This is a genomic window from Evansella sp. AB-P1 (genome assembly GCF_029688925.1).
In the GTDB taxonomy this organism is placed as follows: Bacteria; Bacillota; Bacilli; order Bacillales; family Salisediminibacteriaceae; genus Evansella.
This window is the reverse complement of record NZ_JARUKY010000007.1, coordinates 1-115,343: the sequence shown is the minus strand read 5'-3', so window position 1 is coordinate 115,343 and position 115,343 is coordinate 1. Positions and strand designations below refer to the sequence as shown.

At 34.4% G+C, this 115,343-nt stretch carries 115 protein-coding genes and 1 pseudogene (1 of these 116 running past the window's edge); 95 read left to right on the top strand and 21 right to left on the bottom strand.

The features are described from left to right. The 33 genes from QA612_RS08870 to QA612_RS08710 form a co-directional block, all read left to right on the top strand. A protein-coding gene (locus tag QA612_RS08870; RefSeq protein WP_278283436.1) for an HU family DNA-binding protein crosses the window boundary here: on the top strand, nt 1-31 show its 3' end. Its footprint begins 242 nt before the window's first position; 31 of the gene's 273 nt are visible here — the last part of the coding sequence; its start codon lies off the left edge, out of view; it ends in the stop codon at nt 29-31. 400 nt (nt 32-431) lie between these two features. Beyond that, nucleotides 432-998 (top strand): GTP cyclohydrolase I FolE, encoded by a 567-nt coding sequence (gene folE, locus QA612_RS08865; protein WP_278283435.1) that lies wholly within the window; start codon nt 432-434, stop codon nt 996-998. Between the two features lie 61 nt (nt 999-1,059). Next, nucleotides 1,060-1,278, top strand: a complete 219-nt coding sequence (gene mtrB / locus QA612_RS08860) for a trp RNA-binding attenuation protein MtrB (RefSeq protein ID WP_278283434.1) — start codon at nt 1,060-1,062, stop codon at nt 1,276-1,278. Between the two features lie 372 nt (nt 1,279-1,650). Further along, the gene (locus tag QA612_RS08855; protein WP_278283433.1) at nt 1,651-2,469 is read left to right on the top strand and encodes a heptaprenyl diphosphate synthase component 1; all 819 of its coding nucleotides are present in this window, start codon (nt 1,651-1,653) and stop codon (nt 2,467-2,469) included. Between the two features lie 4 nt (nt 2,470-2,473). Further along, on the top strand, nt 2,474-3,184 hold the full coding sequence (locus QA612_RS08850) for a demethylmenaquinone methyltransferase (RefSeq protein ID WP_278283432.1): 711 nt from the start codon (nt 2,474-2,476) through the stop codon (nt 3,182-3,184). 213 nt (nt 3,185-3,397) lie between these two features. Beyond that, nucleotides 3,398-4,264 carry a UbiA-like polyprenyltransferase gene (locus tag QA612_RS08845; protein ID WP_278283431.1) on the top strand — a complete coding sequence of 289 codons (867 nt, stop codon included), beginning with the start codon at nt 3,398-3,400 and terminating at the stop codon, nt 4,262-4,264. Further along, nucleotides 4,255-4,875: a UbiX family flavin prenyltransferase gene (locus tag QA612_RS08840; RefSeq protein ID WP_278283430.1), complete on the top strand. Its 621-nt coding sequence runs from the start codon at nt 4,255-4,257 to the stop codon at nt 4,873-4,875. Before QA612_RS08845 ends, QA612_RS08840 begins: the two co-directional genes overlap by 10 nt. Then, nucleotides 4,856-5,713 (top strand): menaquinone biosynthesis protein, encoded by an 858-nt coding sequence (locus QA612_RS08835; RefSeq protein WP_278283429.1) that lies wholly within the window; start codon nt 4,856-4,858, stop codon nt 5,711-5,713. The genes QA612_RS08840 and QA612_RS08835 overlap by 20 nt, the downstream gene beginning before the upstream one ends. A 14-nt stretch (nt 5,714-5,727) precedes the next feature. Continuing rightward, a complete protein-coding gene (hepT, locus tag QA612_RS08830; protein WP_278283428.1) occupies nt 5,728-6,699 on the top strand; it encodes a heptaprenyl diphosphate synthase component II in 972 nt (323 codons plus the stop codon). 267 nt (nt 6,700-6,966) lie between these two features. Continuing rightward, a complete protein-coding gene (gene ndk / locus QA612_RS08825) occupies nt 6,967-7,410 on the top strand; it encodes a nucleoside-diphosphate kinase (RefSeq protein ID WP_278283427.1) in 444 nt (147 codons plus the stop codon). Nucleotides 7,411-7,572: 162 nt separating this feature from the next. Beyond that, nucleotides 7,573-8,343 (top strand): CheR family methyltransferase, encoded by a 771-nt coding sequence (locus QA612_RS08820; protein WP_278283426.1) that lies wholly within the window; start codon nt 7,573-7,575, stop codon nt 8,341-8,343. Nucleotides 8,344-8,619: 276 nt separating this feature from the next. Then, nucleotides 8,620-9,792: a chorismate synthase gene (gene aroC, locus QA612_RS08815; protein WP_278283425.1), complete on the top strand. Its 1,173-nt coding sequence runs from the start codon at nt 8,620-8,622 to the stop codon at nt 9,790-9,792. After that, nucleotides 9,792-10,880: a 3-dehydroquinate synthase gene (gene aroB, locus QA612_RS08810; protein ID WP_278283424.1), complete on the top strand. Its 1,089-nt coding sequence runs from the start codon at nt 9,792-9,794 to the stop codon at nt 10,878-10,880. The genes aroC and aroB overlap by 1 nt, the downstream gene beginning before the upstream one ends. A 3-nt stretch (nt 10,881-10,883) precedes the next feature. Beyond that, nucleotides 10,884-11,267, top strand: a complete 384-nt coding sequence (aroH, locus tag QA612_RS08805) for a chorismate mutase (RefSeq protein WP_278283423.1) — start codon at nt 10,884-10,886, stop codon at nt 11,265-11,267. Between the two features lie 320 nt (nt 11,268-11,587). Next, nucleotides 11,588-13,096, top strand: a complete 1,509-nt coding sequence (trpE, locus tag QA612_RS08800) for an anthranilate synthase component I (protein WP_278283422.1) — start codon at nt 11,588-11,590, stop codon at nt 13,094-13,096. Then, nucleotides 13,093-14,109, top strand: coding sequence for an anthranilate phosphoribosyltransferase (gene trpD, locus QA612_RS08795; RefSeq protein ID WP_278283421.1), 1,017 nt, complete (start codon nt 13,093-13,095; stop codon nt 14,107-14,109). The genes trpE and trpD overlap by 4 nt, the downstream gene beginning before the upstream one ends. Further along, entirely contained in the window at nt 14,106-14,891 is a 786-nt protein-coding gene (trpC, locus tag QA612_RS08790; protein ID WP_481804429.1) for an indole-3-glycerol phosphate synthase TrpC, read from the top strand. Before trpD ends, trpC begins: the two co-directional genes overlap by 4 nt. After that, nucleotides 14,881-16,704, top strand: coding sequence for a tryptophan synthase subunit beta (gene trpB, locus QA612_RS08785; RefSeq protein ID WP_278283420.1), 1,824 nt, complete (start codon nt 14,881-14,883; stop codon nt 16,702-16,704). Before trpC ends, trpB begins: the two co-directional genes overlap by 11 nt. 3 nt (nt 16,705-16,707) lie before the next feature. Beyond that, nucleotides 16,708-17,505: a tryptophan synthase subunit alpha gene (trpA, locus tag QA612_RS08780; protein WP_278283419.1), complete on the top strand. Its 798-nt coding sequence runs from the start codon at nt 16,708-16,710 to the stop codon at nt 17,503-17,505. A 78-nt stretch (nt 17,506-17,583) separates the two neighbouring features. Next, nucleotides 17,584-18,660, top strand: coding sequence for a histidinol-phosphate transaminase (gene hisC, locus QA612_RS08775; RefSeq protein WP_278283418.1), 1,077 nt, complete (start codon nt 17,584-17,586; stop codon nt 18,658-18,660). A 17-nt stretch (nt 18,661-18,677) separates the two neighbouring features. Then, nucleotides 18,678-19,781, top strand: a complete 1,104-nt coding sequence (locus QA612_RS08770; RefSeq protein ID WP_278283417.1) for a prephenate dehydrogenase — start codon at nt 18,678-18,680, stop codon at nt 19,779-19,781. An 11-nt stretch (nt 19,782-19,792) separates the two neighbouring features. Then, complete coding sequence (aroA, locus tag QA612_RS08765; protein WP_278283416.1) at nt 19,793-21,085, top strand: 3-phosphoshikimate 1-carboxyvinyltransferase; 1,293 nt, start codon at nt 19,793-19,795, stop codon at nt 21,083-21,085. A 52-nt stretch (nt 21,086-21,137) separates the two neighbouring features. Continuing rightward, complete coding sequence (locus tag QA612_RS08760; protein ID WP_278283415.1) at nt 21,138-22,043, top strand: hypothetical protein; 906 nt, start codon at nt 21,138-21,140, stop codon at nt 22,041-22,043. A 950-nt stretch (nt 22,044-22,993) separates the two neighbouring features. Beyond that, nucleotides 22,994-24,271: a tetratricopeptide repeat protein gene (locus tag QA612_RS08755; RefSeq protein WP_278283414.1), complete on the top strand. Its 1,278-nt coding sequence runs from the start codon at nt 22,994-22,996 to the stop codon at nt 24,269-24,271. A gap of 68 nt (nt 24,272-24,339) precedes the next feature. Beyond that, a complete protein-coding gene (locus QA612_RS08750) occupies nt 24,340-25,368 on the top strand; it encodes a hypothetical protein (RefSeq protein ID WP_278283413.1) in 1,029 nt (342 codons plus the stop codon). Nucleotides 25,369-25,792: 424 nt separating this feature from the next. After that, nucleotides 25,793-26,338 (top strand): ReoY family proteolytic degradation factor, encoded by a 546-nt coding sequence (locus QA612_RS08745; RefSeq protein WP_278283412.1) that lies wholly within the window; start codon nt 25,793-25,795, stop codon nt 26,336-26,338. Between the two features lie 134 nt (nt 26,339-26,472). Beyond that, nucleotides 26,473-26,946 (top strand): YpiF family protein, encoded by a 474-nt coding sequence (locus QA612_RS08740; RefSeq protein WP_278283411.1) that lies wholly within the window; start codon nt 26,473-26,475, stop codon nt 26,944-26,946. Between the two features lie 187 nt (nt 26,947-27,133). Further along, nucleotides 27,134-27,577, top strand: coding sequence for a QcrA and Rieske domain-containing protein (locus QA612_RS08735; RefSeq protein WP_278283553.1), 444 nt, complete (start codon nt 27,134-27,136; stop codon nt 27,575-27,577). Between the two features lie 32 nt (nt 27,578-27,609). After that, nucleotides 27,610-28,281, top strand: a complete 672-nt coding sequence (qcrB, locus tag QA612_RS08730) for a menaquinol-cytochrome c reductase cytochrome b subunit (RefSeq protein ID WP_278283410.1) — start codon at nt 27,610-27,612, stop codon at nt 28,279-28,281. A gap of 28 nt (nt 28,282-28,309) precedes the next feature. Beyond that, nucleotides 28,310-29,098, top strand: a complete 789-nt coding sequence (locus tag QA612_RS08725; protein WP_278283409.1) for a menaquinol-cytochrome c reductase cytochrome b/c subunit — start codon at nt 28,310-28,312, stop codon at nt 29,096-29,098. A 105-nt stretch (nt 29,099-29,203) separates the two neighbouring features. Continuing rightward, nucleotides 29,204-29,794: a lipoprotein heptaprenylglyceryl N-acetyltransferase LhaT gene (gene lhaT, locus QA612_RS08720; protein ID WP_278283408.1), complete on the top strand. Its 591-nt coding sequence runs from the start codon at nt 29,204-29,206 to the stop codon at nt 29,792-29,794. A gap of 68 nt (nt 29,795-29,862) precedes the next feature. After that, on the top strand, nt 29,863-30,684 hold the full coding sequence (locus QA612_RS08715) for a sporulation protein YpjB (protein WP_278283407.1): 822 nt from the start codon (nt 29,863-29,865) through the stop codon (nt 30,682-30,684). Nucleotides 30,685-30,786: 102 nt separating this feature from the next. Further along, on the top strand, nt 30,787-31,476 hold the full coding sequence (locus tag QA612_RS08710) for a zinc metallopeptidase (protein ID WP_278283406.1): 690 nt from the start codon (nt 30,787-30,789) through the stop codon (nt 31,474-31,476). Between the two features lie 95 nt (nt 31,477-31,571). Here QA612_RS08710 and QA612_RS08705 read toward each other — a convergent pair whose 3' ends face one another. Beyond that, nucleotides 31,572-32,444, bottom strand: coding sequence for a YitT family protein (locus QA612_RS08705; protein ID WP_278283405.1), 873 nt, complete (start codon nt 32,442-32,444; stop codon nt 31,572-31,574). Nucleotides 32,445-32,585: 141 nt separating this feature from the next. Between QA612_RS08705 and QA612_RS08700 the strand changes: the two genes are divergently transcribed. The 14 genes from QA612_RS08700 to QA612_RS08635 all read left to right on the top strand — a co-directional run bounded on the left by QA612_RS08700 (nt 32,586) and on the right by QA612_RS08635 (nt 46,839). Then, on the top strand, nt 32,586-32,936 hold the full coding sequence (locus QA612_RS08700; protein ID WP_278283404.1) for a nucleotide pyrophosphohydrolase: 351 nt from the start codon (nt 32,586-32,588) through the stop codon (nt 32,934-32,936). After that, nucleotides 32,923-33,723, top strand: coding sequence for a 4-hydroxy-tetrahydrodipicolinate reductase (gene dapB, locus QA612_RS08695; RefSeq protein ID WP_278283403.1), 801 nt, complete (start codon nt 32,923-32,925; stop codon nt 33,721-33,723). Before QA612_RS08700 ends, dapB begins: the two co-directional genes overlap by 14 nt. A 23-nt stretch (nt 33,724-33,746) precedes the next feature. Beyond that, on the top strand, nt 33,747-34,163 hold the full coding sequence (gene mgsA, locus QA612_RS08690) for a methylglyoxal synthase (protein WP_278283402.1): 417 nt from the start codon (nt 33,747-33,749) through the stop codon (nt 34,161-34,163). A gap of 1 nt (nt 34,164) precedes the next feature. After that, on the top strand, nt 34,165-34,866 hold the full coding sequence (gene bshB1 / locus QA612_RS08685) for a bacillithiol biosynthesis deacetylase BshB1 (RefSeq protein WP_278283401.1): 702 nt from the start codon (nt 34,165-34,167) through the stop codon (nt 34,864-34,866). 10 nt (nt 34,867-34,876) lie between these two features. Beyond that, a complete protein-coding gene (gene bshA, locus QA612_RS08680) occupies nt 34,877-36,016 on the top strand; it encodes an N-acetyl-alpha-D-glucosaminyl L-malate synthase BshA (protein WP_278283400.1) in 1,140 nt (379 codons plus the stop codon). Next, nucleotides 36,016-37,182: a CCA tRNA nucleotidyltransferase gene (locus QA612_RS08675; RefSeq protein WP_278283399.1), complete on the top strand. Its 1,167-nt coding sequence runs from the start codon at nt 36,016-36,018 to the stop codon at nt 37,180-37,182. Before bshA ends, QA612_RS08675 begins: the two co-directional genes overlap by 1 nt. Further along, complete coding sequence (locus QA612_RS08670) at nt 37,155-38,153, top strand: biotin--[acetyl-CoA-carboxylase] ligase (RefSeq protein WP_481804428.1); 999 nt, start codon at nt 37,155-37,157, stop codon at nt 38,151-38,153. The genes QA612_RS08675 and QA612_RS08670 overlap by 28 nt, the downstream gene beginning before the upstream one ends. A gap of 257 nt (nt 38,154-38,410) precedes the next feature. Further along, nucleotides 38,411-39,244: a 3-methyl-2-oxobutanoate hydroxymethyltransferase gene (gene panB, locus QA612_RS08665; protein WP_278283397.1), complete on the top strand. Its 834-nt coding sequence runs from the start codon at nt 38,411-38,413 to the stop codon at nt 39,242-39,244. Nucleotides 39,245-39,249: 5 nt separating this feature from the next. Then, complete coding sequence (gene panC / locus QA612_RS08660) at nt 39,250-40,110, top strand: pantoate--beta-alanine ligase (protein WP_278283396.1); 861 nt, start codon at nt 39,250-39,252, stop codon at nt 40,108-40,110. A 3-nt stretch (nt 40,111-40,113) separates the two neighbouring features. Then, entirely contained in the window at nt 40,114-40,497 is a 384-nt protein-coding gene (panD, locus tag QA612_RS08655) for an aspartate 1-decarboxylase (protein ID WP_278283395.1), read from the top strand. Between the two features lie 97 nt (nt 40,498-40,594). Beyond that, a complete protein-coding gene (locus QA612_RS08650) occupies nt 40,595-41,662 on the top strand; it encodes a tetratricopeptide repeat protein (protein WP_278283394.1) in 1,068 nt (355 codons plus the stop codon). A 54-nt stretch (nt 41,663-41,716) separates the two neighbouring features. Next, entirely contained in the window at nt 41,717-44,521 is a 2,805-nt protein-coding gene (gene dinG, locus QA612_RS08645) for an ATP-dependent DNA helicase DinG (protein ID WP_278283393.1), read from the top strand. Nucleotides 44,522-44,605: 84 nt separating this feature from the next. Beyond that, nucleotides 44,606-45,487 (top strand): ComEC/Rec2 family competence protein, encoded by an 882-nt coding sequence (locus QA612_RS08640; protein WP_278283392.1) that lies wholly within the window; start codon nt 44,606-44,608, stop codon nt 45,485-45,487. Between the two features lie 35 nt (nt 45,488-45,522). Next, nucleotides 45,523-46,839, top strand: coding sequence for an amidohydrolase (locus tag QA612_RS08635; RefSeq protein WP_278283391.1), 1,317 nt, complete (start codon nt 45,523-45,525; stop codon nt 46,837-46,839). A 240-nt stretch (nt 46,840-47,079) separates the two neighbouring features. Here QA612_RS08635 and QA612_RS08630 read toward each other — a convergent pair whose 3' ends face one another. After that, nucleotides 47,080-47,244 (bottom strand): hypothetical protein, encoded by a 165-nt coding sequence (locus QA612_RS08630; RefSeq protein WP_278283390.1) that lies wholly within the window; start codon nt 47,242-47,244, stop codon nt 47,080-47,082. Between the two features lie 124 nt (nt 47,245-47,368). Between QA612_RS08630 and QA612_RS08625 the strand changes: the two genes are divergently transcribed. The 6 genes from QA612_RS08625 to QA612_RS08600 all read left to right on the top strand — a co-directional run bounded on the left by QA612_RS08625 (nt 47,369) and on the right by QA612_RS08600 (nt 52,121). Then, on the top strand, nt 47,369-47,542 hold the full coding sequence (locus QA612_RS08625; protein ID WP_278283389.1) for a YpmA family protein: 174 nt from the start codon (nt 47,369-47,371) through the stop codon (nt 47,540-47,542). Between the two features lie 16 nt (nt 47,543-47,558). Continuing rightward, complete coding sequence (locus QA612_RS08620) at nt 47,559-48,101, top strand: cell wall elongation regulator TseB-like domain-containing protein (protein WP_278283388.1); 543 nt, start codon at nt 47,559-47,561, stop codon at nt 48,099-48,101. 138 nt (nt 48,102-48,239) lie between these two features. Continuing rightward, nucleotides 48,240-49,529 (top strand): asparagine--tRNA ligase, encoded by a 1,290-nt coding sequence (asnS, locus tag QA612_RS08615; RefSeq protein ID WP_278283387.1) that lies wholly within the window; start codon nt 48,240-48,242, stop codon nt 49,527-49,529. 663 nt (nt 49,530-50,192) lie between these two features. Beyond that, on the top strand, nt 50,193-50,915 hold the full coding sequence (locus tag QA612_RS08610; RefSeq protein ID WP_278283386.1) for a DnaD domain-containing protein: 723 nt from the start codon (nt 50,193-50,195) through the stop codon (nt 50,913-50,915). Nucleotides 50,916-50,928: 13 nt separating this feature from the next. Next, nucleotides 50,929-51,591, top strand: coding sequence for an endonuclease III (gene nth / locus QA612_RS08605; RefSeq protein WP_278283385.1), 663 nt, complete (start codon nt 50,929-50,931; stop codon nt 51,589-51,591). Next, on the top strand, nt 51,591-52,121 hold the full coding sequence (locus QA612_RS08600; protein WP_278283384.1) for a YpoC family protein: 531 nt from the start codon (nt 51,591-51,593) through the stop codon (nt 52,119-52,121). Before nth ends, QA612_RS08600 begins: the two co-directional genes overlap by 1 nt. 73 nt (nt 52,122-52,194) lie before the next feature. Here QA612_RS08600 and QA612_RS08595 read toward each other — a convergent pair whose 3' ends face one another. Together QA612_RS08595 and recU are read right to left on the bottom strand one after the other, a co-directional pair. Then, nucleotides 52,195-54,774, bottom strand: coding sequence for a transglycosylase domain-containing protein (locus QA612_RS08595; protein ID WP_278283383.1), 2,580 nt, complete (start codon nt 54,772-54,774; stop codon nt 52,195-52,197). Between the two features lie 48 nt (nt 54,775-54,822). Beyond that, entirely contained in the window at nt 54,823-55,422 is a 600-nt protein-coding gene (recU, locus tag QA612_RS08590; protein ID WP_278283381.1) for a Holliday junction resolvase RecU, read from the bottom strand. A gap of 192 nt (nt 55,423-55,614) precedes the next feature. Here recU and QA612_RS08585 point away from each other — a divergent pair, with 192 nt between their 5' ends. The 4 genes from QA612_RS08585 to QA612_RS08570 all read left to right on the top strand — a co-directional run bounded on the left by QA612_RS08585 (nt 55,615) and on the right by QA612_RS08570 (nt 58,360). Next, on the top strand, nt 55,615-56,577 hold the full coding sequence (locus tag QA612_RS08585) for a DUF2515 family protein (RefSeq protein WP_278283380.1): 963 nt from the start codon (nt 55,615-55,617) through the stop codon (nt 56,575-56,577). A 260-nt stretch (nt 56,578-56,837) separates the two neighbouring features. Continuing rightward, a complete protein-coding gene (locus QA612_RS08580; RefSeq protein WP_278283379.1) occupies nt 56,838-57,365 on the top strand; it encodes a MerR family transcriptional regulator in 528 nt (175 codons plus the stop codon). Nucleotides 57,366-57,449: 84 nt separating this feature from the next. After that, complete coding sequence (locus tag QA612_RS08575; RefSeq protein ID WP_278283378.1) at nt 57,450-57,815, top strand: YppE family protein; 366 nt, start codon at nt 57,450-57,452, stop codon at nt 57,813-57,815. A gap of 95 nt (nt 57,816-57,910) precedes the next feature. Continuing rightward, nucleotides 57,911-58,360, top strand: a complete 450-nt coding sequence (locus tag QA612_RS08570) for a hypothetical protein (RefSeq protein WP_278283377.1) — start codon at nt 57,911-57,913, stop codon at nt 58,358-58,360. A 218-nt stretch (nt 58,361-58,578) separates the two neighbouring features. Here the strand turns inward: QA612_RS08570 and cbpA are convergent, their stop codons facing one another. Beyond that, the gene (cbpA, locus tag QA612_RS08565; protein WP_278283376.1) at nt 58,579-59,208 is read right to left on the bottom strand and encodes a cyclic di-AMP binding protein CbpA; all 630 of its coding nucleotides are present in this window, start codon (nt 59,206-59,208) and stop codon (nt 58,579-58,581) included. A 337-nt stretch (nt 59,209-59,545) separates the two neighbouring features. Here cbpA and QA612_RS08560 point away from each other — a divergent pair, with 337 nt between their 5' ends. The 8 genes from QA612_RS08560 to QA612_RS08525 all read left to right on the top strand — a co-directional run bounded on the left by QA612_RS08560 (nt 59,546) and on the right by QA612_RS08525 (nt 65,525). Further along, nucleotides 59,546-59,806, top strand: a complete 261-nt coding sequence (locus QA612_RS08560) for a DUF2524 family protein (RefSeq protein ID WP_278283375.1) — start codon at nt 59,546-59,548, stop codon at nt 59,804-59,806. Nucleotides 59,807-59,907: 101 nt separating this feature from the next. Beyond that, nucleotides 59,908-60,480 carry a cysteine hydrolase family protein gene (locus QA612_RS08555; protein WP_278283374.1) on the top strand — a complete coding sequence of 191 codons (573 nt, stop codon included), beginning with the start codon at nt 59,908-59,910 and terminating at the stop codon, nt 60,478-60,480. A gap of 114 nt (nt 60,481-60,594) precedes the next feature. Next, entirely contained in the window at nt 60,595-61,488 is an 894-nt protein-coding gene (locus QA612_RS08550; protein WP_278283373.1) for an AEC family transporter, read from the top strand. A gap of 37 nt (nt 61,489-61,525) precedes the next feature. Next, nucleotides 61,526-61,837, top strand: coding sequence for a thioredoxin family protein (locus QA612_RS08545; RefSeq protein WP_278283372.1), 312 nt, complete (start codon nt 61,526-61,528; stop codon nt 61,835-61,837). Between the two features lie 117 nt (nt 61,838-61,954). Then, nucleotides 61,955-63,091, top strand: a complete 1,137-nt coding sequence (locus QA612_RS08540; RefSeq protein ID WP_278283371.1) for a conserved virulence factor C family protein — start codon at nt 61,955-61,957, stop codon at nt 63,089-63,091. A gap of 268 nt (nt 63,092-63,359) precedes the next feature. Continuing rightward, a complete protein-coding gene (locus QA612_RS08535; protein WP_278283370.1) occupies nt 63,360-63,569 on the top strand; it encodes a hypothetical protein in 210 nt (69 codons plus the stop codon). 11 nt (nt 63,570-63,580) lie between these two features. Next, on the top strand, nt 63,581-64,060 hold the full coding sequence (locus QA612_RS08530) for a PH domain-containing protein (RefSeq protein WP_278283369.1): 480 nt from the start codon (nt 63,581-63,583) through the stop codon (nt 64,058-64,060). Then, nucleotides 64,053-65,525, top strand: coding sequence for a PH domain-containing protein (locus QA612_RS08525; RefSeq protein ID WP_278283368.1), 1,473 nt, complete (start codon nt 64,053-64,055; stop codon nt 65,523-65,525). Before QA612_RS08530 ends, QA612_RS08525 begins: the two co-directional genes overlap by 8 nt. A gap of 27 nt (nt 65,526-65,552) precedes the next feature. Here the strand turns inward: QA612_RS08525 and QA612_RS08520 are convergent, their stop codons facing one another. From QA612_RS08520 to QA612_RS08505, 4 genes are all read right to left on the bottom strand, one after another. Further along, nucleotides 65,553-66,518 (bottom strand): DUF2777 family protein, encoded by a 966-nt coding sequence (locus QA612_RS08520; RefSeq protein WP_278283367.1) that lies wholly within the window; start codon nt 66,516-66,518, stop codon nt 65,553-65,555. 399 nt (nt 66,519-66,917) lie between these two features. Next, nucleotides 66,918-67,856, bottom strand: a complete 939-nt coding sequence (locus tag QA612_RS08515; protein ID WP_278283366.1) for a hypothetical protein — start codon at nt 67,854-67,856, stop codon at nt 66,918-66,920. Between the two features lie 45 nt (nt 67,857-67,901). Beyond that, complete coding sequence (locus tag QA612_RS08510) at nt 67,902-68,951, bottom strand: toxic anion resistance protein (RefSeq protein ID WP_278283365.1); 1,050 nt, start codon at nt 68,949-68,951, stop codon at nt 67,902-67,904. 146 nt (nt 68,952-69,097) lie between these two features. After that, entirely contained in the window at nt 69,098-69,991 is an 894-nt protein-coding gene (locus tag QA612_RS08505) for a diacylglycerol/lipid kinase family protein (protein WP_278283364.1), read from the bottom strand. 92 nt (nt 69,992-70,083) lie between these two features. On the opposite strand from QA612_RS08505, the gene QA612_RS08500 reads away from it, so the two are divergent. The 4 genes from QA612_RS08500 (at nt 70,084) to QA612_RS08485 (ending at nt 72,784) form a co-directional block, all read left to right on the top strand. Then, the gene (locus QA612_RS08500; RefSeq protein WP_278283363.1) at nt 70,084-70,419 is read left to right on the top strand and encodes a hypothetical protein; all 336 of its coding nucleotides are present in this window, start codon (nt 70,084-70,086) and stop codon (nt 70,417-70,419) included. Between the two features lie 211 nt (nt 70,420-70,630). After that, nucleotides 70,631-70,810: a twin-arginine translocase TatA/TatE family subunit gene (gene tatA / locus QA612_RS08495; protein WP_278283362.1), complete on the top strand. Its 180-nt coding sequence runs from the start codon at nt 70,631-70,633 to the stop codon at nt 70,808-70,810. Between the two features lie 82 nt (nt 70,811-70,892). Continuing rightward, nucleotides 70,893-71,618 carry a twin-arginine translocase subunit TatC gene (gene tatC, locus QA612_RS08490; RefSeq protein ID WP_278283361.1) on the top strand — a complete coding sequence of 242 codons (726 nt, stop codon included), beginning with the start codon at nt 70,893-70,895 and terminating at the stop codon, nt 71,616-71,618. Between the two features lie 290 nt (nt 71,619-71,908). Next, complete coding sequence (locus QA612_RS08485; RefSeq protein WP_278283360.1) at nt 71,909-72,784, top strand: hypothetical protein; 876 nt, start codon at nt 71,909-71,911, stop codon at nt 72,782-72,784. A 96-nt stretch (nt 72,785-72,880) separates the two neighbouring features. On the opposite strand, the gene QA612_RS08480 is transcribed toward QA612_RS08485, so the two are convergent. Together QA612_RS08480 and QA612_RS08475 are read right to left on the bottom strand one after the other, a co-directional pair. Next, the gene (locus QA612_RS08480; RefSeq protein ID WP_347568865.1) at nt 72,881-73,546 is read right to left on the bottom strand and encodes a deoxynucleoside kinase; all 666 of its coding nucleotides are present in this window, start codon (nt 73,544-73,546) and stop codon (nt 72,881-72,883) included. 30 nt (nt 73,547-73,576) lie between these two features. Next, entirely contained in the window at nt 73,577-74,230 is a 654-nt protein-coding gene (locus QA612_RS08475; protein ID WP_278283359.1) for a deoxynucleoside kinase, read from the bottom strand. A gap of 227 nt (nt 74,231-74,457) precedes the next feature. On the opposite strand from QA612_RS08475, the gene QA612_RS08470 reads away from it, so the two are divergent. Then, entirely contained in the window at nt 74,458-75,309 is an 852-nt protein-coding gene (locus QA612_RS08470; protein WP_278283358.1) for a DegV family protein, read from the top strand. Between the two features lie 85 nt (nt 75,310-75,394). Here the strand turns inward: QA612_RS08470 and fdhF are convergent, their stop codons facing one another. Beyond that, nucleotides 75,395-77,308, bottom strand: a complete 1,914-nt coding sequence (gene fdhF, locus QA612_RS22495) for a formate dehydrogenase subunit alpha (RefSeq protein WP_347568867.1) — start codon at nt 77,306-77,308, stop codon at nt 75,395-75,397. After that, nucleotides 77,285-77,446: pseudogene (locus QA612_RS22490) on the bottom strand (hypothetical protein); the annotation flags it as partial. The gene fdhF and the pseudogene QA612_RS22490, both read right to left, overlap by 24 nt. 161 nt (nt 77,447-77,607) lie before the next feature. On the opposite strand from QA612_RS22490, the gene QA612_RS08455 reads away from it, so the two are divergent. From QA612_RS08455 to QA612_RS08435, 5 genes are all read left to right on the top strand, one after another. After that, nucleotides 77,608-78,489 (top strand): patatin-like phospholipase family protein, encoded by an 882-nt coding sequence (locus QA612_RS08455; protein ID WP_278283357.1) that lies wholly within the window; start codon nt 77,608-77,610, stop codon nt 78,487-78,489. Nucleotides 78,490-78,808: 319 nt separating this feature from the next. Beyond that, a complete protein-coding gene (locus tag QA612_RS08450; protein ID WP_278283550.1) occupies nt 78,809-80,005 on the top strand; it encodes an MFS transporter in 1,197 nt (398 codons plus the stop codon). A gap of 42 nt (nt 80,006-80,047) precedes the next feature. Then, nucleotides 80,048-80,218: a hypothetical protein gene (locus QA612_RS08445; protein ID WP_278283356.1), complete on the top strand. Its 171-nt coding sequence runs from the start codon at nt 80,048-80,050 to the stop codon at nt 80,216-80,218. 114 nt (nt 80,219-80,332) lie between these two features. Then, complete coding sequence (locus QA612_RS08440; protein ID WP_278283355.1) at nt 80,333-80,875, top strand: DUF420 domain-containing protein; 543 nt, start codon at nt 80,333-80,335, stop codon at nt 80,873-80,875. Nucleotides 80,876-81,023: 148 nt separating this feature from the next. Next, nucleotides 81,024-82,835: a S8 family peptidase gene (locus QA612_RS08435; RefSeq protein ID WP_278283354.1), complete on the top strand. Its 1,812-nt coding sequence runs from the start codon at nt 81,024-81,026 to the stop codon at nt 82,833-82,835. 164 nt (nt 82,836-82,999) lie between these two features. Here the strand turns inward: QA612_RS08435 and QA612_RS08430 are convergent, their stop codons facing one another. Together QA612_RS08430 and QA612_RS08425 are read right to left on the bottom strand one after the other, a co-directional pair. Continuing rightward, nucleotides 83,000-83,170: an aspartyl-phosphate phosphatase Spo0E family protein gene (locus tag QA612_RS08430; RefSeq protein ID WP_278283353.1), complete on the bottom strand. Its 171-nt coding sequence runs from the start codon at nt 83,168-83,170 to the stop codon at nt 83,000-83,002. Between the two features lie 117 nt (nt 83,171-83,287). Then, the gene (locus tag QA612_RS08425) at nt 83,288-83,434 is read right to left on the bottom strand and encodes a hypothetical protein (protein ID WP_278283352.1); all 147 of its coding nucleotides are present in this window, start codon (nt 83,432-83,434) and stop codon (nt 83,288-83,290) included. Between the two features lie 563 nt (nt 83,435-83,997). Here QA612_RS08425 and QA612_RS08420 point away from each other — a divergent pair. The 5 genes from QA612_RS08420 to ablB are packed head-to-tail and all read left to right on the top strand — an operon-like array spanning nt 83,998 to nt 88,866. Then, nucleotides 83,998-85,359, top strand: coding sequence for an aspartate aminotransferase family protein (locus QA612_RS08420; RefSeq protein ID WP_278283351.1), 1,362 nt, complete (start codon nt 83,998-84,000; stop codon nt 85,357-85,359). A gap of 12 nt (nt 85,360-85,371) precedes the next feature. Continuing rightward, a complete protein-coding gene (locus tag QA612_RS08415; protein ID WP_278283350.1) occupies nt 85,372-86,082 on the top strand; it encodes a CoA transferase subunit A in 711 nt (236 codons plus the stop codon). After that, nucleotides 86,061-86,723, top strand: a complete 663-nt coding sequence (locus tag QA612_RS08410) for a 3-oxoacid CoA-transferase subunit B (protein ID WP_278283349.1) — start codon at nt 86,061-86,063, stop codon at nt 86,721-86,723. The genes QA612_RS08415 and QA612_RS08410 overlap by 22 nt, the downstream gene beginning before the upstream one ends. Nucleotides 86,724-86,738: 15 nt before the next feature. Further along, complete coding sequence (locus QA612_RS08405) at nt 86,739-88,010, top strand: peptidase (protein ID WP_278283348.1); 1,272 nt, start codon at nt 86,739-86,741, stop codon at nt 88,008-88,010. Nucleotides 88,011-88,068: 58 nt separating this feature from the next. Beyond that, nucleotides 88,069-88,866, top strand: a complete 798-nt coding sequence (ablB, locus tag QA612_RS08400; protein WP_278283347.1) for a putative beta-lysine N-acetyltransferase — start codon at nt 88,069-88,071, stop codon at nt 88,864-88,866. Between the two features lie 106 nt (nt 88,867-88,972). Here the strand turns inward: ablB and QA612_RS08395 are convergent, their stop codons facing one another. From QA612_RS08395 to QA612_RS08375, 5 genes are all read right to left on the bottom strand, one after another. Further along, nucleotides 88,973-89,245, bottom strand: a complete 273-nt coding sequence (locus QA612_RS08395; RefSeq protein ID WP_278283346.1) for a YokU family protein — start codon at nt 89,243-89,245, stop codon at nt 88,973-88,975. A gap of 83 nt (nt 89,246-89,328) precedes the next feature. Beyond that, nucleotides 89,329-90,735, bottom strand: a complete 1,407-nt coding sequence (kamA, locus tag QA612_RS08390) for a lysine 2,3-aminomutase (RefSeq protein ID WP_278283345.1) — start codon at nt 90,733-90,735, stop codon at nt 89,329-89,331. A 192-nt stretch (nt 90,736-90,927) separates the two neighbouring features. Next, complete coding sequence (locus QA612_RS08385) at nt 90,928-92,340, bottom strand: sigma-54 interaction domain-containing protein (RefSeq protein WP_481804427.1); 1,413 nt, start codon at nt 92,338-92,340, stop codon at nt 90,928-90,930. Between the two features lie 169 nt (nt 92,341-92,509). After that, nucleotides 92,510-94,279, bottom strand: a complete 1,770-nt coding sequence (gene acsA / locus QA612_RS08380) for an acetate--CoA ligase (protein ID WP_481804426.1) — start codon at nt 94,277-94,279, stop codon at nt 92,510-92,512. Between the two features lie 81 nt (nt 94,280-94,360). Then, nucleotides 94,361-95,440 carry a polysaccharide deacetylase family protein gene (locus QA612_RS08375; protein ID WP_278283344.1) on the bottom strand — a complete coding sequence of 360 codons (1,080 nt, stop codon included), beginning with the start codon at nt 95,438-95,440 and terminating at the stop codon, nt 94,361-94,363. A 152-nt stretch (nt 95,441-95,592) separates the two neighbouring features. Here QA612_RS08375 and QA612_RS08370 point away from each other — a divergent pair, with 152 nt between their 5' ends. From QA612_RS08370 to msrB, 6 genes are all read left to right on the top strand, one after another. Next, nucleotides 95,593-95,748 (top strand): hypothetical protein, encoded by a 156-nt coding sequence (locus tag QA612_RS08370; protein WP_278283343.1) that lies wholly within the window; start codon nt 95,593-95,595, stop codon nt 95,746-95,748. Between the two features lie 77 nt (nt 95,749-95,825). After that, nucleotides 95,826-97,214 carry a class II fumarate hydratase gene (fumC, locus tag QA612_RS08365; protein WP_278283342.1) on the top strand — a complete coding sequence of 463 codons (1,389 nt, stop codon included), beginning with the start codon at nt 95,826-95,828 and terminating at the stop codon, nt 97,212-97,214. A 634-nt stretch (nt 97,215-97,848) separates the two neighbouring features. Then, the gene (locus QA612_RS08360; protein WP_278283341.1) at nt 97,849-98,775 is read left to right on the top strand and encodes a dipeptidase; all 927 of its coding nucleotides are present in this window, start codon (nt 97,849-97,851) and stop codon (nt 98,773-98,775) included. Nucleotides 98,776-98,836: 61 nt separating this feature from the next. Further along, nucleotides 98,837-99,709: a fructosamine kinase family protein gene (locus QA612_RS08355; protein WP_278283340.1), complete on the top strand. Its 873-nt coding sequence runs from the start codon at nt 98,837-98,839 to the stop codon at nt 99,707-99,709. Between the two features lie 17 nt (nt 99,710-99,726). Beyond that, on the top strand, nt 99,727-100,260 hold the full coding sequence (gene msrA, locus QA612_RS08350) for a peptide-methionine (S)-S-oxide reductase MsrA (RefSeq protein WP_278283547.1): 534 nt from the start codon (nt 99,727-99,729) through the stop codon (nt 100,258-100,260). A 13-nt stretch (nt 100,261-100,273) separates the two neighbouring features. Then, on the top strand, nt 100,274-100,699 hold the full coding sequence (msrB, locus tag QA612_RS08345; RefSeq protein ID WP_278283546.1) for a peptide-methionine (R)-S-oxide reductase MsrB: 426 nt from the start codon (nt 100,274-100,276) through the stop codon (nt 100,697-100,699). Nucleotides 100,700-100,761: 62 nt separating this feature from the next. Here the strand turns inward: msrB and QA612_RS08340 are convergent, their stop codons facing one another. Then, nucleotides 100,762-102,453: an ABC-ATPase domain-containing protein gene (locus tag QA612_RS08340; protein WP_278283339.1), complete on the bottom strand. Its 1,692-nt coding sequence runs from the start codon at nt 102,451-102,453 to the stop codon at nt 100,762-100,764. Between the two features lie 141 nt (nt 102,454-102,594). On the opposite strand from QA612_RS08340, the gene QA612_RS08335 reads away from it, so the two are divergent. The 9 genes from QA612_RS08335 to odhB all read left to right on the top strand — a co-directional run bounded on the left by QA612_RS08335 (nt 102,595) and on the right by odhB (nt 115,134). Then, nucleotides 102,595-103,275, top strand: coding sequence for a DUF4397 domain-containing protein (locus QA612_RS08335; RefSeq protein ID WP_278283338.1), 681 nt, complete (start codon nt 102,595-102,597; stop codon nt 103,273-103,275). A 125-nt stretch (nt 103,276-103,400) separates the two neighbouring features. Beyond that, a complete protein-coding gene (locus QA612_RS08330; protein WP_278283337.1) occupies nt 103,401-104,552 on the top strand; it encodes a D-alanyl-D-alanine carboxypeptidase family protein in 1,152 nt (383 codons plus the stop codon). 178 nt (nt 104,553-104,730) lie between these two features. Beyond that, a complete protein-coding gene (locus QA612_RS08325; RefSeq protein ID WP_278283336.1) occupies nt 104,731-107,013 on the top strand; it encodes an EAL domain-containing protein in 2,283 nt (760 codons plus the stop codon). Nucleotides 107,014-107,037: 24 nt separating this feature from the next. Next, nucleotides 107,038-108,210, top strand: coding sequence for an alpha/beta hydrolase (locus tag QA612_RS08320; RefSeq protein ID WP_278283335.1), 1,173 nt, complete (start codon nt 107,038-107,040; stop codon nt 108,208-108,210). Nucleotides 108,211-108,232: 22 nt separating this feature from the next. Continuing rightward, on the top strand, nt 108,233-108,733 hold the full coding sequence (locus QA612_RS08315) for a hypothetical protein (RefSeq protein ID WP_278283334.1): 501 nt from the start codon (nt 108,233-108,235) through the stop codon (nt 108,731-108,733). A 39-nt stretch (nt 108,734-108,772) separates the two neighbouring features. Next, a complete protein-coding gene (locus QA612_RS08310) occupies nt 108,773-109,933 on the top strand; it encodes an aminotransferase A (RefSeq protein ID WP_278283333.1) in 1,161 nt (386 codons plus the stop codon). Between the two features lie 7 nt (nt 109,934-109,940). Continuing rightward, nucleotides 109,941-110,594, top strand: coding sequence for an SOS response-associated peptidase (locus QA612_RS08305; protein ID WP_278283332.1), 654 nt, complete (start codon nt 109,941-109,943; stop codon nt 110,592-110,594). A gap of 431 nt (nt 110,595-111,025) precedes the next feature. Then, on the top strand, nt 111,026-113,866 hold the full coding sequence (locus QA612_RS08300; RefSeq protein ID WP_278283331.1) for a 2-oxoglutarate dehydrogenase E1 component: 2,841 nt from the start codon (nt 111,026-111,028) through the stop codon (nt 113,864-113,866). Beyond that, entirely contained in the window at nt 113,863-115,134 is a 1,272-nt protein-coding gene (gene odhB, locus QA612_RS08295) for a 2-oxoglutarate dehydrogenase complex dihydrolipoyllysine-residue succinyltransferase (protein ID WP_278283330.1), read from the top strand. The genes QA612_RS08300 and odhB overlap by 4 nt, the downstream gene beginning before the upstream one ends. Nucleotides 115,135-115,343 lie beyond the last annotated feature (209 nt).

Below are 115,343 nucleotides of genomic sequence, written 5' to 3'. Positions count from 1 at the left end.
TGGTAAAGCCCTTAAAGATGCAGTTAAATAAACGATACATACAGGGCTGATTGAAATAAAAAGAAGGACCACGCATGTGGTTCTTCTTTTTTCTAACATGACTAATTATAAGCTTTTTTCATGTATCTAATTTTAGTTGGTGTTAGTCGATGCTTTTGTTTTAGTAGAAAGTTAATTTTTCGTATGGTGCGAGAATTCCTACAAATAAAGCAAGAACTACAAACAATACATAAAGAATAATCTACAATTTGTTTCAATGGAGAAATAAAAGAGCAATAATTTTCACAGAATACTCTCTATCCCTTTTTAATTATCATCTTTGGAATAGAGGGATCGTGATCTATTACAATAGCTACTTGTAATAATAATTTCAAATATGCTAGAATTTTAACGAATTATTTTGCATTGTCAAGTCTTAGGGGGCGTGTTAAATGAGTAATGTTGATCATAAAAAAATTGAGCAAGCAGTTACAATGATTCTAGAAGCAATAGGAGAAGATCCTAACCGAGAAGGGTTATTAGATACACCAAAACGAGTTGCAAGGATGTATGAAGAAGTTTTTCAGGGACTCAACCAAGATCCAAAAGAACATTTTATGACTGTTTTTGGAGAAGATCATGAAGAATTAGTGTTAGTAAAAGATATTCCTTTTTATTCAATGTGTGAACACCACCTAGTACCATTCTTTGGTAAAGCTCACATAGGCTATATTCCTAGGGGCGGCAAGGTAACGGGGTTGAGTAAGCTTGCAAGAGCAGTAGAAGCAGTAACGAGACGTCCACAACTACAAGAGAGAATTACGTCAACTATTGCTGATGCAATCGTTGAAACACTAGAACCTTTAGGAGTAATTGTCGTAGTCGAAGCTGAGCATATGTGCATGACAATGCGTGGTGTAAAAAAACCAGGTTCTCAAACAGTCACATCAGCTGTTAGAGGAGCATTCGAAAATAACGCTGCTGCTAGATCGGAAGTTCTCACGCTAATTAAAGGCTAAGCATTAAGTGTAACATTAAACTTCCAAATAAAATGATAATGGTATAGAGGGGAGCACTTATATGTCTCAAACAAATGATTATATTGTTATTAAAGCAAAAGAGGACGGAGTAAATGTAATTGGCCTAACCCGTGGATCTGACACACGATTTCATCATTCAGAAAAATTAGATAAAAATGAAATGATGATAGCTCAATTTACAGAGCATACTTCTGCTATTAAGATACGTGGAAAAGCAACGATTCAAACCGCCCATGGTGAAATGGATAACGAAAAATAAAAGCGGATTATCCCGCTTTTATTTTTGTCATTTTTGAAGCTTTCTAAATGTAGGATAGACCTTCATACAAGTGAAAATTGTACCTTGGAGGATGCAAATAATTGTAATCCCATGAGACTCCTGTGGGAACAGAACAGCAACAGGTGAAGATCCCGCACTTCTGCACAGTGTGCGAAGTGTGAAGCTAAGTCGTTGCCCGCGGAAAGTGAAGATAAATTTGGGCATAAATAGGTTTTCCTTGTTTATTACTATTAGGATGAAAAAGTAAACGAAATTTATCCTTATCATCAATTGTGGTATACTAATAATGTGTTATTTTGTTTAATTTTTATGTTATGATGAGACGAGAATTAAGTGTTGGGGGATCTATGAATGGCAACTGATTATTATTACAACGATGAATTAAATAGTATTATTGAAAGTTTTTTTTCGGAAGTAAAACATTCATACTTACAAAAATATTTAGAAGATCCGTTAATTGATGAAGATCAAGCCACTTTCTTATACTTAATGTTAAAAGATAAAACATTGGATTCTTCCTACATAAGCCACTGTATAGTAACAACGACTCTCGTACAAGCTGCATTAGATACTCATGAACTAGTAACTGTTAACAATTTAGAAAATGATACTTTGAAAAAAAAGCGCCAATTAACAGTGTTGGCAGGAGATTATTACAGTAGCTTGTATTATTTTATTCTGTCAACTGTAAATGACGTTTCGTTAATGCGTGTTTTGGCTAAATCTATTCAGGAAATAAATGAATCCAAAATGAATGTGTATATTGGACAAGAGGCTAAAGAAGATTCTTTTATTCATGATATTAAAGTAATTGACTCAATACTTCTTCGAAATATAGCCGACCTTTTTCAATTAACTGAATGGAAAGAAATAGTCGATGAATTTTTCTTTTACAAACGTTTATTAAAAGAACGCTTCTTATGGATTCATTCAGGGATAAAAGGATCGATATCAGATTATCTTTTACGAAAAATGGAATCAACTAAGCATTCTTTCAATCAAGAGGAACGTTTAGTTCAACAGTTCGGCCAGTATATTGAAGCATCTAGACAAAAGCTCTTAAGCTTATCACGTGATCGGAAAGGGCTAAATTCATATTTCCTTACGCGAATTGATAGTCTACTTCAAGAGAATCATTATGATGAACAAAGGGTAATGGAGGAAGGATAAGATTATGGCACAACAATCAAAAGAAGAACGTGTACATCAAGTGTTTGAATCAATATATGATAATTATGATAAAATGAACTCCATTATTAGCTTTCAACGTCATTTGTCATGGAGAAAAGATACAATGAAGCGAATGAATGTGAAGGAAGGTTCCATTGCATTGGATGTTTGTTGTGGAACAGCCGATTGGACAATAGCTTTAGGGGAATCGGTAGGAGTAAACGGAAAAGTATTTGGATTAGATTTTAGTAAAAATATGCTTTCTGTTGGTGAGAAAAAGGTGAAGGAGAAGAAACTGTCGCAAATAGATCTTATTCATGGTAATGCAATGGAGCTTCCCTTTGATGACGATACCTTTGATTACGTCACAATTGGTTTTGGTCTTCGAAATGTACCTGATTACCTCACTGCATTAAAAGAAATGAATCGAGTTATTAAGCCTGGAGGATTAGTCGTATGTTTAGAAACATCACAGCCCACCTTATTAGGCTTTAAACAGTTGTACTGGTTATATTTTAAATATATAATGCCTTTATTCGGTAAGATATTTGCTAAAAGGTATGAGGAATATTCATGGTTGCAGGAATCAACACAATCATTTCCAACGAAAAATGAGTTAAAGGAATTATTTTATCAAGCCGGCTTTGATGAAGTTAGTTTTAAATCATATTCAGGTGGTGTAGCTGCATCCCATTTTGCAAGTAAAAAATCATAAAATAAAAGGCTATGTTAAAAGAGGATGTTGTTATATTAGACATTTGATTTTTGCTGATGGTTCGAGACTCCTCGAAAATGCTATCATATTTTCTTCGTGCGGCTTGGGCTGCTCTTAGGTAGAATTTGAGCTTCCAGCAGCAAAAAAACAACAATAAAATTTATCAGAGGACAAAAATAAAAAAGACCCAGTGATTATAAGCGAGGATTTATAATGAATAAACTTAGAATATTACTTGAAATGATCAAGTTTGAACATACTATATTTGCACTACCATTTGCCTTTCTTGGAGCAGCATTAGGAAGTTTACTAATTAATGGAGGTTGGCCTCCAATCTCAGATTGGATTTGGATTACGTTAGCCATGATTGGAGCAAGAAGTGCTGCCATGTCATTAAATCGCCTTATTGATGCACAAATTGATAAGCGAAATCCGAGAACAGCAGAAAGGGCAATACCAGCTGGATTAATATCAAAATTAGAAACAATAGTATTTATTATTATATCATTTGCACTATTATTTATCTCTGCCTATCAATTAAATATGCTTGCCGTTTATTTGTTGCCAATTGCCGTGTTCTTTCTGGTTTTCTATTCTTATACAAAGAGGTTTACGTGGCTATGCCATGTATTTCTTGGTATTACAATTGGAATAGCTCCTCTCGGAGGCTGGGTTGGGGCAACAGGAACTCTTACCCTAGAAGCATTTGCCCTTTTTATTAGTGTTGCAATGTGGACTGCAGGATTTGATATTATTTATTCTACACAGGATACGGACTACGATAAATCGGTAAAGCTCTACTCTATTCCAAGCTATTTCGGTATTCCGAAGGCCCTTTTAATTGCAAGAGGATTCCATATCATTAGTTTTTTAGCAATGGTAAGCTTAGCGTTTATTACACCATTAAGTTGGGTTTTCTTATTTGGGGTATTAATTGTCGGAGCAATAATGGTATATGAGCATTCACTAATATCACCAAATGATCTATCTAAGGTAAATGTAGCTTTTTTTACTATGAATGGTATCATTAGTATGGTTATGCTAGCATTTACGATTGGAGATTTACTTCTATGGATGTAGTTAATAAAAAAGTTTTAACTGTAGGTATTACTGGTGCAAGCGGTGCTATCTATGGTGTACGTTTTGTACAAACCTTGTTGGAGGAAGGGCATCGTGTACACCTTCTTTTAACTGAAGCTGCATGGCAAGTCTTTTATTATGAACTAAATTGTATCGTGGAAGATAGAGATAAATGTTTAAAAGATTTATTTGGTCATTCTGATAATTTGCATTACCACACACAACAAGATTTTTCTGCACCAATAGCTAGCGGGTCTGCTAAAAATGATGGAATGATTATTATACCATGCTCTATGGGAACATTAGCGAAAATATCTCACGGTATTTCTTCTAATTTACTTGAAAGAACTGCAGATGTAATGATAAAAGAAAAGAGAAGGCTAATTATTGTCCCAAGAGAGACACCACTTCATTCAATCCATTTAGAAAATATGAAGAGATTAAGTGACCTCGGAATTCAAATAGTACCTGCCATGCCCGGTTTTTATCATAAACCAGCTACGATGGATGATGTAATAAATTTTGTCGTTGGAAAAGTCTTAGACCAATTAGATATAGAGCATGACTTGTTTAAAAGGTGGGGGGATCATCGTGAGTCTGGTAATAGGTGAGATTTCTTATACAAATATTTTACCTTTCTTTTACTATTTAGATAGAGAAAGTCTTATTAGTAGAGGATGTGGATTTGTTCCTAAAGTACCATCCGATTTAAATAATGGAATCGTTCACGGAAATATACAAGTAGGTGGTATTTCATCTTTTAGTTATGGGGAGCATAGTGATGATTTAGTCATATTTCCTAATTTCTCTGTCTCATCACCTAAGGAAGTCGGATCAATTTTTTTATTTTCTAAGGTCCCTATTACTCAGTTACACAAAAAATCCATTGCATTAACCACAAGCTCAGCTACATCTATAAATTTGCTTCGTATTATATTAAAAGAGTATTTTCATTTTGATGTAAATTATGAAATGATGAAGCCGAATTATAGCAAAATGATGGCAGAACATGATGCATGTCTTTTAATAGGCGATGATGCTATTACAACTTCATGGTCAAAAGAATCCACGATTCATCAATATGACCTTGGAGCACTTTGGGAATATTACACTGGCTATCCAATGACGTATGCAGTATTTGCTATCCGAAAAGATGCTTGTGAAATGGAACCGGTTCTATTAGAATATTTATATTATGAGTTCAAAAAGAGTAAGGAAAAATCGATAGAAAATAATTTTCAAGAAATGATTCAATCTATCATGCAACAATTCGGTGGGAAAAAAAACTTTTGGAATCAATATTTTAGTGGGTTAAATTATGACTTAACAGCACGTCATATTAAAGGTTTAAAAGAATATTTTCATCTTGCATATAAGATGGAACTATTACCTAAAAAAGTTGAAAAAATAGAAATATGGCAGCCCACTAGGCATTGTCATTCTGTATAGCAAGGTGGGCGATTATGAAACTGACTGATATTTACTGGCATTTAAAATCAGATATCGGAAAAATTGAAAAAGAAATAGAACAAAATATAGATGCTGAGCATCCAGTTCTTCAGGAAGCTTCTTCGCATTTATTAAAAGCGGGGGGGAAAAGGATTCGTCCTGTATTTGTATTGCTTTCTGGGCAATTTGGAGAATATAACATAGAGAGAATAAAACATATTGCTATCTCATTAGAAATGATACATATGGGGTCTCTCGTTCATGATGATGTTATAGATGATGCTGAACTTCGTCGTGGGAAAAAAACAGTGAAATCAAAATGGGACAATCGTGTTGCCATGTATACAGGTGATTACATATTTGCGAAGGCTGTAGAGATAGCAACATATTATAATAATCCAGAAATACATCGAATTCTATCACATGCAATGGTTGAAATGTGTATTGGTGAAGTTGAACAGATTAAAGATCAATATCAATGGAATCAAACTCTGCGAATGTACTTTCGGAGAATAAAGAGAAAAACAGCTCTTTTAATTGCAATCAGTTGTCAATTAGGTGCTTTAGCTGCAGGTGCTCCTAAAGCATACGAAAAACAACTGGCGAGGTATGGTTATAATGTAGGAATGGCTTTTCAAATTACTGATGATATACTTGATTTTGTTGGAACGGAAAAAGAGTTAGGAAAGCCTGCTGGTAGTGATTTAATTCAAGGGAATGTTACTCTCCCTGCTCTATATGCAATGTGGCATGATCCTGTATTAAAACCAAGAATTATTCATCACTTAGATGAAAATGTAATTGAAAAAGAAGAAATGAATAAAACGATAGAACTGATTAAACAATCAGGAGCAATTCAATATTCTAAGGATATGGCTGATCGTTACTTGTCAAAGGCGAGAATGGCATTAGAGGAATTACCAGACATTCGTCCGAAGAAAGCACTTCATCAAATTGCAGATTACATAGGTGATCGAAAATTTTAATAACCTAAAAAAACTGGGCAAAAGCTCAGTTTTTTTAGGTTATTCCATTACACATTAAAAATGTTTAAACAAGTCTTTTCATTCGTTTCAATAGCCCTTCCGTGGACGAAGGTGTAAAGCAGTAGTGTAAAGATTATATATGTTGTCTATAATGTTCTATTACAGAAGCGTAAAGAACATAAGTAACATTACATTGTGACTTTTTAGAAAATTTGATATAATCTAAAAGATTTGTTATTCATCTATACATACATTGGGGGTATTATTATGGAGCAGACGTTTTTAATGGTAAAACCAGATGGAGTTCAACGGAATCTTATTGGAGAAATAGTTGCGCGATTTGAAAAGAAAGGGTTTACATTGGCTGGGGCAAAAATGCTTGCAATTTCACAAGATCTTGCAGAAACACATTACGAAGAACATAAAGATAAACCTTTTTTTAATGAATTAGTTGGCTTTATTACATCTAGTCCAGTTTTTGCTATGGTATGGGAAGGAGAAAATGTAATAAGTGAAGCTAGAAAAATGATGGGCAAAACAAATCCTAATGAGGCATTACCGGGCACCATAAGAGGTGATTTTGGCGTACATATGTCTATGAATATCATTCATGGCTCTGACTCAGTTGAGAGTGCTGAACGTGAAATAGGTCTGTTTTTTAAAAAAGATGAGCTTGTTAACTATGATAAAGCAGTTACAAAATGGGTATAATCTAGAAAACAAAGCTATCGACATAGTCGGTAGCTTTTCTTCTTCTTTGTGTCAAATTTTTATCTCTCTATTCTCAAATAACAATATGTTATAAAAAAACTAGTTTGTTTTAATAAAATGTGGTACAAAGATAGAAAAGAAACAGAAGGAGAAAAGAAATGAATGTCAGATTATAATCTATTTATTAATAAAATACACAATAAGACTGGGATAGATTTATCCTTATACAAAGAGGCTCAAATGAAACGTAGATTAACAGCTCTTCGTGATAAAAGAGGTTTTACTACTTTTCTTGACTATTACAATGCAATTAAACAGGATGATGACCTACTAAATGAATTTTTACAACGAATGACCATTAATGTTTCAGAGTTCTTTCGTAATCCTCAAAGGTGGGATATATTGGAGGAGCAAATTCTTCCTAAAGTACTATCAAATAATTCTAGACTAAAAGTATGGAGTGCTGCTTGTTCCACGGGAGAAGAACCTTATTCCTTAGTTATGATGCTCAATAAATACATATCATTAGACAAGATGGAAATTTTAGCTACAGATTTAGATGAGGAAATATTGCAGCGTGCAAAAATTGGACTTTATTCAGAACGTTCATTAAAGGAGGTTCCTCTAAAATGGAAAGATGCTTATTTTCATAAAGAGGACATTGGGTATAAAATTTCTAACACAATAAAAAAACCTATTCGATTTAAACAACATAACCTTTTATCCGATACATATGAAACTGGCTTTGATTTAATTGTTTGTCGAAATGTTATGATTTATTTTACTGAGGAAGCAAAAAATGAATTATATCATAAATTTTCTAATGCATTAAAAAAAGACGGAATTCTTTTTGTAGGTAGTACGGAGCAAATTTTTAATCCTAAAAAATATAATCTTGTATCAGAAGATACGTTTTTTTATAGGAAGCTTTAATGGACCTATTTTCAGGGTAGACCTCGATGCAAGAAAAACTTTCACCATGGGGCATGAAAATATTCTTTCTAAGAGGTGTTCGTCCTTTCATGGCGGACGCTTTTACTACAGGAATAAGTGTGACATCTGTTCATGCTAAAAGGTCTATTTACTCAGAATTATTAAACAAATATAAAAATTAAAATAAAAAGTCTTGAAAAACGGTGAGAAATAAAAGACAATGGTAAATAACAATATTTTAATGCTTAAAAGCGATAAAGAGAGAGGTCGATACTAATGAGATTTTTAACTGCAGGTGAATCACATGGACCAGAATTAACGGCCATAATAGAAGGGATTCCAAGTCAACTACCATTAACGGAAGAACAAATAAATGAACATCTTCAACGAAGACAAAAGGGCTACGGTCGTGGAAGACGAATGCAAATAGAAAAGGATCGTGTTCGTATTACAAGTGGAGTCAGACACGGTAAAACCACTGGAGCACCTATTACACTTCATGTGGAAAATAAGGATTGGAAGCATTGGGATAAAATTATGGGTGCAGCCCCTTTATCTGAAGAAGATGCCCAAGAAATTAAACGTCAAATTACTCGTCCCCGCCCTGGGCACGCAGATTTAAACGGGGCAATTAAGTATGATCACCGTGATATGAGAAATGTATTAGAAAGATCATCTGCAAGAGAAACAACTGTAAGGGTTGCTGTTGGAGCAGTTGCCCAAGTATTACTTAAAGAATTAAACATTCAATTATGCGGACATGTCTTAGAAATCGGTTCTGTAAAAGCAACGGAAGTATCCTTCAATGATATTGAGGATCTTAAAGAACGATCGGAAGCATCTGAAGTTCGTTGTCTTGATTCAGAAGCAAGTGAACAAATGAAACAAGCAATAGATGAAGCAAAGGAAAATGGAGATTCCATCGGTGGAATAGTGGAAGTAGTTGCTGTTAATTTACCGATCGGGCTTGGGAGTCACGTTCACTACGATCGAAAACTTGATGGGAAACTAGCCCAATCTGTTATGAGTATAAATGCTTTTAAAGGAGTAGAGGTTGGAATTGGGTTTGAGGCAGCTAGACTTTTAGGGAGTCAAGTCCATGATGAAATATTATATTCCGAAGAAAGAGGGTTTTATCGTAGAACGAATCGTCTGGGTGGCTTTGAAGGTGGAATGACAAACGGGATGCCAGTTGTGGTCCGTGGGGCAATGAAGCCAATTCCAACCTTATATAAGCCATTACAAAGTGTAGATATCGATTCAAAAGAAACCTTTTCTGCAAGCATTGAACGTTCAGATAGCTGTGCTGTCCCTGCAGCAGCTGTTGTATGTGAAGCGGCGGTTGCTTGGGAACTAGCAACTGCAGTTTTAGAAAAATTTGGATCAGACACATTAGGAGAGATCATTAAGAATTTAGAGGACTTTAATGAAAAAGCGAGGAATTTTTAATGACAGACTCCAGTTTAAAAATTAAAGCTTCAAAACACTCATACGCTGTTATTGTTGATCCTGGAAGTAGGAAAAAGGCGTATCAATATATACAAGAAAATGTTAAGAATAAACCTACTAGTTATTTAATTATTACTGATGATAAAGTAGCTTCATTATTTTTAGATGACGTGGTGAAATCATTTCCAGTAGGAACGAAAGTGGAGTCTGTCATCGTACCACATGGAGAGAAGGCAAAATCATTTAATCAATTTGAAAATGTATTAACGGCTGCTCTCGAGTATAATTTAGATCGTAAATCGATGATTATTGCTCTTGGAGGAGGGGTAGTGGGTGATTTAGCTGGCTTTGTTGCAGCTACATATATGAGAGGTATTCCTTTTGTACAAATGCCTACGACTCTATTAGCGCATGATAGCAGTGTTGGAGGAAAAGTGGGGATTAATCATGAAATAGGTAAAAATCTCATTGGTGCTTTTCATCCCCCATCATTAGTTTTATATGATCCTGAGTGTCTACTTACTTTACCAGAGCATGAATGGCGATCTGGATTTGCTGAAGTTATTAAGCATGGCTTTATAGCGGATCATCTATTTTTAGACTGGATCAATGATAACATCACATCTTTTCAGGATTTGGATATGAATTTGCTGACAGAAATGCTTTTACGTTCAATTAAAATAAAAGCAGACATTGTGGAACAGGATGAAAAAGAAGCTGGAATTCGAGCATATTTAAATTTTGGTCATACGTTGGGCCATGCTATAGAGGCAGAATTAGGCTATGGAGAAATAACACATGGAGAAGCAGTTGTTATTGGAATGGTATTCGCTTTAGCCTTAAGTGAGAAAAAATTTAACATTAAACTACCTACAGAAAAATATATTATTATGCTTAAACGTTTAGGGTACAACATAACAATTCCAAATCATGTATCAAATGAGAACCTCATTCGTAAAATGAAAATGGATAAAAAATCTTTTAATCACTCCATACATTTTGTTTTATTAAAAGAGTTTGGAAAACCCAGTTTAGTAGAAGTGTCAGAAAAAGTGTTAGAACAAGAATTAATTGGAGAGGGGAAATAGGCTATGGTTAGGGGAGTTAGAGGTGCCATTACTGTGAATAAAAATGATCGAGATGAAATCATTGCGGCAACAGCCCGATTAGTAAAGGAAATGCAAGTGGCCAATAAATTTGACCCAGATGATATTTCCCATATGCTGATTACAATGACGGAGGATTTAAATGCTGCTTTCCCAGCAGCAGGCTTAAGAACATTACAAGGCTATGATCGTGTACCTGTTATGTGTAGTCAAGAAATACCTGTACCTAATAGTCTTGAAAAGTGTATTCGTGTAATGGCTACTTTAAATACAAATAAAAGTCCTCAGGAGATTCAACATGTGTATCTAGAAAAAGCGGTGCAATTAAGACCTGATTTAAGCTTGACAAAGGAAGGTAATTCACGATAGGATGACTACAAGATTAGTTTAGATTAGCCAGTGAAGGTTTCATTAATTTAGAAAAGAGTAGATTGTAAGAGCATTTAGAGCAGAGTAGAGATGAGAAGAGGAAAGCAGAGCAGAGTAGAGACGATAAAGACGGTAATAAACGTCTGCCCTCTACGGTAGACGTTTTTATATACCTTTTAGTTTATCTAGATAAAGTGTTAAAACGTTAAAACTATAAAGTGTTAATTTAGTTAAACCCTTTGTTTGACGTTATTTATCATACACTTTCCCGCCCTTCCTCCTCGAATCGATCACTCTGACAAAAAAAAGAGGTGATCACTGTGATTAAAACAAGTTTACAAACTTTTAAAGAGAATGCAGCAATATATGATACGATTCCAGTATCTACGACAATTGTTGCTGATACGAAAACCCCAATCCAATTATTCCAATTATTCAATGAGAAAGCTGCGTTTATTTTAGAAAGTAAAGACCCTGTGTCAGCATGGTCAAATTATTCTTTTATTGGACTTTCTCCAAACCTATTTCTTGCTGAGAGAGATGGTGAATTTCTATTAGAGGATTCGGATGGGAATCTCCATGCAAAAAAACCTACCTTTCAAGAAGTATGGAAAGAAAGTATTGATTATTTAAATGTAGCTCCAATTTGGCCTGATTTTCCTTTTCCAGGAGGAGCTGTAGGCTACTTTAGCTTTGAATCCTACTCCTTGTACGAAAGAAAAATTAATAAAAATGAATCTGGTGAATCTGATGTATATTTAGTATTTTGTGAAACAATTTTAGCATACGACCATCAAAAAGAAGAATTAACAATTATAAACCTACAAAAGGTAAACCAGTCTTTCATAGAAGAAAGCTATTATGAGGGAAAGAAAAAAATTGATGAACTCCTTTCTACCATTGAAATAGGAAATGGCTCTGAAACGAATCAAATAATTTCTGCTAATACTCCTGTATCTGATGATGTTTTTGAAGGTGTGAAATCAAATTATGAGAAGGAAGCTTTCATCCAAGATGTAAAAAATATAAAAGAGTACATTGAAGCTGGTGATATTTTTCAATGTGTTTTATCGCAAAGATTCGACATTCCAGTCACTTCCACAGGGTTAGACTTATATCGAGTTTTACGGAAAGTAAATCCTTCACCTTATTTATATTATTTGAGACTAGGAGATCAAGAAATTATCGGTAGTTCACCAGAAAGGCTCGTAAAAGTAGATCAGTCGAGAGAATTAGAAATCCATCCAATTGCAGGTACAAGAAAAAGAGGTAAAACAAAAGAAGAGGATGAATTTTTAGCAAATGATCTAATTCAAGATGAGAAAGAACGTGCAGAGCATTTAATGCTAGTAGATTTAGCTCGAAATGATCTTGGGAAGGTAAGTGAATTTGGTTCAGTTACTGTCCATGACATGATGACTGTTTCTTATTTTTCCCATGTTATGCACTTAATTACGAAGGTAAGAGGGCAATTAAGAGAAGGAATTGACCCTTTTGAAGCATTATTCTCTTCCCACCCTGCTGGAACTGTTTCAGGTGCACCGAAAGTAAGGGCAGTTGAAATTATTCAAGAATTAGAGAGTGATCGAAGAGGTGTTTACGCTGGGGCAATTGCTTATTGTGGGCTGAATGGTGCGGTTGATTCTTGTATTGCAATTCGAACCATTATTTTAAAAAATGGTGTTGCATCGGTTCAAGCTGGAGCTGGGGTCGTTCATGACTCTATTCCTGAATCAGAATGGGAAGAAACCAGAAACAAAGCAAGAGCATTATTGTATGCAATAAAAATTGCAGAGCAACGGATTCATACAGAGGAGGTTTCAACATGAATAATGTAGTGGAGAAACTATTAAATAAAGCAACTCTTGATGTGAATGAAGCGAAAGCATTAGTTTTAGATATGTTAATGGGTGAGGTCACAGATGAACAAATAGCTGCAATATTAACTATTTTACGTTATCGTGGAGAAACCGTTGATGAAATTGTTGGTTTTGCAAAAGGAATGCAAGAAACATCCATTCAAATAACCCCTCCTGTTCCCGTATTAGATACGTGTGGTACAGGGGGAGATGGAATTGGAACCTTTAATATTTCTACAGCAGTTGCGTTACTTGTAAGCTCCTTAAATGTTCCTGTAGCAAAGCATGGTAATCGAAGTGTTTCTTCAAAAACTGGAAGTGCAGATGTGTTGGAGACATTAAATATTCCAATTCAAACGAATAAAGAAGATGCATTAAAATTTTTACAGGAGCACCACCTTTGCTTTTTGTTTGCACCGATCTATCATTCTGCAATGAAGCATGTTGGAAAGGCACGAAAACAATTAGGGGTAAAGACAATATTTAATTTGCTTGGTCCATTAACCAATCCAGCAGGAGCCTCTAAAAGACTTATTGGTGTCTACAATCATGATCAAGCAATAAAGATGGCAGAAGCCTCAGTAGAACTAGGGATTAAAAGGGCAATGTTTGTAACTGGTGCAGATGGTTTGGATGAGTTAACGATAACTGGAACATCCTTCGTAGTTGAAGTGAATGACGGTGTAATAAATAAATATACAATTACCCCAGAAGATGTTGGTTTAAGAAGGGGAAAGATTGATGCTTTATTAGTGGATTCTCCTAATGAGAGTGCAGCAATGATTGAATCTGTTTTTAATCTGAAAGGGCCGGCAGAAGCAGAAACAATTCTATTGTACAATGCAGGTGCAGCACTATACGTGTATGGACGTGTCTCCTCCATTGCCGATGGCGTACAACTAGCTAAGGGAGCATTAGGTAAAACCGTACTTGGCCATTTAGAAAATTTAAAACAAATAAATAGGGAGGAAGTTTCCCGATGACGTCTACTATCCTTGACAATATAGTTAATCAGAAGAGGCAAGAAATAAAAGAGATACAGCTACAAGAAAAACAAACTGAAAATTTTGAATCACGATCATTTTACCAAGCCTTGTTACAGCCAAATAGAGATTTAGGTATTATTGCCGAAGTGAAGAAGGCAAGTCCTTCAAAGGGCGTACTAGTTGAGAATTTTGATCCGCTAGCAATAGCGAAGACATATGAAATTCTTGGGATGGACTGCATTTCTGTGCTAACAGATGAAAAGTTTTTTCAAGGTCATCCATCCTACTTGTCAGAAATTAAAAGAAATATATCTATTCCAATTCTTCGAAAAGATTTTATTATTGATGAGAAGCAAATCTTTCAATCAAAATCCATTGGGGCTGATGCTATTCTCTTAATTGCTGCGATTTTAGATTCAAACCAATTAAATGAATATATGAATGTTGCTGAAGAGCTAGAGCTTGATGTACTTATTGAGGTACATGATGAGGATGAGCTTGAAAAAGTATTACATGCTACAAAGCCAAAAATGATTGGTGTGAATAATAGAGACTTAAAAACGTTTAAAACAACGTTAGAAACTTCAAAAAGATTAGCAGACCATATACCTGATGATGTGATTTTTATTAGTGAAAGTGGTATCCAAACGAGACAAGATATCGATTACTTACGTGAAATTCATGTTAATGGTTTATTAGTAGGAGAAGCTTTTATGATCAATGACAATAAAAAATCAATTTTAACTGAATGGTTTCAGGAGGATAACCATGAAGCCTAGTCTCAAATTCTGTGGTAATAGGTCTTATGATGACTATTATAAAGCGGTAGATAGTGGTGTAGATTATATTGGCTTTATTTTTGCACAAAGTAAAAGACAAGTTCATCCAAACGAAGTGAAGCAATGGATAGAACAGTATCCATATAAAAGAAATCAAAGGCTTGTAGGAGTCTTTGTAAATGAATCTATAGAAAAAATGATTGAAATTGCACACGATTGCAAGCTTCATGTCATTCAATGTCACGGAATTGAATCACCCAAAATACTAAAAGAGTTAAAAAATGAAGTAGATTGTCTTGTATTTAAAACTATCCACCATCATGCAAAAGGTGTAGATCTTATGCTTCAATATGATGACATTGCTGATGGTTATGTTGTAGATACGAAAACGGAGGACTCTTGGGGCGGAACTGGTATTAGATTTGATTGGGATACGATTCCTTTGTATTCACAAGAAGCAACGAGACAATGTGTTCCTTGCTTTATTGCTGGTGGAGTAAAGGTAGAAAATATAGAAGGGCTATTAAACTTTCATCCATTAGGCATCGATGTATCATCAGGTATTGAAACAGAAGAACAAAAAGACGAGAGGAAGATGATGGATATGGTTATGAAAGTAAAGAACAGTTATCAGGCACCTGATTCATTAGGTCGTTTCGGAGCATTTGGTGGACGGTATGTTCCTGAAACGTTAATGTATGCCTTAGAAGAATTAGAAAAAGCCTTTGAAGCGGTAATGAATGATGAAAGTTACTTTAAAGAATTGCACAGGGAGTGGGAACGTTATTCAGGGCGACCTACTCCATTGACGAAGGCTGGACGTGTTTCAGAATCTATAGGTGGAGCCCAAATTTATCTCAAGCGAGAGGATCTAAACCATACAGGTGCTCACAAAATTAATAATGCCATTGCTCAAGCATTATTAGCAAAACGAATGGGGAAGGATCAGATTATAGCAGAAACTGGAGCAGGACAACATGGTGTTGCAGCAGCAACGGTAGCTGCTAGGTACGGACTAAGCTGTAAAGTATTTATGGGTGAAGAGGATATGAAACGCCAAGAATTAAACGTTTTCCGCATGAGACTATTAGGCGCTGAAGTGATTAAAGTTACTAGTGGTGGTAAAACATTAAAAGATGCAACAAATGAAGCAATTCGCTACTGGGTTACAAACGTGAATGACACATTTTATCTAATTGGGTCTGCCGTCGGTCCACACCCTTATCCTAAGATGGTAAGAGAATTTCAATCTGTCATTGGTAGAGAGAGTAAAAATCAATTTGTAGAAGAGACAAGTAAGCTACCAGATGAGATTATTGCATGTGTTGGTGGAGGAAGCAATGCAATCGGTATGTTTTATCCCTTTATAGAAGAGAATGTTCGTTTAACAGGAATAGAAGCAGCTGGAAAAGGAACGGAAACGACAGAGCATGCTGCAACTCTCACAAAAGGAGTGAAAGGTGTTTTACATGGTTCCTTATCTTATTTGCTTCAGGATGAATCTGGGAATGTCATTGAACCATATTCTATATCTGCTGGCCTCGATTATCCTGGTATTGGACCGGAACATGCTTATTTACGAGATTTAGGACGAGTAACCTATGAATCTATAACTGACCAAGAGGCATTGGATGCCTTGCAAACCTTATGCCAATTAGAAGGAATTTTACCAGCAATTGAATCAGCCCATGCTTTAGCTTTTGCTTTTAAACGAGCAAAGGAGTTATCTACTGAAGATACAATACTCGTTTGTTTATCTGGTCGTGGTGATAAAGATGTTCATACGATACAGGAAGTGTTAGGGGGAGAATAAGTAATGAATCGTTTATTATCGAATGAATTTAAAAATAAGTCAAATCGTTTTGTTCCTTATATAATGGCTGGAGACCCTTCTATTGATGTCACGATAGATATCGCTTTAGCACTAGAGGATGCAGGAGTAGACGCTATTGAATGGGGAGTACCTTTTAGTGACCCGTTAGCAGATGGACCAGTGATTCAAGCAGCAGGTGAACGAGCAAGAGATAAGGGAATGAATATAATAAAAGCCATCGATGGAGTAAAAGAAGCTAGGCGACGAGGCTTAACCGTACCTGTTATTCTTTTTACGTATATAAATCCAGTGTTAGCTTATGGAGAAGAAGTAATTATCTCTAAATTGAAGGAAGCACAGATTGATGGAATTTTAATTCCAGACCTACCAATTGAAGAGAGTGAGTCCATTCAACGCTTATGTAAACAATATGATAAATCTTTAATCTATTTAATTACATTGAGTTCCAAATCCAGAATGGAAAAAATAGCTCGTGAGGGAGAGGGGTTTCTCTATTTCGTGTCATCTCTAGGAGTTACTGGTTCAAGAGAAAGTTTTTCAAAACAAATTGATCAATCAATTAATGATGTGAAAAGCTATACTGATGTTCCTGTCCTAGTTGGCTTTGGAATTTCAAAAAGAGAGCATGTAAAATATTTTCATTCTATTTCCGATGGGGTTATCGTTGGAAGTGCTTTAGTTAATTTCATAGGGGAGAAAAAGGGAGCACTTTTAGACAGTTCACAAAAAGAAATTGCAATAAATGAGATAAAAGGATTTGTCGTAGAGCTCATTTCGTAATAGGATAAGAAGGAAGTAGTTTTTTAATAAAGAAAATAGTTTGAAAATGTAGCTATTGTGAAGATGGAGGGATTATCGTTGAAAGTGAAACAGTCAATGGTTGGCTTAGTTCCTTATCAACCAGGAAAACCGATAGAAGAAGTAAAAAGAGAGCTAGGCTTAAAAGAAGTAATAAAGCTAGCTTCAAATGAGAATCCTTATGGATGTTCACCAAAAGTGAAGGAAATGATTGCTAAATCTTTAGAAGACTTGGCTATCTATCCAGATGGATATGCGCGACAGCTAAGAGAAAGAGTTGCAGCTCAAATAGGGGTTAAAGAAACGGAGCTATTATTTGGAAATGGTTCTGATGAAGTTATATTAATCTTATGTCGTTCTATATTAACCGGAGAAGATAATATTGTTACAGCGACTCCAACTTTTCCTCAGTATCGTCATAATGCTGTTATTGAAGGGACAGAAGTTCGTGAGGTTCCTTTAGTGAATGGAGTACATGATTTGGAAGGAATGCTTGAAGCAATTGACGACAAAACGAAAATGGTATTTGTATGTAACCCTAATAATCCATCTGGCACATACGTAGGTGAAGAAGCATTTCTTTCATTTTTGAAAAAGGTTCCAGAGGATGTATTAGTAATTAGTGACGAAGCTTATTATGAATACGTAGCAGCAGAGGATTATCCGGATACAATTCCGTTGCTAAAAGAATATAAGAATCTGGTCATTTTACGTACATTTTCAAAAGCCTATGGATTAGCTTCACTTCGAGTTGGATATGGAATAGCAAATGAAGAGCTCATACAAGCAGTAGATCCTGGGAGAGAACCATTTAATACAAGTACATTAGCACAAAGAGCTGCAGTTGAAGCGTTAGGAGACCAAGCATTTGTTCAAGATTGCTTTGAGAAAAACCGTAGAGAAATGAAACGCTTTGAAAAGTTTTGTGAAGATAATGGGTACGACTATTATCCATCTCAAGCAAACTTCATTTTAATGGATCTTCGTAAGCCTGGTGGAGAAATTTTTCAGAGGCTGTTAGAAAAAGGGTTTATTACGAGAAATGGTGAAGCACTAGGTTTTCCTACATCAGTAAGGATTACTTTAGGTACAGCTGAACAAAATAAACAAATCATTGATATTTTATCGAAATTTTAGTAGCAGGAGGTACCTTCGTGAGGAAGCGTGTACTATTAATCGGGTTAGGGTTAATAGGTGGATCTCTCGCCTTAACTATAAAAAAGGAACATCCAGATTGTGAAATCATTGGATTTGATGTAGATAAGGAAGCAGGTAAACTAGCATTAACCCTACAATTTATTGATACAATTACGGAAAATTATAAAGAAGAGGCTGCTAAAGCAGATTTAATTATTTTAGCAACACCAGTTCAAAGTGCAATCACTATACTAGATGAATTTCTAGCCCTTACGTTTAAGAAAAATTGTATTATTACAGATGTGGGAAGCACGAAAGAGGGAATTGTTAGAAAAGGAGCAGAGCTTGCAAAGAAAGAAGTTCATTTTATCGGTGGACATCCTATGGCAGGTTCACATAAATCAGGCATTACGGCTTCTAATGAACGTTTATTTGAAAATGCTTTTTACATATTAACACCAATAAAACCTACACCTGCTTCTAAAATAATTCAACTTCAAAATTGGTTGCGAGGTACTGGTGCGAAATTTATAGAATTAGATCCAATTGAACACGATAGGTTTACTGGAATGATTAGCCATTTACCACATATAATTGCGTCCTCTCTTGTCCACCAAACAGGAAAAATGGGGAAGAAGCACCCTATTGTTTCGCAGTTAGCAGCAGGAGGGTTTAGAGATATTACCCGTATTGCATCTGCTTCTCCGTCCATGTGGCGAGACATTTTATTACAAAATAAAACGATCTTGCTAGAAATGCTAGAGGATTGGAACGATGAAATGAACAGAATAAAGGAAATTATCGAGCTCGAAGATGGTGATGCTATCTATTCCTTTTTTGCAGATGCAAAAGAATTAAGAGATCAATTGCCGGTTGGTGAAAAAGGTGCCTTATTGCCATTTAATGACCTTTATGTTGATATCCCTGACCACCCAGGTGTTATTTCCGATGTTACTGGAATTTTAGCTGAGGAAAATATTAGTATTGTCAATCTTAGAATTATAGAAGCAAGGGAAGATATCATGGGTGCCTTACGACTTAGCTTCCGATCTAACGAGGATTTATTAACGGCAAAAGAAGTGTTAAAGGAAAATATGTATGAGACATATGATACACCTTAGGAGTTGAGGAAATGAGATCACACAATATTAACAAAGCATTAAATGGTTTAAATGGAATGATAACTGTACCAGGGGATAAGTCAATCTCCCATAGGGCTGTGTTGTTTGCGTCTATTGCTGAAGGAGTAACAAACATTACTGGCTTTTTACCTGGTGAGGATTGTTTAAGCACAATTAACTGTATGAAACAGTTAGGTGTCAACATTGAGGAAAATGGAGACAAGGTTATAGTTGAAGGAAAAGGTGTTGCAGGTCTTTATGAACCAGCACGAATATTAGATGTTGGTAATTCAGGAACGACAATCCGTTTATTATCTGGAATTTTAGCTAGCCTCCCAATATCTAGTGTCCTCGTTGGAGACGATTCCATTGCAAAGCGACCAATGTCAAGAGTCACTGGTCCACTAAAGATGATGAATGCAACCATTGATGGAAGAGAGCATGGGCAATATACACCTCTTCATATTCGTGGTGGCAATTTAACAGGAATTCATTATGTTTCTCCTATAGCAAGTGCACAAGTAAAATCATCTATATTGTTAGCAGGCTTAAATGCAAAGGGGACAACAACTGTTACGGAACCATATCGTTCAAGAGATCATACAGAACGCATGCTTAAAACCTTTGGCGTAGAGGTGCAGGTAAAGAACGAATCTGTATCCGTTTATGGAGGACAAACGCTACATGGAACTACGATAACAGTTCCTGGAGATATATCATCTGCAGCCTTTATGCTTGTTGCAGGGGCAATTGTACCTAATAGTGAAATAGTGTTGAAAAATGTAGGAGTTAACCCTACACGTACTGGGATTTTAGATGTTTTAACTGAAATGGGTGCAAAGATGACCATAACTGAGGAGACTCAATTTGGAGAAGAGCCTGTTGCCAATATAAAAGTACAAACATCTGCATTAAAAGGAATAACTATAGGTGGAGCTATCATTCCTCGCTTAATAGATGAAATACCTGCGATAGCTGTTTTAGCTACTCAAGCTGAAGGTGTTACAATAATTAAGGATGCAGAAGAATTAAAGGTAAAAGAAACTAATCGAATTGATACGATGGTAAACCAATTGAAAGCCTTAGGTGCCGATATTGAAGCTACAGAAGATGGCATGAAAATTGTAGGTCCTACTCCGTTAAAGGGTGGTACAACAGAAAGCTATGGAGATCATCGCATTGGAATGGCAATGGTATTATGCGGTTTAATTGCAGAAGAAAGTATATCGGTGCTCAATACTGACGCAATTGCAGTGTCATATCCTAATTTTTTCGAAGATTTAAACAAGTTACAGAACAACTAACATAATTATCCCTCTCCCCTCATAACTTGCAATACAGGGGAGGGGGATTTTTATGAAATACAATATGAATGTACATGATAAAGAGACTGGTGAAAATAGAATTGTTTGGATTGATGATGGAAGAATTCGTTATTCTGAATTACCAACTGAACGTTCGGGAATTTTTCATTTAGCTGGAGACGGTTTTAATATTGTACCTGGAAAAATAACAATGGATAATCAAGTGGCTAAAGCATTTAGTCAAGGAAATGGACTTTCCTATATAAAGCGCCTTCTTCTTTTTGGATTTACTAGTTTTATACAGCTCATTGATTTATATTACGAAAGTGAATTTGATGAAAAGCTTTCGAATAGTAGACATCAGTTATGTTATTGCCCAATAGATTATATTCATGCAGTACGAATTCCTATAAGAAGGTTTTCAGACAACCTTGCCCGGAAAATTAAGAATGAATCCATTCCTATTGTTTTTTTTACAGTTGATAAAGTGGATGAACTTGAAACTACTCATTGGAAAAATATTGTAGGGGCAATGTTCCCTAGAAGGACCTTACTCATATGTGAACCAAATATGAATTTAAAAGAGCAGGAGAGAGATCACATTATTGAATCATGGAAAAAAATAGTAGAGAACCAACGGTTAAATTCTTTTATAGGATTTCCTCCAGGTGGACAAGAAGTTTCTATCTTTTTAGCGAAAAGGATTGGACTTTATCCTAGAAAAAGCACGTTAATGAATGGAAGTGATGCAGATTATCTTATGTATAGTCTCGTAAATCATCCAGTACAACCTTTGAATTTTCCTGATGTGATTGTGTTAAAGGGGCAAGTGATTAAAGCTGGAACGAAGTGGGACATAGATGCTATACAAGGACAAGAGTTAACTACAGTGATTCCAGAGAAATTTTTACCTATTGAAGATATTAACCGGTACGAAGATAATAAGGAATTAATTTAAAACCATAGAATGAGTACAAGTTTTATTAAGGGCAATTGATGACAAGTCAATCGTCCTTTTTGGACTACTTTCAGGATAGACCTCCCATGCAAGTGGATATTTGCACCATGGGGGAAGGCGCTACTGTTCCGGGTGAAAAAGTTTGTAGGCGCGGAGGAAGGCGCTACTGTTCCTGTAAAGAGTGAAAAAGAAGTTTGTAGGCACGGGGGAAGGCCGCCCTGTTCCTGTAAAGAGTGAAAAAGAGGTTTGCAGGCACGGAGGAAGGCCGCCCTGTTCCTGTAAAGAGTGAAAAAGAAGTTTGTAGGCACGGGGGAAGGCGCTACCGTTCCTGCAAAGAGTGAAAAAGAAGTTTGTAGGCACGGAGGAAGGCAGCCCCGTTCCAGCAAAGAGTGAAAAAGAGGTTTGTAGGCACAGGGGAAGGCCACCCCGTTCCTGCAAAGAGTGAAAAAGAAGTTTGTAGGCACGGGGGAAGGCCGCCCTGTTCCTGTAAAGAGTGAAAAAGAGGTTTGTAGGCACAGGGGAAGGCGCTACCGTTCCTGCAAAGAGTGAAAAAGAGGTTTGCAGGCACGGAGGAAGGCCGCCCTGTTCCTGTAAAGAGTGAAAAAGAAGTTTGTAGGCACGGGGGAAGGCGCTACTGTTCCTGCAAAGAGTGAAAAAGAGGTTTGCAGGCACAGAGGAAGGCCGCCCTGTTCCTGTAAAGAGTGAAAAAGAGGTTTGCAGGCACGGGGGAAGGCCGCCCCGTTCAAGCAAAGGGTGATATTTCCCCAATGGAGTCACCGATTTCCAACCACTGAAATGTTACCTAAATCTTAATAAAAGTCTTCAAACTTTCTCCATGTGGTTGTGATAGTGGTTTCTGTTCATGACTTCTGTTTTTCATAATATTGGAGTCAATGAATCTCTTTCTGTTAAAATAGAGGGAAATTGAAAACATGTAAAGGATGAGTGAAGTGAACAATCGATTAGAAGAAGCGATTCAACTTATAGAAAATGGTAATCATTCTGCTGGTTTAGATATACTAGAAAGTGTTAGTAAGATTGGAAATGATGAAGATAAACGTACTATTTCTGAAATATATTATGAACTCGGGCTTATTGATCGTGCATTAGCAATATTAGAAGAGCTAATGTTTCAATACCCTGATCATGGAGAATTGTTTGCTTTTGCAGCAGAATGCTACAGTGAACTAGGAAAAGAAGAAGAGGCTATTGATATGTTAACTGAAATAAAAGAGGAAGATGACGCCTTTGTTCAAGCACAACTTCTTTTAGCAGATATTTATCAAAGTCAAGGGTTAGATGAGGTAGCTGAACAAAAGCTTTTAAATGCAATAAAGCTTACCCCTGATGAACCTCTTTTGCAATTTGGCTTAGGAGAATTTTATTTATCTAGAGGAGATTATTTACAATCCATACCATACTTTAAAAAAGTAATACATCAAGGTGATCTAGTACATAATGAGGCAATAAATCCCTACCTTCGTATTGCAGAAGCATTCAGTACGACAGGAGAATTTGAAGAAGCTTTGGATTATTATAAAAAAGGATTAGATGTTAAAGAAGACATTAACAGTCTTTTTGGGTATGGATATACTGCTTTACAAGTTGAGGATTTTGAAACAGCAGTTAAACAATTTTTGAAATTAAAGAACTTAGATCCAAGTTATACAACACTATATCCCTATCTTGGTAGAGCACTTCGTTCTTTAAATCGTTATGAAGAAGCATTAAATGTATTAAATGAGGGTATAAAGAATGATGAATTCAATGAAGAGCTGTATTTAGAAATGGCAACTACCCAGTTTACTACTGGAAACATGGAATTAGGAAAGGACTATTTGCAAAAGGTTATAGCAATCAACCCAAGTAATATGACAGCTGTAAAAGAGCTATTAATGTATTTTCAACAACGGGAGGATTATGAAGAAGCCCTTGAACTACTGTCTTTTCTTGAAGACTTTGGAGAATACGACCCTATTTTTGAAAGGTACAAAGCAAAAGCACTGTATGAAGAGGATGATTTGCATGGTGCAATGAAAGCTTACGATGCTGCACTACACGAAATAACTGATGACGAAAAATTAATTGAAGAAGCTGCAAATGCTTTTCTAGAAGGAGGAGAAAAAGAAAAGGGTATAAATCTATTAAAAAAATTAATCTCCATGAATCCAGACCGAGTAGATATTGAAGAAAGAATACATGAATTAAATACGGACGTGGGTTTTTAAATAAAACTCATAGAAAAGCACCTCTTATCCAATACTAGTATTAAAATGTGGAAAGAGGTGTTGGGAGAATGAAACTCGTTCAAGTACTCTTAAATCAACCTCAAAAAGAGCTAGTGGATCGAGTAAATGAATTACATATATCTTGTAATTCTCGATCTAGGCAGGAGCTAACGGAACAGTTAACGAAAGTTTTGTTAAATAAAGTACGACTTAAGGAGGAATGGACAAGTTTACTTAACACTGAACAGCATTTATTACTCCAAATGTGTTACCATTCTACTATTCAATTTATTACATCTGATGAGCTTAAAATATGCTTAAAACAAGATGATAGAAAAGATTTTGATCAAATTATTAGAAAACTACGAAAAAAAGGCTGGATTTATCAAGACACAAGTGGATTTTGGATATTACCATTGGAATTAAAAGAATGGATTCATGAACATAACTATGAGGAATGGTGTGAAGATTTTATTTATATTCCTAAACAACAAGACAGAAATTTTCAGGTTGTTAATGATGTTTTCACCTTTTTAGACATTGTTGAAGAGAAGAAAGTGTCATTAACTAAAATGAAAACTATATATAAAAAAGAATTATTAACAATACTAAGTCAATTATCTGTCGAGGAATCGCCCCCACAGGAGCAGTGGAGATTTGGGTATGGAAGACATTTCAATTCCTATCCAGACTGTTTTTCGTTCCTATATGATTTTTGTTTTGATCAAGGTTGGATAGTTGAAGGTGAAGCTTTAATGATTGGACCAAACTGGGAGAAGGGGCAAAGAATTTCAGTAAATGAATTAATGGATAGAATGCTCCGAGCATATATTAAACTATATCGACGTGCTATACCCCAATTGCCTTTTCTTTTAGAAATGCTTCGAATGGTGTTAGTTAAAGGAGAAGCTATTGAAAAAAAACAGCTTATATCTAGAATAAAACAATATGTAGATCCATATTATTATGACAAGCCAACAGATATTATCCATTTGCGGATTATTAAAATTCTTACCTATATTCATTTTTTATCGTCAAAGATGGTAGATAATTGTGAATATGTGTATCTTCATCCAAGAATGATTAATAAAATGTAGTAAAGGATGAATAGATATATTAGTGAACATTTTCAAAGTAGACCTCGATGCAAGTGAAGGTTTGCACCATGGAGGAAGAAAAAACTTTTTATGGAGGTTCATCCGTTACAGGTGACAGCTTTCTGTGGGGCACGGTCTCAACTTCCTAGCACTTACTCGGTAAGTGCTAGGGGATTTTCGACTAGTGTTGATCCCACTGGAGTCGCTGCCTTCCACTCCTGAACCATTTCTATTTTCAGGGTAGCTCTTATCAGTGTAAATTAATTCAAAAAAATCACAAAGTTTTATTTATTTTAAAGGATTTTTTTGTAGAATGGAGAATATATAAAGTAAATAGAAATCATGAAAGTGTCAGTATCGTCGTTGTGACAACTTAGACTGTCTTCCTCGAAAGATGATTGAAAAAATGAGGGAGGGGAAAATTATGAACAATCCTGTTCCAGTTATGGAAAAGAGAGATTTTCTAAAATGGTTTTTGGATCAATACCAGCTTAAACGTCGAGAATGTGCCTGGTTATTAAATTTTCTTATGAGTGACGACGTATTAATGGAACGAGTTCATTTCGTAGAGCAAGCAGAATTTTGTCCTAAGGCTTTAATGATTTCAGCAAATGATGTTGATAATGTACCCTTTGCATTTCACAAAAATCAACATGTAACAATGGATGCAGAAAAATCTTTTCACGATATTCGATTAAACAGAAATGAAGATATTTACGTGCAACTTAATTTTAAGGATAAGCAGTCAATTCCTCAATATATGGCCGTACTAGAGGAAAATCCATTTCTTCCTGTTAATGAGGAAGAGGCAAATATTAATAGTTTATTGGCAGAAATGTTTTTAGATCAATCTATTTTAAGCTACCGGATTGACATTCTTGAAAAAGATATTGATCAAGCTTTAATTAGAGGAGATGAAGATGCCTTTCATGAATTAGTAAAACAATACAAATCTCTAAAAGCCCTTTAAGAACTAAGGGCTTTTCTTTTGCAGAAGAATTAGTTGGATATATTTCAAGACAGAAAATTTTCTTGTTAGACTTTTTTCTATTATAATATTGAATAACATGACAAAAAATGAAAAAAGTAAAGGAGAGGAATTTTTTGAAGTGGACAGCACAGCAAATGGACATGTATTTAAGTTCAAAAGAGTACGTAGACACAGCAATTATCCCATTAATTCCATTAGACTGGAAAAATGATGCAAAGGGAATTGTGTCTATGGGAGAATTTACTTCTATTCTTGTAGATGAGATAGAACGACAATTTAAAGGAAGACTTTTTCAAATTGCACCTTATACATATTTAACAGAAGAAGAAGAGCAGGACAAGCTCAATCGGTTGCTAACGTGGGATAAACATTTTTTTAAACACGGGTTTAAGCATATTGTTTATATTACATCTGATAGCTTTTGGAAGACAGTAGAAAAGGATCTTCCTGATATGTTGATTTGGGTACCGTCCCTATCTTTAGAAACGATGGATGATTCGTATGCGAAACAAATTATTGATCAACAACTTAAGCAGTTACTACCTTTAATTACGAACAAATGGCAAGAGGAACCGATAGAAAGATAATTTACGAGGAATTTGTTATGAAAGTAGCAAATCGAATTGTTGACATTCGTAGAAATTTTGGGCTATCATGAGAATGTCTTAGTATCCTTTTTTATGATGTTATACTAGAACACGGATGTGAGGAGGGAAGGTCGTGAGTGAAAAAGAACATAAAGTATCTAGACGCCAATTTTTATCTTATACGTTAATGGGTGTTGGCGGATTTATGGCTGCAGGTATGATTAGTCCAATGGTTCGCTTTGCATTAGATCCAGCATTAGAAGCAGGTGGAGAGATTGATTTAGTTCAAGTGGCAACAGTAGATGAACTAACAGATGAACCACAACGCTTTGATTTCAGTGTTGAGGTTGAAGATGCTTGGTATACTTCAGAGCAATCAAGAACTGCTTGGATTTATAGAGAAGGCGATGAAATTATTGCATTGTCACCAACATGTACACATTTAGGTTGTACTGTAGGATGGGACACAAATGAGGAACATCCAAATCAATTCTTTTGTCCATGTCATTTAGGGCGCTTTGAGAAAGATGGTACAAATGTTCCAGATACACCACCAACACGCCCGTTGGATGTTTATGAAATGGAAATCCAAGACGGAGCTATTTACTTAGGAAGACCAATACGTAGATAATGAAAAGCTAGTTGAAGGGGGGACAAAACTGGATGTTACAAAAAATATACGATTGGGTAGATGAACGGTTAGATATTACACCGATGTGGCGTGATATTGCAGACCATGAAGTTCCAGAGCACGTAAATCCTGCCCATCATTTCTCAGCATTTGTATATTGTTTTGGTGGCTTAACATTTTTCGTTGTAGTCATTCAAATCTTGTCTGGAATGTTCTTAACAATGTATTATGTTCCAGATATTATTCACGCATATGAATCAGTTTACTTTTTACAAAATGAAGTAACACATGGTGTTATTGTTCGTGGTATGCACCATTGGGGCGCAAGCTTAGTCATCGTTATGATGTTTCTTCATACATTAAGGGTATTCTTTACTGGTTCTTATAAAAAACCAAGAGAATTAAACTGGGTTGTTGGTGTACTTATATTTTTCGTTATGTTGGGATTAGGATTTACAGGCTATTTATTGCCATGGGACATGAAAGCATACTTTGCAACAGTTGTAGGTTTAGAAATTGCTGAAGCAGCACCTTTTGTTGGTGGATTTGCAAAAGCACTATTAGCAGGTGGGGAAATAATTGGTGCGCAAACCTTAACACGTTTCTTTGCGATTCATGTATTCTTCTTACCAGGTGCACTTTTAGGATTATTAGGTGCTCACTTCTATATGATTCGTAAGCAAGGTATTTCTGGTCCATTGTAAAATGGCATGTTGAAAAGGAGGGAAAGCTATGCATCGCGGGAAAGGTATGAAGTTTGTGGGAGATTCCCGAATTCCGGCTGAACGAAAGCCGAACATACCAAAAGATTATTCCGAATACCCAGGTAAAACGGAAGCGTTTTGGCCAAACTTCTTGTTAAGAGAATGGATGGTTGGGGCTGTATTCTTAATAGGTTACTTATGTTTAACAGTTGCACACCCTGCACCTTTAGAACGTATGGCAGATCCAACAGATTCTGGATACATACCATTACCTGACTGGTATTTCTTGTTTTTATATCAATTGTTAAAATATCAATATGCGGCAGGGGATTACACTGTAATTGGGGCAGTTGTTATTCCAGGTATTGCATTTGGAGCTTTACTTTTAGCCCCTTGGTTAGATACTGGTCCAGAACGTCGACCAGTAAGAAGACCAATAGCAAGTGGTATTATGTTGTTAGCAGTAATCAGCGTTATCTTCTTGACTTGGGAAGCAGTAGATGATCACGATTGGGAAGCAGCAGCAGAGCAAGGTGCTATTGTAGACGAAGTACAGTTTGATGAGTCGGCAGAGGCATATGAAATTTACTTGACGCAGCAATCCTGTATACAATGTCATGGTGACAATATGCAAGGGTTACCAGGAGTAGCGCCTAACATCTTCGAAAGTGATTATACAAAAGAAGAAGTATTAGAGATTATTGTTAATGGTAAAGGAATTATGCAAGGTGGTTTATTCGAAGGTACTGATGAGGAGCTTGAAATTTTAGCTGCCTTTATTGCTAACGACGGGCAAGTACCTGATGATGAAGAATAATAAATAAGACATAGGTTCAAGCTGGCTGAAAATGTTCAGTCAGCTTTTCTTTAAATCAATACATAACGTAACGGAATGATTACGAACAAAAAAGGAAGATGTTGAATGGTAGAAGCTTTTCTACAGCTATTAAGAGATCGAATATTTTTAACAATATTGTTAATCATTAATATAGGTGGAACAATTTACGGCTACATCTGGTATGAAGCTCAATTAGTAATTACTCCAACTATTTTTCTCCCATTTGTACCAGATAGCCCTACAGCTAGCTTATTTTTCTGCTTTGTATTAATCGCATTTTTGTTAGGGAAAAATTGGCCACTGATTGAAGCCTTTGCAGCTGTTACTTTATTAAAGTACGGAATTTGGGCAGTTGTGCTTATTATTGTACCTACTTTTTTAGGTGCTGAACTATACTGGACGCACTATATGTTAATTTTCTCCCACTTAGGAATGGCGATACAAGGTTTACTCTACATGCCTTACTATCGAATTAAACCATGGCATATAGGTGTTGTAGCCGTATGGACTTTACATAACGATGTAATTGATTATATATACGGCATGTATCCATGGGTTCATAGTTTACTTTCTGATTCAATTCAAGAGATTGCTTATTTTACATTTTGGCTGAGTATCGCCTCTCTATTAACAGTTTATATATTAAATAAAAAAATTATAAAACGACAGCTTTAATAAATCTTTCAGGTCTACTCTTGTAACTCTTTTCATACTATTAAATATGAACTAGAGGAGGGACAGGCATGGCTGGAAGATTTTTAAAAATCCTAATTATCTTATCTATTTTAACCGTCACGTCGTTTCACATAGGACAAGCTGAAGAAGTGGAAGGGCAAAAAGATATTTGGCGTGAGCTAAATCATACGACAGATACCATTTTACGATACGTAAAAGAAGGCCATTATGAAGAGGCAAAGCAATTATTAAATGATTTTTCTGAGCAATTTTTAACTATTCGTGCATCAGAGCATAATTTATCTATGTCAGAGCTTCATGTAATTACAGCAGCATATGAGGATGTGTTAGAAGCAACTACGAACGTATCTTTATCCCATGAAGCTCGTGTACAAAAAGCCTCAAAGCTTAGAATTTTAGTAGATGTGTATGATGCATCACATGAACCACTTTGGAAACAAACAAGAGGTTCACTATTCAATCCATTAGAGCAGATGGAGGAAATGATTAAGAGTGGAAATCCACAAGCTTTTCAAAGGGAATTAAATCGTTTTCTAGATAACTATGAGACTGTTCGACCAGCTTGGTCAGTTGATTTGCCATATGAATCATATCAAAAAATGGATAGTCAAGTTCAATTTTTAAAGAAATATCGTAATGACTCATTGAATAAGGAAGTTATTTTGAAACATTTAACAATTATGCAAGGACAACTAACGGAGATTTTTGATGGAGAACAGGATGAAGTCTCTGATCCATCTTTAATATGGGTTATGTTAACGATAGGCGGATCTATCTTACTTTCATTAACGTACGCAGGCTGGAAAATATATCGTGCTGACAAAGAAAAGGAAAAAACGAAAAAACGAAACAAACGTTATATTCCATAGGGTCACGGAGTGAAATTCGTTGACACGTAATAATCCTTTGACTAAAATTATATATAAATAACAAACTAGAGATACAGATACAGTAGTAGGAGGAATGGACGAATGTTTGAAACGTTTGGTGGTTTTTTAATTTATATTGCTTTGTTGATGTTAATACCACTTTGGGCTCAATCAAGAGTGAAGAGTGCTTACAGTAAATACTCGCAAATTGCATCCTCATCAGGTATGACTGGAGCACAGGTGGCAAGAAAAATATTAAATGACAATGGGCTATTTGATGTATCTGTTGAACCAGTAAAGGGACAATTAACGGATCATTATGATCCAAGGAAAAAGGTAGTAAGGTTGTCTGAACACAATTATTATGGGAATTCCATAGCTGGCGCAGCTGTTGCTGCTCATGAGGTTGGTCACGCTATGCAAGATGCGGAAGGGTATGCCTTTTTACGTTTTCGTCATGCCTTAGTTCCTATTGCCAATTTCGGTTCAAATATTTCCTTTTTCTTAATCTTAGCAGGTATGTTTATGTATATTACAGAATTGTTTTTAGCTGGTATTATTTTTATGTCAGCAGCAGTTCTTTTTCAACTCGTTACTTTGCCAGTAGAATTCAACGCATCTAGCCGTGCTATGGAACAAATTGTTTCTGTTGGGGTTATTCGTAACGAGGAAGAAAGAGAGACGAAAAAAGTTTTAGATGCTGCAGCATTAACATATGTAGCTGCTGCTCTAGTTGCGGTTATGGAGCTCGTAAGATTTATCTTAATGTTTGTTGCTATGAATCGTGACTAAAAGCGAAAATAAAAAACTTCTTCATGGAAAATCCTATGGAGAAGTTTTTTTATGTTTACCATGAAATAATAGTTTTCTCAATTGTTATTCCATTATTATTTTTCTATTGGTCTTCTGTTTTCATCAAATGTAAATCCTTCTCCCATCACATCTTGTACATCCCCAAGACTGACGAAAGCATGGGGATCAATTTTGGCTATCAAATTCTTAAGCCTAACAATCTCATTTCTCCCAACAACACAATAGAGGACTTCCCGTTCCATTCCAGTGAAGGTCCCTTTTCCTTGAAGTATTGTTGCACCTCTGTCCATTTCCTTTAAAATGGTTGATGCTATCTCACCAACGTGATCAGAAACAATCATAGCAGCTTTTCCAGAGTAAGCTCCTTGTTGGATAAAATCAATAACTTTAGCTGCTACAAATACGGCCACGAGAGTATACATTGCTTCCCGATAGTTTAAATAAATTAACGATGTTGTTATCACTGTTGCATCAAATATAAACATGGTTTTACCCATACTCCAGCCTAAATAATTAAAACCTAACTTAGCTATAATGTCTACTCCACCTGTCGTTCCACCATAGCGAAAAACAATACCTAGACCAACCCCTATAAAAACACCTGCAAATAAAGCTGCTAACGTTAGATCATCTTGCAAGGGTAAGGATATTATAGGAAACCGTTGAAATAGCCAAAGAAAAATGGATACAGCTATTGTACCTATTACTGTATAAATAAAAGCATTTCGACCTAAAACCTTCCAACCTATAATAAATAAAGGTATATTTAATACTAGGTTAGAATAAGCAGGATTTATGTCAAAAATGAAGTAAAGAATTAAAGTGATTCCTGTGAATCCACCATCCGCTAAATTGTTTTCCATGTTAAAATAAACAAGTCCGAAAGACATAATTGCTGTCCCTATAAGGATAAAAAAAACATTTTTAAATTTTATAGAATTAATCATATAAGCCCCTCCATCTTACAAAACCAATGGATTCATTATAATTCAATGATTTATGTCATTCAATCAAAGCTGAAAAATTTGTCAAAAGGGGTTGTTTTCGCTAACATGATAATGTAATGGAGGAAAAGGAGGTTTTTACTAATGGATGATAGGACAATACATTCTGCTCAAAAGGAAGTAGATGAATACATAAGCCAATTTAAAGAAGGATATTTTAGTCCTTTAGCCATGATGGCACGGTTAACGGAAGAAATGGGAGAGTTAGCCCGAGAAATAAATCATTATTATGGAGAAAAACCAAAGAAGAATACAGAAGAAGAAAAAACCATTGAACAAGAAATTGGAGATTTGTTTTTTGTATTAATATGTCTTTCCAATTCGTTAAATGTTGACTTAGATGAAGCGTTCGAAATTGTAATGAAAAAATTTAAAACTAGAGATAAAGATCGTTGGACAAAAATAACAGAAAAAGGAGAAAATGATGATGATTAAAATAGTAGTGGCAGGACCTAGAGGAAACATGGGACGTGAGGCAGTAAAAATGGTTTCAGCAGCAGATAATTTTGAGCTTGTTGCTGTGGTTGACATTGAACATGAAGGATTTAAAATGAAGGATATTTCTGATATGGAGCCATTAGATGTTCCAATATATGTGAATATGGATGAATGCTTTCAACAAATAGAGTGTGATATTCTCATTGATTTAACTGCGCCTAAAGCTGGTAAACAACATATGCTAACAGCCTTTGATTACGGCGTAAGACCAGTTGTAGGAACAACAGGATTTTCGGAGGAAGATGTAAAGGAATTATCTAGCATAGCCGAAGAAAAGAAAGTAGGAGCTATTATCGCACCTAACTTTGCAATCGGTGCAATTCTGATGATGAAGTTTTCACAAATGGCAGCTCGTTATATGCCACATGTTGAAATTATTGAACAGCACCATGATAGAAAATTAGATGCACCTTCAGGAACAGCTGTAAAAACTGCACAAATGATTTCAGAAGTCCGTGAAAAGGTTCAGCAAGGGCATCCTGATGAAGAGGAAACATTAGAAGGAGCTAAGGGAGCTGAATTTGATGGTCTACGTATTCATAGTGTTAGACTACCAGGTCTAGTGGCTCACCAGGAGGTTATTTTTGGAGGAGAGGGTCAAACGTTAAAGATCAGACATGATTCTATTAATCGTACTTCTTTTATGCCTGGAATAAAGCTTGCTTGTGAGACAGTAATGAATTTAGAAGGTTTGATTTATGGGTTAGAACATATTATTGAATAATATATATTGGGGGAAGAATGTCTATGAATATTGCTTTTATTGCACATGATAAAAAGAAAGAAGACATCGTACAGTTTGTTACAGCCTATGAAGAACTTCTACAAGAGCATGATTTATATACAACTGGAACGACAGGTACTAGAATAATGGATGCAACCTCATTAAAGGTTCACCGTTTTCAATCTGGTCCTTTAGGGGGCGATCAACAAATTGGTGCACGAATAGCTGAAAATAAAATGGATTGTGTTATCTTTTTTAAAGATCCATTAACAGCCCAGCCACATGAACCAGATATCACTGCCCTAATTCGTCTATGTGATGTCTATAGTATTCCATTAGCAACGAATATGGCTACAGCTGAAATTTTACTTAGAGGGTTACAACGTGGTGATTTTCAATGGCGTGAGGTTGTAAAGAGCAAAGAGAATAAAGAGGGATAATATGAATGAACGTTTAGATATACTAGCAATTGGTGCCCATCCAGATGATGTTGAAATTGGGATGGGAGGGACGTTAGCAAAATTAGCAAGTGAAGGGGTATCAACAGGTATTGTTAATTTGACGAAGGCAGAACTATCCTCGAATGGTACGGTTGAACAACGTCAGGTTGAAGCAGAAAATGCAAGAAAAGTATTAAACGTAAAGAAAAGAATTCAGTTAGATTTTCCAGACCGGCTTTTCACTGAATTCAAACAAGATTGCTTGGAATCATTGGTCCTATTGATTCGCCAATTTCGTCCAAAGGTTGTTTTTGCTCCAAATAAAGAGGATAGACATCCAGACCACGGGAACTGTAGTAAACTCGTTAAGGAGGCAGTTTTTTCATCTGGAATAAAGCGATATTTGCCTCAGTCAGAATGGGACGCTTACCGCCCAAATACCTTATATTTTTATCAAATTAATGGAATGATCGATGCCCATTTTATCGTTGACATTAGTGAGTATATGGATACGAAATTGCAAGCATTATCTTGTTATTCTACACAATTTCAAATGGAAGAAAAGTCGGTTAAAACGCCACTAAATGATGGTTTTATAGATCGACTCATTGGAAGAGAGAGTATTTTAGGAAATGAAGTGGGTGTTAAATACGGTGAAGGTTTTCGTTCAGACAAACCACTGTTAATTTCAAAGATTATATAGGAGATTTTACATGACATACAAAATAGGTATTACATGCTACCCTACAGTTGGTGGCTCAGGGGTAGTAGCAACAGAATTAGGTAAGGCATTAGCAGAACGAGGACATGAAATTCATTTTATCACATCAAGTGTCCCTTTTCGGTTAGAAGGTGGAGAAGCGAATATATTCTTTCATGAGGTTGAAGTGAATCAATACTCCGTTTTTCGATACCCACCATATGATATTGCGTTAGCCAGTAAAATGGCTGATATTGCAAAGCGTGAAGACTTGGATATTCTTCATGTTCATTACGCAATTCCTCATTCAATTAGTGCCTTTTTAGCTAAAGAAATGGTTGGAGATCACCTGAAAGTTGTTACTACATTGCACGGAACCGATATAACAGTATTAGGTTACGATCCATCCTTATCAGACGTTATTCGGTTTGGTATTGAACGTTCGGATATGGTAACAGCTGTGTCTGATGATTTAGCACGTCAAACAGCGGACTTACTTCAGACAAAAGCACAAATAGAAACGGTTTATAATTTTGTAGACCATCGTACTTATTATCCAAGAAATACAAGTCGATTAAAGAGAGAATATGGAATTAAAGAGGGTCAGAAGGTAATTGTACATGTTTCAAACTTTCGTAATGTAAAAAGAGTTCCAGATGTTGTAAAAGCCTTTCATAAAATTCAACAGGAAGTAAATGCCGTACTCTTTTTAATCGGAGATGGACCAGATCTACCAATTGTATCTAATCTGGCAAAACAATTAGGGTTATGTGATAAAATCTTTTTTTTAGGTAACCAAAAACGAATAGCAGAGCTATTAAGCATGAGTGACTTGAAATTACTTCTTTCAGAAAAAGAGAGTTTTGGACTTGTTTTACTAGAAGCAATGGCTTGTGGTGTTCCTGTCATAGGAACAAATATTGGTGGAATTCCCGAAGTAATCTCAAATGGGGAAAACGGGTTTATTTGTGAACTTGGAAATACAGACCAGGTGGCAGCATATGCAGTAAAAATATTAAAGAATCCAATTCTCCAGAAGGAAATGTCAGAAAAGGCAATTCAAACTGCAATAAGGGACTTTCATCAAGATAAAATCGTAAAACAATATGAAGCGGTTTACAAAAAAACATTGTTACAAAAGAGTGATGAATAGTGATTTCGTGGAAAAAAGCAGCTCAATATATCCTAAATACATTTGAGAGCAATGGTTATGAAGCATTTATTGTAGGTGGAGCAGTTAGAGATCATATTTTGAACCGCCAGATAAACGATATTGATATTTGTACAAATGCTACTATTGAACAGATAAAAAAGCTTTTTCCACGTACAATAGAGATTGGTGTTCGTCATGGTACTATACTTGTTCCAGTTGATGGTCGTCCGATCGAAGTAACTCAATATAAAAAAGAAAGAAATAAGGAAACGTATACATTACATACAGATTTATCCTTAAGGGATTTTTCGTGTAATGCTATGGCGATGGATCAAGCTGGAAACATAATTGATCCCTTTCATGGCAGAGAAGCAATAGACAATCGTTCCATTGAACTAGTTGGAAATAATCCAGAACGGCTTAAGGAAGACCCTTTACGAATATTAAGGGGCCTTCGTTTTGCTATACAATTAAACTTTAGAATAGAAGAAAACACAGAGCTGTGGATGGAGAAACTATCTTATTTGCTTAGTAAGCCTGCAATCGAAAGAATAGCTGGAGAGCTTGAAAAGATTGCGTGTGAAAAGTTAACTAAAAATAAACTAGCCTACTTATTAAATCATTCCATCTTTAAGAAGCTTCCACCTCTTTTTTTAAATCAATCAATACGAGATTACTGTACCTCTAACAATTATAAAGATGATTGGTATATATGTGGATCAATGGAATGGTGGACTTTTGCAGCTTACTCTGATAAGACATATGAAACGAAGGACATACTAAAAAGGTATAAGAGATCGAATCAACTAACTAAGGATGTTTTACTGATTGTAAGTTATGTTCATAATGGGTTGGAAGAAATGTTGAATGAATACGACCTTTACAGATTAGGTGAAGAGAGAATTCCAATAGTAGAGAAACTTCTGGTTATTTTAAGTGATTCTAAACAAGTGAGTAGCTACATGAGTCGTTACAATGACTTACCTATCTATTCTAAAAAGGAGTTAAGTATTTCTGGAAAGAATATTGTAGATTGGTTTCCGAAAGTACAAGGTGCCGAAATTGGTAAGCTATTAATGGAAGTAGAAAAAGCTGTAGTTTTCGGTAATGTTCAAAATACGAAGAACGAAATTTACCAATGGCTAAAGAAGGAGCAAGGTCTATGAAGGGAAAAGTACTTCAATTATTAAGAGATCATTCCAATGAATATATTTCTGGAGAAAAGATCAGTCAAGCCCTTTCAATCAGTAGAACGATGGTGTGGAAATACATTGATGCCTTAAGGAAAGAAGGGTATGACATTATTGCTGTATCGAATAAAGGATATCTACTAAAAGGTGAAGTAGATAGTTTAAGTGAGCATGGAATTCAAGCACGACTAGATGAAAGATCTATCTTTCGTAATGTCGTTTACCAGCCAGTTCTAGAATCAACGCAGCAGCTTGCTCAACAGCTATTACAAGAGAAAGAAAAGAATGGTCAAGGGACAATTGTTATTGCAAATGAACAGACTGGTGGAAGAGGGCGACTAGGTAGAGATTGGCATTCACCAAAAAATACTGGTGTATGGATGAGTATTATTTTATATCCAAAGCTTGATATACGACAGACACCACAGCTTACATTATTAACAGCTGTGGCAGTAGTTCGTGCAATTGAAAAAATAACAGAGCTAGATGTCCATATAAAATGGCCTAATGATATTTTAATTAATAAGAAAAAAGTTGCTGGTATATTAACGGAGCTTCAAGCAGATCCAGATAGGGTTAAATCTGTTATTATCGGTATTGGTTTAAATGTCAACCAGACGAGTTTTCCAGAAGAAATTAAAGATATAGCAACCTCCATAGCTATTGAAGGAAATAAAGGGTATAAAAGGATTGATCTCATTGAGGCTATCCTTTTTGAGTTTCAATGGTTATATGAAGTTTATCTTTCAAAAGGCTTTTCATTTATAAAGCCATTGTGGGAAGCAAGAACAACAACACTAGGTAAACGAATTACTGCAACCACTCCACGAGATGTAATAACTGGAGTTGCAGATAGAATGGATGATGATGGTGTACTGCTGTTAAAGGATGACGAAGGAGTCATTCACCGAATCTATTCAGCAGATATAAAGATACTACATGATTAACACAATGAGTTGTATTTCTGTTATACTTTTGGTGGGCAGTATCCTATTAGGAACTGTACCTTTCAGAAATAAAAAACTCAAAAGTATTCTGCCTTGATCCGTAAAGGGACTGGGACAGAGGGTTTGGCATAGTAAAGGATACGAGTATGTCCTTTTATTGATAGAACAATCAACCTTCTTCCAGTTGGAGAAGGTTTTTATTTGTTCTAAATAAAAATGTCTCCCTTGATCTCAGAATTTTGAAAGGAGAGATATGTTTGAAAACTACAAATGATTTAAGAAAAATGAAAGAGGCTGGGGATAAAATTTCCATGCTAACAGCCTATGATGCACCAAGTGCTAAATTAGCAGAAGAAGCAGGCATTGATACGATTTTAGTAGGTGATTCGTTAGGGATGGTTGTTTTAGGTTATGAATCTACTATTTACGTTACAATTGATGACATGATACATCACACCAAAGCAGTAAAGCGAGGCGTTCAAGACACATTTGTTGTCACAGACATGCCTTACTTAACGTACCATTCTTCTTTTCCTGAGACATTGCACCATGCAAAACGTTTGATGCAGGAAGGTGGAGCTAATGCGGTAAAGCTTGAAGGTGGGGGAACTGTCATTGATACTACGAAACAACTAGTAGAGGCAGGAGTTCCAGTTATATCACATTTAGGACTAACTCCTCAGTCTGTAGCAGTTTTAGGTGGTTATCGTGTTCAAGGTAAGACGAACGAAGAAGCGGAAAGAATGATAGAAGATGCAAAAAAAGTAGAGGCGGCCGGTGCTTGTATGCTCGTTTTAGAATGTGTGCCAGAAGCCCTTGCGGATGAAATTAGCTGCACTATATCTATACCAGTAATTGGAATTGGTGCAGGGAGATATACAGACGGTCAAGTGCTTGTATACCATGATTTAATCGGGTATACACAGGGACATATACCTAAGTTTGTGAAACGTTATTATGATGCATCTCCTTCCATTTTTGAAGCAATAAAACAATATCACCAAGATGTAAAAAATGGTTTATTCCCTGAAGAAAAGCATGTCTTTCAGGCAATTAATAAAGAAGAGCAACAGCTTTATGGGGGAAAATAAATACAATGGAAATCATAACAGATATTTTTTCTATGAAAAATTGGATTATGGAAGCAAAGCTGCAAGGGAAAAAGATTGGCTTTGTACCGACGATGGGATTTTTGCATGAAGGTCATTTATCATTAATAAAACAAGCAAATAAGGAAAACGATATAGTTGTTTTAAGCATTTTTGTCAATCCTTTACAGTTTGGTGCAGGAGAGGATTTTGAACGGTATCCTAAAAATAAAATAGGAGATGAACAACTGGCGAAAGATAATGGCGTTCATGTTTTGTTTTGTCCAACAGTAGATGAAATGTACCCTACTCCAATGAGTGCTACTTTCGTTGTACATGAGGGAGTAGATGTGTTGTGTGGAGCTAATAGACCAGGGCATTTTGATGGGGTAGCTACGGTTGTAATGAAGTTATTCGGAATTATGACTCCAGATCGTGCCTATTTTGGATTAAAGGATGCACAGCAAGTGGCTGTGATTGAACGTTTAGTGAAGGATTACCATTTAGACATCACTATCGTTAGAGGAGCAACAGTGAGAGAACAGGATGGTTTAGCGAAGAGCTCTCGTAATGTGAATTTAACTGAGGATGAACGAAAAGAAGCCCCGCTTATTTATCAAACATTGGTAGAAATGAAAAAACTACTTTTAGAGAAAAAACGAAATAATACAGTGGAAATTGAAGCATTAATAATGGAAAAGTTAAGAAAACGACTTTCCGGTTCAATTGATTATTGTGAAATTAGAAGTTTTCCTTCATTAAAAAAATTAGAAATCATTGAAGGTGAAATGATAATTGCAGTAGCTGTCAGATATAGTAAGGCAAGATTGATTGATAATATTATGTTTAACATAAGTGAGGAGTTGTAATGCATGTATAGAGAAATGATGAGTGGTAAATTGCATCGTGCTACAGTTACAGAAGCAAATTTAAATTATGTAGGAAGTATTACAATAGATGAAGAATTAATGAATGCGGTAGGTATTCTTGAAAATGAAAAAGTACAGGTTGTTAATAATAATAATGGTGCCAGATTAGAAACCTATGTCATTCGTGGGAAAAGTGGTTCAAAAACGATTTGTTTAAATGGCGCAGCTGCTCGTTTAGTACAGCCAGGGGATAAAGTTATTATTATTTCGTATAAATGGATAAATGATCTAGAATGCTCGGAGCATTTGCCGAAAGTAGCTATCTTAAATGATGAAAACCAGATAGTAGAGATGCTACATTCTGAACCAGCATCAACAATAAAGTAGAAAAATTATAAAAATATATAAAATCGAAATAAGTATAGTGATCCCTCCTTCGTTGGAAACTGTAAGTAAGAGTTTAAACGAATAAGGAGGGATTTCCTTGTTTTCAACAGAAAAATGGAACTCTGTGTCTAACTGGTTATTGGAAAATAAAGATGTATTATCAGATGAAGAAAAAGAATATTGGATTGAAGAATTAACAAAGCAAAATGAACAGGTCCTTGAAGTGTGGAGTGAGCAATTGGAGTTATTAGATGAAGTTAAAGAAAAACTGATGACAACTACACCACTAGCTTTTCAAAAAGAAGGGGAAAAACTAGAAGGAATTAGCTATTTTCATCTAGGTATATACTCAAAGGCGGTAAACGCTTTAAAGGAAGAGTTGAAGATCTCACAACAACCATCAAGATTATATTTATACTTGGGATATGCATATTTATATTTAAATGAAGACCATATGTCAAAGGAACATTTTTTAAACGTCGTTTATCAGAGTAACGATCCGTTAGAAAAGCATTTTGCCTTTCTTGGTCTAGGATTACAAGCTGGACGTGAGGACGATCTTGAACAAGCAATTTCCTATTTCGAAAAGGCAGAGAGGCTCCTTTTTAATACAGATGTAGTGTATAATTTAGGAATCTGTTATTTGTTACTAAAAATACCAAGTCAAGCTCGTCATTATTTTGAAAAGGTTATTGAATCAGGTGAAGGAGATGGAGAAGCGTACTTTTGGCTAGGAAAAACGTACATGGAAATGGGGAACAAAACTTTAGCAATGGAAACGTGGTACGAAGCTATTCACCAATTCGACTCGGAGCCATTACTGCTGTCTTTAGCACTAGAATTTGAGGAAAAGGGTTTTTTCTCATGTGCCTTATTTTGTTATGAACGTTTAAATGATCTTGGCTATGATAAGTCCACAATTTTACATGGTATATATTGGAATTATGGTTTGATGGACGAACGTAATAAATCGAAAAAGGGTTTTCAACAGCTTCTTTCCTACGATCCTACAAATATTAATGTGTGGATTTCCTATTTATGGCTCCTTGATAAGTGGCGTGACTATGAGACGATGAAGAAGGAAAAGGCAAAAATAAGATCTTACGGCATTAAGCATCCTCTGTTAAAACAAATGACAGAGAGTACGTCGAACTATATTGATTAAAAAAAGATAAAATATATGTTATATGGAGAAGCCGTTTGTTGGAGGAATAGATAGATGGAACGTTTTGTCATTATTGATGTAGAAACAACAGGAGTGTCCTTTTCAAAAGGAGATAGAATAATACAAATTGCATACGTAATTATTGAAAATGAACAAGTTATTAAACGATATAATAGTTATATCAATCCAAATAGGAAAATACCACCTTTTATTAAGTCATTAACAAACATTGATGAAGAACTTGTGAAAGGTGCTCCAGAGTTTACAGAAGTTGCACCAATATTATTAGAGGCTCTTAATAATGGGGCATATTTTGTTGCACATAATGTAGAATTTGACTTAGGATTTATTAATGAAGAGCTAAGTGCAGCGGGATATTCTCCTTTTTCTGGTCCAGCCATAGATACAGTAGAATTATCTAGAATTGCCTTTCCTACTGCAGATGGCTTTCGACTTTCACAGTTATCAGAAAGTTTTCAAGTAAACCATAACGAACCTCATCGTGCGGATAGTGATGCAGAAGCTACAGGACAGCTTTTTATTGAAATTTTAAAAAAACTATCTTCCCTACCAAACAAAACGTTAGAGCAACTCACTAAACTGAAGGGACGATTTAAAAGTGATGTTGGTTTTTTATTTCAAAAGTGGTTGATGGAAAGCAATGTCACGGATAAGGCCCCTTATGACGAATATAGAGGTTTAGTTTTGAAGAAACAAAAGACAATTGAAAAAAACGAACATTCAAATATTAAGGATAAAAAACACGAATTTCAAGATTTTTTTTCCTCCTGTCTTCAAAACGAACAATGGTGTGAGACGAAAATGGCAGGTTACGAAGCAAGATCTGGACAATTAGAAATGATATCCTTTATTGATAGTTGCATGGAAAATAATAACTTTGGACTAATTGAAGCAGGTACTGGTACTGGTAAAACGTTGGCGTATTTATTACCTGCTGCATTTCAAGCAAAAAAATTGAATCAACCTATCGTAATAAGTACTCATACAGTTCAATTGCAGGAGCAAATTGTTAAGAAAGAATTGCCCACGTTAATGAAATTTTTACCCTTTTCCATTAATGTTGCATTACTAAAAGGACGCGGGCACTATCTATGCTTACGTAAATTTGAAAACCTATTACACCATGATCCCATTGATACATATGAACGAACAATATCGAAAGCACAAATTTTAATTTGGTTAATTGAAACGGAAACTGGAGATGTGGAAGAATTAAGTTTAGCGTCCCGATCTAGCCGTTTTTGGAATGATATTTCTAGTGACTCTTTTTCTTGTGTTTCACCGAAATGTCCGTGGTTTTCGCGATGCTATTACCAAAGGGCGAAATTAAAAGCACGAGAAGCTGACATTATTATTACGAACCATTCTCTTGTTTTATCAGATATAATGGCTGAACACCAATTGATACCATCATATAAGCATATTATATTAGATGAAAGTCATCATTTTGAGGAAACGGCAACAGATCAATTAGGTCTTCAAATTAATTATTTGACTCTAACTCATTTATTAAATGAATTAAGTTTGAAAGACAGCGATGGATTACTGTCGACCTTATCTGAGGTGACAAAGAAAGAGTCTCCACTTATTGATATTATTTATTCTGTAGAAGAGAACGGAAAAAAGTTAAAGCAGGAGTGGAACGACTTATATTTATTGCTATTCCAATATGTATATGTAGATAAAGAAAAATACAATGAACGTGGACGAGCAATTAAAAAGCTTGATTTAGGAGATTCCAGTTGTACCAGTGTAAACGAAGCCTCTGAACGTTGTCAGATGTACTTTGGTGATTTTCTTCAAAGTCTTAACCATCTCAATGATATGATTTTGGAAAAAGGGGATGCTGATGATTTTAAAGGAAAAAGCCAAATAATCAATACATTGAATTTATATGTGCAACGTATTCGAAAGGTTAATGAAGCTTTTGTACATTTGCTAGTTCATCACGATCCAACAATGATATATTGGCTTGAAGCAGAAACGAAGGGTCCGAAACAATCTGTCTTTATCCAAGGAAGGCCAATTAATGTAGCAGAACATCTTGCAGATACCTTTTTTAGTAAAAAAGATAGTGTGATTTTTACTTCTGCAACCTTAACAGTAAATAATAAATTTCAGTATATTATTCAAAGATTAGGACTTGAAGATTTTCCAATTACAACAAAAGTTGTTCAATCTCCATTTCGATGGAAAGAACAAGTTCAATTAATGATTCCAACGGATATGCCTCTTATACAAGATGCTGGAGAGCAGGCTTATATTGAGGCTGCTGTACTACAAATTTTTCGTATTGCAGAAATTACAAAGGGAAAGATGCTCGTATTATTTACGTCTTACGATATGTTAAAAAAGAGTTATCATCTCTTAAAAGAAATGCTAAGTGATGAAATCGTATTAATTGCCCAAGGAATTCAAACAGGTAGTCGTTCAAAATTAACGAAAAATTTTCAGCAATTTGACCAAGCGATCTTACTAGGAACGAGTAGTTTTTGGGAAGGAGTAGATATTCCAGGAAGTGATTTAAGTGTTATCGTCATCGTCCGACTTCCTTTTTCTCCACCAGATGACCCCGTATTCCAAGCGAAATCTTCAGAAATAAAAGAAGCTGGAGGTAATCCATTTATGAAACTCGCATTACCACAAGCTGTTTTACGGTTTAAGCAGGGATTTGGTAGGTTAATTCGTAGGTCTTCAGATAGGGGAGTTGTTGTTGTGTTAGATCGTCGTATAAAGACAACACGTTATGGTAGTTCCTTTATCAAGTCTCTTCCATCTATTCCTATCGAAGAGAAACCAATGGACGAATTGGAAAATGACCTTTCAAATTGGTTATAATGAAAATAACACTCTCACATTTGTATTGTCAGATAGCCTCCTAGAAGAATTTAATCTAAAGTAAGTGAAGGAAGGAAGTAAGAAATGCAAAAAATTCTCACTAAACTATTGATAATAGTATTTGCAGTAACCATTCTTGTCCAACCCAATAGTGTTTTAGCTGATAAGGTGAAATTAAATCTAACAAATGAAGAAATAGCTTATTCATTTTTTGATTTGACCCATGGAGAAGCTACATTAATTCAAGGTAACAATGGTCAAACGATACTTATTAATACAGGACATGAAAATAGTGAGGAAGAATTAGTAGAAAGGTTAAACATGTTCAATGTTTCCACAATTGATACATTAATTATTACAAGTAAACAACTAGAGTATATCGGAAATTTAAGAGCTGTTTTATCTAACTATCATGTACAAAAAATATTAATTCCATCCTCCCTTCAATCGGCATTCACTCCAATTGAAAAGGAATTTAATGTTGAAATTGCTTCTTTTAATAAGGGTGATCAATGTGCTCTTTTAAAGGACGTTTATATTGATGTTTTATATGTTGAAGATAATAAAGGTGATGACGAAGGTGGTTCAGCGTTTTTTATTAATCACTTTGAACAGAGACTTTTATATATGACTGTAGCTAATTCTAAAGTCGAAAGGGAGCTTGTAAACGAATATGATTTAAAGTCAACAATGTTTAAAGTTCCTGACTTTGGTAGTGATCGTGGGACTTCGGAAGATTTACTAAATGAAGTAGATCCTCAAATCGCAGTAATTTTTAGAAATGGAGAAGATTTGCCTAGCAGTTACGTAATTGAAAGGTTAGAGGAAACGTGGATCGATATATACCAAACAAGTCGGATTGGGACAGTAACAATAAAATGTGACCAAGAGGATTACGAAATATTTTTACTTAAGCCAACTCAAAAGGAAAAATCTTTCCCTAGTAGTTGGTTTACCTACAAATAGAAAAGGAAATGACGTTATTAGAAGGAGGGGGGATTGTGTCAACATTACTCCATTCAGTTACGATAATGACAATGACAGACGATGCTATCATAAATGGGTATGTAATCGTTGATGATAATGGATATTTTAAAGACATATCAAGTGGAGTTCCAACAAAAGAAGGTATGTCATCAGTAGATACTGTCATTGATGGAAAAGGAAAATGGCTATTACCTGGATTAATTAATACACATGGGCACCTTGGTAGTACTTTTTTGCGTGGAGCAGGAGACGATATTCCACTAATGAAGTGGTTACAAACGGTAATGTGGCCTGCTGAAAGTAAATTTACAAAGGAAACAGTACAAAATGCTGCGTCGCTAGCACTTTTAGAAATGATTAAATCAGGGACAACTACTTTTTTAGATATGTATCACTTACATATGAATCAAATGGCTGAGTTAGTTATAAATAGTAAAATGAGAGCAGTTCTATGTCGTGGAATGATTGGTTTGTGCTCTGAAGAGGAACAGAAAGAAAAGCTTCTAGAGTCTGTACAATTATACCATGATTATCATGGTGCAAATGATAATAAAATTACTGTAGCTCTTTCTCCTCATGCTCCATATACATGTCCACCTAAATTTTTAGAAATGGTCGTGGATAAGGCAATAGAACACAATATGTGGATCCATACTCACTTATCTGAAACAAATGATGAAGTGGTCAAACATGAAGAAAAATACGGCTTGCCACCAGTAGAACATTTAAATAAAATAGGTTTGTTTCAAAATCACTGTCTTATTGCGCACGGTGTTCACGTATCTGAGAATGAGCAAGAAATCTTGTTAGAAAAGAATGTTTCTGTATCACATAATCCTATGAGTAATTTAAAGCTTGGTTCAGGGATTGCCCCTATTCCCATCATGATGAAAAAGGGAATTAATATTTCACTAGGAACTGACTCTACAGCCAGTAATAACAACTTAGATCTATTTGAGGAAATGCGCTTTGCATCATTAATTCAAAAAGGACTTTATGAGGATCCAACAATAACAAGAGCTATGGATGTAGTGCAAATGGCAACAATTAATGGAGCCAAAGCCTTAAGATTAAATAAACTCGGTATGATTCAGAAGGGACAGTTGGCAGATTTTATTTTAATAAATCCTAATGTCCCTCATTTACAGCCTTGGGATAACTCAAGAGTTTTATCACATATTGTTTACTCAGTAAAAGGGACAGACGTAACAGATTCATTTGTACAAGGCATACAGATAATGAAAGATCGTCAAGTACTTACTTTAGATGAAGAGAAAATAATGCATGAAGCAAACAACTACTTAAAATTAACAGATACGGCTTCGAGTTGATTTATAGGGTTTATTAACGGAGAGTGTGCATTTTGAATTCCTAAGGCACGGCCTCAACTTCCTATCACTTAGTCGGTAAGTGTTAAGGGATTTTCGTCTCCGCTGTTCCCACAGGAGTCGTCACCCTCTACTCCTGAACCGTTCTATTTTCAGGGTAAGCCTATTTCAAAAGGTTAAGAGCACCTATTGGCGTAGAGGTGCTCTTGTGAAGGTGTAGGTTTAAATTTTTTTTAATACACATTAGTTACATTCTTCAGGAAATTTTGTTTGCCTAAAAGAGACGTTAATTGTGTTAAAATGATTGGGACGGTATGTGGAACGTAGTGATATGACATCCTTTTCTAATTGATACAATTCAGCTGTTGTTGCTGAAGTACCGCAGTATATTTTTTTGTAGTCATTCACATTCATCATCCTTTTCTTTCCCGCGGTAGTCATAGTATCAGCAAAATTTGAAGGAGTATGATTAACAATATTTATACATAAAGGGAGAGAATGAATGGAATTATTTTTTTTAGGAGGTTTAACTATGGGGAAAAAGGAGATAGAGGCGTTAGCTTCCATAAAAATTGATAATAACCCTGAATTATACAGATTAGTGAACACATTGAATAGTACGTTAAAGGAACGTGATCTAACATTTGGTTTAGCTTTAGATAAAGAAAGTAATAGTAAAATGGTTTTTACTATATATGAAACGTAAAGCAGGTGTTTGAAAAATGAAAGCATGGATAGTAAGTACATCTATAATGATAATTGCCGCGATTGTTGGTTTTTCTTACATTATGCTAAGCACAATAGCTGAACCTTTAAATGAACGTAAAGGAATAGCCCTTGAAATTGCCATGAGTGACTCAGAGTTAGTTGATTTAAAATACGTAGATTTTTTTCATGGGCGACGTTCCTTCCAAGTGTTTGAAGGATATAATAATGATGGAGAAGAGATTTACGTTTGGATCGAAGAGATCGAAGAAGAACAAAACGATGAACAAAGTGAAAATTTGAATGAAGATGCAGAAGAAATGGTGGAACCACAAATAATAAGTCGATTAAAATCAGAAGGGATAACGAAAGAGGAAGTACGTTCCATTAGTCATTCCAGACTAAATATTGAAAAAATAATTAATATTCGATTAGGGATTTTAGGGAACACACCGATTTATGAGGTCGTTTATATTGACAATTCTAATAGATACTCTTTTTATTATGTAACATTTGAAAATGGAACATATGTGAGGCAATATCAATTCCAACAGTCATAAGGTTTTATTACTCATTGACTTCTTTTTTTTCTCAGTTGTATAATATTAAAAGCTATTTCGATAAAATAAAATATTACTAATCCTTAATGACATTCGAAATTCAAAATGTATTTATTGCATATTTTAGGAGGGAAAATATTGAAAACAACAATAGCAAAAGTTGGAAAACATGTAGGACAAGCAGTTACCATTGGAGCATGGCTTGCAAATAAGCGTTCTAGCGGGAAGATAGCATTTTTACAGTTAAGAGATGGTACGGGATTTATTCAAGGTGTAGTCGTTAAGGCAGAAGTGGGAGAAGATGTATTTAAAACAGCAAAAGAGTTAACACAAGAAAGCTCTATATATGTTACCGGTGTTGTTCGTGAAGATGAAAGAGCTCCTTCGGGTTACGAGTTAACAGTTACATCAGTAGAAATCATTCATGAAGCAATTGATTATCCTATTACTCCAAAAGAGCATGGAACGGAGTTTTTAATGGATCATCGTCATTTATGGCTTAGATCGAAGCGTCAGCATGCAATCATGAAGGTTCGGAACGAAATTATTCGTGCTACATATGAATTCTTTAATGAACAAGGATTTGCAAAAGTTGATCCTCCCATTTTAACAGGAAGCTCTGCAGAAGGTACAACAAATCTGTTTCATACAAAGTATTTTGATGAGGATGCCTATTTATCACAAAGTGGTCAGCTGTATATGGAAGCAGCAGCAATGGCACTAGGAAAAGTTTTTTCTTTTGGACCTACTTTTCGGGCAGAAAAATCAAAGACGAGACGCCATTTAATTGAGTTTTGGATGATTGAACCTGAAATGGCTTTTATGGATCACGAGGATAGCTTAAAGGTACAAGAAGACTATGTTACACATGTCGTTCAATCTGTACTTGCTAATTGTAAACAAGAGCTTGCAGCATTACAAAGAGATACTTCCAAGTTAGAAAAAATTGTAGCTCCATTTCCTAGAATTACGTATGATGAAGCCATTACAATGCTTCAAAAGGATGGCTATGAGATAGAATGGGGCGAAGATTTTGGAGCCCCACATGAAACAGCAATTGCTGAAAAATATGAAAAACCAGTTTTTATTACACACTATCCTGCAAAAATTAAAGCTTTCTATATGAAGCCAGACCCACAGCGAGAGGAAGTTGTTCTTTGTGCAGATTTAATTGCACCAGAGGGCTATGGTGAAATCATAGGTGGCTCCCAACGAATTGATGATGAAGAATTATTAAAACAACGATACGATGAACATAATCTTTCGGAAGAAGCGTACCGTTGGTATTTGGATTTACGAAGGTACGGTTCCGTTCCTCATTCTGGCTTCGGACTTGGCCTTGAAAGAACAGTTGCTTGGATGTGTGGTGTTGAGCACGTAAGGGAAACAATACCATTCCCAAGATTATTAAATCGATTATATCCATAATATTTTTAAAAAGAGAAGTTTTTGAGGTGCTTTATTCCCTTTAAAACTCCTCTTTTTTTAATTTGTCTACCTTGAAATAGAAACGGTTCAGTAGTGGAAGGTAGCGACTCAATCAACGAAACTTCAAATCGACTACCCGTTGTCACGGATGAAGCTACAGAGCAACACTATACATAGGTAGATAATAAAGTGGCACTAGAACTGGCAATTCTAAAAATTCATGCTAGGTGATAGTGAAGAAGAAGGCTGAACCATCGAGATCCTGCGCATTGTTGATTTGCAGGCTAATTGGATCGATTCTATAAGCCTGCAATCTGCTTTATCACTTTTGCAGGCTTATTGGCGACCTTCTATAGGCCTGTAAATTTGCTTTTCAACCCAATGTTCCTGTAAATGTTGTTTTTCCTATTGCGGGAACATTGGCCGACTCTTTCTTTCGTCTACCCTGAAAATAGCTGATATCGAACTTATAAGTATTAACAAGTAAAGGTTATGTTAATCATTCTTTCGAGCAGCCGACGTCCTGTCCTGTATGCAAAGGCATAACTGATGGTGTGAGACTCCCGTGGGAATAGCAATAGAGACTACTTTAACACTTTAAGAAAATTTTTCATCACCATTTGACAGCATTATACATGCTATAATGGAAATGAGGTGTTTATAATGAATTCAGAATTAATGATACAGCAATATTTAGATGTACCTTTAACAATACCAACTGCTTTAATTTTAAATTATAAAAATTTAGGACTTAATGAAGAACAATTTCTTCTTATACTTCACATACGTTGTTTTTCACAACAAGGGAATCATTTTCCAACTCCTAATGAACTTCAAGCTAGGATGAGTATAGATGAGGTTAAATGTACCTCTCAGTTAAAGGAACTATTACAAAAAGGCTTTCTACAAATCGAAGAAAAACATGATGAAGACGGAAGATTGGCAGAAGCTTTTTCTCTTAAACCACTTTATGAAAAGCTAACTGTGTTTTTAACTAATGAAACAATTGATGAAAAAAAGGATACTCGGAAAAACGAAGAAGGGCAATTGTTTCGTCGTTTTGAGGAGGAATTTTCAAGACCAATTACTCCAATGGAAATGGAAATGATATCAATGTGGCTTGATGAAGATGGCCACATTCCACAAATGATTGAAGCTGCTCTAAGAGAAGCTGTCGTTTCTTCTAAATTAAATTTTCGTTACATTGATCGAATATTGTATGAATGGAAAAGAAATGGCGTTAGAACAACTCAACAGGCCAGAGAACATGGAGAAAGGATTCGTCAACACCAACAACAGCCTAAGATAAATAATACAGAAGCGAATGGAGGTCAATTTAAGCGTAGGCATCCGCAATACAATTGGCTTCAAGGGGAAAAAAGATGACGGAGGAGTTTACATGTTAACGAAAAAACAAATAGAAAATGTGTTAGCAACGATTGGAAAAATGTATCCAGATGCTGAGTGTGAATTATCCCATTCAAATCCATTCGAATTAACGATTGCTGTTGTCTTATCAGCACAAGCAACTGATGCATTAGTTAATAAGGTTACACCTCATTTATTTGCTAAATATAAAACTCCTGAAGATTATATTCATGTATCCTTAGAGGAACTTGAAAATGATATAAGAAGAATAGGGTTATTTCGTAGTAAGGCAAAAAATATAAAAAAGCTATGCCAATCACTCATTGAAAATTATGGTGGGGAAATACCAAAAGAAAAGTCTGAATTAGTGAAATTAGCAGGCGTAGGTAGAAAAACAGCAAACGTCGTTGCATCTGTTGCATTTAATGAACCTGCAATTGCTGTTGATACCCATGTGGAGAGAGTTAGTAAACGATTAGGAATTTGTAAATGGAAGGACTCCGTATTAGAGGTTGAAAAAACATTAATGCGTAAAGTACCTAGGGAGGAATGGTCTATAACGCATCATCGTCTTATCTTTTTTGGACGGTACCATTGTAAAGCACAATCTCCACAGTGTACTGAATGTCAATTATTAGAGTTATGTAGGGAAGGAAAAAAGAGAATGAAAAAACGTGGGATTGATGTAGGATAATGAGAGAAGAATCAATTATTGTCCCAAAAGAATTTTGTAGACAACCTTTTTATTCAAATGGTGATACAATAGAAATTTCTGATCAGTATTTTTCTCTAGAGAGTATTTGGAATGATCAATACTTTTATCATGATATACACTACACTGTAAAAACATCTAGTTCTCAAATAAGAAAACCTTGGGTAACTCCCAATATAATAGGAAAGATGGCACTTGATCAGTGGAAGAAGGAAGGACTACCTACATTACAACAGTTGTTTTCGCATCGAGACCGTAAAGGTGCTAGGCCATTGATGATTAAGTATTTAGCAGTATATTTACAAATGATGCATTGGTCAAATGGAGAACCGATTAAATGCCTCCATCATATTGAAGAACAAATTCAATCACTATCTTTTGCTCCATTAAATGTTACTGAACGTGTATCCTTTATTTTAACAACTCCAGATCATCATCACTCTTTTACTGCATTATCTCAATTATTTAATGAATCAGTAAAAAAAATTGCTATACATCATTTTAAAAAATAAGTTTAAAAATATACGAAAAGAGGATGTACCCATAAGTTTATAAAATCCTTATGGAACATCCTCTTTTTAACTATTATTCTGCGTTGTATCGATCATCGTCTTCTTCATCATTATTATCTTCATCACCAATGAGGTCATCTAGTAAATCGTCTAATATCCCATCATTGTCTTCTTCATTATCATTATTTTCATTTTGATCCTCAGAAGGTTCATCTTCAACAGGTGGATCTTGTTCTTCCTCTGGTGGATCTTCTTCAATAATTTCATCTGGAATATCAACTTCTTCCTCTGGAACAGTAACATTAACAGAAGCTGGATCACTAACTAAATCTTCATCTTCATCAGAGATTGCTGTAACTCTAATAGAATAAGTTGTATCGTATTCAGGGTTTTCTATTGTAAAATGTAAATCCTTTGTTATATCGGCTAAGGAGTAATTTCCACTGCTACCTTCACGAATTTCAATTTGGAAGCTAAATCTTTCTAATAAGTCCTCTGCATAATTCCATTGAACATGAATTTCATGATCTTCGTCGTTATAAATGGCTTCTAAACCTTCAACTGATTCTACTTCTTCATACTCATCTGATATTTCCTGTGGTTCTGTACCTCTTACGAAGTATTCATAAATGATTTTATCATCAGGTGTAAAATCACTAGGTAAAAGTCCTGTTTCACGTTCAATTCCTATACGTACGACAGAATCTGGTTGGACAAAATCAGATGTTTCACGACCTTGATGGGCATAGCTCATAACCTCTCTAAAAATATACTTTGCAATGTGTTGTTGATTATCAACGTATTGTATATAGCCATCTGCTGGCGTATCATACCCAGTCCATACAGCTGCAGTTAATTCAGTAGAATACCCTGCAAACCAAGAATCTTTAATTCCATTTCCGATATTAAAGCGTTCCCGTTCCTCTTCTGTAAAGTTAGAGGATCCAGTTTTACCAGCAATAGGTACACCTGATATAGCTGCTTGAGTCCCAGTACCTGATTGAACGACGGTTTTAAGCATGTCTGAGATCATGAAGGCTGTGTAATCATTCATGGCAATAACAGGATCTGGTGTTAAATCTATCGTTTGTCCATTTGGAAATTCAATTTTCGTAACTGTATGTGGTTTATTGTACTCACCATTATTTCCAAATGCACCATAAGCACCAGCCATTTGATAGGAAGAAAGCCCACGACTAAATCCACCAATAGAATAAGGTTCCTCAATTGTGTCTAAGTTAAGTCCAAGTTTCTCTCCAAATGCTTTTGCATAATCTATGCCCACTTCATGAAATGCTTTTACAGCAGTTGTATTTTGAGAATCACGCAAAGCTTCTCTCATCGTAATTCGTCCTTTATATTGATTCCTATTAAAATTGTGGACTGGAGTTCCGTCAGAGTATGCATATGGTTCATCTACAATGATGTGTCCAGTTGACCATTGCTCTTTTTCAATGACAGGTCCGTAATCTAGAATAGGTTTAATTGTTGATCCTGGTTGCCGTCTCGGATTCGTAGCCCAATTCCAACCTCGAACTCCCTCTGCTGGCTTTCGCATTCCACCTATTGCTAATACTTGACCTGTTTTTGTATCCATTAGAGTCACACCGGCTTGATAAAATTCATCTGGAAAATTTATAACTTCACCTGATTGCATCACATGCTCAACGTGTCTTTGTAAGTCCTGATCTAATGTAGTATAAATTTTTAGACCTGTAGTATAAATATCACTTGCTTCGATACCGTCTATAGCCTCTACTTCATTTAATACTTGATCAATGAATGCTTGGAAAGCATATGTTTCTCTTTCACTTTGATTTAGCTGATCTTCTATCGGGACATTTCTAGCTGATTCTGCTTGTTCCGGTGTTATTTTTTCATATCGTTCCATTAAACTAATAACAGTATTTCGTCGATTTTCAGCAGGCTCAGGATTAATAAATGCATTGAAATAGTTTGGACGTTGTGGTATTCCTGCAAGTAATGCAGCATCTTCAATTGTTAATTCTGATAAATCTTTATTAAAGAAAAAGTCAGCAGCTTCCACTACCCCATATCGACTACCAGAGAAATTAATCGTATTTAAATACATTTCTAAAATTTCGTCTTTTGTATACTGTTGCTCTAGTCGAATAGCTAAATATTGCTCTTGAATTTTCCTCGTCCAGTTTTTATTCATGTCCAAAAACAAGTTCTTAATTAATTGTTGAGTAATCGTACTTGCTCCTTCAGCACCGAAGCCTCTCGTTATATTTGCAATAACAGCTCCACCTATACGACGCATATCAATTCCAAAATGATCATAAAAACGTATATCTTCTACGGAAATAACTGCATCTATTAATACTTGAGGCATTTCGTCAATACTTGCTAATCTACGGTTTTCTCCTGAATCCAACGTTGTAATTAATTGCTCCTCACGATCTAAAATTTGTGGATTTTGGGCTAAAATAAGTCTATCTGGATCTAATTCAGGAGCATCTCTTATTATTGCAAATGCAGTAATTCCACCAGCAAGGATCATAACTAAAAAGGCAATACTTAATGAAATGAGTATCTTTTTCATTGTGACTTTTTTATTTTTATTTTTCTTATTATTTTCTTTCTTTTGCTTTCTTCTTTCTTCTCTTGTTCTATAATTATCGTTTGACATATTGCATCTTCCTTTCAGACACAAGTAAACTAGTATTCTTACTATAGTTTAAATTATTTTATCAATTATTTTTAAATAGTCAATCCTTGGGTGATATCCGATAGGAATGAGGTATCCTTTTTCTTCAATTTCACTTTTAGGTATGGATTTCTTAAACTTGTCTTTTTCTAAAAAATATGGAAGCAGGTCCTTTGCTAATAATAAGTACACCTCGTCATAGAAAGTAAACCTAAGTAATGCAAAAGCGATTCCATCATGCTCATGAACTTCCTTCATGTGATGAACTTGGTGTTCATGAAAATTTTGTAAAGGGAATCTTGTCTTATTCTTCGTTTCCTTCGCTTCAAAATCAATATACTTTCCTCTAAATACACCATTGTAATCAGTAGTGGATGGTCTTTTAAAATAAGCCTCTGTTACAACAGCTGCACTGCGCTTTGGGTAGTCCACATTAACAATTTGCATTGGAGTCGGTTTCTTATGGATTACTGCAATATTATGGGACCGATAATATTCATTTGTTTCATTTATGTCCTCTTCCAATGTCATACCCCGGTTACTAAACCTGTCGTCTTTATTGACGTTTTTTTTCTTAGAGAGGATTCCTGTTTGTATAAATTTTTTTCCATTCGGATAACGAATCGACATGGTTACACGTCCTTTAGCTCAATAAAAATAATATTTTTACAAATAAAAATAATAGTGACAAAGCTACTGTTGTATTGCAGCTTCCTTTGAAACCGTCAATATATATTACCATAATTCCTACGATAGAAAATAGACTTTATGACTATTTTACACAATAATTCAAATACTAAGGTTTAGGTGATGGTAATGCATATGGAACGAAAGAAAACAGATATTTTATTACAAATAAAAAATGAGACAGAACGATTAAATCGGGACAATATCTTAAGAACAAAAGCTTATCAAGAATACTATAAAAGAAATCCAGAAATTACGTGGTCATATTTAGCTAGCATGGTGTCAAGAAATGCTGGTTGGAGCATGGCAGATCTTTGGAGCAAACCATACAGGCAGTTACTTTCAGATCAGAATAGAAAGCATTTATTCATTACATATGAACGAGCAAATTGGATGATATTTTCTGATGCATACCCTCAACTGTTACTGTATGAATGGTCAAAAAAATGGAAAGAACCTTTATTTTCATTGATGTCTTTTTATAACGTATCCTCATGGATGATAGAACAATGGGAAAAATTTTGGAGTAAAGGCAATTGTACTGAATTACTCCATTCGCTTATTGTTAATGAGCAGCACTTAATTCAGACTCCTGTTATAGAATCTCCCTTTTTTAAAAAAAAGGTATTCCATCGTTTCAATTATGTTTTACAGGAACGACTGCATTTTAGTGTAGTTTTATTTCCTACAATGTCGGGTGAATTATATGGAAGGTCTATAAAACATTTTTCTAAGGTAAGTCATCGTATAGATTTAGGCAAGAAACTCGCCTGGATTTTACTTGAATCACCAGTAAAAAATAAGATAAAAGAATTTTACTCGAAAGAAGAATATACAGGGTCACGGAGAGATTATCAAAAATGGCAAATAGGAAGTTTTACTAAGACCCCAAAACTATTACCAATATATCCATTTGTTATGCATGAGGATAAACGAACGGACTGGTCCAAAAATCCTTCCTTTTTCCCAAGTAAGTTATTGAAGAAAAAAACAATACCACCAAAAAGGTATACGTTAACTTCTTGGTATAGAATGAAGCAAAAGCAAATAAAAATTGCAGCTACAATAAAAAGTGTAATAGGAAAAAGCCAAGCATAATGAGCTTGGCTTTTTCCTTAGGCTGAAAATAGCCATACTAAATAGAGATGTGTTACATCCCATTTCTTTCTATCATATTTATATGGGCAAAATTAGAGAGTTGCAGTTAGTAAGGATGCAAAATATGTAGGATAGGTTTCTAAAAAAAGAATATTTTAACTTTCTTTGTTGAATTAATTCTAGTTTTGTCAATCATAAAGGGAGTTGATTCAAATAGGTAGAAATATATATACATTGAATGGAGAAAGGGGATTTTAAGCATGGATAACATGTTAAAAACAAAGGATGTCGCTGATCAATTAGGGGTTAGTCAAAAAACTGTTCGTCGTTGGATGAAGCAATTTCATATAAAATGTGAAGTAAATGAGGCTGGGCATTTTTTATTTAATGAAGAACAATATCGTCAACTCAAAATTGTACATGAAAGAGTAAATGCTGGCAAAGTTCTAAGCGAAATATCTTTGAGTAATGAAGATAAACAGGACATTCTTAATCCAATGATTTCATCAGAGGAACTTGATGAAAGGTTTAATAGGCTCCTTTTCCAGATTGAATTGTTAGATCGCAAAATTCAAAGTAAGGCGGAAGATGTTGTTGAAATACAAACCTTTCAACATCGTAGAGAAATTGATGAAATAACAGAGTCATTAGAGCAGTTTAATAATCGACTGAACCGAATTGAACAAACTTTAAATAATGAAGCTGATAAATTAATTAATCTTCAAACTAAATCTACCGAAATCGAACGAATGAAAAAAGGGAAATTAGCAAGTATGTTTAGCTTGTAAAGAAGAAGATTTAGGAATCTGCTGTTTCCTTAAGACTTTCTTTGGTAAATAGGTAGTGTTACAATCGCCATGGAGGTGGTCATCATGACGATTGATCAATCAAGATTACGACATTTAACAGAGTCCTTGTTAGTAAAGAATAAAGAATCCTTAAAGCAATTTGAAATTACCTCAGTAAAAAAGGAAAAAGTTGATTTTGAAATGGAAATTAAACCCTTTGCAGATGAAGTAAAATACCTAACGGATGAATGGTTCCCATTAGCAATAGCATTTGTTGAAAACACCGGACCTAAATATTTGCATAAAAATCAACTAGAGGATATTGAAGAAAACATTCAAATAGAAGCAGTTACCTGTTTTCAAGTAGATACGAAAAAGAAACGGTTTATTGAACGTAATAAGTCAATTGCTTATACCCTAACGAATCTTCTACAGGCACTAAATAAATGACCTTTCCAACCATTCACAACTAGTGGATGGTTTTTTGTGTAAAGTTGATGTTTTCGATATAATAATGAAGGAGAGATTCGGAGAGGAAGTAGTGTATGTTACGTATTTGTAAAGGAATAATTCTAATCATTATCTTACTATTTTTAATAGGTTGTGATGAAGAGCCAGAATGGGAAATCATGAACGGGGAAGAGTTTAATAATATTTATCAATTTATGGAAGAGTATATGGATTCATGGCATATCAGTCTGCAAATGCAAAACTATTCCATAATGGAACAGTTTTTTGTTCCAAATACACATGTTTATCATATGCAGAGAAGACAGCACCAACAATTTTCAGCAGAACGAAGGGTTGAACGATTACTATTTTCTGAGAATGAAAAGCTCGAAGTTAATCAATTTGGAGAACGTCGATGGATTTGGACAGAAGTAATGGAAATTCAACGTGGGACAAGTGTAGTAGAAGAAGCTAGAGATAGAATTTATTATCTTTCTCCATCAGGAGAAGATTATAAAATTACTACCATTGAACGTTCTAATTAATTGTTAAATAAGTAGAGGATATTTTTGAGCTTAGAATAGCTAAAAATATCCTCTTACTTTTTAAAGATAATTTATAAGTTTTTACCAAACGATGTCTAGGAGTCAGGATGTCGATATTACGCCGTTGCCTACAGGACGTAGGCAGTACTTAGGTGGAATTGGGGCGACTGCTCTTTTCTTATTAAAAATAAGTTCCAAGATAAGTAGTAAAAAAGTGTTTATATTTTTTCAACGTCAAATACTCGGAAGCCCTCTCCTTCTAAAGTAGATATAACTTTATCTAAATTTTCCTTCGTTGTTTCACTTGGTAAAGTAATGATAACACGACGGAAAAATTTACTTTCATTATCTAAGGTTAAAAGGCTTTGTATGCTTGTAATTTTTTTAATACTAGAAACAATCGTATTTAAGGCACCTTGGTATTCATGAGTAGAAATAGTTAATGTATAACTCCCAGTTTTAACACCCCAAGAGTCTTCGAGAATGGTCATGACATTAGCGTGTGTTAATATACCTGCAAATGTATCATCATCTTGAAGAACAGCTAAATAAGGGTATTTTTTAATATTGGAGAAAATACGAAAAAATGAAGCGCGTTCATTTATGAAGACATTTTCGTCGTCTTTAAGGTCTAAGACGGAATCATCCCATGATTTTGCTTTATTAACAATTGCTTTGTAAATATCTTGAACATAAATATTCCCTTTGAAGTACTTTCCGGTTTTATCCAATATGGGAATACAACGAAATCCACTTTCCTCTAATTCTGCTAGAGCCTCTCGAATTGTATACGTATCTTTAACAAAAGTCACGTTTTCTTTGGGGATTATATTGTATTTTATCTTCATTTTTCATGCTCCTTCCACATTGGTTAATAATATTATATACGAAAACAATTAGATAAAAAGAGATATTTTGGTAAAATTATGTGATTATTTTAAAAATATATTGAGTACCTTTGGCTCAGATTGAATATAATCGCGTTATAACAGAGACGTTGATTAGATCTGATCGAATGAAACTCCTTCAGAAAGGGATTTTTTTCAGAGCTCATCAAAGCTATTAATATTTCCAATGATGACCAATACTTCTGAGCTAAGGAAAAGCCCAGAAAAAATATTTAAGAATACTTCAATGTATAAATTACGTAGGAATTTCTTATCTTAATCATGAGGTGATAAGAAAATGACAAATTCACAACATTTATTAAACACAGTTCAGCAAATACAACAGATTATGGAAAGTGCTGAAAATCAACTTACAGAATCAAAAAGAAATGAACATGTTAACGATGAGGAATTTACAAATGCTCAAATTCAGTTAGAAGAAGCAAACATGGAAATAGAAAAGATGATGTTAAGTGCAACACATGAACAAAAAGATCAATTATTAAGAATTCAGCAACAATTACATCAGTTACAAAATAAAATGATATTAGGTCTTTAAAACAAGTCAAAAAATTCCTAATAAAATCCTTTAAACTATGATATTCTTCGTATTCTATCACGAATAATGCTATAATAATTTAATAATTCGGTTTGCGAAGGATGATATATGTGAAAGCATTAATTGTGATTGATTATACCAATGATTTTATTGCTGATGATGGTAAACTGACTTGTGGAGAACGTGGACAATCGATCGAACAGCGAATAACAGAAATTACAAGAGAGTTTGTTGAGGCAGGGGAGTATGTTGTTTTTACTATAGATATTCATGATGAAAATGATAATTATCATCCAGAAAGATCTTTATTTCCATTACACAATATACGTGGTACAAAAGGACGAAAGCTTTATGGAGAACTAGAGAAATATTACAATGAAGCATTGCATGATGGAAAAACGAATGTTCATTGGATTGATAAAACAAGGTACAGTGCTTTTACGGGGACGGATCTTGAAGTGAAACTTCGTGAAAGAAGGATTGAAGAGCTACATTTAATTGGTGTTTGTACGGATATTTGTGTATTGCATACAGCAATAGATGCTTATAATAAAGGTCTAAAAGTAGTTATACATCGTGATGCTGTAGAAAGCTTTAATCCAATAGGACATGATTGGGCATTGGATCACTTTGCAAATACCTTAGGAGCAAAAGTAGTGAAAAAAGGTGGTTAGTATCTCCTCTACCTTTAATGTACAAATAACTTTGCCCTATTAAATTAAAGCTCGCCAACAAACAGGCGAGTTTTCTTTTACTTTGAATTGAATAGAAAACGGATGTGATTGCTAATGTTGTTTTTTGATGTTGTATTTCCTGTATTACTCGTGTTTATTATCGGTTATGTTAGTCAAAAGTGGAAGAGAATTGACCTTAAGCCTATATCAGTATTAATTATATATATTTTAGTACCAGCATTAGTAATTACTACCTTTCATACGACGGAACTAACGCTAGATCATGGGATTATACTTTTATATGCACTGATATTTCTAACGATACTAATATGGATAACGAAGTGCTTTTCATGGTTAACAAAACAAAATTCTGATACAGAATGTGGACTTATTTTATCAACAGTATTTATGAATTCTGGAAATTATGGTGTTCCTATTATTTTGTTTGCCTTTGGACAAGAGGGATTTGCATATGCCATTATATTTATGATTGTACAAACGGTTATCATGTCCACCTTTGGTATTTATTATGCAGCAAAAGGTGGAACTGGAATTCGAACTGCTATCGTTACATTGTTAAAATTACCTACAACATATACGATCATATTGGTATTAGCATTACAGTGGACAAACTTAAAAGTACCAACTCCTATTTTTCAAACGATGGATCTTATTTCCCAGGCAACTATTCCTGCAACAATGCTTTTACTAGGGATGCAGCTTGCTGAAATTAAACTACAACGCTTAGAGTGGGGCTTTATTTCATATGGTATTTTCATTCGTTTGTTGCTATCTCCAATACTTGCTTGGGGCATAACGTCACTTTTACCGATTTCTCCTTTAATGCAAAGTGTTATTATAATATTATCTGCAACTCCCTCAGCTGCTACAACGACGATATATGCTATTCAATTTGATACGAAGCCAGAGCTTGTATCTAGTATTACATTAATTACAACGATAGGGAGTGTCTTTACAATTACAGGACTGCTTTATTTTTTACTTTAGTCTGAAATTGGCGATAACAATAGGAGGAACCCTTTTAATGAATAAGCTAATGAAAGAAGAAGAATTAGAACATTTATTATTAAAAAAATCACAATCCTGCTTAGTATTTTTCCATACGCCTATGTGTGGCACCTGCCAATTAGCACGAAGCTTTCTAAATGTAATAGAAAAAGTTGAGGGAGTACCAGAAATTTATGAGTTAGATTTAAATTATTTTGTAACGAAAGCAGTTGAATGGGAGATAGAAAGCGTTCCATGTCTTGTTCATATTACTGTAACTAATAAAACGAGAAAACTGTATGCCTTTGAATCTGTAACGAATATATTTCAATTTATTAAAGGAGAGTAACATGGAGAAATGTTAGTTAAGAAGCCTATTTATATATAGGCATTCTTTTAGAGTTGATTTTTTATCTATGTTAAGATGAAAAAAAGTAAGTGATCTTTGCGTAAAGGGGAGAATACTATGAAAATTAATGCCATAGAGCCAACTCCAAGTCCAAATACGATGAAATTAACATTGGACCAATCCTTACCCCAAGGGAAAAGTCATAATTATACAAAAGAAACGGCAACAGATGCTCCCATTTTTGTAAAACAGCTATTCCAAGTTGAAGGGGTAAAAGGAGTATATCACGTTGCAGATTTTCTTGCTGTTGAACGAAATCCCAAAATTGATTGGAAGGTTATTTTACCAAAGGTTCGAGAAATCTTTGGGGATACGGATGATGCTGAAAAAGAAACGGAACAACAGGTAGATGATCATTTTGGTGAAGTAAAGGTTCAAGTGCATATGTTTAAAAGGATACCAATCCAAGTTAAGACAATAGCTGGTGATGAAGAGGTGCGAGTTGGATTACCAGACATGTTTAAAGAAGCAACGGCAAAAGCGACACTTTCAGATGATAATATTGTTATGCAACGGAAATGGGTAGATTATCGACCAAGATATGGTGATCCACGGGAAGTTGCAGAAGAGGTTGCAGAAGAAATTCAAGCATCTTTTACAAAGGAACGGTTAGACGAATTGGTTCGTGAAGCAGTATCACCAACAAATACTGGAGCTTCAGGTAAAAAGGGAAATAAAAGATGGCTAGAAGTGACTGTTGATATGTTAGATGATAAGGACTGGAAAAAACGCTTTGCCGTACTTGAACAAATGGATCCTTCTGAAAAAGACTTACCAGTTTTAGAAAAAGCATTAAATGATGAGAAAGCATCAATTCGACGATTGGCAACGGTGTATTTAGGAATGATAGAAGAGGAAAGTGTATTACCTTATTTATTTCAGGCTCTAAAGGATAAGTCTGTAACTGTTCGTCGTACTGCAGGAGATGCTTTATCCGACATTGGAAGTACCAAAGCAATACCAGCAATGATTGAGGCTCTTAAAGACAACAATAAGCTTGTTCGCTGGAGAGCTGCCATGTTTTTATATGAAGTTGGAGATACAACAGCCATTGAAGCATTAAAGGATGCACAAGATGATCCAGAATTTGAAGTTAGTATGCAAATAAAATTAGCATTAGCTCGCATAGAAGGTGGCGAAGAAGCAAAAGGATCGGTTTGGAAGCAGATGACGAATGCTTTTGATCGAAAATAAAGTTGTGGTCAATAGATGATATTCTACAATCGTGTCAAACTGGTCAATCTAAATGAGAGGTGTCCTAAACAAAGATCAATGGGATAGCCTCTTTTTTGGATTGTGATCAAGAGGAGATCCTGTTAAGGGGAAATCGTCAAACTAATTTTGGAGTAAAAGTTACCTGAATATTGGTAATAATGTTGGAATGAAATAGAAAATAAGGAAGCTTTATGATACAGTACAATGGAAGTGAATAAATAAAAATTTACGAATGGATGGTGTAAGTATGAATAGAGAAGAGATAATACAACAATTAAAAGATAGACATATGGAAGAAATCATTGAACTTATAATAGATGCGGAAAACGGGGAGTTAGAAGAATTAGAATTAGCAAAAGCTTTAGGCCTTCTCAGGGATGAAACTTTAAATGAACATGTTATTAAGCTACTGGAGGAAAATGGAGTAACAATTATTTATTTAGAAGATGACGAATAAGGAGCTTGAATATGAGAGAGTTACCAAATAAAAAATTAGCTCAAAAAACTTTATCTGTGTGGAAGATAGTGGCGAGTATTGAGTCGGTTTTTTTACTCTTAATTCCGATCGCATACTATATTGGAATGAGATACATAGCGCTTCCAACGTGGATATTATACCTCATTCTAACTGCAGCTATCATTTATAGTCTTATTAAAATCATCATAATACCAAAGTTAAAATGGCAAAAATGGCGATATGAAATTTTCGAAAATGAAGTAGAATTAATGTATGGAGTATTTGTTGTAAGAAGAGTTATTATTCCAATGATTCGTGTTCAACATGTTGATACAAAACATGGACCACTCCTTCGTCATTACAAGCTATCGTCCGTAACCATATCCACAGCTGCAACGATCCACGAAATTCCTGGATTAGAGGAAAATAAAGCTGGTGAGTTAAGAGATTACATAGCAAAATTAGCAAGGGAAGCTGATCAAGATGATTAAATGGAAAAAACAGCATTCAGCAGCAATATTTATAAGTTTTCTTAACAACTTAAAGGAAATGATAATATCTATTATTGCTGTGTTTATCTTTGGACAGTCCTCACAAGCTGGAGGTTCCCTCTTTTATACAATCTTCTTTGCTCTCATACTAGTTTTTTCACTAGGAAGTGGAATTATTAGATGGGCAACCTTCGAATACCAATTGTTAGATAATGAGTTGCAAATAAAACAAGGCTTGATTTTTAAAAAGCATCGGTACATAAGGAAAGAAAGAATTCAAAGTATTGATATTAATGCTAAGCTAATTCAACGGTTATTCCAACTAGTTGAGATTCGAATAGAAACAGCTGGTGGAGGAACGGAGCCTGAATTTAGAATTATTGCCTTAAAGCGTAGGGAAGCAGAGCTTATAAAGGAAGAGCTTTTAGTTAGGAAGAGTAATCTAAATAATGGTGACCAAGATCATAGTGAGGTTATTAATGAAGAATCATTATTAGAAGAGAACAAAAAACAATTCTATACATGGAATTTATCTTTTAAAAGACTGTTAATTTCAGCAATAACATCTAGTGGATTAGGACTCGCTATTACATTTGTAGCTGCAGTCATATCACAATTACCACAGCTTTTGCCTAATACTATTTATGAAAGGGTTCTTGGTTTATTCATTCATTCTAGTATATTACTCATTAGTTTTTTTGTTGTTCTAATTTTGTTTATTGGCTGGTTAATTACCTTAATTAGTTCATTATTAAAATATGGACAATTTCATATAAAAAAGGATAAAGACGATATTCATATTTCTCGAGGAATTCTTGAAAAGCGTCAATTAACATTATCAGCTAAAAGAATAACAGCAGTACGAGTTGTACAGAATCTTCTCCGTCAACCTTTGGGGTATGCCGCAGTTTATGTAGAAAGTGCAGGAGGAGGGCGGAAGGAAGAAGATTTATCAACAATTTTAATTCCAATTTGTAAAAAAAGTGAAGTGAATTCCATCTTAAATAACCTTTTACCTCAATTTTCAATAAAGGAGAATGAATACAAATCATTACCAAAGGAAAGTGTCAGAAGGTATATGATTAAAGCCTCTATTCCCTTTATTTTTTTAGCAATACTTATGACTTATTTTATTCCTTACGGATGGATATCTTTTATTCTTCCATTAGGTGCAGCAGGCATAGGTTTTTGGCAATATATTGATGCGGGTATTGGAAACAACGATGAAATGCTATTAATAAAATCACGAATGATCTCACTCACCGAAGTGATTGTACCGAGAAAAAGAATTCAAGCCATGACAACTAGCCAAACAATATTACAAAAGGTTGATCACCTCTATACAGTTCAAGTATCGATCATTTCTAGTATAGTAGGAAAGACATTTTCCTTACGCCATATTAGTAAAAATCAAATAGAGAACCTATTTTTATGGTATTCTTACGAATGTAGAAAACACCGATAGGACGACAAATCCATCGGTGTTTTTTTCTTATTCGCTTGAGAATTGATTCGCGTATGTTGTTAATACTCTTTCTCCCGTATCAGATGTAAATTCAAATCGATCGTACATCACATCTTCTCCGTCATCGATCATTTTCCGTTCATAATAATGTTGTACGACAAACTGATTTTTGGAGTTTGCATATGAGATAAAGTTTACCCCAGTCAATTGATCTTTACTAAAAGAATGAAGTAGCTGGATCAATAGAGAATTATGACAGTATACGGAATGCTCATGTCCGATCCCTAGTTTTTGTAGTCCTTTTTCTAATGCATGAAGTGAAGGAACTTCTAATTCATTAATTAATATACGATAAGGGTCAAATTGTGACTTATTTAGACGTACTGTTTCCCCTTTAGATAGTTCAACTTCACGATTACTAGATAACTTAAATGTAAAGCCAGATTGATAAAGTGCTTTAGACCATTTTTCGTCTACTTTTATTTCGAATTCAAAAGGACAGCCGTCAATTGGGAGAGTTTCTCTTTTTTCTTCATTGTATATATGAACTTTCCTACCCTTTTTAACAAGCTGATAATAAATGTATCCATCTTCAAAAATTAAATATTCCGCGTGCAACCTTCTTAATTCTTGTTGAATTAAGGATAATAGTAATTCAGAATCTTGGTTTATTTGTTGTATCTCATCCCATTTTTGCTTTAGTGAGAAGGTAACGGAATCATTATAGCTTCTAGTATATTCTTCCCTTAGTGGTTCTACACGGTGACCAGAACACTCAAAGAGATCATTTTCTCCTAATTTAGGTTTTACTAGCTCTAAATTTTCAAAATTAAGATCAGGATAAACATAAACTCCCTTAATTCTCAGAAGTGCTCGCCATGGCTTTTTTGGTTCCATGATAACATCTTCTAAAAGAGCAATGTATTGTCCTTCATTGCCTTCATCTAAAATTACATATTTGCCTATAAATTGTTTTGCAGTTTTTCGATCCACATGAAATCCCCACTTTAATCATAATCATTTTAAATTCATCGTTATATATTCAAACATATTTACAATATTGATAGTATAAACTCAGAAACTATTCCATTCCTTCTATTATAATATAATCCAATTGCATCATACACCAATAAACTTTGAAAATAACATATTTCAAATTATGGTAATAAATAATTACCAGTCTTTGTGATTAGCTCAGTAACACCTGAAGCCTATTTATTTTCAGGGTAGACTTCCAATGCAAGTGAAATTTGCGCCATAAGGGATGAAATTATTTTTCAAATTAGAATAAGTGGAATCACACCACACCATCCGTAAAAATCAAATTCTCTTTAAAATCAACACTATCCTTTAATTACGACTAAATAGTAAAAGAAGGATATTTACTTTGAATTAGTAATCATCCTTCTTTTTTGTATCTACAGTTGTTGTTTCATATCGAAGTTTATTCAGTTGCAATAATTGATCCATTCGATCCATCCGTGTATTAGAAAGATGTTTTGATTGGTTATTAATGTATTTACACATAGATTGAATAGACTCGACTACATCATCATAAGATTTAGCCTTTTGATCAATAGATAAGGAGTGGTATGTTTCTAATAAGCTTGGTAAATCATTATTTACTAATCGCTTCAAATGGTGCTTTTCTTCAATATCTAATAAGTCAAACTGGGACATACACTCTTTAACAGATTGTTTAAGTTCCTTTAATTTTTCTTTAATTAAGGGGTCTAAGGTGTTGTATTGTTTAAAAGTATTATTAAGAGTAGTTAAAATATACTCTTTGTCTTCAATTGTTTCATTTGAGAGCATATTATTGTTTTCAGTAGCTTCAACAATTTCTGGTAAAATTTCACCGTTCTTATTGGATAATGAATGGTCTAATTGATTTAATCGTATAAACAAGGATTGAAACAATGGGTGCTTACGTATGTTACGGACGATTGTTCGGTTTTTTAATTGGTAATATATTGTGGAATCAACACATTTTCCCATCCCTTTTTCTGCCTTGTATTCTTTTCGATAAATCGTAATATAGATTCGCTTTCTAATGTCTGTCGGTGATTTTTTAGTGTCAATTAATTCTAAGAATATTTTCTTCTGTTTAATTTTCACCTTAAACATAAACCCTTTTATCGTTCTTTTAAACGTTTTGTTTAAGCGGGGGAGCTCAGATAAAGAAGCTAAATCTGTTAGAAACTCTTCAGCTTCTTGAATTAATTCCTTTGTATGCTCCGATTCTACTCTATCGTCCTTTAAAGGTTTTAAATAATTCGGTAAAAAAGGTTCAATCCATTTCTGTTCCCAAGCACGTTCACGCCAGCTCATGACGATCACCTCATTTATTTCTGCTAACTTTTACAATGATTTTAACTATCTTAATAATTTTTGTTCCATGTTTTCATTTAATTGATCCATTTCTTCAATGAATTGTTTGCTAGATTCTACGATTCTTGAATTAGATTGCTCCGTCATCTCAATAGCCGCGTAAACATCTTCGTAAGCTTTTTTGAAGGTCTCTAAAGCAATAGCTGGTTCTTCTAAAGTTTTTAATGTTTCCTCAGTATTAGATTTCAATAACTGTGCGTTCGACAATAGCATTGCTTCAGTTGTTTCGTTTACATTTTTAACAGCATCGATTACTTTTTTCTGATTACTTAATGCAAGCTGTATCGAAGCAGTTACAGTAATAATATTTTTAGTCATTGTTATTGAATTAAAGATAGCTTCTTCTAATTTATCATTGTTTTCAACGATAATATCCACAGACGCCAGGGATTGTTGAAGAACTAAGACAGCTTGCTGCATATTTTTAACACGAGAAAGAACCTTTTGTTGCCCCTTTTGTATAGGAGAAGGATCTTGTTGCCATTCTTCTTTCTTTAACTCGTCTTCAAGCATGGAATTTAACTGTTTTCCTACACCTATTTGTTCATTAAGTGCAACGATTCTTTCTTTAGCAACATCTTTTAATTGGTGAAGCATGACCGTATCTTCTTGAAGTTGGTCCTTACCACTTAACAGGGCACCTATGATCGTTTCCACTTCTGCTTCCACAGTTTGATATTTCCGTGCATATTTTTCTATTGGACTTTTTCTAACAACTTTAGAAAAAAATTGTTTTAATTTTCCTTCTTTTAAATAATTCGGTTCTAGTTCAGCTACTATATCTTTTAATTTTGAAAGTTGCTGCGGAAGGTCATGATTAGGGTTGTTCATCATATCACTTACCGGCCTTTTTAAAGCCTCTAATGACTCCCCAGCCTTTTCTTGTTCTTCTAAACCGATTTTACCTAAGTTTTCCAAAATTTTGTTTAAGTCACTATTTTCTCGAATTTTTTCTACATACTTTTCAGCCTGTTTTTCTGAAACATTTTGAATATCTTTTTGATCTCTCGGTTCAGGCGCAAAGTTATTTGTCATATTAAAAGCCTCCTAATAATGAGGATTATTGTTATTCATTGCTTGTATATACGAGAAATCCTCGAATAAGTTTCATATCTCATTCTAATTATACATTTCAGTAATATTTGAAACAATAATAACGTGAGTTTAAAAGGAAATATTATCTAGAAAAAACGTATAGCTTTCTCAAGTAGTTTAATTTTTGCAGGTGTTGATCCAATTTCTTCTCCATCCCCTTGAACACCCTGCAATTCATTGGAGATAATGGAAAAATCTTTCCCCCGTATCATTGTTACATAAGGAAGGTTTAAATGTTTTTTTATAAATACGGAAGGTAACGCTAACATGAGCCGTATTAATGACAAGCTATGGACGATGACAAGGTCAATTTCTCCGTCTTGGGGGTTTGCTAATGGGCATATTGGTATTCCACCTCCATAGTAGCTTGTATTTCCTCCTGCAATTAACCAAACCTTTTCAAAAGAATTTTTCTCTCCATGACTATCATAAATAGTCACATTAAGTGGTTTATAATGAATGACTGTTTGTAAGAATACCATTAAATATGTTAAACGACCTAAAAATGCACGATTTAATAATTTCTTTAAAAAAGAATGTTGACATTTTATAGCAGTTTCAGCATCTACACCTATACCAACAATTGATAATACCTTTCTCTCATTTACGTCCAACAAGTCGTATGTTTTTATTTCTCTATTATTTATACGTTCTATTGCTTTTTTTATATTTCTAGGAATGTTGAGAGCTCTTCCAAAATCATTTCCAGAACCTGTAGGAATTAAGCCAAAGGGAAGAGTATGATGATGTAAATGTTGTACAGCTTGGTGTAAAGTACCGTCTCCACCGACGATTATTATTCCTAATGCATCTGTTTTTATCTCATTAATTTTTCCATTAATATCATGCCACATATTATTACCTTGATATTGGTCTGTGTAGTATGTTACAAAAGGTGTATGGAGCAATTCATTTAGATGCTTCATTATTTTCTTGTAACGGTGTTGGCCTGAATAAGAATTAACAATAATAATATACATACCATTCTCCTTTAGTTGACAGTAACATGGATAATTATATCACTGAAAAGGGCATTTGGGAGAAAAACTAGATAGAAGTAGGGGAAATAGGTGTGAAATGGAAAATAGCGGTTCTTACTGGGTTGCTTATTGTATGTATTGGTATTTGGACTATCGTAATTAATTTAATAAATGTAGAAACCCAGGAAAAAAAGATTAGTTTGAATTTATTAGATAAAAAAGAAAGATTGGTTATTTCCGATTTTGTTTTAGTAGAACGTTTCATAATGGATGATGTAATTCATGTATATGAAAAGGATGACCAAGAGGAGACAAATGTAAAGAGTATAACAGAGGTTCTATCGGAACCAATGATTAGAGATGGGCTTTTTATAGGTGATGGTATATCTATTGACGTATTATTAGAATATTATAAAAATAACAATTAAAGTTAATATAAGAATATGATACTTTACCAATGTGTTTATAAAATGATAAAGTTAAGGTAAATAGGCTATTATGTATGAACAAAGCAAGAAGTGTTATTTTGATACTAAAATCTAAAAACTATTTTAATAAAAACTATATTAAAAAGCCTATAATATAAAATGATTCAATTTGTAATCACCTGTATGTGGTGGTTCGGAAGGGGAATAGAAAATGGCTAATTTAGGGATTCCAAGTTTAATATTAATTTTAGTATTAGCATTAATTATTTTTGGACCGAAAAAACTACCTGAAATAGGTCGTGCAATGGGACAAACCTTAAAGGAATTTAAAAACTCCACTAGAGATCTAACGAAAGATGATGACGATGATGATAAGTCATCCAAAAAGTAAATGAATATATAAAATAAAGCGTTGAAGAGATGTAAGCTTCTATAGCTTCTACATCTTTTTCATGTTTAAGGAGTCTGTAGTCATGTCAGATGAAAGCATGAATATACTCGATCACCTTGACGAGTTACGAAAAAGAATTTTAATTTCACTTTCAGCATTTATTGTTTTTTTTATTGTTGCATTTATCTTTATAAATGATATTTATGAATGGTTAGTGAAGGATCTAGATGAACCATTAACTGTTTTAGGTCCGTTAGATGTTATTTGGGTTTATTTTTCTATTGCCGGTGTTGTTGCAATTGCCTTAAGTATCCCTGTACTGTTTTGGCAAATTTGGCTCTTTATAAAACCAGCATTAACTCCAAAGGAACAGAAAACAACTCTCCTATACATTCCAGCCTCTTTTATATTATTTGTTGGTGGAATAGCTTTTGGATATTTTATTGTACTACCTTTAGTATTAAGTTTTTTAACAAGTTTGGGACAAGATATGTTTCAGATGATGTATACACCTGATCGTTATTTTCAATTTGTTCTGAGAATGACTGTTCCGTTTAGTATTCTGTTCGAAATGCCTTTAGTGGTTATGTTTTTAACGAGTTTAGGAATAATTTCTCCAAAGGGCATGAGAAAAAACAGAAAGTATGCCTACTTTGCATTGGTTGTTGTTAGTGCATTGGTTTCACCGCCAGATTTATTATCTGATGTTTTAGTTATACTTCCTTTGCTATTTTTATATGAAATAAGCATTTCGTTATCTGCTTTTGTTTATAGAAAGAGGGCAAGACGAGAAAAAGAGAATCAATGAAACAATAGTATAACAGAACTATAACCTGTCTATTCGAGACAGGTTTTTTGTTTTTTAGAACTATTAAATATCTTTTTTGTGGATAAATTTTATCGGATAATCGGTTAGCTTCAGGTACCAACTACGTAATTGGGCCCACTTGCGCTTTTCATATAGTAACTTCAATAAATTGTCATGATACGTTTAGGAGTGCATGAAAAAAATGGAATATAATGATAGTAGATAGGTAATAGAAGAAAACCTTTTAAGAGTGAGTTTTCCCTCACAATTAGGGAAGGGGGCATGTAATTTTGTATCAAATGATAACGAGTAGGATTAAGAGAAAAGCATTAAACAATTGCGTAGTAGCAGTCTGGCCATTTTTAGTTTTTTTATTTTCATACTGGATTGCTTTTGGAACGATACCTATTTACAATCAAGCAATGGTGAGCTCCATTCTTTTACTTTTTGTTATGTTTTATTTTATGATTTTTACTGTGGAGCATTTATTTAAACAAATATCATTAGCTCCTTTTTGGATGTTTATAAGTGTGTTTTTTTATATGTTTATTATAATTGGATGTTTATGGTCAACAACACAATTTATTTTCATTTCCACAATTGAATACGAGAAAGTAATTTTTGTTGGATTAGTAGTGTCTTTTGTTTCAGCATGTCTAATTGGTTATCAATATCGAAAGCATTCACGTTATTCTCCATTTTTGCAGCAATGGTTAAATTATTTTAAACAACGGAGCTTAGTAGATTGGGGAATAAGAACAATTGTAAGTCTGACCTTGCTTTTTGCATCATACTATCTTATGGACAAATTAATATTTCCGTTTTTAGAGCCTTTATACTATCAGCAGTCTAGTGTAATTAATCAATATCAATATAATGAGACCTACAATATTTTTGGCATGCTTATACATTCGATTTTCTTTATCATTCTTACCATACCAGTATTTGCTTTGTGGCGTGCGTCTAAGAGCTCTTTATTATTTTGGATAGGGTTCCCAATATTTTTTATGGTTGCTGTTATGCCATTTTTCATTAATACTGATTGGCCATTGAGTTTTCGTTTCCCCATATTTATAGAAATGACTGCAATTTTATTTTTACAATCGATTATTTTAGTGCAATTATTTTATATGGATGTCCATATTCATAAAAGAGAAATTAACTAACAATAAATAAAAAGGACATTTTAAATTAAGAAAAACCAACAATTGTTGTTGGTTTTTAATGGTGTTTTAGAACATTGTTGAATATTTTACTACTTACTATAACTTGATATAATTTAATTCGGGTTCCTTTTGCAATTTTTCTAAGCAATTAATAATTTCTTTAATGGAATCTACATTATGGCAATCGTAGGAATTAATATCTAAATGGAGAATAGGACAAACATTAAAGGTAGATATCCATTCATTGTAACGGGTATGTAGGTCAATCCAGAATGAATTTGGTGTAGTTACTTCCATTTCTCTTCCCCGTTCTTCAATTCGTTTAATAATTTGCGGTAATTCTCCGTCAATATAGATGAGAACATCTGGTTTAGGAAAATATGGAGAAGAGATCATTGCTTCAAATAACGAACAGTATGTTTCGTAATCACGATCTGTCATGTTGTTATTGTCGTACTGTAATTTTGCAAAAATGCCAACATCCTCATAAATACTACGATCTTGAACATAGCCACAATTTGTTTCATACATTTTCTTCTGTTCTTTAAATCTCTCAGCTAAAAAATAGATTTGTAGATGAAATGACCAAGATTTAAAATCACTATAATAATCTTCTAAATAAGGATTATTTTCTACTTTTTCAAATGATGTGTTAAAATTTAATGCCTCTGCTAACGTTTTCGTTAGCGTTGATTTACCTACACCTACAGTGCCAGCTAAAGTAATTAATGAACGAGAGTTTAATTGATGATTAATTTTCACTGTGAGTCAACTCCAAAATAGTTAATGCGATTATAAAAATAAAGCTTCTTGTTTTTTTATAACATGTTTAACTTGGTCAATAATAATGTTTAAGTCATCTTCCTTATTTACAAAGTCCATCTCGTCACCGTTGAAAGTTAATATAGGTATATGAGGATAGACACGTTTGTGGTCCTTTATATATTGATGATAGTCTTCTGATAATTGATGTAAGTATTTTGGATCAATTGATTTTTCAATAGAACGTCCTCTACGTTTAATTCTATCTAAAAGCGTAGGTAGACTTGCATGTAAGTAAATAATAACATTTGGCCTAGGTAGGTCATCTGTCAATAATCGATATATGCGATCATATTTATGGAAATGGTCATCACGTAGCGTTTGCTTAGCAAAAAGTAAATTTTTAAAAATATGATAATCACTAACGACAGCTTGCCCTTTAGATAAGCAGTGTTCATATGTATCTTCTAATTGTTTATAGCGATTACATAGAAAAAACATTTCTGTTTGAAAGCTCCACTCTTCAATGTTCTCATAAAATTTACTAAGGAATGGATTTTCCTCAACAATCTCTTTTAAGTGATTTGTTTGAAAGTGTTCTGATAGTTTTGTGGATAATGAAGTTTTTCCAACGCCAATTGGGCCTTCCACAGCGATAAATGGAGCATAGTATTGCTGAGTCATTCATATCTGCCTCCTCTCTAGGTGTAAAATTGAAAGCAAATTTAATTCTATCATAAAATTACATAGAGTAACATGTAGTATATTTTATTGTATAAAAAACTTCAAATTATACTATAATTATTGCTTAATTTTCATTATATTACATAAAATAACCATACAACTTAACAAATCCGTAGATAATATAGTATGATTAAATAAAGAAAAATTAGAAATAAAGAGGTGCTTTTGTGAAAAAAAATATTAAAATTGTAACGGATTCTACTGTTGATTTATCGAAGGAAAAAATCGAGGAATTAGGAGTAACGGTAGTACCTTTATCGGTAACAATTGATGGGGAATCATATGTTGATGGAGTAGATATTACTTCAACGGAATTTGTAAAAAAACTTGTACAAGCAGAGAGCATTCCACAAAGCTCTCAACCATCAGTAGGTTCATTTTTAGAAACATACGATAAATTAGGGGAAGATGGTAGTTCAATTATTTCTATTCATATGACAAGTGGAATGAGTGGTACTTATACTTCGGCAAAAACAGCGGCAGATATGTCTAAAAGTGATGTTACAGTAGTAGATTCCCGATATATTTCTGCTGCATTAAGTTTTCAAGTGAGAGAAGCTTGTGAGTTAGCTAAGAACGGCAGTTCAGTGGAAGAAATATTGGAAAGAATTGAAAATGTTAGGTCAAACACATCCTTGTATATTATGGTAGATACGTTAGAATACTTAGCTAAAGGTGGAAGGATAGGAAGAGGAAAAGCTTTAGTAGGCTCCCTACTAAAAATTAAACCAATTGCTTCCTTAAAGGATGGAGTATATACACCTGTTTCAAAGGTCAGGACGTATATGCAGCTAGTAAAATTTCTTAAAAATAAATTTGAAGAAGAAACTTCAGGAAAGATTGTAAAAGGAATAGGGATTGCCCAAGTGGAGGCAATGGATTTAGCTAAGCAAGTTAGAGATGGAATAAGAGAGATAGAAAATTTTAAAAATATACCTATAGTTGATACAACTCCAATTATTAGTACACATACTGGTCCGGGGGCTATAGCATTAATGTACTATACAGACGATAAATAAATTGTGGTTATACATTAAAAACCGCATGGATTTGAATAAAAATCCATGCGGTTATCTATTTTCCTCAAAAAAACACTTATTGTTCTTATAGCTTTTTAATTTGAACTGCACATGCTTTATATTCAGCAGTTCCTGAGATTGGGTCAAATTCATCAATTGTTAGTGCGTTTGTAGGTACTTCACTCCAATGGAAGCTCATAAATACTAGATCAGGCTGAACTTGATCCGTCACTTTCACTTTTACTTTTACTTCTCCTCTTCGAGAACGAACTGTTACCCAGTCACCATTAGAAACTTCTAGTACTTCAGCATTCTCAGGATGCATATCAACCGTTTCCTCTGTTTGTTTTCGTTTAAGTGTTTCTGGGTAATACTTAGTTTGCGTATGCGTGTTATAGGGCTCGTATCGTCTTCCAGTTGTTAGTGTAAAAGGATACTCCTCATCTGGTAATTCCACTGGTGGTGTATACGAAACAGACGTAAATGGGGAAACCTTATCATGTGATTCATAAAATTCTGTATGGATAACCTTTGTTCCAGGATGGTCTTCCGTTGGACATGGATATTGTAAACCATATTCACGATCCAGTCTTTCATAGGACATGCCACCGTATAGATGACTACAAAGTTCCCGTACCTCATTCCATATATCCTCAGATGTATCATAATTCATGGAATAACCCATTTTATTAGCTAATTGGGTGAAAATATACCAATCGTCCCAGGAATCACCAACTGCAGTTACTGCTTTCCGTACTCGTTGAATTCGTCTTTCTGTATTCGTATAGGTCCCTTCAACCTCACCCCAACCTCTAGCAGGTAATACCACATCGGCCAATTCTGCTGTTTCCGTTAGGAAGATGTCTTGGACAACTAAGAAATCTAAGTTTTCTAAAGCGGCTCTCGTGTGGGATTGATTAACGTCAGCTAAAATTGGATTTTCCCCAACAATGTATAGTCCTTTTACTTGACCGTCTTTCATTTTGTCTAGCATACTTGTTAAAGTACTGCCAACGTGTGGGTTCAGTGTAACTCCCCATGCCTTTTCAAATTTTTCCTTAGATTGTTCGTCTAGTAATGGTACTGCACCAGGGAGCATGTTAGGTAAACAACCCATATCTCCTGCACCTTGAACGTTATTTTGTCCTCTTAGAGGCATTATCCCTGTACCTTCACGACCAATATGTCCCGTTAGTAAAGCTAAGTTTGCCACATCGAATACATTATTAACACCACAATGGTGTTCAGTAATTCCTAATGTATAAGCAATCATTCCTTTTTCTGCTTGAGAATAAGCTTTTGATACTTCATAGATGTCTTCGTATTTTAATCCAGTAATGCTTTCAACTAATTCTGGTGTATATTGTTGTACATGAATCTTTAATTCTTCAAAATTTAGTGTTGAACGTTCCACAAATTCTTTATTGTACCAGCCTTCCTGAATGATAATGTTCATCATACCATTCATTAAAGCAATATCACTACCAACTTTTAAAGGTAAATGCTTTTCAGCTACTTTAGTCATATCAATCTTTCTTGGATCAATAACAAAGATTTTTAGTCCTTTTTTTGCCGCTTTTTTCATACGATTTGCAATGATAGGATGGGCATCTGACGTATTAGATCCCATTAATAACAGAACATCTGCCTTTTCAACATCTTCAATGGAATTCGTAGGAAAACCGTTTCCAAAAACAGTCGCCAGACCGGCGACACTAGGAGCATGTCACGTTCGATTGCATCCATCTATATTGTTTGTTCCTAAAACGCTTCGAGCAAACTTCTGAGTTATATAGTTTGTTTCATTAGTTGCTCGTGCACAAGCGAAAATGGATAATGCATCGCCACCGTAAGAATTTTTAATAGCAGCAAACTTACTAGCCACAAAATTTAGTGTTTTTTCCCATGTTGCTGGTACTAGCTTACCATTTTCTCTTATGAGTGGAGATGTAAGACGATCCTTCGAATGAACAAAATGATAGCCAAAAACTCCCTTAATACATGCCTGCCCTTTGTTTACTGGTGCTTCTTTATCTCCCCTTGAACGAATAATACGATCATTTTCTATTTCTAATACTAAACCACAACCAGTACCACAATATGCACATGTTGTTTTAACTTCTTTTTTATTAACCATTTTTCTCCCCCTCCCCCTTACATTTTTTCAATGTAAGTGCTTACTATCATAGTATCAAAAATTAGAATTCTAAAGTGTATAGAGGTGTGACAAATTTTTTAATTGAGGATTACTTAGTCATTCGTTAAAATAGTAGAATAGACACGAGGAGGTAGAAGAAAGTGAATGATATCGGTTTAGTACTTGAAGGCGGAGGTATGCGTGGTGTTTTTACTGGAGGCATTTTAGAATTTTTCTTAGAAAATCAAATACATTTGCCTTATGTAGTTGCTGTATCTGCAGGTGCGTGTAATGCCTCATCCTACGTTTCTAAACAGCAAGGGAGAAATAAAGCTGTTACAGTTGGCTATGCGAATCATCCTGAATATATCTCTTTTAAGAGGCTAATAAAAAATGGGGAATTATTCAATATGGATTTAATTTTCGATCAGATACCAAACAAAGAAAACCTCTTTGATTATGATTCTTTTTTTAGATCTGATCAAAAATTTTATATAGGTACTACGGATTGTAAAACAGGAGAGACTATATACTACGAAAAAAATGAGATTAAGTCTGACTTGAATAAAATTTTACGTGCATCCTGTTCATTACCAATGATTAGTCATGTTGTTGATCATGATAACCGTTCACTCCTAGATGGAGGGATTAGTGACCCAATTCCTTTAGAAAAGTCATTAGAAGACGGGAATGAGAAACATATTGTTATTTTAACTCAATGTGAAGGTTATATCAAAAAGCCTGTTAAGCGGGGGAAATGGTGGTTTAAGAAGAGGTATCGAGATTACGAAGGGCTAATTGATATTATTGAACATCGTTCTCATATATATAATAATACAGTGAAAAAGGTGTTGGAGTTAGAAAAAGAAGGAAAAGCTTTTGTGTTTAGACCAGAGAATTTATGTGGCGTGAGTCGTACAGAACAACGTATAGAAAGACTTCAATCGTTATATGACCATGGATATGAACAAGCGAATAGACGCTATCCTGAACTACTACAGTTCTTAGAATCTTCAATTAGTATTAAAAGTAAAACGGTCTAATCTGCTTTTTACTGCAGAATTGTTTTATTTTCAGGGTAGACCGCCCATGCAAGAAAACACTTACACCGTGGGGCACGGCCTCCTACCAGTTACTCGGGGGTAGAAAAGCTGATTATCAATAAAATTATAAAGAAATCAGAGGAAATATCACTAAAATTTGAGTGGTATTTCCTTTGATTTTGATTTAATAAAGATGATACCAATTTTGCATAACACTTTTCAGTTTCTGAATGTTTCGATATAATAAATACTTAGGGAATCGAAATATTAATTGGAGAAGGTGTTTATTATTCGTAGTGAGAAACGCAATTTGCTAATTATGGGAATTGCAAATTTCTTTGTGGCAGCTAGTGCGACCATGATTTTACCATTTTTGTCATTGTATATTGATACATTTGGAGATTTTTCTGAAGCTTATGTACAAAGGTGGTCTGGCTTTGTATTTGGAATTACATTCCTTGTTGCTTTTGTTGTTTCTCCTTTCTGGGGAAGATTCGGTGATAAGTTTGGAAGAAAGAAAATATTACTACTCACTGGATACGGCATTGCAATTTCTATCTTTTTAATGGGATATGTTCAATCAGTTTTAGGGTTGTTTTTACTAAGGTTTTTTATGGGGGTAGTAACAGGGTTTATTCCTACTTCATTAGCATTGATCTCAGCCCAGACAAAAAAGGATAGAGCAGGTAAGGTATTAGGAACATTGCAGATGGGTACAGTTTCAGGTGGTTTAATTGGTCCACTTATTGGTGGTGCATTAGCTGATACATTTGGTTTTACGTATACATTTCTTATTACATCACTCATTATTACTGCAGCAACAACGGTTGTTCTGTTTGGAATTAATGAAATGGTGGTAAAAGAACAAAATAAAAAACAGAAAGAAACTAGAAGCATGCTTTCTGTTTTGAAAATGATTTTTCAAAATAAAGTTTTATTAATGATAATGATTATATCTTTTCTTATTCAAACAGCAAATTTCAGTATTCAACCTCAATTAGCTTTATATGTAAACAATCTAATGGAAGCAGAAAATATAGCTTTATTAGCAGGATTTGCTTTCTCGGTCACTGGCTTAGGAAATTTATTGTTTACTAGATCATGGGGGGTATTAGGAGATCGTATTGGACATGAAAAAGTTTTGTTAATAACGTTAAGTTTAGGTGGATTATTTTTCTTGCCTCAAGCATTTGTAACTAATATTTGGCAGCTTGTGATTTTTAGGTTTTTATTTGGTGCTATGATTGGTGGCATAATACCATGTGTAACGGCATATATACGTCAAGCTGTTCCTTTATCTGTTCAAGGTGAAATATTAGGCTACAACCAAAGCTTTCGTTTTTTAGGTAATGTAGTAGGTCCTGTTATTGGTGGTTTAATTTCTAGTCTATGGTCAATATCTTTTGTGTTTTATTTTTCAGCAATTGTTATATTTATAACTGTACTTTCATTAGGATTAATATTAAAGAATAACCATGGTAATATGGAGGAAGGTAGTAAATTAACAGGTTCATAAGTAGATAAAGAGTGTTTTAGTTTGTAAGGGAGTTGTGAAGAAATGATGCTAACAAAAAAAGAAAAGAATTTATTAATTCGCATTTTAAAAAAAGAAAAGAGACGGATTTTTGGAATAAAGGAAAACAAACAAGAAATAAACCAATTACTCACTAAATTAGAACAAAATGTTAGGAATGAAAAGGTAAATAAAGTTAAACCATCTAAATTGTGATTAAAGTAGAGAATGTAATTCTTTTTAATTGGTATTATAAATTCCCTTAAGGTAAACTAAATGGAATAGATTTTAAAATTGTATATTGCTACAAGAAAAGATGAGGTGCTAATTTTGAAAAAAGCATGGAATACAATACTAAAACATGATAAAAAAACTGTCATTATTATAACTGTTTCAGTAAATCTACTCGTTGCTCTTCTTTCATTTTTGCCGGGATATCAAGGTGAATTACCATTTTTAATTAAGCAGCTGCCACTTTTAAATGCTATATTGAATAGCTTTACTTTTATGTTCTTATTATTTGCTCTTATAGCTATATTGAAGAGGAATATTACATTACATCAGCGTTTTATTTATTGTGCATTTACTACAACAGCTATCTTTCTTCTTTCTTATGTAACGTATCATTTTTTAGCAGAATCAACCACGTATGGTGGAACAGGCATGATTGCAGGACTTTATTATTTTATACTAATTACGCACATTATTTTAGCAATTGTTATTGTTCCACTAGCGTTATTGAGCTTTTTTTCGGGCTACAAGAGAGAAGTAGAAAAGCACAAAAAATTAGTTCGTTGGACAATGCCATTATGGTTATACGTTAGTTTGACAGGTGTACTTGTTTATATTTTGATTTCGCCTTATTATACTTAATAACTAAAATACTCGGTAGACAGGTGCAAAGTATGATGCTTGCACCTGTTTTTATTCATCCACTTCATTCTGTGAAATTATTTCATACCTCTTCCATCTCATGGATATGCTAAAGCTTATAGAAACTCTTAAGAATAGGATGGTTAATATGTGGCCTTTAAGACGTTTAACAATAATCTTTAGTATTGTCCTTTTGATGGTTTTAGGAATTTGGTTTGTGTCTGATCACCAAAAAAGTAATGACTTTACAATAAAAAAGGATGAACCATTTCGTGCTGCTATGGACGAATTATTGGCAGAGGACTTAGTTGGGTCTATACAAATGTTTTTACATCAGATTGAAGATGACTTAATTCAATGGAAAAACAATGACTGGAATAATGAAGAATTAAAAGTAAGGATGAAGCAAGAAGTAGAGGATCATCCTCACGTCGATGGATTTATTTATCGTAATGAAGAGAAAGAGGAATTTATGATAGGTGAGGTTGCGCGATACGACGAAAATGATTTTATTCATGTTAAAAATAACGGTATCAAGTTTTCTGATCCTTTCGTACATGAAGGAAAGCATCGAATGGTTATGGGAGTGTTTGATGGGAATAAAGACTCCTTAGTTGCAGAATTAAATCTTTCCTTTATTGAATCGTTTATTAAAGATGTTGCTTCATTGTCAGACTCAAATGGGCAGTTCTTCATTGGTAATAATAATATTGATGTCTCTTTGACTGACGAAGAAGCAGAAATCCCATATACCAAAAAAGAGGTTCCTGAGTTAGGCTGGAACTTATTTTTACAAAGGGAAGATTCTATACACGAGGATGAGGAGCACTTCAAGCAAGGGGAATTGATCGTAGAATTGAAAAATAATGTGGATGAAGAACAGTGGCTAATTCAAAATGAAGTTTCATTAATAGATCGTATAAATAGTAAAATGGTCGTTCGATCACACACAAATACAACAGAACAATTGATGGAAAACTTAGCTAGAGACCAATCGGTAAATGATATGGAACCGAACTACATGTACTCAAAACAAACTATTGATTACGAAAAACGTCAAAGAAGAATGTTAAATTATTTTGGGCCTTATGATAAAATTGCCACTCCGAATGATGAATTTTATGAACCATATCAATGGAATTTGACTCAAATTTTTGCGGAAGATGCTTGGAAGTATACGGTTGGTCAAACAAGAGTTCCGATTGCCATTATTGATAGTGGAATTGACCCAGAACATTTGGATTTGTCTGATAAAATTGTAGATGGATATAATGCATTTGATGATAGCAATGCTTATAATGATGAACATGGGCATGGAACACATGTAGCTGGAATATCTGCTGCCATTACTAATAATATCGATGGGGTTGCAGGTGTTTCCTGGAATAACCCTATATTAGCTGTAAAAGCACTAGATGACAATGCCGAAGGAAGCTCTCTTTCTATTGCAAAAGGAATTATATGGGCAGTAGAACAAGGAGCAAAAGTAATTAACCTAAGTCTTGGGGACAGTCATGATTCTGATGTTATGTACGAAGCAATTAAATATGCCTATGATAATGATGTTGTCTTAATTGCTGCTTCTGGAAATGACAATGTTGACACTCCCATGTATCCAGCAGCATATAAAGAGGTACTTGCAGTAGGGGCAGTGGATATCAATCGTGAACGAGCTTTCTTTTCTAATTATGGAAATCACTTAGACGTAACAGCTCCAGGAGAACATATACCTAGTACTTTTCTAGGGAATCAATATGTTATGATGAGTGGAACTTCTATGGCTGCACCTCATGTTGCAGGGATGGCAGGCTTAATTAGATCTGTAGATCCAACTTTATCAAATGATGAAATATATGAGCTAATCATGAGAACATCAGATGATTTAGGAAAAAGAGGGTATGATCCATTTTATGGATTTGGGGAGATAAATATTAAAAAAGCATTAGAAGAGATTTTGTAAAGGATAAAATAAAGAAACCATCTAGTCACATACTACTAGTTAATATAGTGTGACAATAAGATGGTTTCTATTTTTTGGTGGAAACTAAACCAGTTGCATACGTAATATTATTAACTACCAAGTTTTTATGGAAAAGGTTCCGACCTTCGATATACGTTAAAATATTAAGGCCTACATTTTTCAAAAGATTTTGCAGCTACTTTTTCCTGATATGTATAAATAAGCTTGTCCAATTCCTCAGAGCATCGTAATGTATCTGTTGAAGATAATCCTTTTTTATTAGCAATATTTAGGAGTTCTTTTCGCTTAAGTTCTATTTTATATTGAATGGACATAGGAACACTCCGTCTTCAGTGATTTGAGTATAATCCTATTATCATACAACGATTAAAAAAGGGAAATAGATTCTCGAAAACTTGTCAATAACTATCGTTTTTATACATTTTTCGACATTAATAATCGATCTCGTCTTCTTCCTTTGGTTGATTAGGTCTATCTTCCTGTAGATATACTTGGTAATGAAGCTTATGCTCATTATTTTTTTGATTTTCTTTTGTGTAATTCTTTTTATTTCTTTGCAAATTATTTTTTCTATTCATCATATCACTCCCAATTTTTTTTTGACATTATTATTTATATCCAAAATAATCATATTTCATTAAACATTAAATTTGTGAGATCTTCTATTCTTTAATATTTTCAGTATCTATGGGTACAAAAGTGCATAAGTATTAGTATTCCACATAGCGTAAAATTATTTAGAATATCTACTAGAATGAATTTCATAAATGAAAAATTGTTGAAAAAGACGAACATTATTTTCAATTGCAGAGGAAGACGTCGACTCTAGCGATGATCATTTGCTTCACGAATAAGCTTCGAGTAGTCTCGACGCATATAACAACAGAGCAATACTAGTAGAGGCAGAGACAGGACAATATGCTTTAGCAGTATACAAAATGTCTAGTGTGGAGTTGAAGCCGTGCCCGGAGCTAGGATGGCGACATTACGCCGTTGCCCACAGGACGTAGGCGGTACTTAGGCGTAATTGATACGTCTGAAGCGGAGATCGAATTAAATATAAGCTTTTTGTATAAATGTTCCTCGAATATCCTTCAAACGATTGTGAATATGACTATTATAGCCTGAAGGAGGTAGAGTTTTGGATGATAGCTATTTAATTAAACCGAATCTAGATGGTATTTATTCAGCTGTTGCCTACGGCAAAGGGATATTTTTGTATGATAAGGATGGAAAAGAATATATAGATGGTTCTTCTGGTGCAATATCAGCAAGTATCGGACACGGTGTTTTAGAAATTGCCGAAGTGATGAAGGAGCAAGCAAAAATGGTTTCCTTTGTCTATCGTTCACAATTTACAAGTGAACCAGCAGAGAAGTTAGCATTAAAGTTAAAAAAATGGGCTCCTAGTAACGTGAATTGGTCATTTTTTGTAAATAGCGGTTCTGAAGCCACTGAAACAGCTTTAAAGGTAGCCCTACAATACTGGAAAGAAAAAGGAATGCCAACAAAAACAATAATATTATCTCGATGGATGAGTTATCATGGAATCACCATAGGGGCATTATCTATGTCTGGTCATGTTAGTCGACGTCGTCCCTTTATCCCCTTATTAGAAAATTTTCCAACAATAGAAGCCCCTTATTGTTATCGTTGTCCCCTACAGCTATCCTACCCTAGTTGTCAATTGATGTGTGCGAAAGAACTAGATCGGTATATTCAAAGAATTGGAGCTGAATATATTGCTGCCTTTATAGCTGAACCTATCATAGGTGCAGCTGGGGGAGCTATTGTCCCTCCAAAAGGCTATTATGAGGAAATTCGAAAAATTTGCGATAACCACGATATATTATTCATTACTGATGAAGTAATGACCGGGATCGGTCGATGTGGTAAAAAATTTGCTATTGAATATTGGAATGTTGCTCCAGATATTATGGCATTAGGGAAAGGGTTAAGCGGAGGGTATACTCCTCTTGCTGCAACGATGATTAGTGACAAAGTACTGGAACCTATTTTAAATGGCTCTAAGCAAATTATGAGTGGACATACGTATAGTGCAAACCCACAATCTACTGCAATAGCATTTGCTGTTTTGGATTATATGGAAGTGAATAATTTAGTGAAGAAAGCGGAAGAAATGGGATATTATTTATTAAAAAAGCTAAAGGTACTACAATCCAACTATCCAATAATGGGAGACGTAAGAGGAATTGGGTTATTAATTGGCGTAGAATTTGTATGTAATAACATAAACAAGGCTTCGTTTCCTTCTTCCATTCAAGTTACTAATAGAGTTGTACAAAAGTCGCAAAATAATGGTCTTATTGTATACCCTGCACTTTCAGGAGCTGATGCCATAACAGGAGATGCAGTATTGATTGCACCACCTTTAATCATAAGAAAAAATGAAATAGATCAATTAGTCCATATTTTTGAGAAGGTAGTAAAGGAGCTTCAAGAAGAATTACAAAAAGCAGGATATTTTCATTTTTTTCAGTAAGGGGTGGTTTAAATGACTAATGAAAATAAGGATAATCTCTCTAAAGTTATTTCTATAGAAGAAGCGGGAAAAAAGATAGTAGATGGATCTACCATTATGATTGGAGGTTTTGGAGGTGTTGGTAATCCACCATCAATAATTCAACAAATTATAGTTAATGGTACAAATGAGTTAACCGTTATTTGTAATGATGCTGGATTTCCTAACATTGGAGTTGGACAATTAGTTACAAATAAAAGTGTAAGAAAACTAATTGCGAGTCATATTGGATCTAATCCAAAGGCAGGAGAACAAATGACCGAAGGAACGTTAGAAGTAGTTTTTTCTCCTCAAGGAACCCTTGCTGAAAGAATTAGAGCAGGTGGTGTAGGGTTAGGCGGAGTTCTTATAGATATTGGAATTGGAAATCCTAAAATAGATGGAAATAAAGAAAAAGTAACGGTTGGTGATAGCCAATATATGATAGAAACAGCATTAACGGCAGATATATCATTAGTATATGCAAAAAAAGGAGATGAATTTGGAAACTTAATTTATGATACATCAGCACGGAATACAAATCCCTTAGTGGCTATGGCTGGTATGATCACGATTGCGGAAGTAGAGGAAATTGTGTCAGTTGGTGATCTTCATCCAGAGGAAGTTGTAACTCCAGGAGCTTTCGTTGACTATATCGTAAAAAGTGAAGGGGTGAATTGGTCTTGGGCATGGGAAAAGATGTAAGGCAGCGTATTGCTAAAAGAGCAGCAAAAGAAATTAAGGGAGGAATGATCGTTAATTTGGGAATTGGAATACCTACCTTAGTTGCTGATTACGTCAAAGATATTCCAGTTATGTTTCATGCGGAAAACGGAATATTAGGTACAGGTCCTAGTCCAGAAAAAGGGAGGGAAAACCCTAATTTATGTAATGCAGGAGGTTTTCCAATAACCTCAGTAAAGGGTTCCTCTTATTTTGATAGTGCAACAGCTTTTGCAATTATTCGAAAAGGTTTATTAGACATGACAATTTTAGGAGCATTACAAGTTAGTGAGCAAGGAGATTTAGCAAATTGGATTGTTCCTGGAAAAAGAGTTCCAGGTGTTGGAGGAGCAATAGAATTAGCTGAAAAAGCGAAGAAAGTCGTTATTCTAATGAACCATTGTGATAAATCAGGAAACTCAAAGATTGTCCATTCATGTACATTACCTTTGACGGCTGAAAAATGTGTAGATTTAGTCATTACGGATATGGCTGTATTCTCTTTAAATAAGAGCAATGAAATAGTTTTAGAAGAAGTTTATCAACCTTATACAGTGGAAGAAGTATTAAAAAAGACTGATGCATCCGTCCGCTTATCAAAGAATATAATTATGATTTCATAAGGTGGTGCTGTGCATATGGATGCTAATAAAAAAATTAGTCAATGGATGAATGAGAATAGAAGTGAATTGATAGAACTAATCAAAACGTTGGTTCGTGAACCTTCTGTTCAAAAAAATGAAGCTACAATTCAGCAATTAGTGGAAGAGTATTTACTGCATATGGATTATGATGTGGATAAGTGGGAAATTGGAGGAGAGGATTTACTTTCCCATGATGCATTTATATCTCCAAGGAACTCCTTTATTGGAAGTCCGAATGTAGTTGGTGTAAATAAAGGAAGTGATAACGGTAAGTCTATAGTACTGAATGGGCACGTAGATGTGGTACCTGAAGGTGATATAAAAGATTGGGAAGCTGATCCTTTTTCCGGGGCTTATATGGATGGGAAAGTTTATGGCCGTGGGTCAACAGATATGAAAGGCGGAAATGCTGCTATGCTATTTGCTTTAAAGTCCATTTATTCCCTTCAATTACCCACAAAGGGTGATATAATTTTTCATAGTGTTATAGATGAGGAAAGTGGTGGTGCAGGAACGTTAGCAGCTATACTAAGAGGGTATACAGCAGATGCATCCATCATACCAGAGCCTACAAATATGAAGATCTTTCCGAAACAGCAAGGTTCAATGTGGTTCAGGATTTATGTAAAAGGGAAATCGGCACATGGAGGAACGTCCTATGAAGGGACAAACGCTATAGAAAAATGTCAGAAAGTGATAAATTCATTAAAACAACTAGAAAGAATTAGAAATAAACGTGTAAAGGATCCACTATTCTCCTCACTTCCAATTCCTCTTCCCATAAATATAGGTGTGATAGAGGGCGGGGAGTGGCCTTCCTCTGTTCCAGATTTAGTGAAATTAGAAGGACGAGTGGGGGTCTCACCAGATGAAACAATTGAAGAAGTAAAAGCTGAAGTATCTCAATGGTTAAAAGGATTGGCAGAGGATGACGATTGGTTTGAAAAGCACCCTGTTCAAGTAGAATGGTTTGGTGCACGATGGTTCCCCGGCTCTATTGATGTAGAGCATCCATTAATGAAGATGCTTACAAATAATTTCACTAACATTTTAGGGTATGAGCCTACGATTGCTGCTTCACCTTGGGGAACTGATGGTGGTTTATTAACCACTATTGGTCAAACTCCATCGGTTGTTTTCGGTCCTGGCGTAACAAACATGGCACACTTCTCAAACGAGTATGTGGAGGTTGACAAGGTCCTTGCCTGTTCCAAAATAATTGCTTGTACTGTCTATGAATGGGTAAATGAAGATAGGAAGAAGTAATAGTATAAAGGTGAAATAGAGCATTTAAAGTGACAGTGGAGTAAGGGGGACCGTACAAATGAAGAATAAATGGGACTTTGATGTTAGAAATGATAGGGTTGTTGCATATTTGCCCAATATAGATGTAAATGAATGGTTAAAAATTAAAGAAGTTTGTAAAGACGAAGGTTTCGGAAAAATAATAATATTTTCTACGCTTAAAAATAGTGAAGGTTTACGGGAAGAGGGTTTTTTAATAGAAGGAAGTTTAACAGGATTTTATTACGGGGACAATGCTTTTATTTATTCAAAATATAAAAAACAGGATAGAGGCATTTCTACTACTGATTTAATGGTGAAACAAACGTTAAAAACTGTCCATGAAGATAAGAAGACTCTTTTGAAAATAGATACTCCCTATTCTATCGAAAAGGTTAAGAAGGATGAATTAAATGAGTTAGCTCAATTATACAAGTCTGTTTTTCCAGTTTATCCTACGAATATATTTGATCCAACATACTTAAAAAGTGCAATGGAAAAGAATTATACATTTATGGTTGCAAAAGACAAAGACCAGCGATTGCTAGGTGCTGCTTCTGCAATGAATTCTGGTTTTGGAAGTGCTGAAATTACGGATTGCGCTGTAGGAAAAGAACATCGAGGAAAACAACTACTACCTGCTATCATTCTTTCACTTGAAAATGAATTAGTTAATCAAGGTATCTATCATTGTTATTCAATCACAAGGGCTGTTTCCGTTGGTATGAATATGATAGTAAAGCGTTTAGGTTATAGCTATGAAGGAACGTTAGTTAATAACTGTATTATTTCAACAGGCTTTGAGGATATGAATATCTGGACGAAGAAGTTGAAATAAAGAATTTAACTATTTTATTATCAAATTTATTTTCAAAGTAGACCTCCATAAAAATTAATAAAAATCCCGTCACTCTCTTTTTGTAAAGAGATATGACGGGTTAATGCTAAAACTTAAAGTAGTTTTTCTTTAAGATTCTTGGTTGATTCATGAAAAATTCGTAAGAAAAAGCTTTTGGAAGTTTTTTTGTTTCAATTAACATAAATTGATCTTCTATTTCCTCTATAATAAATTCTTCTACATAGATCATTCCACATGCCTTGCAGTTAATGGAAGGGACTTCTGTTATTTCAACTGCTTTCGTTCCATCAGGCAATTCCCAGTAAGCTGAATCAAACGTTTTTATCGTTTTCTCAGATTCGCACCATTGACAATGCATATAATCTCTCCTTTAATACATAAATGACAAATCCTTATATGGTGGATAAACCATTAAAGTCTTCTAGTTGGTGTTATAATTTTTTATGCCTGTTCTCTTCTGTTTTTTTCTTTCATTCTCTCCATTTCCTTCGTCCATTTTCGTTCTTTCATTTCATCCCGTTTATTTCTTTGATTTTTTAAGGATTGGTGTGTTTGATCCTGCTCATATTTTTTTCGGCGGTTTAATCGATTTAAGCCTTCAGGTACTAAGTTAAATTTATCGTCATTCATTAGACCTGAGACACCAGTACGTTTCTCCTCTGATTTTTCATAATAAGAATAGAAATATTCTTCCGCAGTTCCAGATATATAGTTTTGGGGTTCAGGATAGGAGGTAATTACACCTTCAAAATTTCTTAACACAACCTTGTCATGACTTTGGGAAATGAGATAATTTGGTTGTAAAGTTATTTTCCCACCACCACCAGGTGCGTCAACAACGAATGCTGGAACAGCATACCCAGAAGTATGACCCCTTAATCCCTCAATAATCTCTAACCCTTTTGATACAGGAGCTCTAAAGTGTCCGATCCCTTCAGATAAATCACATTGATAAATGTAGTATGGCCGAACGCGAATTTTCACTAAATCATGCATAAGTTTTTTCATAATTTCTACGCTATCATTAATGCCGGCTAGAATGACTGCTTGATTCCCAACTGGTACACCGGCATTTGCTAACATTTCACATGCTCTTTTTGAATCTTCCGTAATTTCTAATGATGTGTTGAAATGTGTGTTAAGCCAAATAGGATGGTACTTTTTCAAAATGTTACATAGGTTTTCTGTAATTCGCTGTGGAAAAACAACAGGGGCTCTAGTTCCAATTCGGATAATTTCTACATGATCAATAGCTCTTAAATTTTGTAAAACATACTCCAATATTTGATCATTAATTAATAATCCATCTCCTCCAGAGATGAGGACGTCTCTTACTTCAGGTGTCTCTTTTATATATTGTATGGCACCATCAAGTTGTTTCTTTGGTACACCCATTCCAATTTGTCCTGAGAAACGGCGTCTAGTGCAGTAGCGGCAATACATAGAACATTGATTCGTTACAAGGAATAATACTCGATCTGGATATCGGTGGGTTAACCCTGGAACGGGAGAGTCATCATCCTCAGATAAAGGATCCTCTAAATCATACTTTGTCTTTTGGATTTCTTCTGAGATTGGAACAGATTGCATTCGAATTGGACAACGTGGGTCATATGGATTCATTAATGATGCATAATAAGGTGTTATATTTAATGGTATTGTTTTTGTTGATATACGGACTCCTTCCTCTTCCTCTGGAGTTAAATCAATTACTTTTTTTAAATCGTCAAGTGTCCGTATTGTGTTTGTAAGCTGCCACATCCAATCATTCCACTGATCTTCAGAAACATCCTTCCATATATCAATCTCTTTCCAATGACGATTTGGCTTATATAAATCCATTTTCATTTTTATTACCTCCTAAAGTGAGATTCTCACTAAGTATTAATGCAAGAACTGTGCCAAAGTAAATAATGTATAATTCATGGTGAAAAAATGGTTGTAAGCCCCAGTATTATAGTATGAGTTAGATGAATTTCATCAAAGAAAGATATTATAGGATTTGTAAGTAAAATAAAAAACGCCAGAAATTCGGCGTTTTCACATTAGATTATATTTTTTAATTTTATATTGTAGGGTTTGTCGAGGTATCCTTAATCCTTTAGCTGCTTGATTGATATTCCCTTTTGTTTCTAATAATTTTTCTTTAATTAGTTTTTCTTCCAATGCAGAAAGGTTTTCCTTTAGCCCATTATTTGACGTTAAAACTGGAAGATAGTTATCATTTTGATTATTAATAATCTCCATAATTTCTCTAGGGAAGTCATTCATTTGAATGACATCTCCCTCTACAAGATTCATAGCTGATTCAATGCAATGACGTAGTTCCCTAACATTACCTGGCCAATCGTAAGAAATTAATTTACTTAGAGCTTTTTCATCTACTGTCTGAACCCCTTTTTCAAAGGATTGATTAAATAAATCAATGAAAGTAGAAATCAAAAGTTCAATATCTCCTTTTCTTTTCCTTAATGGTGGGATTTCAATTGAAACGACATTTAATCGATAGTATAAATCTTTTCTTAATGTTTCATTATGTAACAATTTTTGTGGATTCTCATTTGTCGCTACCAGTACTCTAACATCTGTTTTAACACTTTTATTTGATCCGATTCTGCGAATTACCCCATCCTCTAGAACACGTAATAGCTTTGACTGTAATTCATATGGCATCGTATGTACTTCATCGAGAAATAAGGTTCCTCCATGTGCCAATTCAAAAAGTCCCTCTCGATTTTCTGATCCAGTAAAACTTCCCTTTGTTGTACCAAAAAGAGTACTTTCTAGTAAAGTGGAGGGGATAGCGGCACAATTTTGTGAAATAAATGGGCCGTGGCTCCTTCGTGATGCATGATGAATACCTTGAACAAGTAGTTCTTTTCCTGTTCCTGTTTCTCCGTAAACGAAAATAGGTGAGGAAGACCTTGCAATTTTTTTTGCCTTTTCTATAAGTTGTATCATATTAGGATCTTTTGTAATGATATCTTCAAAATAAAAGTGTGCATTATCATCATTTATAGGAACAGCTTTCGCACTTCGGCGATCAATTCTTGTTTGAATATCAATTAGTTTGTTCGATAATTGTTTAATTCTCGAATAATCTTTAGCAATTTCTACTGCACCTAATACAGTGCCTTTTACTTTTATTGGTATGGTCGTGTTAATTGTATCAATCATTTTTCCTTTTATATTTCGATACGTTTGGTGTTGATTAAATATAGGGACCCCTGATTCAATAACAGTTAACATCGTACTTGTTTGATTAGAAAGAGAAGGGAAAACATCAAGTAGAGGTTTTCCAATGACTTCTTCAGCTTGTAATCCATCATGCTCAGCTGCGATTTTATTATAATAAATAGTAATCCCATCTTTGTTGACCACATGAATTCCTTCATCGATACTATTTAGGATGGCTTTTAACATTTCATTTGTATCTGCATGAGAGGTGAACAATGGGTAGCCCCCTTGTCATTGCCGAAAATTAATCATTAGCGCTTAAATTTCGGCACTTTTAATTTTATCTTACTTCTAACATATGAAATTAGCAATGAATAGAATTCGAAAAAAGAAACCGGGATATCCGGCTTCTTCTCATTAGTCATATAATAGAATTTCTTTTTTACTAATCTTCCATTGTTGAAAGGTCACCAGCAGGTTCATTCATTTCCCAAGCCTTTAGGACCCTACGCATAATTTTTCCGCTTCTCGTTTTTGGGAGCTTTTCTTTAAACTCTATTTCTCGAGGGACTGCATGGGCAGATAATTCCGTTTTAATAAAGGATTGAATATCTTTTTTTAGTTCATCACTATATTGATACCCTTCTCGTAAGGCTACAAAGGCTTTAATAATCTGTCCTCGCACTTCATCAGGTTTACCTATTACCCCAGCTTCTGCTACAGCTTTATGTTCTACTAATTTGCTTTCTATTTCAAATGGCCCTACTCTTTCACCAGCTGTCATTATGACATCATCGTTTCGACCTTGGAACCAGAAATAACCATCTTTATCACGATAAGCTGTATCTCCTGAAACATACCAACCAGGTATAGAGAAGTATTCATTGAACTTTTTCTCATTCTTCCAAATTTTTCTCATCATGGAAGGCCAGCCAGCTTTTACAGCCAAATGTCCCATTTCATAAGGAGGAAGTTCTTCTCCCTTATCATTAATAATTGCAGCATCAACACCTGGAATTGGTTTTCCCATAGATCCTGGTTTTATTGGTTCAGATAAATAATTACAAATGAGCATAGCGCCAGTTTCAGTCATCCACCATGTATCGTGAATTCGATGCTGAAACACCTTATATCCCCAGCGAACAACTTCAGGATTTAAAGGCTCCCCTACACTTAAAATATGACGTAGTGAGGAAAGAGCATATTTTTCAATAATGGCTGGATCTGCTCCCATTAACATTCGGAAAGCCGTAGGTGCACTATACCAAACAGTTACATTATATTTTTCTATCGTTCCATACCAGTCGTCTGGAGAAAATCTACCTCCTCTTACTACATTTGTTACACCGTTGAGCCATGGACCAAAGATTCCGTATGATGTTCCTGTAACCCAGCCTGGATCAGCAGTACACCAATATACATCGTCCTCTTTTAAATCGAGTACCCACTTAGCAGTTTGATAATGTTGTAGCATTGCATTATGAACGTGGTAAACTCCTTTTGGCTTTCCTGTGGAACCTGAAGTATAGTGTAAAATTAAGCCATCTTCTAAATCAACCCATTCGATTGCATCATCATTAGAGGAAGCAACTTTCATTTCATCATAAAAGGAAACATAGTCTCTATTTGTAGGTAAATTTTCTCCCACTAATATGGTTGTTTGTAAGTCAGGTAGTTCATCAAAAGGTACCCTTGAGGTAAGATCTGGTGTTGTTACTAGAACCTTTGCTTCACTATCTTCCAATCTACTTTTTACTGCATCCTTCATAAATGCTTCAAATAAGGGACCGACGACTGCCCCTACTTTAATTGCCCCTAAGAGAGCGAAATAAAGTTCTGGAGACCTCGGCATAAAAATAAATACACGATCTCCTTTTTTAACATTGTACTTTTTAAACATATGTGCAGCTTGATTTGTTTTCTCTTTCATCTGTGAAAACGTATACATTTCATCTCTAGCTGAATCAGAATAAAGGAGTGCAACTTTGTCTCCATTACCTGCTTTTACATGACGATCAATAGCCTCATATGCCATGTTAACCTTCCCTGTTTCTGACCAGGAAAATTGTTTTTTTACATCTTCCCAACTAAAATTCTCTCGAGTTTTTTTGTAATTTTTAAGTTGATAGTTCCCATCCTTGGGTTTTAATAACTCCACCACAATGAACACCCCCGTGAAAAAATTCGATAAGTATAACAAACTTACGTCAATCATATACCCAATATTCTGAAATTTCAAATTATGTGTTTCGTTTTTGAAAAATTAATAAAAGCAATTGGGAAATTTCCAATTGCTTTATCGATTAATTGGTTTATTAGCAATATGTCGATTCTTCATTTCTGCTAATTCTATATCAGTGATATCTTGGAATGAACGAAATGTATAGTCATTTTCTTTGTAATAAGAAATCACTGTGGGTAGAATTTCAAGCAATGCTTGATTATTTCCAGTGTCGTGAAACAGTAGGACAATAAAGTCATTATCTATAGAGTCTTTAATTATAGAATTCTTCATTCCAGTAGGGTCATTAATGTTAGATCCAGCATCACCAGAAGATACATTCCAATCCACATATACATATCCTTTATCTTTCACATCTTCAGTAAGAAGAGGCATGAATTCTTCCCCACCGTATTCAAATGAACTATGATTAGATGACCCTCCAGGAAAACGGAAGATTGATGGTGGTTCCAATTGTAATGTATTTCTATATGCTTCTTCTGCAAGAAAAAAATCTTTATAGAATGTATCGAAGCTTGTGTATATCGAATATTCATGTGTAAAGGAATGGGGGAGAATCATATGACCTTCATTGTATGCTCTTTGAGTAATTTTAGGTTTTCTTTCCATTCGTTCTCCAATAACAAAGAAACTAGCAGGAATATCATATTTCTGAAGTATATCTAATACAGATGATGTAAGAGAGGTTGGACCATCATCAAACGTTAGGAAAACTTTTTTTTCTCCATTAGGATCCGTTTTTGCTTTATTATCATTTTTTTTCTGTTCAATTTTTTGTTCAAGTTGGTTTATCTGCTTTTTATAGTTATCGATTTGTTCATTTAGATTATTTATTAACTCTCGTTTCGATTCAATTTGAGCATGTAGATCATTAAGTTCTGATTTTTTAGTATCTTTTTTATGTTCGATCGTGTCATTATGCTCCCTTTTGATGGCTAAATCTTTTCGTAAACCGTCTATTTCCTCTTTGAGTTGGTCATTTTCAATTTTTAGCTGTTCGGTTTCTGATTTTAAATATTGAACACTTGAAATAGGTCCTTGAAAAAATAAAATAAGAAAACTGATTACGATGATTAATAAAAATACAGAACTGACTAAAAGGAAGGATTTCTTATGTTTTAACCATTTTTTCACGGAATGATCCTCCAATTCCATGTATAATGAATAACAGAAAGGTAGTGTTATTTGTAGGCTTTACACTATGGTCAAAGAATATGATGAAATTTACTACATGAAACTACATAATTCGTTTATAAAAATGAAAATATAGGGAGAGAGGTATTTTAATGGATTATTTAATTATTTTATTATTACTAGTTGTTGGGATCATTTTAATTAAAATTGTTGGGAAGGTATTAAAGTTTGTAATTGGAGTAGGACTTTTAGTAGTTATCATTTATTTAATTACTAATCATTTAGATATTCTTAGTGGCTTCTTTTAATGAGACTAAACCATCTGTTTTAAAATGGAGTTTAGAGGGGAACTAACTAATGAATAATTTATAAAGGGGCGTTTCATATGGAGACGAGACTTGAAAAGGATACATTAGGTGAAGTGGAAGTACCTGCTGATAAATGGTGGGGTGCACAGACTCAGCGAAGCTTAACAAACTTCAAAATAGGAACGGAAAAAATGCCATCAGAAGTAGTAGAAGCATTCACAATATTGAAAGAAGCTACAGCAAAAGCAAATGTCCGTCTGGGAAAACTGGAAGAAAAAAAAGGAGAAATGATAGTTAAGGTTTGTCAGGAGATTAGAAATGAGAATAAACTTGATCATTTCCCACTAGTTGTTTGGCAAACAGGAAGTGGTACTCAATCAAATATGAATATGAATGAGGTTATCGCATATCGTTCAAACGAACTTTTAAATAAAGCTAAGGAAGATATTATCGTTCATCCTAATGATGACGTGAATCGTTCTCAAAGTTCGAATGATACGTTTCCAACTGCTATGCATATAGCTGCTGTACTTAGTATTCAAAAAAAGTTACTTCCAGCTGTATCGAATTTAAAACATTCTATTAATAAAAAAAGAAAAGAATTTGAAAGCATAATTAAAATAGGTCGTACTCATTTACAAGATGCTACACCTTTAACTTTAGGTCAAGAAATTAGTGGTTGGGAATACATGCTTGAAAAAAGTGAACGAATGATAAAGGAAGGTGCTGAACATCTTCGGAATTTAGCAATCGGTGGTACTGCTGTTGGAACAGGTATAAATGCTCATCCAAAGTTTGGAGAATTTACTGCTGAAGAAATAAGTAGAATCACTGGTGAAACATTTTTTTCATCTGAAAATAAATTCCATGCTTTAACATCTCACGATGAAATTACATATGCTCATGGTGCAATAAAGGCATTAGCAGCTGATTTAATGAAAATAGCAAATGATGTAAGGTGGCTAGCTAGCGGTCCACGTTCAGGCATTGGGGAAATTACAATTCCAGCAAATGAACCTGGGAGTTCCATTATGCCAGGTAAGGTTAATCCTACTCAAAGCGAAGCGTTGACCATGGTAGTGTCACAAGTATTTGGTAATGACGTAACTATTGGCTTTGGTGCTAGTCAAGGAAATTTTGAATTGAATGTTTATAAACCTGTCATCGTTTATAACTTTTTACAGTCAGTTACGTTACTCTCAGATGGTATGGAATCTTTTCGAGAAAAATGTGTAGTTGGCATAGAAGCTAATGAGGACGTAATAAACGAGCACGTAAAAAACTCACTAATGCTTGTTACTGCTCTTAATCCGTACATAGGTTATGAGAAAGCAGCTGAAATCGCCAAAAAAGCCCATAAAGAACAGACGACTTTGAAAGAAGCTACTTTAGCATTAGGGTATTTATCAGAAGATGAGTTTGATAAGTATGTTAATCCTAAAAAAATGGTTAAGCCAACTGAATAAATCAAAGTGAAAGTCAAAATCAATATTAATTACATATTGATTTTGACTTTCATTTATTATTCTACCCTGAAAATACAAATGATTCTGGAGTGAGAGGAAGCGACTCAATCGATGAAACTTCAAATCCACTACCCGTTGTCTCGACGGATGAGGCTACAGAACAACACTATACATAGGTAGATAATAAAGTGGCACTACAACTGGCAACTCTAAAAATTCATGATAGGTGATAGTGAAGAAGAAGGCTGAACCATCGAGATCCTGCGCATTGTTGATTTGCAGGTTCATTGGCATCCCTATATAGGCTTGCAAACCTTTTTTTTCTTTTGCATGCGTATTGGCTTCCTTCTATCGGCCTGCAAACCTCCTTTTTCCATTTGCAGGCACATTGGCGACCGCAAAGTAGAGAAACCATAGAAGTGATTTTAGTGAAAGAATATTTTCATCCCCCTTGGTGCAAATTCATACTTGCATGGGTGGTCTACCCTGAAAATAAGTATTGGTTCAGGAGTGAAATGAGGTGACTTCAGTAATGAAACATCACTTCACGAATCCACCTATAAAAATAGAAGTTTTTTTTTATTTATGTTACTGTAAACAAAACTGTTCTGATGTAGTTGAGGGAGAGATAATAATGAAAATTATTGATTTACATTGTGATGCATTATTAAAACTATGGGAGGATCGAAATCGTTCCTTCACAAATGCTTCGAAGGTAGAAACAAATTACGAACGATTAAGAAAAGGAAACGTGAAAGTTCAGTTATTCGCTATTTTTATTGAACCTCACTTTTCTTCAGACATTAAATTTCAAATTGCTCTAGAACAAATCGATCTCTTCCATACTGAAATTATTGAGAAACATGAAAATATAAAGAAAATCGAACGTTGGGAAGAGGTTGACAAATTAGAGGAAGGTGAAATAGGGGCAGTATTAACGTTAGAAGGCGCTGATGCCTTTGGAAATGATTTAACAAAGCTTCGAACGTTCTATCAATTAGGAGTGAAATCCATTGGCTTAACATGGAATAATGGGAATTTATGTGCTGATGGTGTTGGTGAAACTCGAGGGGGAGGCTTGACAGAGCTAGGCTTTGAAGTAGTTCGGTTAAATAATGACTATGGTGTTTGGACGGATGTATCTCATTTGTCACAAGCTGGTTTTTGGGATGTAATAAATGTTTCTGATTTTCCTGTTGCAACACACTCTAACTCCATGACTATTTGTGACCATAGAAGAAACTTAACAGATGAGCAGGCACAAGCAATTTTTAAAAAGAATGGTTTTATCGGACTTGTATTTAATCCACCGTTTATTAATGGAAAAGACCAAGCTTCTTATGATGATATTGTTAAGCATATTGATCATTTTAGTGCTCTTGGTGGAGTTGAGCATATAGCATTTGGATCGGATTTTGATGGAATTATAAATTATGTAAAAAATTTAGAGCATGCTGGTAAATATCAAAAATTTATTAATCATCTATTAAAATATTATAGTGAAGAAGAGGTAAAGGGCTTTGCGTATGAAAATGTATTCAATAAACTTTCACGTTTATAACATCATCTCCACGTACTATCGGACTAAATAAAGTCTCACAGTATAAAAGGAGGGCTGTGTGATGGAGGAGTATATTAAAAGAGCACTTCAAGACATAAAAGATTATTCAGTAATTAATGACGTGAAACCAATAAGTGGTGGAGATATTAATGAAGCTTATTATGTGAAAACTGAAAAACGTCAATATTTCCTAAAATGCAATACAAAAGTGGAACCAGAATTTTTTGAAGTGGAGATGGAGGGGCTACTTGCATTAAAGAATTCAAATGCTGTTCAAACTCCTCATATATATGGTGTGTATAAGGATAATAAGACTGATTTCTACTCCATTATATTAGAATGGATAGAAGGGGAAGCTACATGTACTACTGGTGCTCAACTTGGTATACAACTAGCAAATCTTCATCAATTCATTGGAGATTCCTTTGGATATGACCATACCACATACATTGGAGAATTAAAGCAAGTAAATGGTTGGTGGAAAAATTGGTCTGAATATTTTAAAGAGTGCCGTTTGAAGCCCCAGATGATGCTAGGAGTTCAGCAAGGTAAAATGGATAGTAAACGATTGTTTAAAATGGAGTATTTACTGGATCATATTGAAAATTGGATCCCCAATAATGTTTCTCCTGTTTTACTACATGGTGATCTTTGGGGTGGAAATTGGATCGTGGGACCTAAAGGAGTGCCTTACTTTATTGATCCATCTGTTTTCTATGGACATAATGAAATGGAAATATCCTTTACTGAATTATTTGGAGGCTTTCCATCAACGTTTTATGAAGCGTATCATGAGGTATTGCCAATAGATGAAGAGTATCATAATAGAAAAGAGATTTATCAGCTCTACTATCTTCTTCTTCATTTAAACCTTTTTGGAGAAATGTATGGAGGGTCAGTGGATCGGGTTTTAAACAGGTTTTATGCCTATTAAAGGAGGTTTTTTTATTGGTGACAAATAATGAAATAAAAAAAGCAACATTTGCAGGAGGCTGTTTTTGGTGTATGGTCACACCATTTGTTGAGCAAGCTGGCATTCGACAAATACTTTCAGGCTATACTGGTGGCCATGTTGAAAATCCTTCATATGAAGAGGTTTGTACAAATGAAACAGGACACTTAGAGGCAGTAGAAATTACGTATGATCCAGAAGTATTTCCTTATGAAAAACTGTTATCTATTTTCTGGAGTCAAATTGACCCTACAGATGCAGGTGGACAATTTCATGATCGTGGAGAATCGTACAAAACGGCTATTTTCTATCACAATGAAGAACAAAAGCAATTAGCAGAAAAATCTAAGAAGGAACTAGAGGAAAGTGACCGATTCGAAAAACCTATCGTTACAGAGATCAGAAAAGCATCTACTTTTTATACTGCAGAAGATTATCATCAAGACTATTATAAAAAGAACCCCCTCCATTATAAAATGTATAAAAAAGGTAGTGGAAGAGAAGATTTTATAAAAAATAACTGGGGTGAGTAAAGTGTCAAAAAATATGAATGATCTAAAGAAAAATTTAACAAAAATTCAGTATGAAGTAACACAAAATAATGGAACAGAGCAGCCCTTTAAAAATGAGTATTGGGATTTTTTTGAAGAAGGGATTTATGTAGACGTCGTTTCAGGGGAACCATTATTTAGTTCTAAGGATAAATTTGATTCTAGCTGTGGATGGCCTAGTTTTACTCAACCAATTCATGAAGAACAAATAGTAGAAAAAAATGATTTTACACATTTTATGGTACGTACAGAAGTTAGAAGTAAAGAAGCAGATTCCCATTTAGGGCATGTATTCAATGATGGACCTCCACCTACTGGTTTAAGATATTGTATAAATTCTGCTGCTATTCGGTTTATTCCGAAAGAAGAGTTAGGAAATAGAGGATATGAGAAGTATAATTACATGTTTGAAGATAACTAGACACTCTCATCTATGGAATAGACCATAGTTGTGAGTGTCTAGAAAGAAGTTAATAATGTACTTTAATATCTTATTCGATTAATGACTGCTGCAAGTTCAAATTTTCTTGGCATAGCTAAATCTACCGGATATTTGTCTAATGATGATGAAAGAACATCAATTCCTTTATTTTCAATATCATCATATAAATTATTTATGGATTCCTTTATTGGTTCATTCTTCCGTTTATTCTCTTTTAATAAATATCGAATCATATAGGTGATGGTTTTTGTTTGACTAGAGTTGATTAATTGTTCGATTGCATGTAGTTGTAATGACTCTCTATCAATCATAATAGTGTATAAACCTTTATTACTGATTTTTCCCTTACTGCCTAATTTTCGATTAATGTAATCCCATTCGAAATTTCTACGGGCATGAGAAGGAACAGAGATGTTGGATGCCTCCACATTTCGATTTGTATTATTTTTCTTTGCAATATTCATTGCCTTTTCTGTTCGATCAAAAGCTCTGTATTCTTCCATCATAATAACATGATCAGCAACATCAAAGTAATCTCCTGATCCACCAATGACAAGGATTGTGGAGATTTTTTCTTTTTCGAATAAAGGCTTTACTTGATCGATAAAAGGAGTGATAGGTTCTTTTTCTTTTTGAACCAGTTGTTGCATTCTTCCATCACGAATCATGAAATTTGTTGCGCTTGTATCTTCATCAATTAGAAGAAGAGATGTATCCATCTCCATTGCTTCAGCTATATTTGCTGCCTGTGAAGTACTACCACTTGCATCCTCTGTAGAAAAACTAACGGTATTTTTACCAAATGGTAGTTCATTAATAAAATTAGATATATTAACGTTATGAACTGCTCGACCATCTTCTGCTCGTATCTTTACAGCAGAATCCTCTGTTAAAACGAACTCCCTCCCATCCCCAATTTTATGGTTATATACTCCTTTTTGAATCCCTTTAAGTAATGTACTTTTTCCATGAAATCCTCCACCAACAATGAGAGTAATCCCTTTTGGAATTCCCATGCCTTTTATTATACGATCGTTAGATAAGGGAATGGTTACTTCATATTCTTTAGGAGAGAGAAATGGTATAGCTTTTTTTCTGCTTAATGGTTTTTCACTATGGCCACTCTCTCTTGGTAAAATGGAATCATTTGCAATGAATGATACAATGTCATTTGATCTTAAATAATCTCTGATGATTTTTTGATCGTCTGCTAATTGGATCATACCCTTTAAGTATTCTCGATCATATTCATTTATCACTTTTTTAAGTACTTTTGGTAAGTATTCACATAATAGCTGAATTCCTTGTTTCCCTAATATAGTTCTTCCACGTGCAGGTAGGCCAATATAAAATCTAAACTCAATACTTTCCGTTGAAATAGAAACTGAACTTTGTTCAATGACTTCTTGTCCAGGTGTATCTATAGTTACCAAACCACTTTTTCCAGTTCCTTTTATATGGTTAGGAATAGTAGCAATCACTTTTGAAAAAAATGAAGTGAAAGTATGTTCAAACGCAACTTTACGATCATATGTTGAAAAATCTGTTTCTTGCAAATCTGTGTTTTTCAAAGGGACAATTAATCTTACTTTTGATGGTGCGGCAAATGGATCTCCTTGGACGTAGTCAATACTCAATGTATAAAAAGATCCCTTATACAAGCCACATATGCTTTTTAAAGCTTTATAGCTTTTACCATCTAGTTTTGTTAACGTCTCTTTTAACTGGTTCATGAATAATCCCCTCCAAATAACCTTACTACCTTACTATATAAATAACATAAAAGTAACAATGCTCCAAACAAAATAATGCATATAACTGTTTAAAGTGGAAAGGCTAATTTTGTAAAAAGAAGTCAAAGGAGAAGTGAATTCATGGGAAAATGTATTAAAATATTCTTTGTCCTATTTTTTTTAATTGCAGTCGTACCTTTTCATAGCGTTTTTGCAAATGATGTAACTAATAATGGCTATTTAAGAATGTTACATGCATCTACAGATGCCCCGAACCTAGACATTTATGTAGATAAGGAAAAGATGTATAGCGAGGTCTCTTTTAAAAGTATAAGTGAGTTTATCCCAATTAAAGAGGGAAGCTATAAAGTTAAAGTTTACCCAGAAGGAGCTAACCCTAACAAAGAGAAGCCCATTATAAAGGAGAAAATAAAAGTTAAAAATGGAGATACCATTACACTAATGGTAATAGGGAAAGAAAATGAATTTAAGTTACAATCTGTACCAGATGATTTAAGTGTTGATGAGGAAAAGGGAAAGATTAGGTTTGTTAATCTAGCGGAAGATGTCCAAAGTTTAGATTTAATCACCACGGACTTATCCATAAATGATATTAAATATAAAGGTAGTAGTGATTATATAATAATCAAACCTAATTCCTATGATTTTGAGGTAAAAATAAAAGGTCAAGACAATGCAATTTATGAAATACCTAATTTAAAAATAATGGCAGGATCTAATTATTCTATATTTGCTGTAGGTTTATTAAAAGGGGAACCGGGTCTAGAACTTTTAATTACGAAAGATTCTATTACAAAATAACTAATGGAGTGGATATAATTTCCACTCCTTTTCAATTAAATTTGTAATATAATTGTTATACAAATGAATCGATATACCTATGTTAAAATGATTGTAGTTTAATAAAATGTAAAAGGTGATTAACAATGAATCAGTTTCGTCTATTTTTCATACATACATTTTTCATATCACTGATTTTGCTATTTTTTCCTTATTATTATATAAACGCTAATGATCAAAGGCAGCCTATAATTTATAGTGAATCTGCTATCTTAATGGATAAAAATACAGGAGAAATATTGTACGAAAAGAATGGATATAAACAAATGTATCCTGCTAGCTTGACAAAAATATTAACAGCCATTGTGACCATTGAAACGCAAGATCTATCCGAAGTTGTCACAGTTAGTAGTGAAGCAGTTCATGCTATTGGTACTAGAGTTTATTTATTAGAAGGAGAAGAAATTACATTAGGACAATTATTGCAAGGTTTGATGGTGAGTTCGGGTAATGATGCGGCTATTGCAATTGCTGAGCATATTGATGGTTCTGTTGAAGAATTCTCTAAACGAATGACTAGTTTTGCACATAATCAAATTGGTGTAAGTGAAGATAGTAATTTTTCAAATCCGCATGGTTTGTTCGGTTATGACCATTACACCACAGCAGTGGATCTGGCGAAAATAAGTGCTTATGCCATGGAGAATGAAGTTTTTCGCGAATTAGTAGGTACAGAGTATGTAGAGTGGATAGGAGAGGGGTGGGAAACAATCATTTATAATCATCACCCACTCCTTCGTTCAGAAGAAAGAATTATAGGAATAAAAAACGGATTTGTATCACAGTCTGGGTATACATTATCTACAGCAGCAGAAAATGATAGTACTGAATTAATTGCTATAACTTTAAAGGCACCTTCTAGGTATGAAGCAATGGCAGATACATTAGCTCTCCTTGATTATGGATTCGATAATTTTGAAACACAGTGGATCTCATTTGATAATGAACCGTTACTAATCAATTATATTTATCCACCGTCCTTTCCGGTAACAACAAAATTGGAAGAGGATATAAGTTATACCATTTCAAATGAGGGCTATGTAACTGTTAAAGGAGAAAATAACAGGTTAATTATGACTATAGATTTAGAGGAAAGAGAAGTTCTAGAACTACCGTATATATTTAATAACTTTTCTGTGGAAGTAGAAGAAGAGGAAGTTTTGAAGAAAACTGTTTATTGGAAAGATTGGCTAATCATTACAGGATTTTATTTCTTTTTTTGGATATATAACGGATAAAGGCTTGAAAAGTCCAGTACTGGGCTTTTCTTTTTTTTATTGCTTTTTAAACCTGTGATTTATGATAAATACTCGAAGAGAAATTTATAAAAGAAAAGGGGGATTTTTTAGTTTTTTGTCGAATAAAGAAGAGGGATAAACATCCAATATTTCTCTCTAATGGGAAGGGGGTTACAAAATGTCTCTCGATTTTCTATCTGGAGTAATAATTTCCATAATAATAGGTGTGATAACTACTAGTCTTCTTTATATTTACTACTATTATATAGAAAGAAGAAAATATATCCTATTTTGGCTTTTAGGATGGTTTTTTTATTCTTTGCGTTTAATTACTTTATTTATCACACTCCATTCTCATCCTTCCTATTTAACACTAATGATGTATGATTCATTTGCATTATTTAGCGTTTTTTTCATTTTAATTGGAACCCTTTTTTATTTTGAGAAAAAAGTAAAAAGTTTCTGGTTCATTCTCCTTATCTTAGGCGTTATCTGGTCTTTCTGTGCAATTATTAATAACTGGTCTTTTTTCTTACATCAGATTATCCCGTCTATGATTAGTAGTGGAATCTTTATTTATATTGGCATAGCACTTTGGAAAAGGAATATAACAACATTTTTAACAAATATTCTAAGTATCCTATTTATATTAAAAGGCATTCATCGATTGGATTATCCATTTTTAAGACAAGTAGAATCATTCGTACCATTTGGTTATTTAATAAATGAATTCTTATTGTTATTGATTATCATTTTCTTTGCTATTCTAATACATACTGACTTACGTAATCGTTATATTGAGTCTGAAATAAAATATGAATCAATAACAAACACAACGGAAGATTTAATTTATACATTAGATCTTAGTGGAAATGTAGTAAACTCAAACTCAAAGTTTAAAAAACATTTAATTAAGTCTAATCATAAAGCAATACATCATATTTCTTATTATTTTCCAAATATATCATTACAATTGGAGAGTATTATTAATAAAATAAAGGAAACTGGACAATTAGTTCGAACAGAGCTTAAGCATGTTACTCATAGTGGAAGTGTTCATTATTTTGAAGTCTCACTTATCCCCATTTATAATGCAAATAATTCCATTGTTGCTGTTAATGGAATTCACCATGATATAACAAATGAAAAAGAAAAGTCTGAAATGATAAATAGAATGGCATACTATGATCCTCTTACAGGCTTACCAAATAGAAATTCATTGTTTGATCATATTTGTGAGAAAATAGAGAGTTTTTCAACCACCTCCTTTTCTGTTATGTTTATTGGTCTCAATCAATTTAAAAAAATAAATCAACTTTCTGGAACTTCAGTTGGTGATGAGCTTTTAAAAATGGTCGGAAGATCCATGAAAATTCAACTTAAAGATAAAGGCTTCGTTTCACGTTATCGAAGTGACCAATTTGTAATTGTTACAAAGGATAATGATTCAATAGATGACATCATTAACATAATATATGGATTATTTAAAACTCATTGGTTGGTGAAAAAACTAAAGCTTCAATTAACAGCAAGTATTGGAGTATCAAAATATCCGAATGACGGGAATAAAACTGAATTATTAATTAATAATGCTAAAATTGCTTATCATTTTTGTAAGGAAGAGGGAAGTACCAAAACTATTTTCTATAATAAAAAGTTGCTTGAATTAAACGAAAAAAAGTCAGTTATAGAAACAGCATTTTTCAATGGAATGGAGCAAAAGGAGTTTATATTACATTTTCAACCACAAATAAGGATAGAAGATTCAACAATAATTGGTTTTGAAGCTCTTATAAGGTGGAATCATCCAAAGATAGGACCCATATCACCAGCTGAATTTATTCCTATCGCTGAAAAAAATGGATTGATTATTCCAATAGGGAATTGGGTTATGTATGAAGCTTGTAAAGCAATTAGATTACTGCATAGGGAGTTTGGGAAAGATTATAAAATATCTATAAATATTTCCTCTGTTCAGTTACAACAAGAAGACTTTGTAAATAAACTAATAGGAGCAATTGAATATTGGAATATTTCACCAACCAATTTAGAAATTGAAATAACAGAGAGTGTCCTGATTGGATCATTCCAAACATCCTATGAAAAATTATTAAAAGTTAATGAATTAGGGATCCAAATATCACTAGATGATTTCGGAACAGGTTATTCTTCCTTCAGTTATTTAACAAAGCTACCTATTTATATGATTAAGGTAGATAAATCATTTATAGATGGGGTTAATGATGATGAACAAGCCGCTATTCTTTTAGAAAAGTTAATTGGTTTAGTCAAACATATGAAAAAGTCTGTTCTAGTGGAAGGTGTTGAAGATAAAGACCAGTTTAAGAAATTGTTAGAGTGGAACTGTGATTATATCCAGGGTTATTATATTTCTGAGCCCTTATCAATGGAAGAATTATGCCAATTTCTCAAAAATAATTCTCTTGCTAATAATTCATAAAGTACGTAAGGAGGTATTGTGCAAATGAAATGGGCCAAGCGTCTTCTAAAAAATGTTTTCCTTCTCGGCTCATTATTAATTGGAACACTTATCATTCTTATTGCTATTTCTGTTTATATATGGCAAACGACAGATGAAGGAAGACTTCCAGCGAAAACAGCTGTTGTTTTACATGCAATAAATAATAATTTAGTAAATTTGGATATTAATATTAACCTTCCAAATTTTATGACAGGGGGAGGTGGAGGTAATCCATTACTTCGTGAAGACCTCTATATTCCTGTACAAGGTGATGTGCAAATCCCAATTCGTATTTACCGTCCTCAAGGTGACGGTCCATTTCCAATTGTGATGTATTATCATGGTGGCGCTTTTATAACAGGGTTTGGAGATATTAATACACATGATAATATTACTCGTTCATTAGCAGCAAGAACGAACAGTGTAGTTATTGCTGTAGGGTATCGAGTTGCTCCAGAATATATTTTCCCTGCTGCAGTTGAAGATAGTTATGCAGCGATACAATGGGCAGTTGACAATGCTGAAACGTTTCATGGTGATACTAATACGATTAGTGTTGCTGGAGACAGTGCTGGTGGAAATATTGCAACTGTTATGACATTAATGTCAAGGGATCGAAATGGCCCACCTATTACATCACAAGTCCTAATGTATCCTCTTACTACATTTATGGATGTACCGTTAGCATCTCGGGATATATATGATAGTGGATATTATTTACTTTCTAGAAACGTTATGTATCGAGCTCGAGACTTATATACACCGGACGAGGTAATGTGGTCTAGTCCCTATACCTCACCATTACAAGCAGAAGATTTAAGTAACCTACCTCCAACATTAATCATTACAGCTGAATTTGATCCATTAAGAGATGAAGGTGAGGCATATGGAGAGAGGCTAGCAGAATTTGGAGTACCTGTTCAAACTACAAGATACAGAGGAGTAATGCACGGGTTTATCTCTTTTTATGAAGTTATGCAAAGTGGACAACAGGGCTTACAGGAAGTATCGAGCTTTTTAAGACAGGCACATCAAAATACGTTACAAATTTCAACACCATATCAGCTTCAGGTTAGACAGCCTCCACAAGGGATGGATAGAGTAAGAGATCAGACAGAGGCTTTTGCAATTGCTGCGTATCTTCTTGGAAGATCTGGAATGAATTACTTCCGTTAATTGAAAGGAGGGGTATGAACGTATGAATAAATTAGTTATTAACATTATAAAGTTAATTGCAATTGGCCAAATCCTTTTCGTTTTGGGTTTATTCAGTTACTATGTATATATTGGTCTTCAATGGGGTTTTGAGGAACGACTTATTTTACTTATGGTTTCTGATGGTATTTTTATTCTGTTCATTTTTTCTTCTATATCAATTTTACTATGGAAGAAATGGGGGTGGTGGCTAACAGTCATTATTTACTGTAAGCTGATATTAGCAAAAATAATAACTGTTATTTCTGAAATTGCAATGGTTTTATTAGGAGTTATTATTGAATCAATACGAATAAATGTCATTTTATTTGATTTATTTGTCATACTTCTATATTCCGTTATCGTATTTATTTTTTTACGACCTACAATACGGCAACGTTTTACTATCCAGATGACAGGGAGTAGATTGTCCTTTTTTATTATCGTAAGTACGCTAATCTTATATTTTGTTCATTTTATTATATTATTGCTAACAATGAGTTAAAAAATTTTATCTTTTATTTATGTAAAAAGGTGGGTATATATGGAGCACTTAATCAACAGTAATGTAAAGAATATTGAGATATCAGGAATAAGACAATTCTTTAATCGTGTGGCTTCTGTTCCAGATGCAGTCCAATTAACTTTAGGTCAACCTGATTTCTATACACCTGATCATATTAAATATGCCGCAAAGGCTGCTATTGAAAAAAATTATACTACATATACAAAGAATGCAGGTGAAAACATTCTACTTAAAGCGGCTAGTGATTTTATATTTAAAAAATATGGATTAGAGTATGATCCAGATTCAGAAATATTAACGACAATTGGAGCCTCTCAAGCAATTGACGTTGTGTTTCGAACAATTTTAGAGCCAGGTGCAGAAGTCATCTTACCTGGACCAGTGTATCCTGCTTATGCTCCTATAATAACACTATGTGGTGGGGTCCCAGTTTTTGTAGATACAAGAGAGACAAATTTTATCATTACAAAAGAACAAATAGAACAGCATAAAACAAAAAAGACACGTGCAGTTATCTTACCTTATCCATCCAATCCAACAGGAACTGTATTAAACTATGAACAAGGGAAAGACTTAGCAAATTACTTAAAGAACGAGACTCTTTTCGTTGTATCAGATGAAATTTATTCAGAATTAAATTATGATCAGGAACATGTTTCTATTGCACAATATGAAGGAATGAAGGAAAAAACAATTGTCATTAATGGAGTATCAAAATCTCATTCCATGACAGGGTGGCGCATTGGATTTGCATTTGCTCCAGCATACATACTTAAACATATGTTAAAGGTACATCAATACAATGTAAGCTGTGCTTCTTCTATTTCCCAGCATGCTGCCATTGAAGCTTTAACTACTGGCATTGATGATCCTTTATACATGAAGGAAAAGTATAAGGAAAGAAGAGACTATATCATGTCTCGTTTACTAAACATTGGGGTTCCTACTGTAAAACCAGAGGGTGCTTTTTATGTATTTCCTTCAATAAAATCATCTAAATTAACTTCCTTTGATTTCGCATTAAGATTATTGGAAGAAGAGAAGCTAGCAGTTGTTCCAGGAGATGCTTTCTCAATTTATGGAGAGGGTTTTGTTCGACTATCTTATGCCTATAAGCTAGAGCAATTAGAAGAAGCGATGGATCGATTTGAACGATTTTGGAAAAAGTTAGAGAGGTGAGTGTATTTTGTGCGGTCGTTTTACCCTTTATGCTGATCCTGATTTACTCATTGATTATTTTAATATTGAAAATGAAGAGGATTTTATTTTGGAAGCCCGTTATAACATCGCTCCAAGCCAACAAATTTTCACAGTTGTAAATGGTTACAATGGGTATCGAGGTGGTTATATGAGATGGGGATTGGTTCCACAATGGGCAAAAGATGTATCGATAGGGAATAAAATGATAAATGCTCGTTCTGAAACTTTACTTGAAAAACAATCCTTTCAACCTCTTTTAGGAAAACGCCATTGTCTTATAATAGCAAATGGATTTTACGAATGGAAAAAAACAGAGAATAAAAAAGAGCCTTATTATATTCAATTAAAGAGTAAAGAACCAGTTGCTTTTGCCGGTCTATGGGATAGATGGAGCAGTGGGGATGGTGGTGAAGTAATTAGCTGTACTATTCTTACGACATCACCAAATACATTAATGGGGGATTTACATGAACGAATGCCAGTAATTATAGACAGGTCTCAATATGATAACTGGCTAAATAGAGATATGGAAGATTATCGAGATTTTTTTGAACCTTATCCGTCAAAAAAAATGGTAGCAAATCCTGTTTCAACTTTCGTTAATAATACGAGGAATGAAGGGGAACAATGTATAAATTAATAGTATGAAATTGCAATGAATATTCTCGATTGATGAATTTATCTTAATAATAATCGGTGAATCGTTTATTGCTTTTTTATTGTTTAGGAAATTAAAAATTTCCTAATGTGGATAACTTGTCAAAACAGCGGCTAGCTCCATGCGCCATCGGCTCGAGGTCAAATAACCTGCCCGATTAAAAGTGTAAGATCGCACTTTTTATCGGACAGAACATTTGCTTGTCGCCGGAAATAGGATGTCGACATTACACCGTTGTCCACAGGACGTGGGCTGTACTTAGGCATAATTGGGGCGCCTTGCGCTTTTCTTATTTATTTTATATTTTGAACCTTTAGTCTTTGAGGAAAGGATTTTATAATGCTAAAATGGCACTTGAGGTTTTAACTATGTGTATAGTGTAAAGTAATTGAACTAATTGGAGGTTTCAATGTATGGATGACATTCATTTTGAAAAAGGCTGGAGTCAATTTTATGGTCCTAACTTAGGGTATATGCTAGACATGTACGACATGTATTTACATGATCAAAGTTCTGTTGATCGTTCTATTCGAACTTTTTTTGAAACGTGGGGAGGTCCAGATAATACAAATTTAACATCAAACGTGTACAACGAAACATTTTCACGTGATCAATTACTTGTAACGGCAAATGCAATCAAATTAGCTGATTCTATAAGACGGAGAGGGCATATATTAGCTAATATTTTCCCAATAGAAAGAAGAGAAAAGAAAGATATATTTGCTTTAGAAAATTATCATTTAACGAAGGATGCGTTAGAAAAAATACCGGCTGATATTTTAGTGGAATACGCACCACCACATGTAAATAATGGATATGAAGCAATAGAGTATTTAAAAAATATCTATACGGATACGATTGCCTTTGAGTATAAACAAGTACAGGATGTTGAAGAAAGAATTTGGCTGACGAAAATGTTAGAGTCAGAGGAATTTCGTCCTAATTTTTCAAAGGAAAATAAACTAAAGTTATTAGATCGACTAAATAAAGTAGAAGGCTTTGAACATTTTCTTCACAAAACATTTGTAGGACAAAAGCGTTTTTCTATAGAAGGCTTAGATTCCATGATACCAATGCTCGATGATTTAATACGTGAATCTGTTGAAGATGGTACTAAACGTATACTAATAGGGATGGCTCATCGAGGTCGTTTAAATGTCCTAGCTCATTCCCTAGGGAAGCCGTATGAGAAAATATTTTCTGAGTTCCATACTGCTCCAAATAAAGCACTTGTACCATCAGAAGGTTCTATTGGTATTAATTTTGGTTGGACTGGGGATGTAAAATATCACCTCGGTGCTGATCGAGAAATTAAAGAAACGCTTGTAGAAGCGAAGGTTACACTTGCAAATAATCCAAGTCACTTAGAGTTTGTAAATCCAGTTGTTCAAGGTTTTACTAGAGCCGCACAAGATGATAGGAAATTAGCAGGGTATCCAGTACAAAACGAACGAGATGCCATGGCTATACTCATCCATGGAGATGCAGCATTTCCAGGTCAAGGAATTGTATCTGAAACGTTAAATCTTAGCAAACTAAAAGGGTACTCAACAGGAGGAACCATTCACATTATTGCTAATAACATGATTGGTTTTACAACAGAAAGTAAAGATTCAAGGTCAACCTATTATGCAAGTGATTTGGCTAAGGGATTTGAAATTCCTATCATCCATGTTAATGCTGACGATCCTGAAGCATGTATCGCTGCAATTCATTTAGCATATCAATATCGTCGTACCTTCCATAATGACATCGTAATAGATTTAATTGGCTATCGTCGTTTTGGTCATAATGAAATGGATGAACCACTAGCGACCCAACCAAGTTTATACAAAGCAATTAAAAACCATAAAACAGTCTATGAGTTATACAGTAATAAGCTGGTAGAAGAAGGGATAATTTCTTCTGAAGAGAAGTCTTTATTAAGGGAGAGTTTCTTAACAAAGTTAGAAACACAGTTTGAAAAAGTTAAAAAGGATAAGAAAGGAAAGGTTGAAATTGAAAACAACGAATTAGACCCACCAAAATATATAGAAGATACTCTTTCAGGTATTGATACAAGTGTTAGTATTGATACCTTAAAAAAAATAAATGAACAGCTCCTAAGGTTTCCTAAGGAGTTTAATGTTTTTCCAAAGCTAGAAAAAATATTAATGAGAAGGTCAGATGTTTTAGATGGTGGGAAAATTGATTGGGCATTAGCGGAAACACTAGCGTTTGCAAGTATCTTGCATGAGGGAACTCCTATTCGACTAACAGGGCAAGACACGGAAAGAGGGACATTCTCTCAACGGCATTTAGTATTGCATGATTATGAAAATGATGGAATATATTCACCATTACATGGAATCCCTTTAGCCAATGCGTCATTTGCAATTTATAATAGTCCCTTAACAGAAGGTGCTTGTGTTGGTTTTGAATATGGTTACAGTGTGCACTCTCCGGAGACATTAACTCTTTGGGAGGCTCAATACGGTGATTTTTCAAATGGTGCACAAGTAATTTTTGATCAATTCATATCAGCAGGTAGAGCAAAGTGGGGACAAAAATCAGGATTGGTTCTATTGCTGCCACATGGCTATGAAGGGCAAGGACCAGAGCATTCAAGTGGGAGATTAGAACGGTTTCTCCAGCTTGCTGCAGAAAATAACTGGCATGTTGCGAACTTAACAAAAGCAAGTCAATACTTTCATATTTTAAGACGTCAAGGTAAGCTTTTAGGTAAAGAGGAAGTTAGACCTGTCGTTATTATGACACCGAAGAGTTTGTTGAGAAATGATCGAGTTGCATCCTCATCGTATGATTTAACAGAGCAAAAATTTCAACCTGTAATCATGCAAGAGGGCTTAGGAAAGAAAAAGGATAAAGTGAAGCGAATTGTTTTTTGCTCCGGAAAAATTGCAGTTGACTTAGAGGAAGCATTAAACAACTACTCAAATCTCGATTGGCTCCACATTGCAAGAATAGAGGAGTTATATCCTTTTCCAAAAGAAATTGTGAAAAATCTAAAGAGTGAATTTCCCAATGTAGATGAATGGTCTTGGGTACAAGAGGAGCCTAGAAATATGGGGGCATGGCATTATGTATTAGCTCACTTAAGGCAGTTTGCTTCAGAAAAAATAGAAATTCAATATATAGGTAGGCGTCGCCGTTCAAGTACAGCGGAAGGTGATCCAAAAGCTCACAAAAAAGAACAAAATCGAATTATTAACGAAGCCTTAACTCGAATTAATGAAGGGAGAGATGAGGAATGATTGACATAAAAGTACCAGAGCTTGCAGAATCAGTAACGGAGGGAACAGTTGCCAAGTGGTTAAAGAATCTAGGTGACTTTGTTGAAAAAGGAGAAGACCTCGTAGAATTAGAAACAGATAAAGTAAATGTAGAGATTTCTGCAGAAGAAGCTGGAGTATTAGCTGAAACGCTAGCTGAAGCTGGTGATACAGTAAAAGTTGGAGATATTATAGGAAAGATAGATGAAACTAGTAAGAATACTGATCAAGGGTCCACACCTGAACCAGAAGATAATAAAGAGAAAGAAAAAAAAGAGGATTCTACAGAGCAAAAATCAGATAAACAAAATTTCACGGAAGAAAACAATGTAGAGAGAGGAAATGAAAAGTCTCATAAGTCTCGTCCAATAGCAACTCCCTCTGCAAGGAAATTAGCGAGAGAAAAGGGGGTTAATCTTAATGAAATAGCTCCGCGAGACCCTCTAGGGCGTGTAAGAAAAGAGGATGTTGTGGAGCATCAAGACCAAAGTAAAAAGGAATATGACAATAAAATTGAAAAAGAAAAGCAAGTTCAAAGTGATCCGATGAAACCGGTAGAACGGATCCGAATGTCCCGCCGTCGACAAACGATTGCGAAGCGGTTAGTAGAAGCCCAGCAAACAGCAGCAATGTTAACGACTTTTAATGAGGTTGACATGACTAATTTAATGGAATTAAGAAATCGTAGAAAAGATAAGTTCCTTAATGATAACGGTGTTAAATTAGGATTTATGTCCTTTTTCACGAAAGCAGTTATAGGAGCATTAAAAAAGTATCCATATGTAAATGCTGAAATTCAAAATGACGAAATTATTTTAAAGAAGTTTTATGATATTGGTGTTGCTGTTTCCACAGAAGATGGCTTAGTTGTACCAGTTGTTCGAGATGCTGATCGTTTAGATTTTGCTGGCATTGAAAAAGAAATTGGAAGATTAGCCGAAAAAGCCCATGAAAAAAAATTATCATTACATGATTTACAAGGTGGCTCCTTTACCATTACAAATGGAGGTGTATTCGGTTCCTTGTGGTCCACTCCAATATTAAACTCTCCACAAGTCGGTATACTTGGAATGCACAAAATACAGAAGCGACCAGTAGCGATTGATGATGAACATTTTGAAAATCGTCCTATGATGTACATTGCCTTATCTTATGATCATCGGATTATTGATGGGAAAGATGCAGTTGGCTTCCTTGTAAAGGTGAAGGAATTAATTGAGGATCCTGAAGCTTTATTGCTGGAAGGATAGTAATCATTTCTTATAATGAATGACCAAAATTGTCCATTTTTTCACATATTGAGAACAAAGGAGTCATAAATTAAATTTTCTTTTTATGACTCCTTTCTTATTCCCATACTTTGTTTAATCAGCAAACACTTTATTTAAATACGATTCTATTTTTTGAATAAAGGAGGAATTGGAGAAAGATTTACTGTTAAGGCTTGATACATACTCCG

What these genes read in the sequence shown, in the direction of transcription:
- folE (WP_278283435.1), top strand. Translation starts at nt 432, where the DNA reads ATGAGTAATGTTGATCATAAAAAAATTGAGCAAGCAGTTACAATGATT.
- mtrB (WP_278283434.1), top strand. Translation starts at nt 1,060, where the DNA reads ATGTCTCAAACAAATGATTATATTGTTATTAAAGCAAAAGAGGACGGA.
- QA612_RS08855 (WP_278283433.1), top strand. Translation starts at nt 1,651, where the DNA reads ATGGCAACTGATTATTATTACAACGATGAATTAAATAGTATTATTGAA.
- QA612_RS08850 (WP_278283432.1), top strand. Translation starts at nt 2,474, where the DNA reads ATGGCACAACAATCAAAAGAAGAACGTGTACATCAAGTGTTTGAATCA.
- QA612_RS08845 (WP_278283431.1), top strand. Translation starts at nt 3,398, where the DNA reads ATGAATAAACTTAGAATATTACTTGAAATGATCAAGTTTGAACATACT.
- QA612_RS08840 (WP_278283430.1), top strand. Translation starts at nt 4,255, where the DNA reads ATGGATGTAGTTAATAAAAAAGTTTTAACTGTAGGTATTACTGGTGCA.
- hepT (WP_278283428.1), top strand. Translation starts at nt 5,728, where the DNA reads ATGAAACTGACTGATATTTACTGGCATTTAAAATCAGATATCGGAAAA.
- ndk (WP_278283427.1), top strand. Translation starts at nt 6,967, where the DNA reads ATGGAGCAGACGTTTTTAATGGTAAAACCAGATGGAGTTCAACGGAAT.
- QA612_RS08820 (WP_278283426.1), top strand. Translation starts at nt 7,573, where the DNA reads ATGTCAGATTATAATCTATTTATTAATAAAATACACAATAAGACTGGG.
- aroC (WP_278283425.1), top strand. Translation starts at nt 8,620, where the DNA reads ATGAGATTTTTAACTGCAGGTGAATCACATGGACCAGAATTAACGGCC.
- aroB (WP_278283424.1), top strand. Translation starts at nt 9,792, where the DNA reads ATGACAGACTCCAGTTTAAAAATTAAAGCTTCAAAACACTCATACGCT.
- aroH (WP_278283423.1), top strand. Translation starts at nt 10,884, where the DNA reads ATGGTTAGGGGAGTTAGAGGTGCCATTACTGTGAATAAAAATGATCGA.
- trpD (WP_278283421.1), top strand. Translation starts at nt 13,093, where the DNA reads ATGAATAATGTAGTGGAGAAACTATTAAATAAAGCAACTCTTGATGTG.
- trpC (WP_481804429.1), top strand. Translation starts at nt 14,106, where the DNA reads ATGACGTCTACTATCCTTGACAATATAGTTAATCAGAAGAGGCAAGAA.
- trpB (WP_278283420.1), top strand. Translation starts at nt 14,881, where the DNA reads ATGAAGCCTAGTCTCAAATTCTGTGGTAATAGGTCTTATGATGACTAT.
- trpA (WP_278283419.1), top strand. Translation starts at nt 16,708, where the DNA reads ATGAATCGTTTATTATCGAATGAATTTAAAAATAAGTCAAATCGTTTT.
- aroA (WP_278283416.1), top strand. Translation starts at nt 19,793, where the DNA reads ATGAGATCACACAATATTAACAAAGCATTAAATGGTTTAAATGGAATG.
- QA612_RS08760 (WP_278283415.1), top strand. Translation starts at nt 21,138, where the DNA reads ATGAAATACAATATGAATGTACATGATAAAGAGACTGGTGAAAATAGA.
- QA612_RS08750 (WP_278283413.1), top strand. Translation starts at nt 24,340, where the DNA reads ATGAAACTCGTTCAAGTACTCTTAAATCAACCTCAAAAAGAGCTAGTG.
- QA612_RS08745 (WP_278283412.1), top strand. Translation starts at nt 25,793, where the DNA reads ATGAACAATCCTGTTCCAGTTATGGAAAAGAGAGATTTTCTAAAATGG.
- QA612_RS08735 (WP_278283553.1), top strand. Translation starts at nt 27,134, where the DNA reads ATGGGTGTTGGCGGATTTATGGCTGCAGGTATGATTAGTCCAATGGTT.
- qcrB (WP_278283410.1), top strand. Translation starts at nt 27,610, where the DNA reads ATGTTACAAAAAATATACGATTGGGTAGATGAACGGTTAGATATTACA.
- QA612_RS08725 (WP_278283409.1), top strand. Translation starts at nt 28,310, where the DNA reads ATGCATCGCGGGAAAGGTATGAAGTTTGTGGGAGATTCCCGAATTCCG.
- lhaT (WP_278283408.1), top strand. Translation starts at nt 29,204, where the DNA reads ATGGTAGAAGCTTTTCTACAGCTATTAAGAGATCGAATATTTTTAACA.
- QA612_RS08715 (WP_278283407.1), top strand. Translation starts at nt 29,863, where the DNA reads ATGGCTGGAAGATTTTTAAAAATCCTAATTATCTTATCTATTTTAACC.
- QA612_RS08710 (WP_278283406.1), top strand. Translation starts at nt 30,787, where the DNA reads ATGTTTGAAACGTTTGGTGGTTTTTTAATTTATATTGCTTTGTTGATG.
- QA612_RS08705 (WP_278283405.1), bottom strand. Translation starts at nt 32,444, where the DNA reads ATGATTAATTCTATAAAATTTAAAAATGTTTTTTTTATCCTTATAGGG.
- QA612_RS08700 (WP_278283404.1), top strand. Translation starts at nt 32,586, where the DNA reads ATGGATGATAGGACAATACATTCTGCTCAAAAGGAAGTAGATGAATAC.
- dapB (WP_278283403.1), top strand. Translation starts at nt 32,923, where the DNA reads ATGATGATGATTAAAATAGTAGTGGCAGGACCTAGAGGAAACATGGGA.
- mgsA (WP_278283402.1), top strand. Translation starts at nt 33,747, where the DNA reads ATGAATATTGCTTTTATTGCACATGATAAAAAGAAAGAAGACATCGTA.
- bshB1 (WP_278283401.1), top strand. Translation starts at nt 34,165, where the DNA reads ATGAATGAACGTTTAGATATACTAGCAATTGGTGCCCATCCAGATGAT.
- bshA (WP_278283400.1), top strand. Translation starts at nt 34,877, where the DNA reads ATGACATACAAAATAGGTATTACATGCTACCCTACAGTTGGTGGCTCA.
- QA612_RS08670 (WP_481804428.1), top strand. Translation starts at nt 37,155, where the DNA reads ATGGCTAAAGAAGGAGCAAGGTCTATGAAGGGAAAAGTACTTCAATTA.
- panC (WP_278283396.1), top strand. Translation starts at nt 39,250, where the DNA reads ATGGAAATCATAACAGATATTTTTTCTATGAAAAATTGGATTATGGAA.
- panD (WP_278283395.1), top strand. Translation starts at nt 40,114, where the DNA reads ATGTATAGAGAAATGATGAGTGGTAAATTGCATCGTGCTACAGTTACA.
- dinG (WP_278283393.1), top strand. Translation starts at nt 41,717, where the DNA reads ATGGAACGTTTTGTCATTATTGATGTAGAAACAACAGGAGTGTCCTTT.
- QA612_RS08640 (WP_278283392.1), top strand. Translation starts at nt 44,606, where the DNA reads ATGCAAAAAATTCTCACTAAACTATTGATAATAGTATTTGCAGTAACC.
- QA612_RS08625 (WP_278283389.1), top strand. Translation starts at nt 47,369, where the DNA reads ATGGGGAAAAAGGAGATAGAGGCGTTAGCTTCCATAAAAATTGATAAT.
- QA612_RS08620 (WP_278283388.1), top strand. Translation starts at nt 47,559, where the DNA reads ATGAAAGCATGGATAGTAAGTACATCTATAATGATAATTGCCGCGATT.
- QA612_RS08610 (WP_278283386.1), top strand. Translation starts at nt 50,193, where the DNA reads ATGAATTCAGAATTAATGATACAGCAATATTTAGATGTACCTTTAACA.
- nth (WP_278283385.1), top strand. Translation starts at nt 50,929, where the DNA reads ATGTTAACGAAAAAACAAATAGAAAATGTGTTAGCAACGATTGGAAAA.
- QA612_RS08600 (WP_278283384.1), top strand. Translation starts at nt 51,591, where the DNA reads ATGAGAGAAGAATCAATTATTGTCCCAAAAGAATTTTGTAGACAACCT.
- QA612_RS08595 (WP_278283383.1), bottom strand. Translation starts at nt 54,774, where the DNA reads ATGTCAAACGATAATTATAGAACAAGAGAAGAAAGAAGAAAGCAAAAG.
- recU (WP_278283381.1), bottom strand. Translation starts at nt 55,422, where the DNA reads ATGTCGATTCGTTATCCGAATGGAAAAAAATTTATACAAACAGGAATC.
- QA612_RS08585 (WP_278283380.1), top strand. Translation starts at nt 55,615, where the DNA reads ATGGAACGAAAGAAAACAGATATTTTATTACAAATAAAAAATGAGACA.
- QA612_RS08580 (WP_278283379.1), top strand. Translation starts at nt 56,838, where the DNA reads ATGGATAACATGTTAAAAACAAAGGATGTCGCTGATCAATTAGGGGTT.
- QA612_RS08575 (WP_278283378.1), top strand. Translation starts at nt 57,450, where the DNA reads ATGACGATTGATCAATCAAGATTACGACATTTAACAGAGTCCTTGTTA.
- QA612_RS08570 (WP_278283377.1), top strand. Translation starts at nt 57,911, where the DNA reads ATGTTACGTATTTGTAAAGGAATAATTCTAATCATTATCTTACTATTT.
- cbpA (WP_278283376.1), bottom strand. Translation starts at nt 59,208, where the DNA reads ATGAAGATAAAATACAATATAATCCCCAAAGAAAACGTGACTTTTGTT.
- QA612_RS08560 (WP_278283375.1), top strand. Translation starts at nt 59,546, where the DNA reads ATGACAAATTCACAACATTTATTAAACACAGTTCAGCAAATACAACAG.
- QA612_RS08555 (WP_278283374.1), top strand. Translation starts at nt 59,908, where the DNA reads ATGATATATGTGAAAGCATTAATTGTGATTGATTATACCAATGATTTT.
- QA612_RS08550 (WP_278283373.1), top strand. Translation starts at nt 60,595, where the DNA reads ATGTTGTTTTTTGATGTTGTATTTCCTGTATTACTCGTGTTTATTATC.
- QA612_RS08545 (WP_278283372.1), top strand. Translation starts at nt 61,526, where the DNA reads ATGAATAAGCTAATGAAAGAAGAAGAATTAGAACATTTATTATTAAAA.
- QA612_RS08540 (WP_278283371.1), top strand. Translation starts at nt 61,955, where the DNA reads ATGAAAATTAATGCCATAGAGCCAACTCCAAGTCCAAATACGATGAAA.
- QA612_RS08535 (WP_278283370.1), top strand. Translation starts at nt 63,360, where the DNA reads ATGAATAGAGAAGAGATAATACAACAATTAAAAGATAGACATATGGAA.
- QA612_RS08530 (WP_278283369.1), top strand. Translation starts at nt 63,581, where the DNA reads ATGAGAGAGTTACCAAATAAAAAATTAGCTCAAAAAACTTTATCTGTG.
- QA612_RS08525 (WP_278283368.1), top strand. Translation starts at nt 64,053, where the DNA reads ATGATTAAATGGAAAAAACAGCATTCAGCAGCAATATTTATAAGTTTT.
- QA612_RS08515 (WP_278283366.1), bottom strand. Translation starts at nt 67,856, where the DNA reads ATGAGCTGGCGTGAACGTGCTTGGGAACAGAAATGGATTGAACCTTTT.
- QA612_RS08510 (WP_278283365.1), bottom strand. Translation starts at nt 68,951, where the DNA reads ATGACAAATAACTTTGCGCCTGAACCGAGAGATCAAAAAGATATTCAA.
- QA612_RS08505 (WP_278283364.1), bottom strand. Translation starts at nt 69,991, where the DNA reads ATGTATATTATTATTGTTAATTCTTATTCAGGCCAACACCGTTACAAG.
- tatA (WP_278283362.1), top strand. Translation starts at nt 70,631, where the DNA reads ATGGCTAATTTAGGGATTCCAAGTTTAATATTAATTTTAGTATTAGCA.
- tatC (WP_278283361.1), top strand. Translation starts at nt 70,893, where the DNA reads ATGTCAGATGAAAGCATGAATATACTCGATCACCTTGACGAGTTACGA.
- QA612_RS08475 (WP_278283359.1), bottom strand. Translation starts at nt 74,230, where the DNA reads ATGACTCAGCAATACTATGCTCCATTTATCGCTGTGGAAGGCCCAATT.
- QA612_RS08450 (WP_278283550.1), top strand. Translation starts at nt 78,809, where the DNA reads ATGGGAATTGCAAATTTCTTTGTGGCAGCTAGTGCGACCATGATTTTA.
- QA612_RS08445 (WP_278283356.1), top strand. Translation starts at nt 80,048, where the DNA reads ATGATGCTAACAAAAAAAGAAAAGAATTTATTAATTCGCATTTTAAAA.
- QA612_RS08435 (WP_278283354.1), top strand. Translation starts at nt 81,024, where the DNA reads ATGTGGCCTTTAAGACGTTTAACAATAATCTTTAGTATTGTCCTTTTG.
- QA612_RS08430 (WP_278283353.1), bottom strand. Translation starts at nt 83,170, where the DNA reads ATGTCCATTCAATATAAAATAGAACTTAAGCGAAAAGAACTCCTAAAT.
- QA612_RS08425 (WP_278283352.1), bottom strand. Translation starts at nt 83,434, where the DNA reads ATGAATAGAAAAAATAATTTGCAAAGAAATAAAAAGAATTACACAAAA.
- QA612_RS08415 (WP_278283350.1), top strand. Translation starts at nt 85,372, where the DNA reads ATGACTAATGAAAATAAGGATAATCTCTCTAAAGTTATTTCTATAGAA.
- QA612_RS08405 (WP_278283348.1), top strand. Translation starts at nt 86,739, where the DNA reads ATGGATGCTAATAAAAAAATTAGTCAATGGATGAATGAGAATAGAAGT.
- ablB (WP_278283347.1), top strand. Translation starts at nt 88,069, where the DNA reads ATGAAGAATAAATGGGACTTTGATGTTAGAAATGATAGGGTTGTTGCA.
- QA612_RS08395 (WP_278283346.1), bottom strand. Translation starts at nt 89,245, where the DNA reads ATGCATTGTCAATGGTGCGAATCTGAGAAAACGATAAAAACGTTTGAT.
- kamA (WP_278283345.1), bottom strand. Translation starts at nt 90,735, where the DNA reads ATGAAAATGGATTTATATAAGCCAAATCGTCATTGGAAAGAGATTGAT.
- acsA (WP_481804426.1), bottom strand. Translation starts at nt 94,279, where the DNA reads ATGATTGACGTAAGTTTGTTATACTTATCGAATTTTTTCACGGGGGTG.
- QA612_RS08370 (WP_278283343.1), top strand. Translation starts at nt 95,593, where the DNA reads ATGGATTATTTAATTATTTTATTATTACTAGTTGTTGGGATCATTTTA.
- fumC (WP_278283342.1), top strand. Translation starts at nt 95,826, where the DNA reads ATGGAGACGAGACTTGAAAAGGATACATTAGGTGAAGTGGAAGTACCT.
- QA612_RS08360 (WP_278283341.1), top strand. Translation starts at nt 97,849, where the DNA reads ATGAAAATTATTGATTTACATTGTGATGCATTATTAAAACTATGGGAG.
- QA612_RS08355 (WP_278283340.1), top strand. Translation starts at nt 98,837, where the DNA reads ATGGAGGAGTATATTAAAAGAGCACTTCAAGACATAAAAGATTATTCA.
- msrB (WP_278283546.1), top strand. Translation starts at nt 100,274, where the DNA reads ATGAATGATCTAAAGAAAAATTTAACAAAAATTCAGTATGAAGTAACA.
- QA612_RS08340 (WP_278283339.1), bottom strand. Translation starts at nt 102,453, where the DNA reads ATGAACCAGTTAAAAGAGACGTTAACAAAACTAGATGGTAAAAGCTAT.
- QA612_RS08335 (WP_278283338.1), top strand. Translation starts at nt 102,595, where the DNA reads ATGGGAAAATGTATTAAAATATTCTTTGTCCTATTTTTTTTAATTGCA.
- QA612_RS08330 (WP_278283337.1), top strand. Translation starts at nt 103,401, where the DNA reads ATGAATCAGTTTCGTCTATTTTTCATACATACATTTTTCATATCACTG.
- QA612_RS08325 (WP_278283336.1), top strand. Translation starts at nt 104,731, where the DNA reads ATGTCTCTCGATTTTCTATCTGGAGTAATAATTTCCATAATAATAGGT.
- QA612_RS08320 (WP_278283335.1), top strand. Translation starts at nt 107,038, where the DNA reads ATGAAATGGGCCAAGCGTCTTCTAAAAAATGTTTTCCTTCTCGGCTCA.
- QA612_RS08315 (WP_278283334.1), top strand. Translation starts at nt 108,233, where the DNA reads ATGAATAAATTAGTTATTAACATTATAAAGTTAATTGCAATTGGCCAA.
- QA612_RS08310 (WP_278283333.1), top strand. Translation starts at nt 108,773, where the DNA reads ATGGAGCACTTAATCAACAGTAATGTAAAGAATATTGAGATATCAGGA.
- QA612_RS08300 (WP_278283331.1), top strand. Translation starts at nt 111,026, where the DNA reads ATGGATGACATTCATTTTGAAAAAGGCTGGAGTCAATTTTATGGTCCT.
- odhB (WP_278283330.1), top strand. Translation starts at nt 113,863, where the DNA reads ATGATTGACATAAAAGTACCAGAGCTTGCAGAATCAGTAACGGAGGGA.